The 113,330-nt window shown below is 64.0% G+C and carries 111 protein-coding genes, 1 tRNA gene, 1 other RNA gene and 1 riboswitch (2 of these 114 only partly in view); of the genes, 47 read left to right on the forward strand and 66 right to left on the reverse strand.

All coding sequences use genetic code 11. The features are described 5' to 3' along the window. The 6 genes from AACZ17_RS01860 to AACZ17_RS01885 form a co-directional block, all read right to left on the reverse strand. Window positions 1-854, reverse strand: partial view of a sulfotransferase gene (locus AACZ17_RS01860; protein WP_290744602.1) — the 5' portion only. Its footprint begins 325 nt before the window's first position; 854 of the gene's 1,179 nt are visible here — the first part of the coding sequence; the start codon lies at window positions 852-854; its stop codon lies beyond the left edge, outside the window. Then, complete coding sequence (locus AACZ17_RS01865; protein ID WP_290744604.1) at window positions 851-2,041, reverse strand: DUF1214 domain-containing protein; 1,191 nt, start codon at window positions 2,039-2,041, stop codon at window positions 851-853. The genes AACZ17_RS01860 and AACZ17_RS01865 overlap by 4 nt, the downstream gene beginning before the upstream one ends. Before the next feature lie 20 nt (window positions 2,042-2,061). After that, the gene (locus tag AACZ17_RS01870; protein ID WP_290744605.1) at window positions 2,062-2,238 is read right to left on the reverse strand and encodes a hypothetical protein; all 177 of its coding nucleotides are present in this window, start codon (window positions 2,236-2,238) and stop codon (window positions 2,062-2,064) included. A 28-nt stretch (window positions 2,239-2,266) separates the two neighbouring features. Then, window positions 2,267-3,199, reverse strand: coding sequence for an NAD(P)-dependent oxidoreductase (locus AACZ17_RS01875; RefSeq protein WP_290744607.1), 933 nt, complete (start codon window positions 3,197-3,199; stop codon window positions 2,267-2,269). Between the two features lie 75 nt (window positions 3,200-3,274). Further along, a complete protein-coding gene (gene can / locus AACZ17_RS01880) occupies window positions 3,275-3,922 on the reverse strand; it encodes a carbonate dehydratase (RefSeq protein ID WP_290744847.1) in 648 nt (215 codons plus the stop codon). A gap of 19 nt (window positions 3,923-3,941) precedes the next feature. Next, window positions 3,942-5,084: a GGDEF domain-containing protein gene (locus AACZ17_RS01885; protein WP_290744609.1), complete on the reverse strand. Its 1,143-nt coding sequence runs from the start codon at window positions 5,082-5,084 to the stop codon at window positions 3,942-3,944. Window positions 5,085-5,224: 140 nt separating this feature from the next. After that, window positions 5,225-5,327, forward strand: a riboswitch (TPP riboswitch). Between the two features lie 50 nt (window positions 5,328-5,377). Here AACZ17_RS01885 and AACZ17_RS01890 point away from each other — a divergent pair. Genes AACZ17_RS01890 through AACZ17_RS01905 form a run of 4 tightly spaced genes read left to right on the forward strand, consistent with a single transcriptional unit; the run spans window position 5,378 to window position 9,225 of the window. Further along, a complete protein-coding gene (locus AACZ17_RS01890; protein WP_290744611.1) occupies window positions 5,378-7,477 on the forward strand; it encodes a TonB-dependent receptor in 2,100 nt (699 codons plus the stop codon). Between the two features lie 16 nt (window positions 7,478-7,493). Further along, window positions 7,494-7,751, forward strand: a complete 258-nt coding sequence (locus tag AACZ17_RS01895) for a YkoF family thiamine/hydroxymethylpyrimidine-binding protein (protein WP_290744613.1) — start codon at window positions 7,494-7,496, stop codon at window positions 7,749-7,751. After that, window positions 7,748-8,380: a nicotinamide riboside transporter PnuC gene (gene pnuC, locus AACZ17_RS01900; protein WP_290744615.1), complete on the forward strand. Its 633-nt coding sequence runs from the start codon at window positions 7,748-7,750 to the stop codon at window positions 8,378-8,380. The genes AACZ17_RS01895 and pnuC overlap by 4 nt, the downstream gene beginning before the upstream one ends. Continuing rightward, window positions 8,365-9,225, forward strand: coding sequence for a phosphotransferase (locus AACZ17_RS01905; protein ID WP_290744617.1), 861 nt, complete (start codon window positions 8,365-8,367; stop codon window positions 9,223-9,225). The genes pnuC and AACZ17_RS01905 overlap by 16 nt, the downstream gene beginning before the upstream one ends. Before the next feature lie 36 nt (window positions 9,226-9,261). On the opposite strand, the gene AACZ17_RS01910 is transcribed toward AACZ17_RS01905, so the two are convergent. Continuing rightward, window positions 9,262-9,747, reverse strand: a complete 486-nt coding sequence (locus AACZ17_RS01910; protein WP_290744619.1) for a YajQ family cyclic di-GMP-binding protein — start codon at window positions 9,745-9,747, stop codon at window positions 9,262-9,264. 84 nt (window positions 9,748-9,831) lie between these two features. Here AACZ17_RS01910 and AACZ17_RS01915 point away from each other — a divergent pair, with 84 nt between their 5' ends. Then, window positions 9,832-10,746, forward strand: a complete 915-nt coding sequence (locus AACZ17_RS01915; RefSeq protein WP_290744621.1) for a 2-dehydropantoate 2-reductase — start codon at window positions 9,832-9,834, stop codon at window positions 10,744-10,746. On the opposite strand, the gene AACZ17_RS01920 is transcribed toward AACZ17_RS01915, so the two are convergent. From AACZ17_RS01920 to ampD, 4 genes are all read right to left on the reverse strand, one after another. Then, entirely contained in the window at window positions 10,743-12,164 is a 1,422-nt protein-coding gene (locus AACZ17_RS01920; RefSeq protein WP_290744623.1) for a serine/threonine-protein kinase, read from the reverse strand. The two genes, AACZ17_RS01915 and AACZ17_RS01920, sit on opposite strands and share 4 nt — an antisense overlap. Continuing rightward, window positions 12,161-13,738 (reverse strand): sigma 54-interacting transcriptional regulator, encoded by a 1,578-nt coding sequence (locus AACZ17_RS01925; protein ID WP_290744625.1) that lies wholly within the window; start codon window positions 13,736-13,738, stop codon window positions 12,161-12,163. The genes AACZ17_RS01920 and AACZ17_RS01925 overlap by 4 nt, the downstream gene beginning before the upstream one ends. Window positions 13,739-13,856: 118 nt before the next feature. Then, window positions 13,857-14,696: a regulatory signaling modulator protein AmpE gene (ampE, locus tag AACZ17_RS01930; RefSeq protein WP_290744627.1), complete on the reverse strand. Its 840-nt coding sequence runs from the start codon at window positions 14,694-14,696 to the stop codon at window positions 13,857-13,859. Continuing rightward, window positions 14,693-15,259, reverse strand: a complete 567-nt coding sequence (ampD, locus tag AACZ17_RS01935; protein ID WP_290744628.1) for a 1,6-anhydro-N-acetylmuramyl-L-alanine amidase AmpD — start codon at window positions 15,257-15,259, stop codon at window positions 14,693-14,695. Before ampD ends, ampE begins: the two co-directional genes overlap by 4 nt. 123 nt (window positions 15,260-15,382) lie before the next feature. Between ampD and nadC the strand changes: the two genes are divergently transcribed. Continuing rightward, window positions 15,383-16,219, forward strand: a complete 837-nt coding sequence (gene nadC, locus AACZ17_RS01940; RefSeq protein ID WP_290744630.1) for a carboxylating nicotinate-nucleotide diphosphorylase — start codon at window positions 15,383-15,385, stop codon at window positions 16,217-16,219. Window positions 16,220-16,233: 14 nt separating this feature from the next. On the opposite strand, the gene rraA is transcribed toward nadC, so the two are convergent. Beyond that, window positions 16,234-16,713 carry a ribonuclease E activity regulator RraA gene (rraA, locus tag AACZ17_RS01945; protein ID WP_290744632.1) on the reverse strand — a complete coding sequence of 160 codons (480 nt, stop codon included), beginning with the start codon at window positions 16,711-16,713 and terminating at the stop codon, window positions 16,234-16,236. Window positions 16,714-16,722: 9 nt separating this feature from the next. After that, window positions 16,723-18,492, reverse strand: a complete 1,770-nt coding sequence (locus tag AACZ17_RS01950; RefSeq protein WP_290744633.1) for an acyl-CoA dehydrogenase C-terminal domain-containing protein — start codon at window positions 18,490-18,492, stop codon at window positions 16,723-16,725. Between the two features lie 148 nt (window positions 18,493-18,640). On the opposite strand from AACZ17_RS01950, the gene AACZ17_RS01955 reads away from it, so the two are divergent. After that, window positions 18,641-19,603, forward strand: coding sequence for a LysR family transcriptional regulator (locus tag AACZ17_RS01955; RefSeq protein ID WP_290744635.1), 963 nt, complete (start codon window positions 18,641-18,643; stop codon window positions 19,601-19,603). 155 nt (window positions 19,604-19,758) lie between these two features. Next, a complete protein-coding gene (locus AACZ17_RS01960) occupies window positions 19,759-21,936 on the forward strand; it encodes a malate synthase G (RefSeq protein WP_290744637.1) in 2,178 nt (725 codons plus the stop codon). A gap of 45 nt (window positions 21,937-21,981) precedes the next feature. Here AACZ17_RS01960 and ald read toward each other — a convergent pair whose 3' ends face one another. Continuing rightward, on the reverse strand, window positions 21,982-23,100 hold the full coding sequence (ald, locus tag AACZ17_RS01965; protein ID WP_290744639.1) for an alanine dehydrogenase: 1,119 nt from the start codon (window positions 23,098-23,100) through the stop codon (window positions 21,982-21,984). A gap of 192 nt (window positions 23,101-23,292) precedes the next feature. Here ald and AACZ17_RS01970 point away from each other — a divergent pair, with 192 nt between their 5' ends. Beyond that, complete coding sequence (locus AACZ17_RS01970; protein WP_290744641.1) at window positions 23,293-23,769, forward strand: Lrp/AsnC ligand binding domain-containing protein; 477 nt, start codon at window positions 23,293-23,295, stop codon at window positions 23,767-23,769. A gap of 11 nt (window positions 23,770-23,780) precedes the next feature. Here the strand turns inward: AACZ17_RS01970 and AACZ17_RS01975 are convergent, their stop codons facing one another. From AACZ17_RS01975 to AACZ17_RS01990, 4 genes are all read right to left on the reverse strand, one after another. Further along, window positions 23,781-24,653: a glycosyltransferase family 2 protein gene (locus AACZ17_RS01975; protein WP_290744643.1), complete on the reverse strand. Its 873-nt coding sequence runs from the start codon at window positions 24,651-24,653 to the stop codon at window positions 23,781-23,783. Next, entirely contained in the window at window positions 24,654-26,534 is a 1,881-nt protein-coding gene (locus AACZ17_RS01980; protein WP_290744644.1) for a tetratricopeptide repeat protein, read from the reverse strand. After that, window positions 26,534-28,495 (reverse strand): hypothetical protein, encoded by a 1,962-nt coding sequence (locus AACZ17_RS01985; RefSeq protein WP_290744646.1) that lies wholly within the window; start codon window positions 28,493-28,495, stop codon window positions 26,534-26,536. The genes AACZ17_RS01980 and AACZ17_RS01985 overlap by 1 nt, the downstream gene beginning before the upstream one ends. Window positions 28,496-28,608: 113 nt before the next feature. Beyond that, the gene (locus AACZ17_RS01990; protein WP_290744849.1) at window positions 28,609-29,058 is read right to left on the reverse strand and encodes a pilin; all 450 of its coding nucleotides are present in this window, start codon (window positions 29,056-29,058) and stop codon (window positions 28,609-28,611) included. A 411-nt stretch (window positions 29,059-29,469) separates the two neighbouring features. Between AACZ17_RS01990 and pilB the strand changes: the two genes are divergently transcribed. From pilB to coaE, 4 genes are read left to right on the forward strand one after another with little or no spacing between them, the layout of a single operon-like run. Then, on the forward strand, window positions 29,470-31,188 hold the full coding sequence (gene pilB, locus AACZ17_RS01995) for a type IV-A pilus assembly ATPase PilB (protein WP_290744648.1): 1,719 nt from the start codon (window positions 29,470-29,472) through the stop codon (window positions 31,186-31,188). Window positions 31,189-31,222: 34 nt separating this feature from the next. Further along, window positions 31,223-32,440 carry a type II secretion system F family protein gene (locus tag AACZ17_RS02000; protein ID WP_290744649.1) on the forward strand — a complete coding sequence of 406 codons (1,218 nt, stop codon included), beginning with the start codon at window positions 31,223-31,225 and terminating at the stop codon, window positions 32,438-32,440. A 10-nt stretch (window positions 32,441-32,450) separates the two neighbouring features. Continuing rightward, window positions 32,451-33,317: an A24 family peptidase gene (locus AACZ17_RS02005; protein ID WP_290744651.1), complete on the forward strand. Its 867-nt coding sequence runs from the start codon at window positions 32,451-32,453 to the stop codon at window positions 33,315-33,317. Window positions 33,318-33,345: 28 nt separating this feature from the next. Beyond that, window positions 33,346-33,960, forward strand: coding sequence for a dephospho-CoA kinase (gene coaE / locus AACZ17_RS02010; RefSeq protein ID WP_290744653.1), 615 nt, complete (start codon window positions 33,346-33,348; stop codon window positions 33,958-33,960). 15 nt (window positions 33,961-33,975) lie between these two features. Here coaE and mutT read toward each other — a convergent pair whose 3' ends face one another. The 22 genes from mutT to rsmI form a co-directional block, all read right to left on the reverse strand. Beyond that, complete coding sequence (mutT, locus tag AACZ17_RS02015) at window positions 33,976-34,383, reverse strand: 8-oxo-dGTP diphosphatase MutT (protein WP_290744655.1); 408 nt, start codon at window positions 34,381-34,383, stop codon at window positions 33,976-33,978. Then, window positions 34,384-35,610 (reverse strand): bifunctional glutamate N-acetyltransferase/amino-acid acetyltransferase ArgJ, encoded by a 1,227-nt coding sequence (gene argJ / locus AACZ17_RS02020; protein WP_290744657.1) that lies wholly within the window; start codon window positions 35,608-35,610, stop codon window positions 34,384-34,386. Window positions 35,611-35,639: 29 nt separating this feature from the next. Next, window positions 35,640-38,360 carry a preprotein translocase subunit SecA gene (gene secA / locus AACZ17_RS02025; RefSeq protein ID WP_290744659.1) on the reverse strand — a complete coding sequence of 907 codons (2,721 nt, stop codon included), beginning with the start codon at window positions 38,358-38,360 and terminating at the stop codon, window positions 35,640-35,642. An 83-nt stretch (window positions 38,361-38,443) separates the two neighbouring features. Then, window positions 38,444-39,376 carry a peptidoglycan DD-metalloendopeptidase family protein gene (locus AACZ17_RS02030; protein WP_290744660.1) on the reverse strand — a complete coding sequence of 311 codons (933 nt, stop codon included), beginning with the start codon at window positions 39,374-39,376 and terminating at the stop codon, window positions 38,444-38,446. Between the two features lie 131 nt (window positions 39,377-39,507). Then, on the reverse strand, window positions 39,508-40,419 hold the full coding sequence (lpxC, locus tag AACZ17_RS02035) for a UDP-3-O-acyl-N-acetylglucosamine deacetylase (protein WP_290744661.1): 912 nt from the start codon (window positions 40,417-40,419) through the stop codon (window positions 39,508-39,510). Between the two features lie 64 nt (window positions 40,420-40,483). Continuing rightward, window positions 40,484-41,641, reverse strand: a complete 1,158-nt coding sequence (gene ftsZ / locus AACZ17_RS02040; protein WP_290744662.1) for a cell division protein FtsZ — start codon at window positions 41,639-41,641, stop codon at window positions 40,484-40,486. A gap of 63 nt (window positions 41,642-41,704) precedes the next feature. Beyond that, complete coding sequence (gene ftsA, locus AACZ17_RS02045; protein WP_290744664.1) at window positions 41,705-42,943, reverse strand: cell division protein FtsA; 1,239 nt, start codon at window positions 42,941-42,943, stop codon at window positions 41,705-41,707. A gap of 22 nt (window positions 42,944-42,965) precedes the next feature. Beyond that, a complete protein-coding gene (locus tag AACZ17_RS02050) occupies window positions 42,966-43,805 on the reverse strand; it encodes a cell division protein FtsQ/DivIB (protein ID WP_290744666.1) in 840 nt (279 codons plus the stop codon). Further along, window positions 43,798-44,727 (reverse strand): D-alanine--D-alanine ligase, encoded by a 930-nt coding sequence (locus AACZ17_RS02055; RefSeq protein WP_290744668.1) that lies wholly within the window; start codon window positions 44,725-44,727, stop codon window positions 43,798-43,800. Before AACZ17_RS02055 ends, AACZ17_RS02050 begins: the two co-directional genes overlap by 8 nt. Continuing rightward, window positions 44,724-46,160 carry a UDP-N-acetylmuramate--L-alanine ligase gene (murC, locus tag AACZ17_RS02060; protein ID WP_290744669.1) on the reverse strand — a complete coding sequence of 479 codons (1,437 nt, stop codon included), beginning with the start codon at window positions 46,158-46,160 and terminating at the stop codon, window positions 44,724-44,726. Before murC ends, AACZ17_RS02055 begins: the two co-directional genes overlap by 4 nt. Continuing rightward, complete coding sequence (gene murG / locus AACZ17_RS02065) at window positions 46,153-47,253, reverse strand: undecaprenyldiphospho-muramoylpentapeptide beta-N-acetylglucosaminyltransferase (RefSeq protein ID WP_290744671.1); 1,101 nt, start codon at window positions 47,251-47,253, stop codon at window positions 46,153-46,155. The genes murC and murG overlap by 8 nt, the downstream gene beginning before the upstream one ends. Then, entirely contained in the window at window positions 47,250-48,404 is a 1,155-nt protein-coding gene (ftsW, locus tag AACZ17_RS02070) for a putative lipid II flippase FtsW (protein WP_290744673.1), read from the reverse strand. Before ftsW ends, murG begins: the two co-directional genes overlap by 4 nt. Next, on the reverse strand, window positions 48,401-49,762 hold the full coding sequence (gene murD, locus AACZ17_RS02075; RefSeq protein WP_290744675.1) for a UDP-N-acetylmuramoyl-L-alanine--D-glutamate ligase: 1,362 nt from the start codon (window positions 49,760-49,762) through the stop codon (window positions 48,401-48,403). Before murD ends, ftsW begins: the two co-directional genes overlap by 4 nt. 19 nt (window positions 49,763-49,781) lie before the next feature. Beyond that, window positions 49,782-50,864 (reverse strand): phospho-N-acetylmuramoyl-pentapeptide-transferase, encoded by a 1,083-nt coding sequence (gene mraY, locus AACZ17_RS02080; protein ID WP_290744677.1) that lies wholly within the window; start codon window positions 50,862-50,864, stop codon window positions 49,782-49,784. 1 nt (window position 50,865) lies between these two features. Then, window positions 50,866-52,215: a UDP-N-acetylmuramoyl-tripeptide--D-alanyl-D-alanine ligase gene (gene murF, locus AACZ17_RS02085; protein ID WP_290744679.1), complete on the reverse strand. Its 1,350-nt coding sequence runs from the start codon at window positions 52,213-52,215 to the stop codon at window positions 50,866-50,868. After that, a complete protein-coding gene (locus AACZ17_RS02090; protein WP_290744681.1) occupies window positions 52,212-53,696 on the reverse strand; it encodes a UDP-N-acetylmuramoyl-L-alanyl-D-glutamate--2,6-diaminopimelate ligase in 1,485 nt (494 codons plus the stop codon). The genes murF and AACZ17_RS02090 overlap by 4 nt, the downstream gene beginning before the upstream one ends. After that, entirely contained in the window at window positions 53,693-55,420 is a 1,728-nt protein-coding gene (locus AACZ17_RS02095) for a penicillin-binding transpeptidase domain-containing protein (RefSeq protein ID WP_290744683.1), read from the reverse strand. Before AACZ17_RS02095 ends, AACZ17_RS02090 begins: the two co-directional genes overlap by 4 nt. Further along, window positions 55,417-55,734 carry a cell division protein FtsL gene (gene ftsL, locus AACZ17_RS02100; protein WP_290744685.1) on the reverse strand — a complete coding sequence of 106 codons (318 nt, stop codon included), beginning with the start codon at window positions 55,732-55,734 and terminating at the stop codon, window positions 55,417-55,419. Before ftsL ends, AACZ17_RS02095 begins: the two co-directional genes overlap by 4 nt. 1 nt (window position 55,735) lies before the next feature. Then, window positions 55,736-56,653 carry a 16S rRNA (cytosine(1402)-N(4))-methyltransferase RsmH gene (gene rsmH / locus AACZ17_RS02105; protein WP_290744687.1) on the reverse strand — a complete coding sequence of 306 codons (918 nt, stop codon included), beginning with the start codon at window positions 56,651-56,653 and terminating at the stop codon, window positions 55,736-55,738. Window positions 56,654-56,662: 9 nt separating this feature from the next. Next, window positions 56,663-57,118: a division/cell wall cluster transcriptional repressor MraZ gene (gene mraZ / locus AACZ17_RS02110; protein ID WP_290744688.1), complete on the reverse strand. Its 456-nt coding sequence runs from the start codon at window positions 57,116-57,118 to the stop codon at window positions 56,663-56,665. A gap of 371 nt (window positions 57,119-57,489) precedes the next feature. Then, window positions 57,490-57,836, reverse strand: an RNA gene (gene rnpB / locus AACZ17_RS02115) — RNase P RNA component class A. Between the two features lie 59 nt (window positions 57,837-57,895). Continuing rightward, the gene (gene rsmI / locus AACZ17_RS02120) at window positions 57,896-58,735 is read right to left on the reverse strand and encodes a 16S rRNA (cytidine(1402)-2'-O)-methyltransferase (RefSeq protein WP_290744690.1); all 840 of its coding nucleotides are present in this window, start codon (window positions 58,733-58,735) and stop codon (window positions 57,896-57,898) included. Window positions 58,736-58,819: 84 nt separating this feature from the next. Here rsmI and AACZ17_RS02125 point away from each other — a divergent pair, with 84 nt between their 5' ends. The 4 genes from AACZ17_RS02125 to AACZ17_RS02140 are packed head-to-tail and all read left to right on the forward strand — an operon-like array spanning window position 58,820 to window position 62,225. Continuing rightward, on the forward strand, window positions 58,820-60,631 hold the full coding sequence (locus tag AACZ17_RS02125; RefSeq protein ID WP_290744692.1) for a penicillin-binding protein activator: 1,812 nt from the start codon (window positions 58,820-58,822) through the stop codon (window positions 60,629-60,631). Between the two features lie 33 nt (window positions 60,632-60,664). Beyond that, complete coding sequence (locus tag AACZ17_RS02130) at window positions 60,665-61,024, forward strand: YraN family protein (protein WP_290744694.1); 360 nt, start codon at window positions 60,665-60,667, stop codon at window positions 61,022-61,024. Between the two features lie 23 nt (window positions 61,025-61,047). Next, window positions 61,048-61,650: an SIS domain-containing protein gene (locus AACZ17_RS02135; RefSeq protein WP_290744696.1), complete on the forward strand. Its 603-nt coding sequence runs from the start codon at window positions 61,048-61,050 to the stop codon at window positions 61,648-61,650. 2 nt (window positions 61,651-61,652) lie between these two features. Beyond that, the gene (locus tag AACZ17_RS02140) at window positions 61,653-62,225 is read left to right on the forward strand and encodes a BON domain-containing protein (protein WP_290744698.1); all 573 of its coding nucleotides are present in this window, start codon (window positions 61,653-61,655) and stop codon (window positions 62,223-62,225) included. A 27-nt stretch (window positions 62,226-62,252) separates the two neighbouring features. Here the strand turns inward: AACZ17_RS02140 and AACZ17_RS02145 are convergent, their stop codons facing one another. The 7 genes from AACZ17_RS02145 to zapE all read right to left on the reverse strand — a co-directional run bounded on the left by AACZ17_RS02145 (window position 62,253) and on the right by zapE (window position 68,325). Beyond that, window positions 62,253-62,657: a ClpXP protease specificity-enhancing factor gene (locus tag AACZ17_RS02145; RefSeq protein ID WP_290744851.1), complete on the reverse strand. Its 405-nt coding sequence runs from the start codon at window positions 62,655-62,657 to the stop codon at window positions 62,253-62,255. A gap of 44 nt (window positions 62,658-62,701) precedes the next feature. Beyond that, the gene (locus tag AACZ17_RS02150) at window positions 62,702-63,334 is read right to left on the reverse strand and encodes a glutathione S-transferase N-terminal domain-containing protein (protein WP_339637654.1); all 633 of its coding nucleotides are present in this window, start codon (window positions 63,332-63,334) and stop codon (window positions 62,702-62,704) included. A gap of 78 nt (window positions 63,335-63,412) precedes the next feature. Then, window positions 63,413-65,452, reverse strand: a complete 2,040-nt coding sequence (locus tag AACZ17_RS02155; RefSeq protein ID WP_339637618.1) for a ubiquinol-cytochrome c reductase — start codon at window positions 65,450-65,452, stop codon at window positions 63,413-63,415. Then, window positions 65,452-66,048 (reverse strand): ubiquinol-cytochrome c reductase iron-sulfur subunit, encoded by a 597-nt coding sequence (gene petA, locus AACZ17_RS02160; RefSeq protein WP_290744702.1) that lies wholly within the window; start codon window positions 66,046-66,048, stop codon window positions 65,452-65,454. The genes AACZ17_RS02155 and petA overlap by 1 nt, the downstream gene beginning before the upstream one ends. Window positions 66,049-66,285: 237 nt before the next feature. Continuing rightward, window positions 66,286-66,678: a 30S ribosomal protein S9 gene (rpsI, locus tag AACZ17_RS02165; RefSeq protein WP_339637619.1), complete on the reverse strand. Its 393-nt coding sequence runs from the start codon at window positions 66,676-66,678 to the stop codon at window positions 66,286-66,288. Window positions 66,679-66,691: 13 nt separating this feature from the next. Beyond that, entirely contained in the window at window positions 66,692-67,120 is a 429-nt protein-coding gene (rplM, locus tag AACZ17_RS02170) for a 50S ribosomal protein L13 (protein ID WP_339637621.1), read from the reverse strand. 113 nt (window positions 67,121-67,233) lie between these two features. Further along, the gene (zapE, locus tag AACZ17_RS02175; protein WP_339637655.1) at window positions 67,234-68,325 is read right to left on the reverse strand and encodes a cell division protein ZapE; all 1,092 of its coding nucleotides are present in this window, start codon (window positions 68,323-68,325) and stop codon (window positions 67,234-67,236) included. A gap of 162 nt (window positions 68,326-68,487) precedes the next feature. On the opposite strand from zapE, the gene AACZ17_RS02180 reads away from it, so the two are divergent. Continuing rightward, entirely contained in the window at window positions 68,488-68,946 is a 459-nt protein-coding gene (locus AACZ17_RS02180; protein ID WP_290744708.1) for a DUF1043 family protein, read from the forward strand. 10 nt (window positions 68,947-68,956) lie between these two features. Here AACZ17_RS02180 and AACZ17_RS02185 read toward each other — a convergent pair whose 3' ends face one another. Continuing rightward, entirely contained in the window at window positions 68,957-69,718 is a 762-nt protein-coding gene (locus tag AACZ17_RS02185; RefSeq protein WP_290744710.1) for a Nif3-like dinuclear metal center hexameric protein, read from the reverse strand. A 93-nt stretch (window positions 69,719-69,811) separates the two neighbouring features. Here AACZ17_RS02185 and AACZ17_RS02190 point away from each other — a divergent pair, with 93 nt between their 5' ends. Further along, the gene (locus AACZ17_RS02190) at window positions 69,812-70,924 is read left to right on the forward strand and encodes a trypsin-like peptidase domain-containing protein (RefSeq protein WP_290744712.1); all 1,113 of its coding nucleotides are present in this window, start codon (window positions 69,812-69,814) and stop codon (window positions 70,922-70,924) included. 10 nt (window positions 70,925-70,934) lie between these two features. Here the strand turns inward: AACZ17_RS02190 and hisD are convergent, their stop codons facing one another. The 5 genes from hisD to AACZ17_RS02215 all read right to left on the reverse strand — a co-directional run bounded on the left by hisD (window position 70,935) and on the right by AACZ17_RS02215 (window position 75,163). Continuing rightward, window positions 70,935-72,230, reverse strand: coding sequence for a histidinol dehydrogenase (gene hisD, locus AACZ17_RS02195; protein WP_290744714.1), 1,296 nt, complete (start codon window positions 72,228-72,230; stop codon window positions 70,935-70,937). Between the two features lies 1 nt (window position 72,231). Then, window positions 72,232-72,867: an ATP phosphoribosyltransferase gene (hisG, locus tag AACZ17_RS02200; protein ID WP_290744716.1), complete on the reverse strand. Its 636-nt coding sequence runs from the start codon at window positions 72,865-72,867 to the stop codon at window positions 72,232-72,234. An 8-nt stretch (window positions 72,868-72,875) separates the two neighbouring features. Then, window positions 72,876-74,138: a UDP-N-acetylglucosamine 1-carboxyvinyltransferase gene (gene murA, locus AACZ17_RS02205; protein WP_290744718.1), complete on the reverse strand. Its 1,263-nt coding sequence runs from the start codon at window positions 74,136-74,138 to the stop codon at window positions 72,876-72,878. 22 nt (window positions 74,139-74,160) lie between these two features. Further along, window positions 74,161-74,403 carry a BolA/IbaG family iron-sulfur metabolism protein gene (locus tag AACZ17_RS02210; RefSeq protein WP_290744720.1) on the reverse strand — a complete coding sequence of 81 codons (243 nt, stop codon included), beginning with the start codon at window positions 74,401-74,403 and terminating at the stop codon, window positions 74,161-74,163. Window positions 74,404-74,500: 97 nt separating this feature from the next. Beyond that, window positions 74,501-75,163 (reverse strand): ABC transporter substrate-binding protein, encoded by a 663-nt coding sequence (locus AACZ17_RS02215; RefSeq protein WP_290744722.1) that lies wholly within the window; start codon window positions 75,161-75,163, stop codon window positions 74,501-74,503. A gap of 156 nt (window positions 75,164-75,319) precedes the next feature. Between AACZ17_RS02215 and AACZ17_RS02220 the strand changes: the two genes are divergently transcribed. The 13 genes from AACZ17_RS02220 to yjgA all read left to right on the forward strand — a co-directional run bounded on the left by AACZ17_RS02220 (window position 75,320) and on the right by yjgA (window position 85,280). Continuing rightward, the gene (locus tag AACZ17_RS02220; RefSeq protein ID WP_290744724.1) at window positions 75,320-76,297 is read left to right on the forward strand and encodes a calcium/sodium antiporter; all 978 of its coding nucleotides are present in this window, start codon (window positions 75,320-75,322) and stop codon (window positions 76,295-76,297) included. A 14-nt stretch (window positions 76,298-76,311) separates the two neighbouring features. Further along, window positions 76,312-77,289, forward strand: coding sequence for a KpsF/GutQ family sugar-phosphate isomerase (locus AACZ17_RS02225; RefSeq protein ID WP_290744726.1), 978 nt, complete (start codon window positions 76,312-76,314; stop codon window positions 77,287-77,289). Window position 77,290: 1 nt separating this feature from the next. Then, on the forward strand, window positions 77,291-77,812 hold the full coding sequence (locus AACZ17_RS02230) for an HAD hydrolase family protein (protein ID WP_290744728.1): 522 nt from the start codon (window positions 77,291-77,293) through the stop codon (window positions 77,810-77,812). Further along, complete coding sequence (lptC, locus tag AACZ17_RS02235) at window positions 77,812-78,372, forward strand: LPS export ABC transporter periplasmic protein LptC (protein WP_290744730.1); 561 nt, start codon at window positions 77,812-77,814, stop codon at window positions 78,370-78,372. The genes AACZ17_RS02230 and lptC overlap by 1 nt, the downstream gene beginning before the upstream one ends. Then, window positions 78,353-78,931, forward strand: a complete 579-nt coding sequence (gene lptA / locus AACZ17_RS02240) for a lipopolysaccharide transport periplasmic protein LptA (RefSeq protein ID WP_290744732.1) — start codon at window positions 78,353-78,355, stop codon at window positions 78,929-78,931. Before lptC ends, lptA begins: the two co-directional genes overlap by 20 nt. Beyond that, a complete protein-coding gene (gene lptB / locus AACZ17_RS02245) occupies window positions 78,909-79,634 on the forward strand; it encodes an LPS export ABC transporter ATP-binding protein (RefSeq protein WP_290744734.1) in 726 nt (241 codons plus the stop codon). The genes lptA and lptB overlap by 23 nt, the downstream gene beginning before the upstream one ends. Before the next feature lie 141 nt (window positions 79,635-79,775). Next, entirely contained in the window at window positions 79,776-81,263 is a 1,488-nt protein-coding gene (locus tag AACZ17_RS02250; RefSeq protein ID WP_290744736.1) for an RNA polymerase factor sigma-54, read from the forward strand. Window positions 81,264-81,370: 107 nt separating this feature from the next. Beyond that, a complete protein-coding gene (raiA, locus tag AACZ17_RS02255; RefSeq protein WP_290744738.1) occupies window positions 81,371-81,658 on the forward strand; it encodes a ribosome-associated translation inhibitor RaiA in 288 nt (95 codons plus the stop codon). Window positions 81,659-81,666: 8 nt separating this feature from the next. After that, a complete protein-coding gene (gene ptsN / locus AACZ17_RS02260; RefSeq protein WP_290744740.1) occupies window positions 81,667-82,125 on the forward strand; it encodes a PTS IIA-like nitrogen regulatory protein PtsN in 459 nt (152 codons plus the stop codon). Between the two features lie 8 nt (window positions 82,126-82,133). Then, complete coding sequence (gene rapZ, locus AACZ17_RS02265; protein ID WP_290744853.1) at window positions 82,134-82,988, forward strand: RNase adapter RapZ; 855 nt, start codon at window positions 82,134-82,136, stop codon at window positions 82,986-82,988. A gap of 2 nt (window positions 82,989-82,990) precedes the next feature. Further along, window positions 82,991-83,260, forward strand: a complete 270-nt coding sequence (locus tag AACZ17_RS02270; protein ID WP_290744742.1) for an HPr family phosphocarrier protein — start codon at window positions 82,991-82,993, stop codon at window positions 83,258-83,260. Between the two features lie 96 nt (window positions 83,261-83,356). Continuing rightward, window positions 83,357-84,706 (forward strand): magnesium transporter, encoded by a 1,350-nt coding sequence (gene mgtE, locus AACZ17_RS02275; RefSeq protein WP_290744743.1) that lies wholly within the window; start codon window positions 83,357-83,359, stop codon window positions 84,704-84,706. Next, the gene (gene yjgA / locus AACZ17_RS02280; protein ID WP_290744745.1) at window positions 84,699-85,280 is read left to right on the forward strand and encodes a ribosome biogenesis factor YjgA; all 582 of its coding nucleotides are present in this window, start codon (window positions 84,699-84,701) and stop codon (window positions 85,278-85,280) included. Before mgtE ends, yjgA begins: the two co-directional genes overlap by 8 nt. Here the strand turns inward: yjgA and AACZ17_RS02285 are convergent. Genes AACZ17_RS02285 through AACZ17_RS02310 form a run of 6 tightly spaced genes read right to left on the reverse strand, consistent with a single transcriptional unit; the run spans window position 85,190 to window position 93,240 of the window. Beyond that, window positions 85,190-89,104, reverse strand: a complete 3,915-nt coding sequence (locus AACZ17_RS02285; RefSeq protein WP_290744747.1) for a YhdP family protein — start codon at window positions 89,102-89,104, stop codon at window positions 85,190-85,192. The genes yjgA and AACZ17_RS02285 overlap by 91 nt on opposite strands. Beyond that, window positions 89,097-90,257: a ribonuclease E/G gene (locus AACZ17_RS02290; RefSeq protein WP_290744749.1), complete on the reverse strand. Its 1,161-nt coding sequence runs from the start codon at window positions 90,255-90,257 to the stop codon at window positions 89,097-89,099. Before AACZ17_RS02290 ends, AACZ17_RS02285 begins: the two co-directional genes overlap by 8 nt. Then, the gene (locus AACZ17_RS02295) at window positions 90,250-90,840 is read right to left on the reverse strand and encodes a Maf family protein (RefSeq protein WP_290744751.1); all 591 of its coding nucleotides are present in this window, start codon (window positions 90,838-90,840) and stop codon (window positions 90,250-90,252) included. The genes AACZ17_RS02290 and AACZ17_RS02295 overlap by 8 nt, the downstream gene beginning before the upstream one ends. A gap of 2 nt (window positions 90,841-90,842) precedes the next feature. After that, entirely contained in the window at window positions 90,843-91,331 is a 489-nt protein-coding gene (gene mreD / locus AACZ17_RS02300) for a rod shape-determining protein MreD (protein ID WP_290744753.1), read from the reverse strand. Beyond that, window positions 91,328-92,182 carry a rod shape-determining protein MreC gene (gene mreC, locus AACZ17_RS02305; RefSeq protein ID WP_290744855.1) on the reverse strand — a complete coding sequence of 285 codons (855 nt, stop codon included), beginning with the start codon at window positions 92,180-92,182 and terminating at the stop codon, window positions 91,328-91,330. The genes mreD and mreC overlap by 4 nt, the downstream gene beginning before the upstream one ends. Window positions 92,183-92,202: 20 nt before the next feature. After that, the gene (locus AACZ17_RS02310) at window positions 92,203-93,240 is read right to left on the reverse strand and encodes a rod shape-determining protein (RefSeq protein ID WP_290744755.1); all 1,038 of its coding nucleotides are present in this window, start codon (window positions 93,238-93,240) and stop codon (window positions 92,203-92,205) included. Window positions 93,241-93,480: 240 nt separating this feature from the next. Here AACZ17_RS02310 and gatC point away from each other — a divergent pair, with 240 nt between their 5' ends. From gatC to AACZ17_RS02330, 4 genes are read left to right on the forward strand one after another with little or no spacing between them, the layout of a single operon-like run. Next, complete coding sequence (gene gatC / locus AACZ17_RS02315) at window positions 93,481-93,768, forward strand: Asp-tRNA(Asn)/Glu-tRNA(Gln) amidotransferase subunit GatC (RefSeq protein ID WP_290744757.1); 288 nt, start codon at window positions 93,481-93,483, stop codon at window positions 93,766-93,768. Window positions 93,769-93,796: 28 nt separating this feature from the next. After that, window positions 93,797-95,254: an Asp-tRNA(Asn)/Glu-tRNA(Gln) amidotransferase subunit GatA gene (gatA, locus tag AACZ17_RS02320; RefSeq protein WP_290744759.1), complete on the forward strand. Its 1,458-nt coding sequence runs from the start codon at window positions 93,797-93,799 to the stop codon at window positions 95,252-95,254. Beyond that, on the forward strand, window positions 95,251-96,717 hold the full coding sequence (gatB, locus tag AACZ17_RS02325) for an Asp-tRNA(Asn)/Glu-tRNA(Gln) amidotransferase subunit GatB (protein ID WP_290744761.1): 1,467 nt from the start codon (window positions 95,251-95,253) through the stop codon (window positions 96,715-96,717). The genes gatA and gatB overlap by 4 nt, the downstream gene beginning before the upstream one ends. After that, window positions 96,714-97,004, forward strand: a complete 291-nt coding sequence (locus AACZ17_RS02330) for a PA4642 family protein (RefSeq protein ID WP_290744763.1) — start codon at window positions 96,714-96,716, stop codon at window positions 97,002-97,004. The genes gatB and AACZ17_RS02330 overlap by 4 nt, the downstream gene beginning before the upstream one ends. A gap of 39 nt (window positions 97,005-97,043) precedes the next feature. On the opposite strand, the gene smrA is transcribed toward AACZ17_RS02330, so the two are convergent. Continuing rightward, a complete protein-coding gene (smrA, locus tag AACZ17_RS02335; RefSeq protein ID WP_290744765.1) occupies window positions 97,044-97,649 on the reverse strand; it encodes a DNA endonuclease SmrA in 606 nt (201 codons plus the stop codon). A gap of 14 nt (window positions 97,650-97,663) precedes the next feature. On the opposite strand from smrA, the gene cysZ reads away from it, so the two are divergent. Continuing rightward, a complete protein-coding gene (gene cysZ / locus AACZ17_RS02340) occupies window positions 97,664-98,467 on the forward strand; it encodes a sulfate transporter CysZ (RefSeq protein WP_339637631.1) in 804 nt (267 codons plus the stop codon). On the opposite strand, the gene rhlB is transcribed toward cysZ, so the two are convergent. The 6 genes from rhlB to hemA all read right to left on the reverse strand — a co-directional run bounded on the left by rhlB (window position 98,453) and on the right by hemA (window position 104,602). Continuing rightward, window positions 98,453-99,625, reverse strand: a complete 1,173-nt coding sequence (gene rhlB, locus AACZ17_RS02345; protein WP_290744859.1) for an ATP-dependent RNA helicase RhlB — start codon at window positions 99,623-99,625, stop codon at window positions 98,453-98,455. The genes cysZ and rhlB overlap by 15 nt on opposite strands. A 258-nt stretch (window positions 99,626-99,883) precedes the next feature. Then, window positions 99,884-100,498, reverse strand: coding sequence for a DoxX family protein (locus AACZ17_RS02350; protein ID WP_290744766.1), 615 nt, complete (start codon window positions 100,496-100,498; stop codon window positions 99,884-99,886). Between the two features lie 67 nt (window positions 100,499-100,565). Next, window positions 100,566-101,324 carry a HesA/MoeB/ThiF family protein gene (locus tag AACZ17_RS02355; protein ID WP_290744768.1) on the reverse strand — a complete coding sequence of 253 codons (759 nt, stop codon included), beginning with the start codon at window positions 101,322-101,324 and terminating at the stop codon, window positions 100,566-100,568. Next, window positions 101,314-102,147, reverse strand: a complete 834-nt coding sequence (gene prmC, locus AACZ17_RS02360) for a peptide chain release factor N(5)-glutamine methyltransferase (RefSeq protein ID WP_290744770.1) — start codon at window positions 102,145-102,147, stop codon at window positions 101,314-101,316. The genes AACZ17_RS02355 and prmC overlap by 11 nt, the downstream gene beginning before the upstream one ends. Further along, window positions 102,147-103,232 (reverse strand): peptide chain release factor 1, encoded by a 1,086-nt coding sequence (prfA, locus tag AACZ17_RS02365; RefSeq protein ID WP_290744772.1) that lies wholly within the window; start codon window positions 103,230-103,232, stop codon window positions 102,147-102,149. Before prfA ends, prmC begins: the two co-directional genes overlap by 1 nt. After that, complete coding sequence (gene hemA, locus AACZ17_RS02370; RefSeq protein ID WP_290744774.1) at window positions 103,229-104,602, reverse strand: glutamyl-tRNA reductase; 1,374 nt, start codon at window positions 104,600-104,602, stop codon at window positions 103,229-103,231. Before hemA ends, prfA begins: the two co-directional genes overlap by 4 nt. A 228-nt stretch (window positions 104,603-104,830) precedes the next feature. Here hemA and AACZ17_RS02375 point away from each other — a divergent pair, with 228 nt between their 5' ends. From AACZ17_RS02375 to aguA, 10 genes are all read left to right on the forward strand, one after another. Continuing rightward, complete coding sequence (locus tag AACZ17_RS02375; RefSeq protein WP_290744776.1) at window positions 104,831-106,567, forward strand: tetratricopeptide repeat protein; 1,737 nt, start codon at window positions 104,831-104,833, stop codon at window positions 106,565-106,567. Continuing rightward, window positions 106,564-107,175: a lipoprotein insertase outer membrane protein LolB gene (lolB, locus tag AACZ17_RS02380; protein ID WP_290744778.1), complete on the forward strand. Its 612-nt coding sequence runs from the start codon at window positions 106,564-106,566 to the stop codon at window positions 107,173-107,175. Before AACZ17_RS02375 ends, lolB begins: the two co-directional genes overlap by 4 nt. Further along, window positions 107,172-108,002, forward strand: a complete 831-nt coding sequence (ispE, locus tag AACZ17_RS02385; RefSeq protein WP_290744780.1) for a 4-(cytidine 5'-diphospho)-2-C-methyl-D-erythritol kinase — start codon at window positions 107,172-107,174, stop codon at window positions 108,000-108,002. Before lolB ends, ispE begins: the two co-directional genes overlap by 4 nt. 17 nt (window positions 108,003-108,019) lie before the next feature. Continuing rightward, window positions 108,020-108,094, forward strand: a tRNA-Gln gene (locus AACZ17_RS02390). 38 nt (window positions 108,095-108,132) lie between these two features. After that, entirely contained in the window at window positions 108,133-109,065 is a 933-nt protein-coding gene (locus tag AACZ17_RS02395) for a ribose-phosphate pyrophosphokinase (RefSeq protein WP_290744861.1), read from the forward strand. A gap of 72 nt (window positions 109,066-109,137) precedes the next feature. Then, window positions 109,138-109,782 carry a 50S ribosomal protein L25/general stress protein Ctc gene (locus AACZ17_RS02400; RefSeq protein ID WP_290744782.1) on the forward strand — a complete coding sequence of 215 codons (645 nt, stop codon included), beginning with the start codon at window positions 109,138-109,140 and terminating at the stop codon, window positions 109,780-109,782. A gap of 44 nt (window positions 109,783-109,826) precedes the next feature. Then, window positions 109,827-110,399, forward strand: coding sequence for an aminoacyl-tRNA hydrolase (pth, locus tag AACZ17_RS02405; protein ID WP_290744784.1), 573 nt, complete (start codon window positions 109,827-109,829; stop codon window positions 110,397-110,399). 61 nt (window positions 110,400-110,460) lie between these two features. After that, window positions 110,461-111,555 (forward strand): redox-regulated ATPase YchF, encoded by a 1,095-nt coding sequence (gene ychF, locus AACZ17_RS02410; protein WP_290744786.1) that lies wholly within the window; start codon window positions 110,461-110,463, stop codon window positions 111,553-111,555. An 11-nt stretch (window positions 111,556-111,566) separates the two neighbouring features. Further along, a complete protein-coding gene (gene aguB / locus AACZ17_RS02415; RefSeq protein ID WP_290744788.1) occupies window positions 111,567-112,442 on the forward strand; it encodes an N-carbamoylputrescine amidase in 876 nt (291 codons plus the stop codon). Further along, window positions 112,439-113,330 carry the 5' portion of an agmatine deiminase gene (aguA, locus tag AACZ17_RS02420; RefSeq protein ID WP_290744790.1) on the forward strand. The gene runs 215 nt beyond the window's last position, so 892 of the gene's 1,107 nt are visible here — the first part of the coding sequence; its start codon is at window positions 112,439-112,441; its stop codon lies off the right edge, out of view. The genes aguB and aguA overlap by 4 nt, the downstream gene beginning before the upstream one ends.

A 113,330-nucleotide genomic window follows, 5' to 3' on the forward strand; every position in this document is an offset into this window, starting at 1 on the left:
GCCACCGGGTCGGCGGAGTCGGAATACACTTTCCACACATTGGCGATCATGCTGGCCAGCGACGGAATGGTCTCGACCGGGTCACGGTGGGATTGTACCACGCGGGCATCCGGGAAGATGCGAAACACCAGGTCCATGTAGTGCAGGTGATGCGGCGCCTTGAGTGCCCAGCGTTCGCCGCGCTGCCCGCTACATTTCTTCTGCCACTGCAGGAACTGCAAAAGCAGCTTCAGGTACTCATAGCCAATGGTGTGGTCCTGGGCCTCGACCGAGGCATCGAAACTGGGCACATTCGCCAGCGCCTGGATGTTGAAGCTGTAGAAGGACTGCTCCAGCAGCATGATGTCCTCGTCGGGCTCCATGGCATCCAGCGGGTGTACAGACAGCAGGTCGGGGTTGCTGTCGACCATCATCTTCACTTCCGCCTTGGCGTCGAGAATACGGCGGTCACCTGCAGCGGTGAAGTCCCAATCGAGATCCGGGCAGGGAAAACGTGTTTCATACCACAACGGGGCGTACATGCGGTTATCAGCGGCGATGGTCCGGTGCAGCATCGTGGTCCCGGTGCGGGGCAGACCGACAATCACCAGCGGCTCAACAATCTGCTCGTCGCGGATTTCCGGGTGGCGCCGCAGCCACTCCTGCACGCGCAGCCGGGTCGACAGGATATCCAGCATGCGCTGGGCCATTGCCGGGCGGCCGATCGCATTCAGGTCTGCCTCGTGCACCAGCGACCACAAGAGCCTTTCCAGGGGCTCGCGGTAGCTGTCGTCACCAAAGTCTTCAAGCCCGTCCACCGCCCTGGCCGCAGCGACCAGTGCATCTGCATCCAGCGTCAGTTCCGTCATGCTCATTCCACCTCTCCTGCGATTAAGGTCTCCAGCGCCACGACACGCGTGCGCACCGGAGGATGATCCGATGCCTCGACATAGCGCAACAGCATGGCGCCACACTCATGACCCGCGGTCGTCAGCCAGTTGGGGAATGCGCCGCCCGGATTGCTGCCCGCCACCACAATGCGCACACTGCCGTCCGCTTCGTAGCGGGCACTGCTGCGATTGATGTGGATACGATGGAAGCGGTAGTCCAGCGACTCCATCCAGAAATTCGACAGCTGGAAGTTCCAGGTGCGGCAGTCCCGGGGCGGCACAAATTCAATCAGCAGCGCTTCTTCCGGGGCCAGCTGCCAGTAGCTGTTGTGGTAGAAGATCGCAGGGTCGCCGCCCGCCCGCAGGCACATCTGCTGGTCATTGGGCGGCAAGGCGTTGATATGCCCGGCAAAGCCCAGCATCCAGTTGCGGAACAGGCCCGCGGTACCGTTCACGAAGGGGACGACACGCTGCAACTGGCTGGCAAACGCCGCCGGATCCAGCACCGGGGCTGCCTGCTGGTCCAGGCACTCGATGCGCAGTTCAAGCTTGGGCTCGCGCGCGCGGTCGCGAAATGTCTGGCGCACCAGAATATTGTCCGAGGCTTCTGTCATGGGCAACCAGTTCCCGGGTTGCGGGGTCGCGCTGACCAGCAGCTCGAATTCCCCATTGGGCCCAAGTTCCAGATCCTCCAGGGTGATGTGACCGGTGGGAGCCATATCGCCCTGACCGGCGAAGGACCCGGCCTTGGTTTCAATGCTCAGGTATTCCACCTGCCCTGCATTGCCGGTAATACGGTAGCTGTGGCGCCCGTCTACCGCGCAGTTCTGGTAAAAATTGTCCGGGTTGTCATTGCCGATTTTGGCGGTTTCATGCGACAGGGAATAGAACTGCGGACAGGCCGGGTCACTGAACTCGAGGTGTTTTTCCAGACTCAATCGCAGCAGGCGTGTGAGGTAGCGATACCCCTCTGCGATGCTGAGATCGTCAGCGGGCACGCCCTCTGCCAGGATCTCCGCACCGGCACTTTTCAGACTCTCACAAAAGTCTTCCCAAAGCTGGCCATTGCGTAACGCATCAAGCTCGGACGTCGACATGATCAGGGTCCCCGTGGTGAACATGGAATTGGCATCTGCGACGCGCAGTGTGCGGTGTTTTCGATCCGTGCGCATCACCCTCAAGGGTGACCTGACTACCAGTACTGGCTGGCGAGCGACAGCAGCAGCATCAGGCCGACCAGCGGCAACAGCCAGCGTTGCAGCTGGCGCACCCGCTCTGGAGGCAGGGGACGGGCAAAGCGCTCACCCAGCACCACCATCAGCGCCACGGCGCTGAACACCAGCACCAGCAGTAACAGCAATTGCGTCACCCGCCACCTCCCCGTTTCTGTGCGACCCTCAGGCCCCGGGCTTCAGCAGCTGGGGTGACAGGCTGGCGACCATATTGCGTACCCCCTCGCGCCAGTCCACCCGGGTGGGGCCAATCAGTTCGTGCATGCGCGCAGTGTCAATCGCCAGACTGCCGAATGCGGCGGGGTTGTCGCGAAACTCCGGCTGCAGGCCGGTCAGCTCCGCAAGCCACGCGCACCAGTCCTCGATGCTCACCGCCTGCGATCCGCCAAAGTTGACTGTGGTCACGTCGGTGCTCGCGGCGCCCAGCAGCAGGGGCAGCTTTTCAATATAGTCGTCGGTATGCAGCAGGTTGTAGAGGTTCGGTCGTTCCGGGTGCACATCGATGGGCATCCCCTGCTCCATCATCAGCAGGTGATACCAGGGCCAGCCGCCGTTGTTGCCGTAGGGCACGCTGAGGCGCGCAATGGTGGCGGGAATGCCGAATTGGTGCGCGACAAAACGACAGACGGTTTCTGCGGCAATCTTGCTGATGCTGTAGGTGGGAAACATGGCGCGGTGGTTGTCGCCCAGCGGCGCATCCTCGGCACGCGGGTCGTGACCGGCATACTCGTACACCGCTGTCGACGACAGGTGCAGGAAAGCCTTGGCGGCACGGCAATGCAGCATGAGTCGCCCCAGCCCCTCCGCATTCGCCGCGAGGTCGTAATCGAAGCTGTCTGTTTTCACGACGGCGAAGTTCAGCACGTAGTCGAAGTCATCCGGCAGGTCGCGCAAGCCGTTGCGGTCGGCAAGATCCACCGCCACGCAGCGAACGCCCTTGCCCTCGAGCGCCGCACGCTGTGCCGGATCGCTGAAACGTGCCAGGGCAGTCAACTCGGCCTGGCCGGCCCAGGCGTCAATCACCGGCGCCGCCACCTGCCCGGTGGGGCCGGTGATAAGGATTTTACTGCCTGCGATCTGTGCTGCCTCGACGGTCATGGCGTGACTCCTTGGGGAATTGTCTGGCCTCAGTCTAGCGTGCTGCCGGGCGTTACGGCTCACCCGTTCGGGGGATCAGAGCTCGTCGCGATCGGGCAGCACGCGGTACACCTCGGAGATCTGCTCCGGGCCGCTGACGGTACACTGCAGATCCTGGATCAGGCCGTCCTTGAGGCTGTAGACCCAGCCATGCACTGACAGACCCTGACCGCGCGCCCAGGCGTTCTGCACGATGGTGGTGTGACACACGTTTGACACCTGGCTTACCACGTTGAGCTCACAGAGCAGATTGACCCGTTCCTCGTCGCTTTCCAGCGCCGCGATACGCCGGCGGTGGCGCTGCTGGACGTCCTTGATGTTGCGCAGCCAATTGTCGATCAGGCCGTTGTCACGGTTCTCGTAGGCGGCACGCACACCGCCGCAGTTGTAATGTCCGACCACCAGCACATGTTTGACCCGCAGTACATCCACCGCGTACTGCAGCACGGTCAGGCAGTTGAAATCCGTGTGTACCACCATGTTGGCAACGTTACGGTGCACAAACACCTCGCCGGGCAGCAGGCCGACGATCTGGTTGGCGGGGACGCGGCTGTCAGAGCAGCCAATCCAGAGGTATTCGGGGCTCTGCTGGTTGGCCAGCTTCTCGAAAAAATCCGGATCAGTGGTTTTTACGGAGTGCGCCCAAGCACGGTTGTTTTCGAAAAGGTCGTCGATACTCCTCAAGGGCACACTGTCTCCGGGATCAGATCATCAGGGTAGAGAGGCGGCCGACTTTGAGTTGATTTCCGTTCCCCGCAACCGCGCTCTGCACTGCTTTCGAACCGGCACTCTGCATTTGCCGGGCCAGTTGCGCCATGTCAACGGCGGGGTATTGTTCGGGCTCCCAGGTGACAAGGCCAAGGCTAAGCGTAACCTGAAGCACCGCTCCACGGCCATCATCTATGAGGAAATTTTCTATGTCCCGGCGTATCCGTTCCGCCACATCAATGGCGGGTGACTCGCTGGTACCGGAGAGCAGCACTGCCAGCCGGGAATCTGACAGGCGCGCGAGATAGTCGGTGGCACGCAGCCCGGAGGAAACGCGCTCTGTGACCTTTTTCAGCACAAACCGGCCCGTGATCTCCCCGTAGTGACGATACAGCTCCTCAAACTCGTCCACCTCCAGCATCAGGACCGACAGCGCCTCATTGGCGCGCCGTGCCCGGGCGATTTCACGGGCGATATCCTTTTCGAAGCCGCGCAGGTTACTGATCTGGGTCAGCGGATCCAGCATGGTCAGGCGGGAAATCTGCTGTCGGCTGACCGCGTTCTTGAAGCTCTGGGATACCACCGATGCCAGGTGAGTTACCACCGCACCGTCATCCGGTGTGGTCTTCATGGGCCGTTCGACAAACCCGCAGTGATAGCTGCCGAGGAGCCTGCCGGAATCCAGCAGGGGAACCAGCAGGGCATGCTGAATGCCCTGGTCCGTTTTCAGCACTTCGAACATGCGCGAGTCGGTCGCATCCAGGAGGATAACCTCCGGCTCCATGTCGTAGAGCTCCTGCATTTCGAACACATCGTGATGCAGCTGCAGGTACTGCCCGTAGCGATGGCCCGAGGTCATCAGGCTCGCCAGTACGTTTTCCGGGTCGTACAGCCAGAGTTCCGCGACCCTGAAACCGAAGTGCCGCGGCATGCTCACCAGCAGCACCTCAAGCAGCGCCTCAAGGTCGGGGGCATCAAGCATCATGCGCTGCATCTGCCGCGCCTGGTCAACGAGCCAGCGGTTCAACTGGATGGTTTCGGTCATGCGCTGTTCACGCACCTCAGCAGGGCTGGCTGGTGCGGGTGCTGCTTCGATCTCTTCACCCGGGATCACATCGTACACAGACTCATCCGACATTCGGTATCTCGCCGCTAGCAGGACGCAGGGCCCCGGTTATGGACAGAATTATTGGCAACTCAGTTTAAGCGGCCTATACTCGCGTTGCAAACACGCGATGACTTGCCATGTAACAAAGTGTTACATCCAGATCGACGCGGTTGCGAACCTGGGGGTGGCTACGGCCTGAGATACCGCTCTGCGGTAAACCCTTCGAACCTGACCCGGTTAGGACCGGCGTAGGGATAGGTGCCTGTCTCCTGTTCATTCCGCATATCCAACCGGTTCTCTTGCTGTAATTCAAGGAGAACCCGATGAAAAAATCCTGTTATCTGTTGACCGCAAGCCTGCTTGCCGTGGCCCCGGCGTTGTCGCGTGAGCTGACGGAGGTGGTAGTCACTGCCGAGTGGCGCGATACACCGCTGCTGAACCAGTCTGCATCAACAACGGTACTCACCAGCGCTGCGCTGAGGGAACGCGCTGCGCAGCACCTGGAGGAGGTGCTGAACGTCATCCCCAACCTCAACTACGCCAGCGGTGCCTCCCGCGCGCGCTTCTTCCAAATCCGCGGCATCGGCGAACGCAGCCAGTTCCAGGAACCGCTCAACGCGTCAGTGGGGCTGCTGATCGACGGTGTCGACTTCAGTGGGCTGGGCGCGATTGGCACGCTGTTCGACGTTGCCCAGGTTGAAGTGCTGCGCGGCCCCCAGGGTACGCTGCACGGCGCCAACGCCCTCGCCGGGCTGGTAAACATTCGCAGCGCCGCTCCGGAGAGCAGCCCAGGATTGCGCCTGGAAGCCACCGTGGCGGACTACAACACGCAGGCACTGGGGGTTGTCGGCACCGGGCCGCTGGCCGGTGACCAACTCTTGTACCGCGTGGCCGTGCAGCAGTACGGCAGTGACGGCTACTACGACAACGACTTTCTGCGCCGGGACGACACCAATGAACGGGATGAGACCACCGTACGCGCCCGCCTGCGCTGGCTCGCCTCGGCCACCGACACCGTCGACCTGAGCGTAACCCTGGCCGACATCGACAACGGCTACGATGCCTTCTCGCTGGATAACACGCGGCGCACGCTGTCTGATCAGCCCGGCCGTGATCGCCAGGACACCAGCGCCGCCAGCCTCACCTGGGCCGCCTCTCGCCCGGCACTGGACATCGAGACCGTGGTTACACTCGCAACCAGCGACACGGAGTACAGTTTCGACGAAGACTGGAGCTTTATCGGCATTGCACCGGAACTGGAATACTGTTCCTTCGACCGCTATCTCCGCGACCGCGACAGTTTCAGCGGCCAGCTGCGTTTGCTCTCCAACGAACAGTCGCGACTGTTCGAGGGGCGCAGTGACTGGACGGCGGGCGTTTACTACCTGGGTGACCGCGAGGATCTGGACCGCGAATACACCTACCTCGACGCGCCCTTCAACAGCCGCTACGACACGGACACAGGCGCCGTGTTCGGGCAGCTGGATACGCGGCTCACCGACCACCTGACGTTGTCCAGCGGCCTGCGCCTGGAGCGACGGCGCACCGACTATGCCGACAATAACGGCGTGGCCGAGCGGGTTGCCAAAAACCTCTGGGGCGCGCGGCTGGTGCTCGAGTACCAGCCTGCGGACGGCGCGCTGTGGTACGGCGGCATTTCCCGCGGCTACCGCGGCAACGGCGTGAATGCCGGTATTCTGGCCAGCGCAGGCGCCACCAATGACCCCGGCCAGCAGGCGCTGCTCGCGGGGCTGGGCCGCTTTGACGAGGAGACACTGCTCAACTACGAGGTCGGTTACAAGGCGGAAGCGCTGCAGGGACGGCTGCAGGGACGTCTCGCCCTGTTCTACATGGACCGGGATGACCAGCAGGTCAAAGGCTCCCTGGTGCTGCCTCGCGAGGATGGCAGCACCGCATTCCTAGACTACACCAACAATGCCGCCCGGGGGCACAACTACGGACTGGAGCTGGAAATCGACTGGCTGGCACACGAGGCATTGGAGCTGTACGCCAACCTCGGCCTGCTGGAAGCCAGCTTCGACCGCTATATCAATGCAGATGGCACCGACCTCGCCGGGCGCGAGCAGGCCCATGCGCCGGGCTATCAGGCGGCGCTGGGCGGCCGCCTCGCGATCACCCGGCAGCTCTATGCGCGTGTGGACATCGAGGCCCGCGACAGCTTCTATTTCTCTGACCGCCACGACCTGCGCTCGGAGGCCTATGAACTGGTGCACCTGCGCCTTGGCTGGGTGGAAGCGGATTGGGAAGTCGCCCTCTGGGCCCGCAACCTGGCCGACAGGGACTACGCGACACGCGGCTTCGGCAGCTTCGGGAACGACCCACGCAAGGACTATGCGGTCGAACCCTATTACCAGTTCGGTGAACCACGCAGCGTGGGCCTGACGGCCAGCTATCAATTCTAGACACAGGACATCCCCTATGGACATCACCGCAGAACTCAGCCTGTATCCGCTTCAGGATGACTATATCCCGGTCATCAAGTGCTTCATCGATGGGCTGGCGGCAAGCAAGGGCCTGACCGTCGTAACCAATGCCATGAGCACGCAACTGAGCGGTGATGCAGGCGACGTTTTCGCCGCGGTGCAAGCGACCCTGGAGGCGAGTTATCGCGACTTCGGCAAGCAGGTGCTGGTCTGCAAGTTCATTCCCGGGCTGCTGCCGATTCACCCAACATGACCGCCGACAGCGTTCTCACACAGCTGGTGGCGGGAGCCGCCACCCTCTCCGGCTGGGAGTTGGCCGCCGTGTTGCTGGGGGTGGCGTACCTGCTGCTGGCGGTGCGGGAAAACCTGTGGTGCTGGTATGCAGCCTTCGCCAGCACCGCCATTTTCCTCTGGCTGTTCTGGCAGGTGGGGCTGCTGATGGAGTCCGCGCTACAGGTGTATTACCTGGGCATGGCGCTCTATGGCTGGCAGCAGTGGCGTGGCGGCGGCAGCGGGAACGCTGCGGCGCAGCAGCGCCTGCCGATCAGCGTCTGGCCGCCGCAGCGACACATTCTGGCCATTGCCAGCGTGCTGCTGGCCAGCGCCGTCAGCGGTGCACTGCTCGACAGGTACACGGGCGCCGTGCTGCCCTACATCGACTCCTTCACCACCTGGGGCAGCATACTGACAACCTGGATGGTGGCGAAAAAACTGCTGGAAAACTGGCTTTACTGGCTGGTCATCGACAGCGTGTCCATTTACCTGTACCTGGAACGCGGCCTGTTTCTCACCGCCGCGCTGTTTGCCGTGTACCTGGTCATCGTGGTGTTCGGTTACCGTCGCTGGCACCGGCACTACCGGCTGCAATGCGCCAGCGCCTGAAGCAGGCGCTGGACAGCTGGCGCAACTGGGAGGTGGGTGGCCTGCAACAGGCGCCTCGTGTTCTGGGTCGCCTCGGCGGCGGTCTGAGCCATCAGAGCTTTCTGGTGAGCAGTGGTGACCGACCGTTCGCAGTGCGGCTGACGGACGAAGACTCCGGGGCGGACCTGCCGGGCCCACACGTGGAGTGGCAGGCACTGCGGCTGGCACACGAGGCCGGCCTCGCACCGGCGCCACGCTATCTCGACACACAGGCGGGCATTCTGGTCTGTGACTACCTGCAACCCGACTCCGACGGTGCCGTCACGCCCGCAGCCCTGGGCACGCTGCTGCGGCGTATCCACCAGCTGCCGGACCTGCCTGCAAGCCTGGCCGTGGGGGAGCGCTGCGAGCGGGCCACGTCGGCCATCCGCCAGGGGCAGGCCGAGACCTGGCGCGCCCTGCAACCACTGGCGGCGCGTGCGGCACCGTTCATTGCGCAACTGGAAACCGCCGGCCCGCAGGCCACCTGCCACAACGACCTGTTGCACGCGAATCGCGTGGTGAGCGGAGGGCGGCTGTGGGCGATCGACTGGGAGTACGCCGCGACGGGCCCGGTGTGGTTTGACCTTGCCGCCGTCTGCGCCGGCGACGAACTTGACACATCAGCGCGCCGGGCTCTGCTGGAGAATTACCTGCAAGCGCCTGTCGCCGACCGTGACTGGCAACGTTTGACACTGTTTGAGTGTGGCTACCGCTATCTGGAACTGCTCTGGCACCTGCGCACACACAGCGCACCGGCCGCGGCCAGCCTTGCAGAGAAACGGGAGCGCCTGCAGCACTGCATCACCTTACTGGAAAGCGGCTGACCCGGCCTCCCGGGAGCACAACCCCCGCGCGCAGCGTCAGTCGCGGAAGTTGGTGAACTGGAGAGGCACATCGACGACGTCGCTAGCGCGCAGCAGGGCAATCGCCTCCTGCAGGTCATCGCGCTTCTTGCCTGTCACCCGCACCTGCTCACCCTGGATCTGGGCCTGCACCTTCAGCTTGGCCTCCTTGAGCTGCTTGACGATGGCCTTGCACTGCTGGCTGTCCAGACCATTGCGCAGCGTGACCGTCTGGCGCACCAGCTTGCCACTGGCAATCGGATCCCCGACCTCCATGGCTTGTGGGTCGATGTCGCACTTGATCAATGCGCTGCGCAGCATGTCTTCCATCTGCGCCAGCTGGAATTCCACCTCCGCGTGCAGCGCCACGGTATGTCCGTCCCGCTCAAAGCCCGCGCCAACCCCCTTGAAGTCGAAACGGTTGGTGACAATACGCGATGCCTGATCCACCGCGTTGGTCAGCTGGTGCAGGTCGACTTCCGATACAACGTCGAAAGATGGCATAGTGCGGTTCCCCGGTTCAGTCAATCAGACAGGAGCACCATGTTAATCAGCCGGCACCGCATTGCAATCCCCGCAACACGCTGAATGCGCTCACGCCACTGGCATATTCTCGGTGCCGGCTCGATGGGCAGCCTGTTCGCCTGTCTCTTCGACAAGGCGGGCATCCGCTGCTCGCTGTTGCTGCGGGACGGCGATCCGACACTGACGCAGACGACGCGGCGCATACAGCTGCAGGCAGATGGCCTGACCAGCGAACACAGCGTCCGGGTTGCCAGCGGTGCACACGCCGCCCCGATTGACTATCTGCTGGTCTGCACCAAGGCCTACGACCTGGTTGACGGCCTTGCGGGTTTGCAGCCCTGGCTGGCCCCGAACGCTGTGGTCGTCCTGCTCGCCAACGGCCTGGGTTATCAACAGACAGTGGCGGCGCGGTGGCCGCAGCTGGCCGTGTTCAGCGGCAGCACCACCGAGGGCGCATTCCGCGAGGCGGGCCAACGAGTCCTGCGGGCCGGGCGCGGGACCACCTGGGTAGGCGGCCGGGGCGTACAGAAAGCCCCGGACTGGTTCAGCGACTGGCAGGCTATCGATGCTCGCTGCGGCTGGAGGCAAGACATTGATGCGGTGCTGTGGCGCAAATTCGCTATCAACTGCGCCATCAACCCGCTCACCGCGCTGCACCGGTGTCGCAATGGCGCCCTGGCGGAGCCCGGCGCTCTCGCCGATGAGGTGCGCGCGCTGTGTCTGGAGATTGCAGTCATCGGGCAGGCCGCAGGCCAGGGAGAGGCCGTTGTGGGACTCTACGAGTCCGTGATGGAGGTGGTGGCGGTCACCGCCAACAACCGCTCCTCGATGCTGCAGGACGTGCTTGCGAAGCGCCCCACGGAGATCGGTTTTCTCACGGCCTTCCTCGTTGACACGGCGGACGCATTGGGGATTGATGTCCCACACAACAAGGCGCTGCTGTGCGCATTGCAGCCCGCGACCCACCCGGTCGGCTAGGGGTCGGCCGCAAACAGCTCTGCCGCTGCCCTGCCGGCCAACGCGCGCCAGCGATGCTCGGGGGCCCCCGTTGGCACCAGCGCCTGTCGATAGCGATACGCGCCCCCACGCTCACGCTCAAGACCCAGCACACAGAGCGCAGGACTGCACTGCAGGGCGATGCGCAGCGTCTCTGGCGGCGGTGGCAGATTGTGGTCCAGAACGGTGGGGAAAAATGGGGGCAGCTCGCCGTGAAACTGCAACCCCGGACGCTCCGCGAGTAACTGCTCGCGTACAAGCGCCAGCACACCCTCCACACCGCCAGCGTTCGAGAGCGCCGCAGACCCCGACTCCAGCACCACCAGCGGACGTGGCACCGTGACCCGGTAATCTCGTGGCCAGAGCGCGAAGAGCGCCGCCGCCGTCACGCACACCAACGCGGCGGCGGCCGCTAGCCAGTGTCGTCGGCGCCAGTCACGCCCCAGCCCCAGAACCGACCACTGCCCTGAAGGTCGCGGCATACGTGAACGTCCCTGGCGGCTGAGACTGCGGGGGATCTGCAACGGCAGATCATCGCTGTCCTCGGTGCGAAAAAAGCGCTCAGCCTCATCACGCAGTGGTGAACGCAGCTGCCGTGGCTGCGCCGTCGCCATCCTGTGCAGCTGCCGCCGCACCTCATGGGTATTTGACGGACGCTGGGCCGGATCGGCGGCCAGCAGGCTGTCGATCAGGGCATCCAGCCCCTGGGGCGGTGCAGACCCGTCGACCAGCGTGGCAGGCAATGCGGGCGCGGCACCGCGCAACAGAGCCTCGCTGTCCAGACCGTGGCGCCCCTGGAAGGGGTGGCGACCCGCTACCAGCCGATACAGCAGGCACCCCAGGGCGAAGAGGTCAGAGCGCACATCCTGCGGCTTGCCCAACAATTGCTCGGGAGAAACGCAGCTGAGACTGCCGCGGGCCGTCGCCACCGAGCCCTGCTGCGCCGCGAGGCCAAAATCCGTCAGCTTGACGCGCCCCTCCGGGGTCACCAGGACATTTCCGGGCTTGATATCACCGTGCACGATACCCCGGGAGCGACCGGCGGCGATCGCCGCCGCAACATCGCTGGCGACGACAAGACTGCTGGCCAGGGACAGCTCTCGCTCGGCGAGGAGTTCCTCAAGGTCACACCCGGGCACGTACTCCATGATCATGGCAAGGTGCGTATCGCCGACGATCACATCGTGAATCGTGACCACACGGGTGCTGTCCAGCGAGGCCACCGCCTGCGCCTCGCGCAGCACGCGACGACTCTGCGCAGGCTCTGCCGGCAGGGCGTGGATTTTCGCCACGATGCGTCGCCCGAGGCGATCGTCTATACCGAGGAAGACCGAGCCCTGCCCCCCGCGGCGAATGAGTCGCAGGATGCGGTAGGGGCCGATACGATCGCCGCTGCTCAAGCCTCGCCGCTTCCCGCCGGCGCAGCACGTTGATGCGCCAACCTGCTGCGCAGGGCAATCGCCGAGACACGCAGGGCCGTGGCGGCGGCGGCCACGTCCTGGTTGGCGCGCGCCAGCGCCGCTTGCAGTTCTGCCTCTGGAACCTGCGCGGCCAGGCGCAGGCCCAGTGCCGGCAATCGGCGGTACAGGGCCTGGCGGCTCATACCCGCCCGGCGCGCCGCAGCGCTGACTTCGTACCGCTCCTGCTTCAACAGCGCGCGCAGGGCGTCGTCACCCAGCTCCACCGGAGACGGAGCGGGCACCTCGGCGGGAGAATCGGCGACCTCGGCGGCAATCGGTTGCAACAACATCGCGGGCAGCAGGCCACCCTCACCCTGCAGCACGATCTGTCGCGCACAATTGCCCAATTCACGCACATTGCCGGGCCAGGCATAGCGCTGGCAGAGGGTGAACAGCTCTGCCCACTGCGCAACCTCCAGAGGGTCGCTCTCGGGTGTGGGCAACAGGGTGGGTGAGCCGGTTTCCGCACAGGCCTGTTGCAGGAAGTGACAGAGCAGCTCACCGATGTCCTCGGGGTGCTCGCGCAGCGGCGCGACGCAGATCTCCGCGCTGCCCAGGCGGTGTCGCAGTGCGCTGCGAAACGTGCTGTCCGGGCCGTCCAACGGGGCGTCGGTCGCCGAAATAACGCGCACATCGACCGTGCGGAGAGCACCGCCCACCGGCTGTATTTCGCGCTCCTGCAGTGCGCGCAACAGCTGCGGCTGCACCTCGGCGGGCGTGTCGCCCACTTCGTCAAGAAACAGGCTGCCTTTTTCGGCCTGCTGGAAATAACCGACGCTGTTGCGCTCTGCGCCGGTAAAGGCGCCCCTCGCGCTGCCGAACAGCACTGCCGCCGCGACCCCCGGGGGAATCGCCGCCATATTGACAGGTACCAGCGGCCCCGCGGCACGCTCGCTGGCGCCATGCACCGCGCGTGCCACCAATTCCTTGCCGCTACCGGTCTCGCCTCGAATCAGTACATCCAGACCGCAGCGCGCAACGCGTGCGATATCGCGGCGCAGAGCCTGCATGTAATCGCTGCTGCCGAGCAGGCCAGAAAACGCAGCCGCCGACGATGCGGCCGTCTCCCCGTTACCGTGCGAGAACGCCGGCACCTCACGGAGCAGCAGCACGACACTGTGGGCCAGTTGCAGCACAACGCCCCTGCGCACATCCGCCGCGGTGAAATCCCGCGCCGCCTGCACCCATTCACCGTTCAGCCGGCAGCGGCAGGCATCGGCCACCGGTGCCAGGGTTACCCCGGCGTCACGAAATCGCATATGCAGCGCCTGGCGACTGACATGCGGGTCGTCCAGAGGACGCCCCATGTCCCCTCCAGCGCGCACGAAAGCCGGCTGCTGTCTCCCGAGCACCAAAGGCTTGCGCCGCGAGCCCTGCAGCACCCAGCGTTCTCCAATGCGCTCCACATCGGGGTGAAAGACAATGGTAAGGACGCGTACCCGACGCGCAGGGGCGGAAGTCAGCTGCGCAAATACCGAGGGCAGCGTCGCATCCATGCGGTTGTGTTCCGGCATAGGCAAACCCGAGCTTCAATGCGCTCCGCTGGCTTTACCTGAAAGCCTAGCAGATGAACGCCCGCTTTGCCCCTGCGCGGTCGCATCTGACGATTTGCACGCAACGGCCAGTCGGGGCTCAGTCGATGATGGCCACCAGAGCAATCGCCACCACCCAGATAACGGCACTGCGCGTCAACAGGGCACCCAGGGCCTGCATGTCATCCGCTGCCGTCTGCACATCGGCTTCCGCACCCGCGCTGTGCACGGCAGCAGTGCCCACGTCGCCGAGCAGTTCAGCGGGAGCGCGCGCCGTATCCCGCAGTGCCGCGAAAAGCGCATCTCGGCTGCGCATGAAGTCGCCGGCCAATGCAAAGGTCAGGGCCAGCAGGCGCGCCGGAATCCAGTCGACGACGAACAACACGCTGGCAGCGGCACGCTCCGGCGCCCGCAGCGCTGCCAGTTGCAGCAGGCGGTAGGCGAAGGCCCAAGCCGGCCCCAGCGCCACGAACAGCAGTACGACTGCAAACCAGCGCTGATAGCCGTCATAGAGCAGGCGCGCCTGCAAGCCGTGCCAGGCGTCGTCCGCTTCACCCTCGCTGGCCGCGCGTGCCAGATCGTCGGCACCCAGGGCACCGCAGAGGAACAGCCACGCGGTTTCCGGGTTACCACGTTCACAGTGCGCACGATACTGCACCAGACGCGCGTGGAAATCGCCGCGACCGAAGCTGAACAGCAGGACCAGCGCCGCAAGCAGTATCCAGGGCAGCCCGAACAGCACCGGCGCCAGCAGCATCAACAGCGCCCCCAGCAGCAGTGTGGGCAGCAGCACCAGCAACAGCAGCTGCACCGCATCCAGCAGGCCGAGTGCCGCGACGCGCTCGCGGTAGTCGTACCACCAGCGGTCGCGGTGCAGCCAGGGCTCGGCACCCCAGAGTTGCCGCAGTGCCAGTGCGAGAATCAGTGCGAGAAAGGTCATGCGGCGTCTCCTGCGGGTGCCAGGCTGGCACGGTAACGCGACCAGTCGAACACCCTGCCCGGATCGGTCTTTCTTCCGGGGGCGATATCGGCGTGGCCAGCGATGTGATCGTGACACAAGCCCGGGTAAGACGCGATCAGGGTATCGGTCAGGGCTGCGAGGGTTGTGTACTGCGCGTCCGTATAGGGAAGCTCGTCAGTCCCTTCCAGCTCGACCCCGATGCTGAAATCGTTGCAGTTCTCCCGACCCCGCCAGCAGGACTGTCCGGCATGCCAGGCGCGCAATCCGGTTGCGACAAACTGCACCAGTTCACCGCAGCGGCGAATCAGGAAATGCGCCGACACTTCCAGGCCGTGTATTTCCGCGTAGAACGGGTGCGCATTCCAATCCAGGCAATTGGTGAACAGCTGTTCAATGGCGTCGCCGCCGAAACACCCCGGCGGCAGCGAGATATTGTGGATCACCAGCAGCTCTACCGCGACGCCCACGGGCCGCGGGCCGCAGTTCGGCGAAGGCACTCTGCGCGCCTGGTCAATCCAGCCCTGGTCGAGTGTATAGCGCATCCCAGCCCCACTGCGTGAAGCCACATCATAATCCAGCACCCGAGGGGGCTCAACGCATTGCCGGTGGGCTGCTACAATCGCCGTTTTTGGACTATCCGGCCGATCGCCATGGAAACCCGCCTTATGCCCGCACTCACCGACACGGATATTCAGGACAATGTGCGCGCCGCGCTGGCGGAAGATATCGGTAGCGGCGATATCACGGCGGCACTGATTCCAGCCTCGGCCGCCGCCACTGCGCGCGTCATTAGCCGCGAAGATGGCATCCTCTGCGGTCGCGCCTGGGTCGATGCCGTGTTCGCGGCGGTGGACCCCTCGCTGCGGCCGGAATGGGCGGTGGCGGACGGCGACCGAATCGCGGCCAACAGCACACTGTTCACCGTGCGCGGGCCGGCACGCGCACTGCTCACCGCTGAACGCAGCGCACTCAACTTCCTGCAGTTGCTCTCAGGTACGGCAACCCGCTGCCACCATTATGCCTCCCTGGTCGCGGGCACCGGCGTGCGCCTGCTGGATACGCGCAAAACGATTCCGGGGCTGCGCAATGCACAGAAATATGCGGTGCGCTGCGGTGGCTGCCACAACCACCGCATGGGCCTGTACGACGCGTTTCTGATCAAGGAAAACCACATCAGCGCCTGCGGCGGGATCGCCGCTGCGGTGCGGGAAGCTCGATCGGTGGCTCCCGGCAAGCCGGTGGAGGTGGAGGTGGAAAGCCTCGACGAACTGCAGCAGGCCCTCAGCGCCGGGGCGGACCGGGTCATGCTGGACAATTTCAGCCTGCAGGACATGCGCGATGCGGTCGCGGTCGTCGCCGGGCGGCTGGAGCTGGAGGCGTCCGGCAATATCACCGAAGCCAACCTGCGCAGCGTGGCGGAGACCGGCGTGGACTTTATCTCCATTGGCGCCCTGACCAAGGATACCCGGGCGCTGGATCTGTCCATGCGCCTTTTGGACTGAGGGCTGCCGGCAGGCTAGACCAGAGGCGCTGCGCTCACCACCACGCCGTTGTTGTCGGCATAGATGTAATCCCCGGGTGCGATACGTGCGCCGCCAAACTGCAGGCAAATGTCGCGCTGCCCCTCTCCGCGCTTTTCGGTTTTCAACGGCGTTGCGCCCAAAGCCTTTACACCCAGCGCCGTGGTCGCAATTTCGTCCACGTCACGCACCGCGCCGTTGATTACCAGGCCAGACCAGCCATTGCGCGCCGCTTCCTCCGCCAGCATGTCGCCGAGCAGGGCCCGCCGCAGCGAACCGCCACCGTCCACGACCAGCACCCGGCCCGCGCCCGCTTCACCGACCGCCTGCTTGACCAGCGAATTGTCTTCGTGGCATTTGATCGTGACCGCCTGACCCGCAAAGCGCGGGTGTGCACCGAAATTGCGCCACTGCAGTTCTATGACCTGTGCATCGGGAGCCGCGTCAGTCAGGTCCGGCGTTGCGAACGTCTGCATGGTGGCCTCCTACAGCCAGTCGACAGGGTAATCGGCAAGCGCCTCGGGGCCCGCCATGATGGCGCCAGCATGCGCGCGACAGCGCGGCAGCACCTGCTCTGCGTAGAACCGGGCCGTGGCGATCTTGCGCTCATAGAAGGGGTTTTCGGCGCCGCCGTCGAGACGTTCCTGCGCGACCAGGGCTGAGCGCGCCAGATGCCAGCCACCGAACAGATAGCCGCACTGCATCATGTAATCGAAGGACGCACCCAGAGCCTGCTCCGGCGCCGTCTGCAGACCTTCCAACAACCGGGTCGTAGTCTCCTCGACACCCGCGAGTGCCGCTGCCAGGCGGTCGGCAATGACAGCCAGCGCCGGCTGCCCCGCGTCACGCAGCGCAGCCACCGTGGATGCCACATCAGCCAGCGCATCGCGCATCGCCCCGCCCTGGTCGCGGCCCAGTTTGCGGGATACCAGATCCGCCGCCTGAATGCCGTTGGTGCCCTCGTAGATGGAGGTGATCCGCACATCACGCAGATATTGCGCGGCGCCGGTTTCCTCGATGTAGCCCATGCCGCCATGCACCTGCACACCCAGCGACGTCAGCTCCTGGCCCACTTCTGTCATCCAGCCCTTGATCACCGGAATCATCAGGTCGATGCGGAACTGGTGCCGCGCGCGGTCGGCCTCCGGGCCCCGGTGTGCCAGATCCATGGTGACCGCCTCCGCATACACCAGTGCGCGCATGCCCTCAATCAGCGCACGCATGGTCAGCAGCATGCGCCGGACATCAGGGTGCTCAATAATGGCCACGCCGCCCTGCACGCGCTCCCGCGCGTAGGCAACCGCCTTCTGGTAGGCACCCTCTGCCGCGCCCAGACCCTGCACACCCACTTTGAGACGGGCCTCGTTCATCATTGTGAACATGCAGGCGAGGCCGCGGTTTTCCTCACCGACCAGGTAGCCCAGTGCGCCTTCGTTATCGCCAAAGGCCATCACGCAGGTGGGACTGCCGTGGATGCCGAGTTTGTGCTCGGTGGATACCGGGTAGACATCGTTACGCGCCCCCAGGCTGCCGTCTTCGTTTACCAGGAACTTGGGCACCAGGAACAGGGAGATGCCGCGGCTGCCCTCGGGGGCATCCGGCAGTTTGGCCAACACCAGGTGGATGATGTTGTCGGTGGCATCGTGGTCGCCCCAGGTGATGTAGATTTTCTGCCCGTGAATGCGATAGTGGTCACCCTCCGGCACCGCACGGGTTTTCATGACGCCAAGGTCGGATCCGGCGCCGGACTCGGTCAGGTTCATGGTGCCGGCCCACTCACCGGAATGCATTTTGGGCAGGTAGCGCTGTTTCAGTGCTTCGCTGGCGTGGGCGTGAATCGCAAGCGCCGCGCCCGAGCTGAGCATGGGCGCCAGTCCGAAAGCCAGGTTGGCGCTGTTCCACATCTCGCAAGCCGCTGTCGCATAGAGTTCCGGGAGGCCCTGACCGCCGTAGACCGGGTCCGAGGAGATGCCCATCCAGCCCCCGGCGCCCAGCTGTTGCAGGGCCTCAGCGTAACCCGGGCTCAGGGTGACTGCGCCGTCGCTGCAGGTCGCAGGATGCTCGTCACCCACGCGCCGCAACGGCGCCAGCACATCGGCGGCGAGCCGGGCACCCTCGTCGAGCAGTGCCGTGCTCAGGTCCGGACCCACGCCGAGTTCCTCAAAGGCCGGCAGTGAACCCAGGGCTTGCCCCACGTCCAACACCTCGTCAATCAGAAACGTCATGTCCTCAATCGGGGCGCGGTAGCTGCTCATGATGATGGTGTCCTCGTCGGTCCGGGTAATGATCGGGGCCAAAACCGTCGCGCAGGGGCGCCCGGTGTGACTTGGCAATTTTAGCGAAAGGACTATAATTTTCACAATCTATCAATCGCATCCCCACCATTCCCTCGGTGAATACTGAATGTCGACCAAACTGAACCGCATCGACCTCAACCTGTTGGTCTACCTGGACGCCCTCCTCCGCGAACGCAATGTGACCCAGGCCGCCCACCAGCTGAACCTTTCGCAACCCGCCATGAGCAACGGCTTGCGCCGCCTGCGGGACCTGTTCGACGACCCCCTGCTGGTGCGTACCTCGGATGGCATGACCCCCACTGAACGCGCGCTGGAACTGGAGCCACAGGTGCGCGAAGTGCTGATGAATATCGAACAGGCGGTACAGCCGCGCTCCGCCTTTGCGCCCGAACAGGCGCAGCGGGTGTTCCGCATCATGGCCAGTGACTACGCGGAATCCACCCTGCTGCCGGCGGTGCTGGGCAAATTGCGACTGCAGGCACCGGGCCTGACCCTGGACATCATGACCCCCTCCGATGTCAGCTTCCTGGATGTGGAGCGCGGCAAGGTCGACATGGTGATCAACCGGTTCGATTCGATGCCCCAGTCCTTTCACCAGATCCACCTCTGGAACGACAGCTTTTCCTGCCTGTTGAGCCCGGAAAACCCGGTGCTTGACGACTTCACCCTGGAAAACTACCTGCAGGCCAAGCACATCTGGGTGAGCAAGACCGGCATGGGCGTTGGCGTCGGCGTCGACCCCGACGACGTGCAACGACTGGGCTGGGTGGACAGCGCCCTCGCGAGGCTGGGCAAAAAACGCCAGATTCGGGTGTTTACCCGTCACTATCAGGCGGCCATGACGCTGGCAGAACAGAACGACCTGATCGTCACCCTGCCCACGCGGGCCGCCCTGCTCAAGCGCAACAATCCCCGGGTCGTGTTGCGGGAGCCGCCGCTGGATATCCCGCCGCTGGAGTTGAAAATGGCCTGGAGTCCGCTCCTGCAGCACAATCCCGCCAACCGCTGGTTACGCAAACTGATCGCCGATACGGCACGGGAGATGGACAACCAGCCACCACTACCCTGAGTGAGAGGGTCAGGCGTGCAGCCACACCACCTCATTCAGGAAGGGAATGGTCGTGATAAAAACGATAAATTGGATAAATTAAGCCTGCTCGCCGTAGACTAGCACTTTTTCCGGTGGGCGCCTGGCGTGCCCCGCAGTCAGAGGAATGAAGCCCCATGAGCGAGCGCATCATTGAAGGTGGCCTGCACATTGACGCAGCCCTGCACAGCCTTCTGGAAGAGGACATTGCCCCCGGCACCGGCGTTACACCGGAGCAGTTCTGGCAAGGCCTCGACGCTATCTTGCGCGACCTTGCACCGCGCAATCGCGAACTGCTCGCGACCCGCGCCAGCCTGCAGGAACAGATCGACAACTGGCACCGGGCCAACCCCGGGCCAGACTACGACCGTGCAGAGTACAAGGCCTTTCTGCACTCCATTGGCTACTTGCTGCCGGAGCCCGGGGACTTCGCCATCAGCACAGAGAACGTCGACCCCGAGGTCGCCACCCTGGCGGGACCCCAGCTGGTCGTGCCGGTGATGAATGCGCGCTACGCCCTGAACGCGGCGAACGCGCGCTGGGGCAGTCTCTACGACGCCCTCTACGGCACGGATGTCATCCCCGAAGAGGGCGGCGCTCAGCGCGCCGGTGGCTACAATCCTGTGCGCGGCGAACGCGTGATCGCCTGGGCCAAGCACTTCCTCAACACCCATTGCCCGCTGTCGACAGGCGATCACAGCCAGGTAACGGCCTACACCGTGGTGAACGGTGCACTGCAGGTGGTGCTGAGCGGCGGCCAGATCAGTTCACTGGCGACGCCGGCACAGTTTCGCGGCTATCGGGGCGAAGGCAACGCGCCGACCAGCGTCCTGCTCCGGCACAACGGCCTGCACATCGAAATTCTCATCGACCCGCTGAGCCCCATCGGTGCCAGCGACCCAGCCGGTGTCGAGGACGTGGTGCTGGAAGCCGCACTGACCACGATCCAGGACTGCGAAGACTCCATCGCCGCAGTGGATGCAGCCGACAAAATCCTGGTCTATCGCAACTGGCTGGGCCTGATGCGCGGGGACCTCGAGGACTCGTTCCGCAAGGGCGAGCAGACCCTGACCCGTCGTCTCAACCCGGACCGCGTGTTCACCGCGCCGGATGGCAGTGAACGCGTGCTGCCGGGCCGCAGCCTGATGTTTGTGCGCAATGTGGGGCACCTGATGACCAGCGACGCCATTCTCGATGCCGAGGGCAGGGAGATCCCCGAAGGCATCATGGACGGCATGTTCACCGCCATGATCGCCCTGCACGACCTGCGTGGCACAGGCACCCTGCGCAACTCGCGCCGGGGCAGCATCTACATCGTCAAACCGAAAATGCACGGCCCGGACGAGGTCGACTTCACCTGCACCCTGTTTGATCGCATTGAAGACGCCCTGGGCCTGGCGCGCCACACCATCAAGCTGGGCATCATGGACGAGGAGCGCCGCACCACCGTCAACCTGAAAGCCTGTATCGAGCGCGCCCGCGAGCGCCTGGTCTTCATCAACACGGGCTTCCTTGACCGCACCGGCGACGAGATCCATACCAGCATGGAAGCCGGGGCCATGACACCCAAGGGCGCCATGAAGCAGGAGCCCTGGATCAACGCCTACGAAGACTGGAATGTGGACACAGGCCTCGCCTGCGGCTTGCAGGGCAAGGCGCAGATCGGCAAGGGCATGTGGGCGATCCCCGACCTCATGGCGGACATGCTGCAGGCCAAGGTCGCGCACCCCAGTGCCGGTGCGAGCACCGCCTGGGTGCCCTCCCCCACCGCGGCCACGCTGCACGCCACGCACTACCACAGCATTGACGTGGCACAGCGCCAGGAGCAGCTCAAATCACGTCCGCGGGCGTCGCTGGATGACATCCTGCGCATTCCCCTGAAGGGCGCCGCAGGCCTGAGCGCCGAAGACGTCCAGCGCGAGCTGGACAACAATGCCCAGGGCATTCTCGGCTATGTCGTGCGCTGGATCGATCAGGGCGTGGGCTGCTCCAAGGTGCCCGACATCCACAACGTCGGGCTGATGGAAGATCGCGCGACCCTGCGTATTTCAAGCCAGCATATCGCCAACTGGCTGCGCCACGGCGTGTGCAGTGAAGCCCAGGTACGGGAGACCATGGAGCGTATGGCAGCGGTGGTCGACCAGCAGAACGCCGGCGACCCGGCCTACCGCCCCATGGCGCCGGACTTCGCCGACAGTGTGGCCTTCCAGGCGGCACTGGAACTGGTGCTGGAGGGCTGCGCGCAGCCCAGCGGATACACCGAGCCGGTGCTGCACGCGCGCCGCCGCGAGGCGAAGGCCAAATACGGCGGCTGACACACCCTGCGGCGGCGGGCGGGCCACCGCGGGCACACTCGCGACTCAGCCGCCCAATGCCGTCATCGGGGCAATAAAGTCGTAGCCCAGCGCTTCCGCGACCGCCGCGTGCGTCACCTGCCCGGCGTGCACGTTCAGGCCGTTGCGCAGATGCTCGTCCTTCTCCAGCGCGGCGCGCACGCCGTGACGCGCCAGCTGCACCGCGTAGGGCAATGTTGCATTGGTCAGCGCCATGGTGGAGGTTCTGGCCACACCGCCAGGCATGTTCGCCACGCAGTAGTGCACGACACCATCGATCACGTAGGTCGGCTCCTGATGCGTGGTGAGCCGACTGGTCTCAAAACAGCCACCCTGATCGATGGCCACGTCGACCATGACCGCGCCCTTCTTCATTCCCGCTACCAGCTCGCGGCTGATCAGCTTCGGCGCTGATGCGCCGGGAATCAGCACCGCACCCACGACCAGATCGGCCTGCAGGGCATAACGCTCCAGTGCTTCCTTGGTCGAGTACACCGTCTTCAGGCGCCCACCAAACAGCATATCCAGTTCCTTGAGCCGGTTGAGGTCGCGGTCCAGCAGTGTCACATCCGCCCCCATACCCATCGCCATCCGCGCCGCGTTGATGCCGACCACGCCGCCACCGATGATAAGCACCTGCGCAGGTTCCACGCCTGGCACGCCACCCAGCAGCATGCCGTTGCCGCCCTGGGCCTTCTCCAGGTTGTGCGCACCGGCCTGGATGGCCATGCGGCCCGCCACTTCACTCATCGGCGCCAGCAGGGGCAGCCCGCGACCCGCGGAGGTCACGGTTTCATAGGCGATGCAGGTGGCGCCTGAGGCCAACAGGGCCTTCGCCTGCTCAGGATCCGGCGCCAGGTGCAGGTAGGTGAACAGCAGCTGGCCGGGGCGGAGCATCCGGCACTCGACAGGCTGCGGCTCCTTGACCTTGATGATCATCTCCGCCTCGGCAAAGATCGCCTCGGCACCGGCGACGATCTCTGCCCCCGCCTCGCGATACTGGCCGTCGTCAAAGCCGATGGGTTCCCCACCGTCCTGTTCCACCAGTACACGGTGGCCATCGTGCACCAGTTCCCGCACACCCGCCGGCGTGAGGCCAATACGGTACTCGTGGTTCTTGATTTCCTTCGGTACGCCAATCAGCATGTTTGCGGTCTCCAGCGAGGGGGTCAATTGACCGGCATGCTAAGGGGGAAAAAAACACTTTTCTTATGTATTTTTGCCACATAAGCAGTTATTTCCGCTATATTTTTATATATATTCAGGTGTATCGTCCAATATAGAACCGCCGGTATTCAGCCGGCCAGTTGCATATAACCACAGTAGCGAGTGAGCACAATGAAAGCACGGCTACAGAACCTCAACCGCACCGACCGGCGCCTGCTGCGGCTGCTGCAACAGGATGCACGCACCAGCTATGCAGAGCTCGCGCGCCAGGTTGGCCTGAGCACCACACCCTGCAAGGAGCGCATCAAACGGCTGGAGCGCGAAGGCATCATCCGTGGCTACCAGGCCATCCTGGACCCGGAGCAGCTTGATGCGGGGCTGGTTGTGTTTGTGCAGATCCGTCTGAGCCGCAGCTCACAGGATATTTTCGAGGAGTTCAAACGGAGCGCCTTCGAGTTACCGGAAGTTCAGGAGTGCTACCTCGTCTCCGGCAATTTCGACTATCTGATCAAGGCGCGCGTCGCTGACATGAATGCGTACCGCGCGTTCCTGGGCGAAACACTGCTTACCCTGCCCGGGGTGCAGGAATCGACCAGCTACGTGGTGATGGAGCAGGTCAAGGAAACCCTGGCGCTGCACATCCCCTGACAGCGGCCCGCTCAGTCGAGGTCGTGATCGATATCCTTGTACTGCAGGTTGGTGAGCTGCTCGGACAGGAGGCCAATGAAAAACACCACCAGACCCGCCAATAACAGCAGCGAGCTCATATTGCTGAAGCGCAATAAACCGCTGCCAAACGCGCCCAACAGATAATTTGCCATGCCCAGGCCGGCCAGCAGTACCGACAGCGGAAAGTAGACTTTCAGCGGTGAATAGAGCGTACCGATCTTGAAGATGATGAGAAAAAACCGCACCCCGTCGCGCAGCGGACTGATATGGCTTTTGCCGACGCGCTGTTCTACCGCAATGGGTACAAAACCGACGGAATAACCGGCGCGAAAGAAGGCCATGGTCGAGGTCGTGGGGTAGCTGAAGCCGTTGGGCAGGAGATACAGGAAGCTGAGAAACTTGCGCCGGTCTACCGCGCGAAACCCCGAGGTGAGGTCATCAATGCGCCGGTTTACCATCCAGCTCGCCAACCGGTTGTACAGCGTGTTGGCGCTCCAGCGCGCAAAGCTGGCCTGGGACGACAGGCCCGAGCGCGCGCCCACGACCATATCGTAGCCTTCCGCCATGGTGGCAAGCAGGCTCGCAATGTCCGCCGGGTCGTGCTGGCCATCGCCGTCCAGGAAAACCAGCACGTCTCCCCTCGCCGCCCGCGCGCCGGATTTTATCGCGGCGCCGTTGCCCTTGGGGTAGGGGTGGGACACGACCGTGGCGCCGGCACTGCGGGCGACCGCGGCCGTGTCATCCTCCGAGCCGTCGTTGACGACGATCAGTTCGGCCTCGGGGTAGAGGGTGCGGAGGCGTGGTAGCAGCGGCGCAAGCCCCTGTTGCTCATTCCTGGCGGGTATCACAATGGAAATTCGCAACTAGTCTGCCTCCAGGTAGAGCGCGAGGGTTTCTTGATCCGACACGGTTAACACTCCAGCCGCCTGCAGCGTCAACAGTTGCCGCTGCAACGCTTCGGCTTCCTGCACTTTACCCAATGCCGTACTGAAATGCAGCTGCATTAACAGGCCGCGCGGCGTACCCGGCGCCTGCGCCAGAAACCGCGCCGTATACTCATAGGCGTTGGCATAGCGCCCCAGTGCATTCTCCAGCACCGCGAGCAGGGCGTAGATATTTGCCGAGGCCGTGGCCCCGGCCTCCGGGCGCAGATACACGCTCGCAAAGGCCTCTGCAATCGCAAGGCGGTCCAACTGCGCACACTGCTCGTTCTGCAGCATCTTGACCAACACATGCAGGGTGGCCACGGTACTCACCGGACGCGGCGCATCCAGCACCCCGGCGAGGGACCCCGCTGACGGCGGCAACGGCCGACCGGCCATGCAACTGAGCGCCAGATTGCGCAGGTAATGATCGCCGTCCTGCTCCGGGGAGTGTGCATGGGCCTGGGCGGAATACGCCAGCGCCCGATCCAGGCTGCCGGCTCGCGCATACATCACCGCCATGTCGGCATTGGCACGAAAAGACGCCGGGTGCGCACTGATCTGATTGAAGCGCAGCAGGTAGCTGTTTGCCCAGATTTCCACCTGGGAGCTGGTATTGAAGCTCAACATCAGCAGTGCAAGGGCAAGATAGGCCATCACCGGTCGGGCGACCACTCGCCAACGCCGTGCCAGTTCGGCCAGCAGCAGCGCCAGCAGGAGGAAGACAGCAATACCGGGAAAGTAATTGCGGTGCTCGAAATACAGCTCCAACGGCAGCACGGTGGACTCGACGCTGTGCCCGACCAGGAACAGGAGCAGGCAGAACGCCACCCGCCGGCCCAGGGCGAAGCCAGAGATTGCGGCGGCAAGCAGCAGCGCCGCGGACCACGCCACTACCGCATGGAGCGTGGTAACGGGGCTCATTATCGACCGCGACAGCACGACATCGTCATGGTAGAGCCCCATACGGGCGACGTCCGGCCAGACCAGCTGCCCCAGATAATCCCAGAGAATCCGGCTCTGGGTCAGCACGCGCTCCAGCAACGTAAACTCGCGCAGCGCGTAGTGTGCCAGAAAGCGCTCAGGGGCCAGGGCAAACACAGCGATGACGGAAACGCCGCCCAATACCAGCAAACCCAACACCCGGTAGAGCATCCCCTGGTCGACACGGCCATCTCGACGACAGCCGAACCAGAGCAACTCCAACAGCAGCAAAACCGGCAGCACGACGACACCGTTTTCCTTGGCAAATACCGCCAGCGTTGCACAGACAATCACCAGCGCAAAGCGCAGTGTGCCCTTCTCGCCTGCGCTGAAGCGCTCGCGCCAGTAGGTATAGGCGATGAGCGCGAGCAACATCAATGTGCAGGCCAGCATGGCCATACGCTGCACCGCATACAGCACCGTACTCACCCACAGCGGCGACACCAGCCACAGGCCTGCCGCCAGCAGCGCCACTGCCATAACACGCGCAAAACCTGCTGCGCCCAACAGGCGATGGATCAGCCAGGCCAACAGGAGTCCATTCAACAGGTGCAGGCCAATGTTGATGGCCTTGCTCCAGCGCACATCATCGCCAACAAAGGCCCGCTCGGCGACGAAGGTCGCCATGGTGACCGGCCTTCCCAACGGCCCGGAACCGTCCCCGAACACCTGCTCCACGCGTTGCCGAGAATCCACGTCGGTCTCCAGCAAAGTCACACTGGTGCGGTCATCCAGCAAGACCGGGCCGTGAATACCCGGCGCATAGAGCCACGCTGTTGCGGCAAGCAGCAGGCCAAACATCCCGAACAGGCAAAGCCTTGCAGCGTAACCAGACATCACTGGTCTGCCCCCGCAACGACCTGGCGCTGCAACGGCAGCTGGCGCCGTCGGCTGTCGTAGTGCATCCACTCCCCTATCGAGCGCAAGACACCCTCGGCATCGCCAACTTCACTGTAGCGGGCGATCAGGTAGGGATAGTAGGCCAGCTGGCCGGGCGAGCGAGCCAGCGCCGCTTCCAGGGCAGCAAGCAACGCCTCGGGGGGCGCACCACGCGCCTGCAGGTAGGTGTAGCGCAGGCTGTCAAGGTCCGTGGGGGTGAGCGAGTAGCGCCCCAACGCGGCAAACAGCCGCTCCACTTCCTCGTCCTGCGTGGCACACTTGCCATCGCCCATGCATTCCGCCAGCACCTGTAGCGCATTCCTGTCGGAGGCTTTCAGCACCCGACCCGGCAGCGCGGCGTGCAGGGCCGACAGCCAGTCGGTTTGCGCACCCAGCTCGGGAAAGAAAAGACTATCCAGGTAATAGAGCATCACCAGCGCACCGAGATCTGCTGGGTCACGCTGATGCATCAGTTCCATGTAGTGTCGGCCGACCGCCAGACTGGCCCTGGCCTCTGCTTCGGTGAGCCCCAGCTCATCCCGCAGCCGATACTGGCGCAGCAGCGCATTACCGTAGAAGTAATTGGAGCGCACGGACTCGGGATGACGGGCCAGGTTGGTACGCGACAGCGTGAGATCGTCAGACCAGGTGTTGCCGCGCAAACCCAGCAGCAGCGCAAACGCGGCGAACAGCGCCAGCAGCGCCGGCACCCGGCGCGACGCTGGCAGGCGATCGAGCACACTGGCAAAGCCGACGCCCAGCAACAGGCAAATACCGATACTGGGCAAATAATTGCGATGTTCGTAGACCATTTCCAGTGCGAGAAAGCTGGACTCCATGCTGTGGCCCACGAGGTACACCAGAACCGCCAGCAGGAGCAGAGGCCAGTGTTCGCGTCGCCAGACAGCGACGACAAGCACCGACACCCAGCCCGCCAGTGCAAGCAACGTCGACACAGGCTGCAGCCAGCCGGTCGACAGCGCCAGGTCATCGTGCTGAAATCCCATGCTCAGGATATTGGGCCAGACAATCCAGCTAACGTACTGCCACAGCACGCGCCCCTGCGTCAGCAACCGCTCCTCGAGGGTGAAATTGCGCTGGGTATAGCCACCCAGAAACGTCTCGGGCGCGAACCAGAAAATCAGCGCAATCGCTACAAGCGGCAACAGCAACAGCACCCAGCCGGCAGCCGCCAGCGGCGACCGCTGCTGGCCGGCCCAGCGACCGCGGTACACCGCCACTTCCACCGCCGGCACCAACCACAGCAACAGCGCCCCGTTTTCCTTGCTGAGCACCGCGAACAGCGTGACCAGCAGCAGCCACAGCGCCGCCGCAACCACCTCCTGCGGGCTGGCGCCGCGCTCGGCCCAGCGGGAGCGCCAGCGCACGAACAGCAACAGCCCCAGCACCGTGAACAGCGTGGACAGCTGCGCCATACGCTGCACCGCGTACAACACCGTAGACACATGCAGGGGGTGCAGCAGCCAGAACCCCATGGCAAGCGCCGCCACCCAGCCGGGATCACAGCGCAGTTTGCCCTGGGCCACCAGCGCCGCAACCAGCGCGCGGAACAGCAAGAACAGCAGGCCAGCAATGACGAGGTGAATCACGATGTTGCCCAGCTTGAGCGAGCGGGCACTGAAGCCGCCCTCCAGGGCGTGCTGCAGGGCAAACGTGACCATGGTCAGGGGGCGACTCAGCGGGCCGGCACTGGAACTGAAGGCGGCGGTACGCCATTCGTCAAAGCGCTCGCCGGAAATCTGTACCAGTTCATTGCCGCTGAGGGCCGGGGTATCGTCGAAGAGAAAGTCGTCGCCGGCGTTAGCGGCGTAAAAGACTACAGCGACACACAGCAGGCAGACCACTACCCAGCGGGGCCGGAGATTTCTGACAATGGATGCCGAGGGGCTGGTGGGCACGCGGTACTCTCTGAACGCGGGGGAGCCGCAGTGTACAACGCCTTACCATACCGACAAAAACTGTGGGCGAAAAAAAGCCCGGCGGTGCCGGGCTTTTGGTACTCAGCTAAACGTTAGCCGCGGCAGTTAGCCGGAAGGTACTTGGGCAGAATACCGCCGGTTTGGGGCTTGCACTTCCAATCAATGCTACGATCTGAACGAGTGGTGCCAGAGAGCAAAAACTCGAGAGCAGTGCCACTGCCACCACCAGGAATCGTTGCGGAGGTTACGCGCGCCGTCAGCAACGGGCCACTCGTTGAGTCGTACAGAATTGAGGCCACGATCTCTTTGTCAGGGTTGGAATTTATTCCTGCCACGCTGGCATTTAGTGGAAGATACCCATTGGCCGAATAATACTCAGCAATCGTCGTCTTCGCTTCAGCCAGCGTCGCCAGAGGCTCGGACATCTTCGCCCGCACGGTGTAATCCTGATAGGCCGGCAGCGCGATAGCCGCCAGGATGCCCACGATCGCGATTACGATCATCAGTTCGATCAGGGTAAAACCCTTTTGTACATTCTGCATTTTCATGTTCCTTACTCCTGTCCCCTGAGGGGTGTTTGGTCCGCACGCTTGCTCGAAGAGCACGTTGCGAGTCAGAGGAAGCATGAAGCGTGCCAATCAAGCACGGGAGCCCAGTCGGATAAATATTTGTTTATAAAACATGGCGTTACGATTCAGACGCGCACTGGAACGCCTCCCTGCCCGCCGCACACCTGACCAATTTGGGTCACAAAGCGGCCGGATGTGACGTTTATTGTCAGTCCGGCGGTGACTCAGCCTGTCGCACGGCGGGCGAAACCGCGCCAAATTTGGGCAAAAATCCATATAAAATCATGCTTTTACGGCCGCTTCAGGGTATTAGCATGAACTTTCTCTGGGTATACTTGGCTAGAGTATTGACAAAATAATGCGACCCCCAGGGATGCAGGCAGGATGAACGAAAGAGCAATCGGGCAGTTGAGTGGCCTTGCGGGCCGCCTTGTGGTGGAGGGTCTGCTAAGCGCCGAGGCCGCCAAGGAAGCGCAGCGCGAGGCGACCTACCAGCGGGTTCCCCTGGTCAAGTACCTCGTTGACAAGCTAAGCCTCGACAGCCACCGCATTGCGGAGATCGCCTCGAACGAGTTTGGCGTGCCACTGTTTGACATCAGCGCCTTCAACCTGGCGACCCTGCCCAGCGGCCTGGTGGATATCAACCTCGTTACCAAGCACCATGCCCTGCCCCTGTTCCGCCGCGGCAACCGCCTGTTCATCGCCGTGTCGGACCCCACCAACCTGGCTGCGCTGGACGAAATCAAGTTCCACACCGGCGTCAACACCGATGCCATCCTCGTCGAGGAACGCAGCCTGAACGCGGTGATCACGGACTGGATGGAGTCCCATGACAACCTCACCGAGGGGCTGGGTGACCTGGAATCGGAGGACTTCGAGAATATCGATATCTCCACCGGTGATGACAACAGCAAGGAGGACGCGGGCTCAGACGGTGTCGACGAGACCCCGATCGTGCGCTTCATCAACAAGGTGCTCGTGGACGCCATCAAGCAGGGTGCATCGGACATTCACTTCGAACCCTACGAGAAGAACTACCGGGTGCGTTTCCGCACCGATGGCATTCTGCGCGAAGTGGTCAAGCCGCCCAAGAACCTGTCGGCACGGATGGCCGCGCGTCTGAAGATCATGTCGCAGATGGACATCTCCGAGCGGCGGGTGCCGCAGGACGGGCGCATCCAGATGAAGCTGTCCCGCAACCGGGCCATCGACTTCCGGGTCAACACACTGCCCACGCTGTTCGGCGAGAAAGTGGTGCTGCGTATTCTGGATCCCAGCAGCGCGCAGATGGGTATTGATGCACTGGGTTACGAGGAAGACCAGAAGAAGATGTACCTGGATGCGCTGAGCAAACCCCAGGGCATGATTCTGGTTACCGGTCCCACCGGTTCCGGTAAAACGGTCTCGCTGTATACCGGTATCAACCTGCTGAACCAGCCGGAGCGGAATATTTCCACCGCGGAGGACCCGGTGGAAATCAATATGGAAGGCATCAACCAGGTGCACGTGAACCCCAAGGTGGGGCTCAATTTTGCCGAGGCCCTGCGCTCGTTCCTGCGCCAGGACCCGGACGTGATCATGGTCGGTGAGATTCGCGACCTGGAAACCGCGGAAATCGCCATCAAGGCGGCCCAGACCGGTCACCTTGTACTGTCCACCCTGCACACCAACAGCGCCGCCGAAACCGTGACGCGCCTGCTGAACATGGGTGTGCCCTCGTTCAACCTCGCCACCTCGGTCAACCTGATTATCGCCCAGCGGCTGGCGCGTCGCCTGTGCAAGGAATGCAGCGAACCCGCCGAACTGCCCACCGAGGTGCTGCTGAAGGCGGGCTTCAGCGAGGAACAGCTGGCCAACGCCGATATCCGGCGGGCTGTGGGTTGCGACCTTTGCAAGGACGGTTACAAAGGCCGGGTCGGTATCTACGAGGTGGTGCGTATCACCCCGACCATCGCCCAGCTGATTCTGTCTCAGGGCAACGCCATGGAAATCCACAAGCAGGCGCGCGCGGAGGGCTTTCCGGATTTACACCAGTCGGCGCTGCTGAAAGTACTCAAGGGTATGACCAGCCTGGAAGAAGTGAACCGGGTGACCACAGACTAGACACTGCGTAACCACGTGCTAAACGGACGAGACTATGGCTACCAACGCGGCAAAAAACGTATTTGTGTGGAACGGCGTCGACCGCAACGGGCGCGCGACACAGGGTGAGATCACCGCACAGAGCTCGGGCGTTGCCCGCGCGCAGCTGCGCACCCAGGGCATCAAGCCGAAAACGGTCAAGAAAAAGGCCAAGCCCCTGTTCGGTGGCAGCGGCAAGCCGATCAAGCCGGCAGACATCGCCATTTTCACGCGCCAGCTGGCCACGATGATGAAAGCCGGTGTACCGCTGGTACAGAGCTTCGACATCGTCGCGGAAGGACTCGAAAAGCCGCGCATGCGCGAGCTGGTGGTAAGCATCAAAAACGATGTGGCCTCCGGTTCCGGCCTGGCGCCGTCGCTGGCGAAGTACCCGCGCCAGTTCGACGATCTGTTCTGCAGCCTGGTCGCCTCCGGCGAGGCCTCGGGCACGCTGGAAGTCATGCTGAGCCGGGTCGCCACCTACAAGGAAAAAACCGAGCAGCTGAAAGCCAAGATCAAAAAGGCCATGACCTACCCGACTGCGGTGGTGATCGTGGCCATCGTGGTGACCGCCATTTTGCTGATCAAGGTGGTACCGCAGTTTGCCGATACCTTCCGCAGCTTCGGCTCCGACCTGCCGGCGTTCACCCTGATGGTGGTGGGGCTCTCGAATTTCATGCAGGAGTGGTGGTTTATCATCCTCATTGGCATGATTGCCGTCGGCTACGGCATGAAGGAGGCCAAACACCGTTCGGTGGCGTTTGCCGAGGCACTGGATCGACTCGCCCTGCGCCTGCCGGTCGTGGGAGGCATTGTGCACGACGCGATCGTGGCCCGCTTTTCCCGCACCCTGGCGACAACCTTCGCCGCCGGTGTGCCGCTGGTGGACGCCCTGACCTCTACCGCCGGCGCTGCGGGCAACTCGGTGTACAGCAAGGCGATCATGCAGATTCGCGACGACGTTACCACCGGCACCACGCTGTACCAGGCGATTCGCGCCACCGGCCTGTTCCCGAACATGCTGCTGCAGATGGTATCTATCGGCGAGGAGTCCGGCGCGCTGGACGACATGCTGGACAAGGTCGCGCAGCATTACGAGGAAGCCGTGGACAACGCGGTAGACAGCCTCAGCTCACTGATGGAGCCCATCATCATGTCGGTGCTCGGCGTGCTGGTCGGTGGCCTGATGATCGCCATGTACCTGCCGATCTTCATGCTGGGTTCGGTGATCTAGGCCAGCGCGGGTGCTGGACGTATTCCTGGCGCAGCCCGGGTGGCTGGCAAGCTGCCTGTTGCTGCTGGGCCTGGTCGTCGGCAGCTTCCTCAATGTGGTGGTGTATCGGCTGCCGCTGATGATGCAGGCGCAGTGGCGCCGGGAGTGTTGCGAACTCCTGGAGCAACCCGTCACCGACGCAGAGCCTCTGAGCCTGGCCGCACCCAACTCCCACTGCCCGCACTGCAAGGCACCGGTGCGCCCCTGGCAGAACATCCCGGTGATCAGTTACCTGTTGCTCCGGGGCCGCTGTGCCGGATGCCGCGCGCGCATTTCCCCGCGCTACCCCGTGGTGGAAGCGGCCACCGGACTCATCACACTCTGGCTGGGATTGCATTACGGCCCCAGCTGGCAGCTGGCCGGCGCCGTGCTGCTGACCTGGGCTCTCATCACCCTCACCCTGATAGACTTTGATACCCAGCTGTTGCCCGACGACATTACCCTGCCCCTGCTGTGGCTGGGACTGGCGTTCAACCTGAATGGCACGTTCGTGCCTATTACCGATGCCGTACTCGGCGCAATCGCTGGCTATGGCATCCTGTGGAGCGTGTACTGGCTGTTCAAGCTGGTAACCGGCAAGGAAGGCATGGGCTACGGAGACTTCAAGCTGCTGGCAGCGCTGGGGGCATGGCTGGGCTGGCAGGCACTGCCGCTGGTAGTCCTGCTGTCTTCGCTGGTGGGCGCCGTGGTCGGCATTCTGCTGATCGTCATCGCGCGCCGGGGCCGCGATATTCCCATGCCTTTCGGGCCCTACCTGGCGGCCGCCGGGTGGCTGGCCCTGATCTGGGGTGAGTCCATTCTTCAGGCCTGGCTGGGCGCGAACGGCTTGCCCGCCTGACAGGGCCAGTCCGACGATGGAAGACAACATGAGCCTGATTATCGGCATTACCGGCGGCATCGGCAGCGGCAAGACCGCGGTCACGGATCGCTTCGCCCGTCAGGGCATCACCGTGGTTGATGCGGATCTGGCGGCACGCATCGTCGTGGAGCCCGGCACACCGGCGCTGGCGGCGATTGCCCGGCGCTACGGCTCCGAGCTGCTGCAGGGTGACGGCAGCCTGGACCGCGCTGCGCTGCGACGTATCGTGTTTGCCGACCCGGCAGAGCGCAAGTGGCTGGAGCAGCTGACCCACCCCCTCATCGGTGAGGAGATCCAGCGCCAGTTGGCCGCCTCGCGCAGCCCTTACACCCTGCTCAGTTCGCCACTGCTGCTGGAATCCGCTACCCAGCGCGATCTCGCCACGCTGGTGGTTGTCGTGGATGTCCCGGAGGCGATGCAGCTGGCGCGCACGGTGCAGCGAGACAACAATGACGAGGACCAGGTGAAGCGCATCATGGCCGCGCAGCTGCCGAGACAGCAGCGCCTGGCAGGGGCAGACATTGTGATTGACAACAGCGGGTCACTGGAGGCACTGGACGCGGTGGTCGCCGAGTTGCACAAGGAGTTTCTGCAGCGTGCGGAGGAAGCGCGGCAACACTGACACGGTCATGCCACACTAACCCGCCTGCTCCCCCAGCCGCCGGCGAACAGCGCTGACGATAGGCACGTTGGCGGCCGGAAACTCGTAGCGAGCCAGCTCCTCTGCCGTCACCCAACGCAAGGGCTGCCCTTCCAGCCCGCGCGCCTTGCCCTCCAGCTCCGTCACCAGGTGCACATCCAGCAGCACCGCCTTGTCGCCGTAGTTGAAGGGCACGAGCAGTAAAGGTTGTGAGCTCGCGAAACCGATACCGAGTTCCTCGCGCAGCTCCCGCGCCAGCGCCCGCTCCACAGACTCGCCGGGCTCGACCTTGCCGCCGGGGAACTCCCACAGCCCACCCTGGTGCGCCGCACTGGCACGGCGGCTGATCAGTACCCTGTGCTGTTCATCCAGCACCACGCCAACCGCAACGTGCACTGCGGCCATTCAGGTACGGTACTCCGCATTGATGCGTACATAGTCGTAGGAGAAGTCTGTGGTCCACACGGTCGCTGTGGCAGGACCGCGCTGCAGTTCGATGCGAATGGTGATGTCTTCCTGTGCCATCGCCGCGGCACCCTGCTGTTCGGTGTAACTGGACGCACGGCACCCCTGCTCGGCAATCAGCACATCGTTCAGGTACACGGCGATGCGGGTGACATCGAGGTCTACCAGGCCAGCGCGGCCGATCGCCGCCAGCAGGCGCCCCCAGTTTGGATCGGAGGCGAACAGCGCCGTCTTCACCAGCGGTGAGTGGGCGATGGTAAAGGCCACGTCGAGGCATTCCTGCTCCTGTGCGCCCCCATTGACCTGCACCGTGACAAACTTGCTGGCCCCTTCGCCGTCACGCACCAGGCCCTGGGCCAGGTCTACGCAGATCTCCTGCAAGGCGTTGCGCAAAACATCGTAAAGAGGATCGTCGGTCGACCGCAACGGCGGGTTGCCCGCCGCGCCAGTGGCCACCAGCATGCAGGCGTCGTTGGTCGAGGTGTCCCCGTCCACCGTGATGCGGTTGAACGAAAGCTCCACCGCCTCGGCGAGCAGAGCCTGCAGGATTGCAGGACTGACCGCTACATCTGTCGCAAGATAGGCCAGCATCGTCGCCATGTTGGGCCGCAACATGCCGGCGCCCTTGGCGATGCCGGTCAACACATGGCTGTGCCCGTTGCAGCTGAACCGCACCGAGCAGGCCTTGGGCCGGGTATCGGTGGTCATGATGCCGTGGGCAGCATCCAGCCAGCCGTCCACCTGCAACGCCGCCAGCGCCTGCGGCAGCACGTCGATAATTTTCTGCACCGGCAACGGCTCCCCGATGACGCCGGTGGAGAACGGCAGCACGGACTCGGGCGCTACGCCGGCCCGTTCAGCAACGGCCGCGGCACAGCGTCGCGCATCAGCGAGACCGGCTTCGCCGGTACCCGCATTGGCATTACCCGTGTTCACCAACAGGTAGGTTGGCCGCTGCTGACTGGCCGCCAGATGCTCCTTCGCCACCACCACCGGCGCCGCGCAGAAGGCGTTGCGGGTGAAAACTCCCGCCACATGGCTACCGGCGGCCAACTCCATGAGCACGACATCGCGCCGCCCCGGCTTCTTTATGCCCGCGGAAACTGTGGCCAGGCGCAGGCCCGGTACCGACAGCAACTCCCCCAGGCGTGCTTCACCCACTGCCATGCTGTTGCTCTCCCGCTACGCCACCCGGCTCAATCGATGCGCCCATGGCACTGCTTGTACTTTTTTCCGCTGCCACAGGGGCAGGGTTCGTTGCGCCCCACCTTGGGCTGCTCGCGGGTGAAGGTCTGAGGCGTTTCCGCCGGCGCCGGTTCCGCCGCCCCACTGGCCAGGGCTTCCTCCGCCATGGCCGAGGCCGCGGCGTGCTGAAAGGCGAGCTTCTCGCGCTCCGCGGCCTCGCGTCTGCGCGCCTCAATCAGCGCCGACTCGTCCTGGTGCTGGATCTGCACGTGGCTCAGGAACTTGATGACCTCATACTTGAGGCTCTGCAGCAGCTGTTCGAACAACGCGAAGGACTCACGCTTGTATTCCTGCTTGGGATTCTTCTGCGCGTAGGCGCGCAGATGGATGCCCTGCCGGAGATGATCCATGGTCGCCAGGTGATCTTTCCACAGCGTATCCAGCACCTGCAGCATGATCTGCTTTTCGATCTTGCGCATGGGCGGCCCAACGTCCGCACACTTGGCGTCGTAGGCTTCCTGCACCGCGGCGATGATTTTTTCGCGCAGTGCTTCCTCGTGCAGGCTGTCGTCCTCGTCCAGCCATTGCTGCAGCGGCAGCGTCACGGCAAATTCCGCCTCCAGCTGACGCTCCAGGCCAGGTACATCCCACTGCTCCTCGACGCTCATCGGCGGGATGTAGCTGGAGATCGCCTCGTTCACCACGTCCTCGCGAATGGCGGTGATGGTTTCGGCAATATCCGCCTCGCCCAGCAACTCGTTACGCTGTTGATAGATGATCTGGCGCTGGTCGTTGGCCACGTCATCGTATTCGAGCAACTGCTTGCGAATGTCGAAGTTGCGCCCCTCGACCTTACGCTGCGCCTTTTCAATGGCGTTGGTCACCATGCGGTGTTCTATCGCTTCGCCCTTTTCCATACCCAGCGCCTGCATGAAGCTCTTCACCCGGTCAGAGGCGAAAATGCGCATGAGATTGTCTTCGAGTGACAGGTAGAACCGCGACAGGCCGGGGTCGCCCTGGCGCCCGGCACGACCGCGCAGCTGATTATCGATGCGCCGCGACTCGTGTCGCTCAGTACCCAGAATATGCAGGCCGCCCGCAGCCAGCACCGCCTCGTGGCGCTGACGCCAGGCCTCGGTCAGCTCGGCGCGCTGCGCATCGGATACCTCACCCAGTGACTCCAGCTCCGCCTCAAGGCTGCCACCCAGCACGATGTCCGTGCCCCGGCCCGCCATGTTGGTGGCGATGGTCACCACCCCCGGGCGCCCGGCCTGGGCAATGATCTCCGCTTCCTGTTCGTGGTATTTCGCGTTGAGGACTTTATGCGGAATCTTCGCGGCGCGGAAACGCTGCGACAGCTCTTCAGAGGTTTCCACCGACGCGGTGCCCACCAGCACGGGAGCGCCTTTCTCCACACAATCCTTGACGTCAGTGACAATGGCGTCGAATTTCTCTTCGCGTGTCAGGTAGACCAGATCGTTCAGATCCTTCCGCTGCCGCGGTTTGTTGGTCGGAATCACCAGCACCTCGAGGCCGTAGATCTGGCGAAACTCGAACGCTTCCGTGTCCGCGGTGCCGGTCATGCCCGCCAGTTTCTTGTACAGCCGGAAGTAGTTCTGGAACGTGGTCGAGGCCAGGGTCTGGCTCTCGTTCTGGATACGCACGCCTTCCTTGGCTTCGATGGCCTGGTGCAGACCTTCGGAGAGTCTGCGGCCGGCCATGGTGCGGCCGGTGTGCTCATCAATCAACACCACCTGGTCGCCCTGTACAATGTACTCCACGTCCCGATGGAACAGTGCGTGGGCGCGCAGGCCGGAATACACATGGTGCAGCAGGTTCAGGTTGGTCGCAGCGTAGAGGCTGTCGCCTTCCTGCAGCAGCCCCTCACCCGTAAGCAGCTCTTCGACGTACTCGTGGCCCATCTCGGTCAGCTCAATCTGACGCTGTTTCTCGTCGACCGTGTAGTGGCCTTCCTGCCCTTCCACATCACGTTTCAGCAGGGGGACCAGTTTGTTGATGCGCTGGTACAGGGCCGAGCTGTCCTCGGAAGCCCCGGAAATCACCAGCGGGGTGCGCGCCTCGTCGATCAGGATAGAGTCAACTTCGTCGACAATGGCGAAACTGAGCTCGCCCTGCATTTTGTCCTCAAGCCGGAACGCCATGTTGTCGCGCAGGTAGTCAAAGCCGAATTCGTTGTTGGTGCCGTGAATGATATCGGCCTGGTACGCCTCGCGCTTCTGCTCCTGGGTCTGCCCGGAGCGAACAACACCGACGGACACACCGAGGAAGCGGTACAGCGGAGACATCCACTGCGCATCGCGCCCGGCCAGGTAATCGTTGACCGTAATCAGGTGCACACTTTTGCCTGACAGGGCATTCAGGTAGGCCGGCAGGGTGGCCACCAGGGTCTTGCCCTCGCCCGTACCCATCTCGGCAATCTTGCCCTCATGCAGCGCCATACCACCAATCAGCTGCACATCAAAATGCCGCATGCCCAGCGTGCGCTGGCTCGCCTCACGAGTGACCGCGAAGGCCTCGGGCAGAATGTCGTCCAACGTCGCGCCATCCGCCAGGCGCTGGCGGAACTCGCCGGTCTTGGCCGCCAGGGCGGCATCGTCCAGCGCCTGCATAGCCTCTTCCAGTGCGTTGATCTTGCGCACGATCTTGCCAAGGCGCTTCAGCTCCCGATCATTGCGGGTGCCGAAGATTTTCTTCATCGTAGTCGTAATCATTAAAGGGTCACTGCGTTAGACATCAGGGCTTCACCCGCCCGGTGTGATACCCGGCGGGAAACGATTTTTGCGCGATGGGAGGTTCAGCGTCGTGTGCGACGCACGTAGCTGGAGGGGTCGACAGGACGGCCGTGCTTGTACACTTCGAAATGCACGTGGGGGCCGGTAGCGCGCCCGCTGGAGCCCATGAGGGCTATGGGCTGGCCCTTGCGTACGAGGTCGCCGGGCTCTACCAAATTGGACTGATTGTGGGCGTAACGCGTGACCAGCCCGTCACCGTGGGAGACTTCCACCATCATCCCGTAGCCGTTGCGGTCGTTGCCCGAAAAGGTCACTACGCCACCGGCCACCGCGATCACATTGGACCCCGCCTTGCCAGCGTAGTCTATGCCGTAGTGGGCGGAACGCTTGCCCGAAAACGGATCCGTGCGTACGCCAAAACCCGACGACACCCAGCCTTTTTCCACGGGACGGCCGGATACCCAGGCCTCCTCATCCAGCTTCCGGTGGGTAAGCAGCGACTCGAGAATCTCCAGCTGCTGTTCGCGCTCGGTGAGGCGCTCGGCGAAATGCTGCAGCTCGCCGGTCAGGTCAGGAGCAAGGTATTCAACGCTGGAATCGGCCGCGAGGGGACCACCGACCGCCGGGGGCTGGCTGAAATCGAACTCGCCGTCCTGCAGATCGGCCATGGCCGTGAGGTGTTCGCCGAGGGCGTCGAGGCGCGTCATTCGCGCCTGCAGCTCCGCCAGACTCAGGGTCATGGCCTGCAGCTTGCGCTCGGCCTCGAGGCGCAGGCCCTCCAGCTCGGTTGACTGGGTGGCCAGCTCATCCTGCAGGCTGTCCAGGGAATTGTCGCGCAGGTCGCGCGCCTGGGACTCCTGACCGACGAAATAGCCCAGTGCCACCATACCCAGCGGCAGCCCCAGACAGCACAGGGACAGCAGGGCGCGTGACCAGCGACCCAGCTCGAGAGAGCGGGACCCGCCGTGTTTGCGGCTTATCAGGATGACCTTCATTGGCAACCGGTTGCAATGAACTGACGCGCGAGTGTGCCATAGTCACGGGAATATTACCAATAGCAATTTGCGGCACCGACCGGGGCACCGAGGGGCGTGGCGGGCGCGCCAGCGGCCCTGGGCAGGGGGTATCAGGCGGCGGCAGGGCTCAGCGAGTAGGAAATCGGCGCGGTGGCCTCATCCTCGAAGGTCACCATTTCCCAGGCATCAGGCTGGGCGATCAGGGCCCGCAGTGAGGCATTATTGAGTGCGTGACCGGACTTGTGTGCCCGGTATTCGCCGATAACGCTGTAGCCGAGCAAGTAGATGTCGCCGATCGCGTCGAGAATCTTGTGTTTGACGAACTCGTCGTCGTAGCGCAGGCCGTCCTGGTTCAGGATGCGGTATTCGTCCACCACAATGGCGTTGTCGACGCTGCCGCCACGGGCCAGCCCCTGGGAGCGCAGGTATTCGATTTCGTGCATGAATCCGAAGGTGCGCGCGCGGCTCACTTCCTTGACGAAGGAGGTGCTGGAAAAGTCGATTTCCGCGTGCGGTGACCGCTCGCGGAAAACAGGGTGATCAAATTCGATGGAAAACGAGACCTTGAAGCCATCAAAGGGGAGAAAGCTGGCTGTCTTGTCCCCGTCTTCCACCGTAACCGGACGCTTGATGCGAATGAATTTCTTCGCCGCGTTCTGTTCCTCGATTCCCGCGGACTGGATGAGGAACACAAACGGGCCCGCACTGCCGTCCATAATCGGCACTTCCGACGCGCTGACATCGACAAAGGCATTGTCGATGCCCAGCCCCGCCATCGCCGACAGCAGGTGCTCCACGGTCGACACTTTCTCGCCGTTGGCGATCAGCGTGGTCGAGAGCGTGGTCTCCCGCACATTTTCTGCGCGCGCAGGGATTTCGACCACCGGGTCGAGGTCCACGCGGCGGAATACAATACCCGCATCAATGGGGGCAGGCGACAGGGTGAGATACACTTTCTCACCCGTGTGCAAACCGACGCCCGTTGCCTTGATGGCATTGCGTAATGTGCGCTGTCGAATCATACCTTCACCATCTCCTCTGCCCCGGACCCTCCGCGGCAGCCGATGGTGTGTCGGCTATGCCTCGTCAGTCCGCCTGGCGCCGCAAAAATGCGGGGATGTCAAAATAATCGTCACTCGCCATCGCCGCGGCCTCGCCACCGGCTGACATGGCGCGACGCATCTTGGTCGGCCGCTCCAGATCGCGGTAATCGGGCTCTTCATCTGCTGCCACAACCGCTGCACGCGGCGTGGTGCCCACTACCTGCAGCGGCGCCGCACGTGCCACCTCGCTGCCCAGACCTGTCGCCACCACCGTGACCTTGAGTTCGTCGGTCATGTTCGGGTCAATCACGGTGCCGACCACTACTGTCGCGTCATCCGACGCAAATTCCTCGATCGTGTCGCCAACTTCGGAAAACTCGCCAAGCGACAGATCCAGACCCGCGGTGATGTTCACCAGAATGCCGCGCGCTCCGCGGAGGTCGATATCATCCAGCAGCGGGCTGTTGATCGCACGCTCTGCCGCCTCACGGGCGCGGTTTTCACCGCGGGCAGAGCCGGTTCCCATCATCGCCATGCCCATCTCGGACATGACCGTACGTACATCGGCAAAATCCACGTTGATCATGCCGGGACGAATGATCAGGTCGGCAATACCCTGAACTGCGCCCAACAATACATCATTCGCTTCTTTGAAGGCATCCAATAAACTGGTACTTTTTCCGAGCACTTCCAGCAACTTTTCGTTCGGAATGGTGATCAAAGAATCGACGTGTTGCTGCAGTTCCTGCACACCCTCAAGCGCGATCGCCAGACGCTTCTTGCCCTCGAACGGGAACGGCCGGGTGACCACGGCCACCGTGAGAATACCCATTTCCCGCGCCACTTCCGCGACGATCGGCGCACCCCCGGTACCGGTGCCGCCACCCATCCCTGCCGTGATGAACACCATGTCGGCGCCGCGCAGTGCATCGGCAATACGATCGCGATCCTCAAGTGCCGCCGCGCGACCGATCTCCGGATTCGCTCCCGCTCCCAGGCCCTTGGTGATGGCGCCTCCGAGTTGCAGCACGGTCTTCGAACGGATGTCCGAGAGCGCCTGCGCATCGGTATTGGCACAGATGAAATCCACGCCTTCAACAGAGTTCTCGATCATGTGCTTGACCGCGTTGCCGCCGCCACCGCCAACACCGATAACCTTGATGACCGCGTTCTGTGGTACGTTGTCGATAAGTTCAAACATAGCGTTTCTCCCCTTTCCTTTATGTGGCCACGCCGTGGCGTGACGGTTTACCGCAAAAAAACTTCAGAAATTGCTCTGTATCCAGTTGCGCAGGCGCGCCACCAGCCCATCACCGCTGGCGACGCTGCGCTGGGCACTGCCGGCGCGCTCGCCGGCCTGCTTCTGGCCGTACTGCAACAGGCCTACGCCGGTGGAGTAGATCGGGTTGCGCACGATATCGTTCAGCCCCTTCACCGTTTGCGGGTAACCCACCCGCACCGGCATGTGGAAAATTTCCTCCGCCAGCTCAACCACGCCTTCCATCTTGGACGTGCCGCCGGTGAGCACCACACCGGCGCGGATGGCCTCCTCGTAGCCACTGCGGCGCAGCTCACCCTGAATGAGGGTGAACAGTTCGTCGTAGCGCGGCTCCACCACCTCCGCCAGCGACTGCCGTGACAGATCGCGGGGGGGCCGGTCACCGACACTCGGCACCTTGATCGTTTCATCAGGGCCCGCCAGCTGGGTCAACGCACAGGCGTACTTGATCTTGATTTCCTCGGCATGCTGGGTGGGCGTGCGCAGCGCCGTGGCAATGTCGTTGGTCACCTGGTCGCCCGCGATGGGTATCACCCCCGTGTGGCGGATAGACCCCTCGGTGAATATGGCAATATCCGTGGTGCCCCCACCGATATCCACCAGGCAAACACCCAGCTCTCGCTCGTCTTCCGTCAGCACCGAGTAGCTGGAGGCCAACTGCTCGAGAATCACCTCTTCCACTTCCAGGCCACAGCGACGAATGCACTTCTCGATATTCTGCGCCGCGTTGACTGCGCAGGTGACGAGGTGGACCTTGGCCTCCAGGCGCACGCCGGACATGCCCAGCGGCTCCTTGACGCCTTCCTGGTTATCGATGACGTACTCCTGGGGCAGGATATGCAGCACTTTCTGGTCGGCAGGGATAGCCACCGCCTGCGCCGCATCAAGCACCCGCTCCAGATCCGGCGGCTGTACCTCGCGGTCGCGAATGGCAACAATACCGTGGGAGTTCAGGCTGCGAATGTGGCTACCTGCGATGCCCACGTACACCGAGTGAATCTGGCAGCCCGCCATCAGCTCCGCTTCCTCCACGGCACGCTGGATAGACTGCACCGTGGATTCGATGTTGACGATCACGCCCTTTTTCATACCCTTGGACGGGTGTGAGCCAATGCCGACCACCTCGAGCCCCCCCTCGGAACCGATCTCGCCGACGAGGGCCACGACCTTGGAGGTGCCGATGTCCAGTCCCACGATCATCCTTTTGTCCTGAACGCTGCCCATGGCAGTGATACTCCCCACTCGATTATTTTTCGGCCACGCTGGCCAGTTGCGCGGCGTCTACCGCGGGTTCGCGGAAGGCTACCGCCATGCCGTTCTCGTAGCGCAGGTCGACGCGCTCGACCTCGTCCCAGCGCGCTGCCAGCTCACGTCGATACACCGTTGCAAAGCGCTCGAGGCGATCGCCGAAGTCCACGTTGCCCAGCGCCAGCTGCGTACCGCTGTCGAGCTCGGCACTGAGGTGCCCGCGCTCATCCAGCGACAGCGCATGCAGGACCAGTCCCAGGGGCTGCAGCAGTTCGCCCAGCTGCTGGTAGCTCACAATCAGTTCACGTGCGGAGCCCGCGGGGCCGTCAAGTCGCGGCAGCGATGCCTCACCTGCCACGCTGGACGACTGGAACACCTCACCCTCATGGTTGAGAAAGCCCCCCTGCCCCCAGCGCGCGATAGGCAGCTGCTCCTGCACATTGATCTCCAGCGTGCTGGGCCAGCGCCGCCGCACGCTCACCTGGTAGATCCAGGGCAGCGCCTGCAGGCGCGCGCGCACGTCCTCCAGGTTGGCACTCAGGAACCCGCCCACCAGCGCGGGCTGCACCATGTCCTGCACGAGTTCGGTCTGGGTGCGATGCAAATTGCCCGTCACGGCAATGCGCTGCACCGGAAGCTCCTGCAGGGCAATCCAGCCGCGCAGGCCCACGACACAAACCACACCGACGCCCAGCAGGATCAGCAGGCGGTTTACCCAGCCACCCAGCAGGCGCAGTCCCGGGCGCATGTCCGCCCGCGGTGCGCGCACGGCGCGACGACGGGTCGCCCCCGCGGAGCTGCGGCGCCGGTGTGCGGTGGTCCTGCGCGTGTCAACCATGCGCACGGCCCTCCCAGCTCAATTCCACGATACGTTGCACCAGAACCTCGATGGACATGCCCACCGCGCGCGCCGCCATCGGCACAAGACTGTGCGAAGTCATACCGGGAATGGTGTTCACTTCCAGCACGTAAAAGCGGCCGTCGCGGTCGCGCATCAGATCCACGCGCCCCCAGACTGAGCAGCCGAGGCTGCGAAATGCGGCCAGCGCCACCGCGCTGGCTTCCGCTTCATCTTCTGCGCTCAGGCCGCTGGGGCAGTGATAGCGTGTCTCGTCCGACAGGTACTTCGCCTCGTAGTCGTAGAACTCCCGATCGGTTTCCATACGGATCGACGGCAGCGTGCTGTCCCCCAGAACCGCAACGGTATACTCGGGACCATCGATGAACTGCTCGGCCAGAACGGTGCCGCCGAAGGCCGCTGCCTTGCGCCAGGCCTGCGCCAGTGCCTGCGCTGTCGCCGCCGGCGCCATGCCGACACTGGAGCCCTCGCAGGCCGGTTTTACGAACACCTTACCGAAACGGGCGATGATCGCTTCCCAGTCGCTGCCGGCGTCAAGCACCACAAAACCGCCGGTGCTGACCCCCACGCCCTGCCACAGCTGCTTGCTGCGCTGTTTGTCCATCGCCAGTGCCGAACCCAGCACGCCAGAACCCGAGTAGGGAATCTGCAGGGTTTCCAGGGCACCCTGAATCACACCGTCCTCACCGCCGGGGCCGTGCAGCGCATTGAAGGCGAAGCTCACATCCTCGAGTTGCGCCACCCAGCCAGTCGTGGACGGGTCAACGGCGCGCACGTCACAGCCAAGGCCCCGCAAGGCGGCGACAATGGTTGCGCCGGTCTGCAGCGATACATCACGCTCCGCAGAGCGACCGCCCAGCAGCACGGCCATCGGTCCTGAGCTTGCCTGCTGCCAACTCATGGGTGAACCTCCGCCAGGCTGCCCAGCGTCTGGAGATCCTGCGCGAGCCGCGCAATGTTGCCCGCGCCCTGGGTAATCACGACATCACCATCGCGCAGAATTCCACACAGGACGTTGGCAACCTCGTCGATACTCTCCACGAACACCGGCTCTACCTGCCCGCGCTGGCGGATACTCCGCGTCAGGCTGCGGCTGTCTGCACCGGGAATCGGCTCCTCGCCGGCCGGATACACGTCCAGCAGCAGCAGCGCATCACAGCGCGACAGCACCGCCACGAAATCTTCGTACAGGTCCCGCGTGCGCGAGTACCGATGCGGCTGGTACACCATCACCACACGGCGATCCGGCCAGGCCTGCCGGGCGGATTCCAGCGTCGCGCGCACTTCCGTCGGGTGGTGTCCGTAGTCGTCCACCAGCAGCGCACTGCCGCCTGCCACCGCCAGCTCACCCAACACACTGAAGCGACGCCCGACACCCGCGAAACCCGCGAGGCCGCGCTGAATCGCGGCGTCATCCACACCCTCATCGCAGGCAACGGCAATCGCCGCCGTGGCGTTCAGCACGTTGTGCTCGCCGGGCATATTCAGCTGTATCGACAGCGGCGGCAGTTCCCCGGGACGCGAGACTGTGAACTCGGTGGTCAACCCCTGCTTGCGCACATCCATGATGCGGTAGTCCGCCGCCTCATCGAAACCATAGGTAAGGAACTGGCGAGACAGGTCGGGCAACAAGCCGGCAACCACCGGATCATCGACACAGAGCACGGCGAGCCCGTAGAACGGCAGGTTGTGGAGGAACTCGAGGAAGGTGCTGCGCAGGGTCGCAAAGTCACCACCGTAGGTTTCCATGTGATCCGCTTCAATATTCGTCACGACGGTAACCATCGGCTGCAGGTGCAGGAAGGACGCGTCGCTTTCATCCGCCTCGGCCACCAGGAAGCGACTGGCTCCCAGCTGCGCGTTGCTGCCGGCGGAATTCACCAGGCCACCGATGACGAACGTTGGATCCAGGCCCGCTTCCGCGAACACTGCGGCAATCAGGCTCGTTGTCGTGGTTTTGCCGTGGGTGCCCGCCACCGCGATACCGTGACGATAGCGCATCAGCTCAGCGAGCATTTCAGCGCGGGGAACAACCGGCACGCGCGCTGCGCGAGCTGCCACCACTTCCGGGTTGTCGGCGCGCACGGCACTGGAACTGACCACCACGTCGGCGTCGCGCACGTGTTCCGCGGCGTGGCCGATAAAGACCTCGATGCCAAGCTGTTGCAGGCGTGCCGTCACGGAGCTGGGACGCAGGTCGGAGCCCGACACCGCATAGCCGAGGTTGACCAGGACCTCGGCAATCCCGCTCATACCCGTGCCACCGACGCCAATCATGTGGATCCTGCGGATACGGCGCATTTCCGGCACGGTATAGGCGCTGCGTTCAGTCATGGCGTATCAGCTCCTCGCAAAGATCGGCAACCCGCGCTGTTGCCTGTGGCTGCGCCGCGGCGGAGGCGGCCGCCGCCATGGCCGCCAGGCGTTTGGGGTTGCTGATGTATCCGGCCAGCGTTGCGGCGACCTCCCGGGCCGACAGGTCAGCCTGGCGCAACATCAGCGCGGCACCGCGATCCGACAGTGCGCGCGCATTGGCCGTCTGGTGATCGTCGATGGCGTGAGGCAGCGGAATCAACAATGCGGGACGGCCCATAATGGCCAGTTCGGCCACCGTCAACGCACCTGCCCGGCAGATCACGACATCGGCCCAGGCGTAGGCCGACGCCATATCCTCGATAAAGGCACTGACCTGCACGCCTGCATCCAGCAATGTGCCGTAGTCGGCCCGCAGGCTCTCCACGTGCGCCTGCCCGGACTGATGCCAGACGCGCACAGCGTCATCACCCAGCCGTTGCCGCAAGTGGCGCAGCACCTCGGGAAGCAGGGTGTTCAGCGGCTGCGCTCCCAGGCTCCCACCCAGTACCAGCACCTGCAGCGGACGCTGGCCGTGGTAATCCCACAGCTGCTTGTCGGCCGCCTCGAGCAGCGCGCGGCGCACCGGGTTACCGACCACGGTCACCGCCCGCTCGGCCGGGAACGCACCGGGAAAACCCGCCGCTACCCGGCGGGCCAGCGGGGCCAGCAAACGGTTGGTGGTACCCGCTACCGCATTCTGTTCGTGGATCAGCAGTGGCTTGCGCAGCAACCAGGCCGCCAGACCTGCGGGGCCCGCCACGTAGCCACCCATACCCACCACGCAGGACGGCGCGAGACGCCACACCAGGTGCACAGCGCGCAGGCAGGACCAGAGCAGCAGCACCGCGCCGAGCGCCGTGTCTGCGAGGTTCTTGCCGCGCACACCGCGCACAGGAAGCAGGTGCAGGGGGTATCCCGCCGCCGGCACGACCCGCGCTTCCAGTCCGCGCGCTGTGCCCGTCCAGGCGATGCGGTAGCCCCGTGCCTGCAGGGCGTCGGCTACGGCCAGCGCCGGATAGACATGTCCGCCCGTGCCGCCCGCCATCATCAGAACCAGAGGCGCCTCGCTCATCCGGCACCTCCTTTGCGCGGGGCGCGGGGCGCCGCCGTGGGCAATTCGTTGCCGATACGCAGCACCAGCGCGAGCATGCAGCAGCAGATAATCAGGCTGGTGCCGCCGTAGCTGACGAACGGCAGGGTCAGACCCTTGGTGGGCAAGAGACCGGCACTCATCCCCATGTTCACAAAGGCCTGCCCGGAAAACACCAGGGCAACGCCGTAGCAGACGTAGGCGCCGAAAAGCTGGCCCGCTGCCTCGGCCTGCCGGGCGATCCACAGAATCCGGGCGATCAGCGCGGTAAACAGCAGGATGAGGGCGAAGGCGCCGACAAATCCGGTCTCCTCGGCCCAGATGGAGAAGACGAAGTCCGTGTGCGCCTCGGGCAGGTAGAACAGCTTCTGCACGCTGTTGCCGAGCCCCACGCCGAGCCACTCCCCACGTCCGAAGGCAATCAGGGACTGGATCAGCTGGAAGCCGCTGCCAAAAGGGTCGGCCCAGGGGTCTGTGAACGAGGTGAGTCGCTGCATACGATAGGGGGCGGCAAAGACCAGCGCACCGACGACGATGGGACTGGCGAGGACAATGGCCAGGAAGTGCGTGACCTTCATTCCGGCGAGGAACAGCATGCCGAACGACGTGGCCACCACAATCACCGTGGCACCGAAATCGGGCTCGGCGAGGAGCAGCAGGGCGACCAGTGCCAAGACGCCCATGGGCTTGAAGAACCCGCTCCACTGCTCGCGTACTTCCCGCGCCTGGCGCACCAGGTAACCTGCGAGATACACCACCACGGTGAGCTTGGCGAATTCGGAGGGTTGGAAGGTGAACGGCCCCAGGGGCAACCAGCGCTGGGCGCCTTTCACCTCCTTGCCGATGCCCGGCAACAGCACCAGCACCAGGAAGCCAAGTCCAACCAGCAGCCACATCCAGCCCGTTCTCAGCCAGAAGCTGGAGGGGAAGCGGTACACCACCGCGGCGGCAGCCACGGCAATGACGATATAGACGAGGTGACGCCGGGTCAGCTGCCAGGCGTCCTGGTAGTGCCAGTCTGCGTATTCGACCGAAGCGGAGCCGATGGCCACCAGGCCCACCAGCAGCAGTGAGAGTGCCAGCAGGAACAGCGCGGGATCGACGGCGAAGTGCAGGGGCTGAGTCAATCTCATGCGTCCACGCCCTCGCGCAATGCCGCGACAGCCCGCACAAAGGCGTCACCCCGTGCCGGGTAGCCGCTGAACATGTCGAAGCTGGCACAGGCGGGTGAAAGCAACACCACGTCGCCTGCCGCTGCACAGGCCGCAGCACGGCGCACCGCATCGGGCATGTCTGAGGCGCGCTGTATCGGCAGCAGGTCGCCCACGGCATCCGCTATCTGCCCTGCGGCTTCGCCAATCAGCACCAGGGCCTTGCCACTGGCCTGCAGCGGCTGGCACAGCGGGCGAAAATCCTGGCCCTTGCCGACACCGCCGGCAATCAGAATCACATTGCGGCCGGCGCCAAAGCCGAGAAGGGCCGCTCGCGTGGCGCCCACATTGGTGCCCTTGGAGTCGTTGACGAAACGCACGCCGCCGTGCTCCGCAACCAGCTGACAGCGATGCGGCAGGCCGGAAAACGAGCGCGCCGCGGACTGCATCGCCGCCATGGGTAACCCCGCCGCCTGCCCCAGCGCCAGCGCAGCGAGGACGTTGCCGACATTGTGACGCCCCTGAATGCCGAGTTCTTCCACGGTCAGCAGCGCATCGAAGCCCAGACACAGCCACTCATGGCCGTCGATCTGGCGCAGGCCGAAGCCGTGCAGCTCGGGTTCCTTCAGGCGCCAGCTGGTAACGGCGGTTTCGGCACCGACCAGCGGCAACGTCAGCGGATCATCGCGATTGACCACGGCATGCGCGCAGCCGCGAAAAATCCGATGCTTGGCCTGGTGGTACTGCTGCAGACTGCCATGCCGGTCCAGATGATCCGCGGACACATTCAGCACGGTTGCGACGGCAAGGCCGAGGCTGGCAGCGCGCTCAAGCTGAAAGCTGGAGAGTTCCAGCACATACAGCTCGCGCTCGGGTGCCAGCAGATCGAGGGCCGGCACGCCGAGATTGCCGCCCACGCCGACATTGAGGCCCGCCGCCGCCGCCATCTCACCGAGCAGCGCAGTCACCGTCGACTTGGCGTTGGAGCCCGTGATACCCACGACCGGCGCCTCCGCGGCGCCCATGAAGAGGTCGATATCACCACACACGGTGGCACCTGCCGCCAGTGCGCGCACCACGACGGGGTGGTCCAGTGCAATGCCCGGGCTGACCACCCAGTTGCCACCCTGCTCGATGACTGCGTCGGGTATGGCGCCCGCAAACACCGGCACATCCGGCATCTCGCGCTGCAGCACGGCCAACTCGGGGGGCTGTTCACGGGTGTCGATCACCACGAAACGCCGGCCGCTGCGGTGCAGGAAGCGTGCGCAGGACAAGCCGGTCGCGCCGAGGCCGAAAACCACCTCGTCGCCGCTGCTTGCTATGAGACCCTGTGCCATTCGCTCAGCTACTCCCCGCCTAGCGCAGTTTCAACGTGGCCAGTCCGAACAGGACCAACATGACGGTGATAATCCAGAAACGCACGATGACCCGCGGCTCGGGCCACCCCTTCAACTCGAAGTGATGGTGTATCGGGGCCATGCGGAATATCCGCCGCCCGGTCAGCTTGAACGACGCCACCTGCAGGATCACCGAGACAGTCTCCAGCACGAAGATGCCCCCCATGATGAAGAACACGATTTCATGCCGGGTGATCACGGCAACCGTGCCCAGCGCCGCGCCCAGAGCCAGGGCGCCCACGTCGCCCATGAACACCTGTGCCGGATAGGTGTTGAACCAGAGAAAACCCAGGCCGGCTCCGGCGATCGCGCCACAGAACACGGCGAGTTCACCGCTGCCCGCCACATAGGGAATGTGCAGGTAGTCGGCGAAATTCACGTTTCCCGTGAGGTAGGCGATGATGCCGAGCGCAGAGCCAACCATGACGGTGGGCAGTATCGCCAGGCCATCCAGTCCGTCAGTCAGGTTGACCGCGTTGCTGGCACCGACAATCACGAAGTACGTCAGCAGGATAAACAGCGGCCCCATGCTCCAGGCAAAGTCCTTGAAAAACGGGATATAGAGCTCGGTGGTGACCGGGGTATCGAAGGCGAAGTACAGATAAAGCGCGGCGGCGAGTCCTGCCAGTGACTGCCAGAAGTACTTCCAGCGAGCTGGCAGGCCACGCGAATCCCGTTCCACCACCTTGCGGTAGTCGTCCACCCAACCGACCGCGCCGAACACGGCCGTCACACCCAGGGCCACCCAAATGTAGGGGTTGCGCAAGTCAGCCCACAGCAGGCTGCTGACACCGATGGCAACAAGGATCAGCGCGCCGCCCATGGTCGGCGTGCCGGATTTGCTGAGGTGCGATTGTGGCCCGTCACTGCGCACGGACTGCCCCACCTGATAGAGATTCAGGCGGCGGATCATTGCCGGGCCGACCAGCAGCGAGATCGCCAGGGCGGTACCGGCCGCCAGGATGCTGCGCAGCGTGAGGTACTGGAACACCTGGAAACCGCCGGCGAAATGGGTCAGATACTCTGCCAGGAATAACAGCATGTCAGTTCCCCGTCTCGCGCAAGTTGGCCAGCAGGCGCTCCATGGCAACGCCACGGGAACCCTTGATCAGTACGGTGTCGTCCTGCCCCAAATCTGCACGCAGCGCCGCAGACGCAGCCTCGCAGTCGGCAAACCATTCGCCGCCCAGCTGTTCCACGGCGCCCAGCAGGGCCGGCCCGACGGCGATCATGCGGTCGATACCCCGCTCCCGCGCATAGGCCCAGACTTCGCGGTGCAGTTGCTCACTGCCTGCGCCCAATTCGAGCATCGCGCCCAGCACCAGCGTGCGCCTTCCGGGGCAGGCTGCCAGCACATCAATAGCGGCGCGCACCGAGCCGGGGTTCGCGTTGTAACTGTCATCGATGAGCACAGAGCCGCCGAGGCCGGCGACCCGCGCGCCGCGCCCCTGAACCGGGGCGACACTGGCGAGACCTGCCGTGATATCCGCAAGGCTGAGATCGCAGGCGAGACCGACAGCGACAGCCGCGAGTGCGTTGGACACGTTGTGGCGGCCGGGCAGCTGCAGGCGCACCGGCGCTTCTCCTGCGGGCGTGCTGGCGACAAAGGTCACACCCTGGGCCCCACGCGATTGGATGCTGTGGGCGCTGATGGCGGCGGCCTGTTCGAGGCCGTAATCCAGCACCGTGGCGCCCGCGGCACGCGTGCGCCAGCGCGCTGCCCAGGGCTGGTCGGCATTGACGATCGCGATGCCCGTGCCTTCGAGCCCCGCGTAAATTTCGCCTTTGGCCGACGCGACCCCCTCCAGACTGCCAAAGCCCTCCAGGTGCGCCGGCATGGCATTCAGAAGCACAGCGATGTTCGGTCGCGCCAGCTCACACAGCCAGGCGACATCGCCCTGCCGGCAGGCACCCATCTCGATCACCGCAAACACATGCTCCGGCGCGAGTTGCAAGAGGGTGAGCGGCACACCGATTTCGTTGTTCAGGTTGCCTTGCGTCGCCAGTACCGGACCGCGGCGGGACAGCACAGCGGCAATCAGGTTCTTCGCTGTGGTTTTGCCGGCACTGCCGGTGATGGCGATCAGCGGGGCAGAGCAGAGTGAGCGGTTGAAGGCTCCCAACTGCCCCAGTGCGCGCTGGGTGTCCGCCACCTGAAGCAGGGCCAGCGGGCTATCGACATCGCGGCTGACCACTGCCGCAACGGCACCGGCTTCCGCGACAGCCTGCAGGAAGTCGTGACCATCGAAGCGTTCGCCCTGCAGCGCCACGAACAGGTCCCCCGGCGCCACCCTGCGACTGTCAGTGGTGACACCGGTAATGTTGAGGTCAGCGCCCCGCAGGCGCGCCTGCAGGGGAGTGCTCAATTCACCGAGGCGGAGGTTGCGCATCATGACGCCGCCCTCTGCTGCAGGGCCAGGGCTGCACTGTCGACATCGCTGAAGGCGAGACGCTGGTGACCGATGATCTGGTAGGTTTCGTGACCCTTGCCGGCGATCAGCACACAATCGCCAGGCTGCGCCTCGCGAATCGCCAGGGCAATCGCAGCGCCGCGGTCAACCTCCACCTGCACGCTGCCCTGGCAGCCCCGCTGGATATCATCCAGAATCGCCAGGGGGTCCTCGCTGCGCGGGTTATCCGACGTCAGCACAACATGATCCGCCGCCGTGCTCGCCACTCGCCCCATCACGGCTCGCTTGCCCGGGTCGCGGTCTCCGCCGCAGCCAAAGACCACAATCAGGCGGCCCTCGACCTGTGGCCGCAGGGCCTGCAGAGCCTTCTCCAGGGCATCGGGCGTGTGGGCGTAGTCGACGATCACCTGCAGGCCCAGGGTGTTGGGCACGCTTTGCATGCGCCCGGGCACAGCGTGGAGACCCGCTGCCGCGGCCAGTACCGCGGGCAGCTCACCACCGAGCAGGACCACACAGGCAATCGCCGCCAGCGCGTTGGAGAGGTTGAATACCCCCGGCAAAGGCAGCTCCAGCTCACCCCTGCCCCAGGATGTTTCCAGCTGCGCACGCACGCCACCCGGGAAAGGTTCCGCCCGCCGGGCACAGACATCTGCCGGCCCGCCACTGCTGGAAAAGGTCACCGCCTGCACGCCCTCTGGCAGCGCCGCCAGCATCTGCGCGCTGACAGGATCGTCGGCATTGACCACCGCAAAGCGCAGGCCCGTCTGGCAAAACAGACGCTGCTTGCTGCGTGCGTAAGCCTGCATGCTGCCATGGTAGTCAAGATGATCACGCGAGAGGTTGGTAAACACCGCGACATCGAAGCGCGTACCCTGCACCCTGCCCTGATCCAGCGCGTGGGACGACACCTCCATGCACACCGCATCGACACCCTCGGCACGCCAGGCGGCCAGCTGCTGCTGCAGCGACACCGCATCCGGCGTGGTGTTGACAGCGTCTGCGGTGGTGTCATCAAGCACCGCTCCCAGCGTGCCAATGACGCCACAGCGATAGCCTGCGGCGCGCAGCAGTTGCGCCACCAGTCGGCTGGTGGTGGTCTTGCCATTGGTGCCGGTGACACCCACCATCATCATCCCGTCACTGGGATCGCCGTAAACGCGCGCGGCGATTTCGCCCACCGATTGCGCCAGTTCCGCCTGCTCCAGCAGGGGCACGTGCAGGGCGTCAACAAAACCGGCCACCGGCGGCTCCGCCAACACGGCCACCGCGCCGCGGGCAACGGCCTGTTCGATGAACTGGCGGCCATCGTGCACCGCTCCCGGCAGGGCGATAAACAGGTCGCCCGCCGCCACGCGGCGGCTGTCGAGCTGCACGCCGGTAACCTGCACATCCGCCCAGGCTGCAGCCCTTGCGCCCAGCAGCTCAGGCAACGATACGGCCACGTGCCGCGCAGCCAGGCTCATCCCGACACCCCCGGGCTGTGCGCAGCGACCGCCAGAACGGTTTCGGTATCATCCGGCGGCAGGTTGAGCAGACGCAGGGTACCCTGCGCGACGCGCGCAAAAACCGGTGCCGCTGCAGCGCCACCGCCATAGGCCTCACCCTGCGGTTCGTTGATCACGACCACGGTCACGAAACGGGGATCGGCGGTGGGCGCTATGCCGGCAAAAAAGGCAATGTACTTGTTGTCCTGGTAGCCGCCGGGACCGACCTTGTGCACGGTGCCGGTTTTGCCGCCCACCGCATACCCCGGCACCCGCGCGCGCCGTGCGGTGCCGTGTTCCTCGGTAACCCGCTGCAGAACCGCGAGCACCTCGCGAGCGATATCCGCATCCACTACGCGGGTTCCCTCCGGCTCGCGCTCGTCGGCCGCAAGCAGCGATACGGGCGGCATCACACCGTCATTGGCGAAGGCGGTGTAGGCATGCGCCAGCTGCAGAGGGGTGGCGGTCAGCCCGTAACCGAATGCCAACGTGACCTTCTCGATGTCACTCCAGCGGCTGCGGTTGGGCAGTTGACCGGCGCTCTCGCCCGGGAACCCCGTACCCAGCGCGGCGCCGAAACCGAAGCGACGAAACACATCCCGGATTGGTTCGTGACCGATGTCCAGTGCAATTTTGGTCACGCCCACCTGGCTGGACTTTTCGATAATCCGCGAGACCGATATTTCGCCGTAATTGCGCGGATCAGGCAGCGTCTTGCGGCCCACGCGAATGCGTCCCGGTGAGGTATCAATCATGGTCTCACTTGAATAGCGACCGCTTTCCAGTGCTGCGACCAGGGTGAAGGTTTTCATCGTCGAGCCGGGCTCGAACATATCGGTGATGGCGCGATTGCGGGTCTGGTCGGGGCTGATGCCACGCCGGCCGTTGGGGTTGTAGACGGGGTGGTTCACCATGGCCAGGACCTCACCGGTGCGGCTGTCCAGGGTCACGATGCTGCCGGAGCTGGCACCGGTCACCGCCATGGCGCGCTGCAGCTCCTGGTGATGCAGGTACTGCAGGCGCAGGTCGATACTCAGCCGCAGGTCCTTGCCGGAGCGCGCCGGCTCCAGCACACCGATGTCGCGCACCACATCGCCGCGCAGATCCTTGATGTACTGCTTCTTGCCCGGCGTGCCCTTGAGCCAGTCGTCGTAAGCCAGCTCCAGCCCGGCGATGCCGCGCCCGTCCAGGTTGGTGAACCCCACCAGGTGGCCCGCCACCTCACCGGCCGGGTAGTAGCGCTGGTATTCACGCCGCCCGGACACACCGGGCAGCTTCAGCGCCAGCACTTCGCGTGCCTCGGCAGGGACCATATGCCGCCGCAGGTACATGAAAGAACGGCCGGCAAAGCGCTCAAGGCGCGCCTGCAGGTCGGCCAGCGGCATGTCGAGTGCGGTGGCCAGCGGCGAGAGATCCTCGACAGCAGTCAACAAACGGGGATCCGCAACCAGGGAAATGACCGGCGTGCTGACCGCGAGCGGCTCACCGCGACGGTCTGCAATGACACCACGGTAGGCGGGAATTTCCGCGTTGCGCATGGAGCGGCTTTCGCCCTGGTCCTGCAGGAAGCTGCGACCATGCTCGATATCCAGCACCTGCAGTGACAGCACCCTGCCCACCAGCAGCGCCAGCATCGCCAGCAGTGCAATCGCGACCAGGTAAAAGCGCCAGGGCGCGACGGCGGGCGCGCGGGACCGGCTCATGGCCGCACCACCTTGAGGCCTTCCAGCTCGGGCGCCTGCATATTCAGCTCACGGGTAGCAACCCGCTCGACGCGGTAATGGGACGCCCAGGTGCTCTGCTCCAGCAACAGGCGACCGTAGTCCTCCTGCAGGTACCACTGGTCCGCCTCCAGCTGCTGTAGCACTGCATACAGCCGACGGCAGTCGTGGGAACTGTGGATAACGCCGAAAGCCGAGGCCAGCACCAGCGCCAGCAGGGCTCCAAACAGCGCGAGGGACTGCAGACTGATACTGCGCGCGGGGGCGGCAACGGCGGATGTCGTGCGGGCCGCCATATCAGCTGATCTTCTCGGCAACACGCATGATGGCGCTGCGCGCACGCGGATTTGCGGCGACCTCCCCTGCGCTTGCACGCAGGGACTTGCCCACCAGGCGCATCTGCCGGTTGAGCGCGCTGTCGCGCACCGGGACGCCTGCGGGCAAGGCATCACCACGGGCCATATCGCGCATGTAGCGCTTCACCAACCTGTCTTCGAGTGAGTGGAAGCTGATGACCACCAGGCGGCCGCCCACTTTGAGCAGTCCCAGCGTTGCCGCCAGCAATGCCGCCAGGTCATCCAGCTCGCGGTTGATAAAGATGCGAATAGCCTGGAACGCGCGCGTCGCCGGATGCTTGTGCTTCTCCCAGCGCGGATTGGCCTCACTGACGATTTTGGCCAGACGACCGGTGGTGACGATGGGGGCCTCCGCTCGGGCGGAGACAATGGCCCCCGCAATACGGCGCGCAAAACGCTCTTCACCGTACTCTTTCAGCACCGTGGCGATATCCTGCTCCGTGGCGCGCGCCAGCCACTGGGCCGCCGTCTCACCGCTGCTGGTGTCCATGCGCATGTCCAGCGGACCATCGTGCTGGAAACTGAAGCCGCGCTCGCTGTCGTCCAGCTGCGGACTGGAAACACCCAGATCGAGCAGAATCCCGTCCAGGCCGGTGATACCGCGGGAGGCCAGTTCTGCGGGCAGCCCGGCGAAGGAGCCGTGGAAGAAACTGAAACGGGAGTCTGTGGCGCCCAGCTCTGCGGCGACCGCGGCCGCGGCAGGGTCCTTGTCCACACCCAGGAGATGACCGTCTGCGGACAGCCGCTGCAGGACTGCCCGGCTGTGGCCGCCGCGCCCAAAGGTGCCGTCGACGTAGGTACCATCGCTTGTCGTCACCAGAGCTTCCACCGCCTCTCGTAACAAAACTGTCTGATGCATGCCGCTCACCTACAGGGTCAGAGACATTAATTCGTCGGGCAACTCCGCGTCCGGGCCGGACTCGAGCAGCGCCTGTTCGCGCTCCGCCAGCCACAGCTCCTCCGCCCACAGCTCCAGCTTGTTGCCCTGACCCACCAACACCAGCTTCTTGTCCAGCTGGGCATAATCCCGCAGGGGCTGGGGCAACAGGCAACGACCATTGCTGTCCATCTCGACATCTGTTGCGTAGCCCAGCACCAGGCGCTGGAAACGCTTCACGGCGGGCTTGAGGGCAGGCAATGACTGGATGTGCTTTTCGATACGCTCCCAATCGGGAAGCGGGTAGATCACGAGGCACTTCACCTGGGTGTCGATGGTGATCACGATCTGGCCATCGCAGAGGGCACGCAACGGCTCGCGCTGGCGCGCTGGCATGGCCAGTCGCCCCTTGGCGTCCATATTGATGTGCTGCACCCCACGAAACACGTCAGTTTCCCCCGCTTATCCGACCCTTAAAACCCACAAAAAGCCAGATATATCCACTTCTTCCCACTTTTCGACACTATAGGGGCGCAGCAATTGGGGTGTCAAGCGAGCCTGACGCGAAAAACGTTTTAATTTCAGCTAATTAGCGCTGATTGGAGGGCAAAATGATAGCTTCTGGCAGCGTGTGTGAAAGCGAAAATTGCCTTAAAACAGACCGCTAACATCGTATATTAAGGATTCACTTTAAGTTAAAGGCTATTTTCTTCTTCAAGGCGGATCGCGTTAGCAGAAATTAACATAAGGGGTGGAGCCGGTCGTACGGGAAATGGCCCCGCGACACGCCTGGTCAGGCGCAGCCGCGGGGAGAGGAAGAAGCGAGTCGGTCGATAAGCCGGGTTCTGTCGAGGACGATCATTCATCTGCGACCGGCGTCGCCGCCGGCCTGTAGCGACCTACCCGAATCCACTGCGGGCCGCAGCATACGGATTCCTATTTGGTCTTGCTCCGAGTGGGGTTTACCATCGCCACGCCTGTTACCAGCCGCGCGGTGCGCTCTTACCGCACCTTTTCACCCTTACCCGGCCTGCGCCGGGCGGTATCCTTTCTGTTGCACTTTCCGTAGGCTCACGCCCCCCAGGCGTTACCTGGCACCCTGCCCTGTGGAGCCCGGACTTTCCTCCCCCGGCACATGACCGGAAGCGATCGCCTGACCGACTCGGCGGCAAGACTACCCGCTGCCAGCGACGCTGGCAAGGAGAGCCGCGGCCCAGCGCCCGCTCATGTGGACTGCCGCTGTTCCAGTAGAAAGTCGTACAGCTGCTTCTTGCGCAGGCCGGTGAGTTCGGCCACCAGCGTCGTCGCGCGCTTGGCAGGCAACTCCTGCGCCAGCCGTAGCAGCAGTTTCTGCGTGTCCGGGGACAGGCTGTCGTCGCGCCTGCGCTGCCCCGCCACCGCCAGCACAATTTCACCCCGCTGCTGATTGCTGTCACCGGCGACGAAGCCGGCAAGCTCGGCCAACGGTGCTCGCTTGAGCGTTTCGAAGGTTTTGCTCAGTTCTCGCGCGAGCAGGGCCTCGCGCTGGGCCCCAAAGGTTTCCAGCATCGCCTGCAGCGTTTCCACCACGCGATGCGGCGCTTCATAGAAGACCAGTGTTGCCGACTCCGAAGCCAGATCCTGCAGGCGTCGCAGCCGCGCGCCGGCCTTGGCGGGTAGAAACCCTTCAAACAGGAAGCGGTCGGTCGGCAAGCCCGAGGCACTGAGGGCGGCGATCGCGGCGCAGGGCCCGGGCAGCGGTATGACCCGGTAACCCGCCTCCTGTACGTCGCGCACCAGGCGGTAGCCGGGATCGGAAATCAACGGTGTACCGGCGTCGGAGACCAGCGCCACAGTGCCACCGTCCGCGAGACAGGCCAGGATCCGCGCCTGCGCGCGATCGTCGCTGTGCTCGTGGTAGGCCAGCAGGCTTGTGGTGATGGAGAAATGTTGCAACAGCCGTGCGGTATGCCGTGTATCCTCCGCGGCCACCAGGTCCGCCGCCGCCAGCACGTCCAGTGCTCGCGCCGTGATATCGCCCAGGTTGCCGATTGGCGTAGCAACAACATAGAGTCCCGATTCCACTGATCACCCCTGGCCCTGTATCATTCATCCAAGCATGGACGCCGCCGCTGTTGGCGACGACCCCGACGCAGCCGGAAGGATAGCATGACGCGTATGACAACCCCGATCACCGCTGGCAGCCACTGGGCAGGCCTCGCCCTGGCGCTGGTCCTGGGCAGCGGTTGCAGCACCGCACCTCCCGAGCCGTTGACGCCACCGCCACAGGCGATGGCGCCGGAGGAACCTGTGGAGATCGCACCGGAATTACCGCCGCCCATGCCGGTCAGCCGCTGGGACGCCGTCTTCGCGCAGGCGCGGGCGGCGCTGCAGGCTCGCGACTGGATGGCCGCAGAGCAGGCGCTGGCGGAACTGCCGCAGACGCTTGCCGGTGAGGACCGTGCCCGACGCGACTTCCTGCTTGCTCGCGCGGCCTTCCTGCGTGGCGATCTCGACGACAGCCAGCGCCGCCTTGCCGCCACCCGCAACGCCGCGACCCCCGAAGCCCTGCGCATTGAGCGCGCCGCATTCAGCGCCGAGGTCGCACACCTCGCAGGGGATTGGCTGGCCAGCGCCAGGACAGGGGCCGGCATCCTCTCGGAGCAGGTCGGGGACGCGGCGCTGCGGCGCGCTGTCTGGGCCGACCTGAACCGCGCCGAGGAGAGCGCGCTGGCCGCGGAGCTGTCCACTGCCACCGACCGGGACTGGCGCGGCTGGGTGGAGCTGGCACTGCTTGACCGGCGCGCGGAGAACCGGCAGGCCCTGCAGGAGGCGCTGCAGCAGTGGCGGAGCGAATACCCTGAGCACGCCGCGGCTGTGCCGCTGCCAGGCGGGCTTGACTATATCGCCCGCGGCCCTGCATCACCCAGCCGTGTCGCGCTGCTGCTGCCGTTGAGCGGACGTCTTGCGCCCGCTGCGCGGGCCGTTCAGGACGGCTACCTGGCACACTACTTTGCCGCCCAGGCCCGCGGCGAGCCGTCCTATGCGCTCAGCTTCATCGACACCACGGCGTTCGAGTCCGCCACGGCCGCCTACCGCCACGCGGTCGCGGGGGGTGCAGAAATCGTCATCGGCCCCCTGAGCAAGGAGGCCGTGACAGAGCTCGGGCAGTTGCCCGAGCGACCGGTTCCGGTTCTCGCGTTGAATCGCACGGACAGTGATGCCCTGCAGGGCGGCAGCGCGCTGGTGCAGCTGTCACTGGCACCCGAAGACGATGCCCGGCGTGTCGCAGAACTGGCGTACGGCAGTGGCGCACGGCGGGCCCTGGTGCTGCGCCCCGCGGGCGAGCGCGGTGCGCGGATCGAGGATGTGCTGCGCAGCAGCTGGCAAACGCTGGGCGGCAGCGTTGTCGGCACGGCGAGTTACGCCAGCGCTGAGGCGTACTCTGACAACGTCAAAAACGCGCTTAACCTGAGCGCCAGTGAGCAGCGCGCCAGCGATATGCGCAGCATGCTGGCGACCACTATCGAGTTTACCCCGCGCCGGCGGCAGGACATCGACGTCATCTTCCTCCTCGCCGACTCGCCCGCGGAAGCGCGCTCGCTGAAGCCCTTGCTGGCATTCCACTACGCGGGCAACGTACCCGTGTACGCCACGTCCAGTATTTACAGCGGCGTGCCGGACCCGCGCGACCGCGACCTCAACGGGGTTCGCCTGACAGAACTCCCCTGGTTACTGGGCAGCAACCCCGGCCTGCGGGTCGCCATCGCCGCCGGCAACACCGGCAGCGACAATCTGGCGCGCCTGAACGCCCTGGGGGCTGATGCCTGGCTGGTACAATCGCGCTTCGCGCAGTTGCAGGCCGGTGCCGATGCGCTGCTCCGGGGCGATACGGGGTTACTGCGGCTGGACCCGAGCCTGCGCCTGCAACGCGAACCCGTGTTGGCGATATTTGATGGCAGCGATCTGGTGCAGCCCTGACCTATACTGCAGCCGATACAGGGAGGTGTCGGCATGCAGAACCACGGCGACCGGTATGAAGAACTGGCGGCGCGCTGGCTCCTCGCGCAGGGTTGGCAGGTCGTGCAGCGCAACTTCCGCTGCAAACTGGGCGAAATCGATATCATTGCCCTGGATCACGGGCAGCTGGTGTTCGTCGAAGTGCGCGCGCGCAGTAACCCCCGTTTCAGCTCGGCTGCCGCGTCAGTAGACAGGCGCAAGCAGCAGAAGCTGCTGCGCGCGGCCCGATTCTTCCTGCAGTGCAGCACCCGCTGGCAAAACATGCCCTGCCGATTTGACGTACTTGCCTTCGACCCGCGACAATCCGACCCTGAACCGGCGCCGCGGTGGATACGCAGCGCCTTCAGTGCCTGACTCCCCAGCGGCGGACACCATGCATGGATGATGATTACGGGCTGATTGCCGACACCGTGCAGGACAGCATCAGCGCACTGGCAATGGCGGTAGACGAACTGGCGGGGCCCGTGCAGCAGGCCGCTGCCAGCATCGTGGCAACGCTGTTGCGGGAAGGCAAGGTCATGGCCTGCGGCAACGGCGTCGATGCCGGCCTCAGCCAACTGTTCTGCAGTGCCCTGCTGGCTGGCCTCGAACGGGACCGTCCTTCACTGCCGGCGATTGCCCTGGCAGCCGACGGGGCCAGCCTGTCTGGCATCGCCCACGACCAGGGTATTGAGGAGATCTGGGCCCGCCAGGTACGGGCTCTGGGTCAGCCGGGGGATACCCTGGTCTGCTTCAGCAGCGCAACGGCGGCGGACAGCCTGCTGCGAGCCATTGCAGCGGCCCAGGAACGCAACGTTACCGTCGTGCTGCTGTCCAACGCCGTGGACGCCTCACTGCCGGCAATACTGAGGGATACTGACATCTGCATTTCCTGCGCCGCCGCGCGGCGTCCCCGAGTGATAGAATTGCACACCGTGGTCATTCACTTGCTCTGTGAGCTGATTGATCGCAGCCTGTTTGGTAACTACAACGGAAACTGACCATGAAACAGATTGCACCGCTCTTCGCCCTTCTCGGCAGCCTGCTTCTCGCTGGCTGCGGGAGCATGCTGGCCACCGTGGAGGCGGACTCCATTGAGGACAAGCCGGAGGAGCGCACCATGGCGCAACGGCTCGAGGACGAGAGCATCGAAGTCAAGTCCATCGTCAACATCCACGCGGCCAACCCGGCGTTTGACGATGCCCACCTGATCGCCGTCAGCTACAACGGCTATGTACTGCTCGCCGGCCAGGTCGGCAGCCCGGAATTGAAGGCGCAGGCGGCAGAGGAAGTGCGCAAGATACGCGGCGTGCGGCGCATCTACAACGAAATCGACGTGAAGGCGCCCACGGGAGCGCTGGTGCGCACCAGCGATGCCTGGATAACCACCAAGATCAAATCCTGGCTGCTGGCCAATATGGACACACCCGGAGTGCGCACCAAGGTGGTCACGGAAAACAGCGTGGTGTATCTGATGGGGTTGGTGTCGCAGGAGGAGGCACGCAGGATATCCGATGTGGCCGCCTCGGTCTCTGGCGTCACACGTGTCGTGCAGCTGTTCGAGATTCTGCCCTGACCGACATGGCTGGGTGGGCCGCTGGCGCTACTTGACGATTTTCAGCGCCGGCCGGCCTTCCGGCTTTGATGAGGACGGGCCCCCGCCGTCTCCCGGCGGATTATCCGGTGGCTCAGGCGATGGGTCCTCCGCTTCAAACACCATGCCCTGGCCGTTCTCGCGGGCATAAATGCCGATCACCGCCGAGACCGGCAACAGGATATCCGTCGGCGTACCGCCGAAGCGCCCATTGAAGCTGATCCACTCATTGCCGATCAGTAACTCGATCACCGCGGTGGGGCTCACGTTAAGCACGATCTGTCCGTCCTTGACATACTGGGCAGGCACCTCGACACCGGGGCGCCGCGCGTCCACCAGCAGGTAGGGCGTACAGTCGTTGTCGACAATCCACTCATACAGCGCCCGCATGATGTAGGGCCGGCTGGGCGTCATCGCTGCGGAGTCGTCAGACACCTGGGCTACCTACCCGGCGCGCCCTAGGGGCGCATCTCGCGTTCCTGCTCGGAGAGGCTCTCCTGGAACGACTCACGACCAAACAGGGCATCCATATAAGCCAGCAGAGGCTTGGTTTGCTTCCCGGGGCGGATATCAATGCCCAGGGAGGGCAGCCGCCAGAGAATCGGCGCCAGGCAGCAGTCCACCAGAGTGAATTCCTCGCTCATGAAGAACGGCTTTTCAGCAAAAATGGGCGCGATACCCACCAGGCCATCGCGCAGTTCCTTGGTGGCCTTGGTCACTACATTGTCGCTGCGGGAATGCTGGATGGAGTCCACCAGCGAACACCAGTCCTTTTCAATGCGGTGGATGTACAGACGGCTTTCGGCACGCGCAACAGGGTACACCGGCAAGAGCGGGGGGTGCGGGAAACGCTCGTCCAGGTACTCCATCATCACCTTGGATTCGTACAACACGAGATCGCGGTCGACGAGCGTCGGCAGTGAATTATACGGGTTGAGGTCGGCCAGTTCCGCCGGCGGGTGGGCACCATCTGACTCGATCATGTCCACCGTGACGCCCTTCTCGGCCAGCACGATGCGCACCCGGTGGCTGTATTGGCTGGCACTGTCAGAGAAGAAGGTCATGGAAGACCGTTTCGCCACCACACCCATTGCGTTGTCATCAGCTCGTTTCATAGTGCAATCCAGAACGTGAGGGAGACCGGCAAGATGCCGGTCCCGGGGGGCATATCAGTGAACGTCTTTCCAGTACTCGCGGTTCAAGAGCCAGGCAAATATGAAGAACAACGCAATGAACAGCAGCACGTAGACACCGATACGCTGCCGGTCCGCTGCGCTGGGCTCGGCCGTGTAGGCAAGGAAATTCACCAGGTCGTACATGGCACCGTCGAACTCTTCAGGTGACATGGCACCTTCCTGCACCAGGGTGAACTGGCCGCAGGGCTCCTCCAGCAGCGGCTCACCGGTCAGTGGATCGCGGCGCACACCGCCGTTGTTTGCCTTGCCAGGGCCCATCGCACAGGCCTGCAGACCCTGCAGTTCCAGCATGACATGGGGCATGCCCACATCCTTGAACACCTTGTTGTTCACACCGTAGGGACGGCTTTCGTCGAGGTAGAACGTGCGCAGGTAGGTGTACAGCCACTCGGGCTGACGCGCCCGGGAGACCAGGGTCAGATCCGGCGGCGTGGCACCGAACCAGGTCTTGGCCAGTCGGTCGTCCATGGCGTTGTCCATGAGCGAGCCGATGCGCACATCGGGATCGAAGATCAGATTCTCGGTGAACAGGTCCTCCGGAATGCCCAGATCCTCCGCGGTACGCTGGTAACGCGCATACTTCAGCGAGTGACAGGCCATGCAGTAGTTCATGTACAGCTTGGCGCCGTTCTGCAGGGAGGGCTTGTCGTGCGGATTGACACTGATCTCGTCACAGGGCATGGAGCCGCAGTTGTACTCCCCCCCGGCGCCCACGGCCTTCAGAGGCAGTATTGTGAGTGCGAGAATCAGGGCCAGGCCGGCAATGCTGCCCCAGAACCCGATACCGCCATCCATCGTCACGCGCTCCGGAACCGGCTTGGTCTTGTCCAGCGAGGACCAGATCGGCATCAGCAGGAAGAACGCGAAGTAGAACACGGAGCAGATCTGGGCCAGCAGCGTGCGCTCCGGCGTCGGGGCCTTGACACCCAGGACACCGAGGATCAGGAAGCTCGCCACGAACAGCACCAGCATGACCTTGTTGAGGTTGCCGCGGTAGCGCCAGGACTTGACCGGGCTGCGGTCCAACCAGGGCAGCAGGAACGGTATCGCCACGGAGGCCGCAAAGGCAACGAAGCCCCAGAACTTGTCCGGCACCGCGCGCAGCACAGAGTAGAACGGCGTGAAGTACCAGACCGGCGCGATATGGTCCGGTGTCTTCAGGGCATTCGCCTCCTCAAAGTTGGCGTATTCGAGGAAGAACCCGCCCATCTCCGGCATGAAGAACATCACGGCACAGAAAATGAACAGGAACACACCAATCGCCTGCAGGTCGTGGACCGTGTAGTACGGGTGGAAGGCAACGCCGTCCAGGGGCACGCCGTCCGGACCCTTGTGCTTCTTGATGTCAACGCCATCCGGGTTGTTGGAACCCACTTCGTGCAGCGCCAGCAGGTGCAGCACAACCAGCGCCAGCAGCACGATCGGCAGGGCAACAACGTGCAGGGCAAAGAAGCGGTTCAGGGTGACGCCCGAAATCAGGTAGTCGCCGCGAATCCAGGTGACCAGGTCTTCACCGACCACCGGAATGGCCCCGAACAGGGAGATAATCACCTGGGCACCCCAGTAGGACATCTGGCCCCAGGGCAGTACATAGCCCACAAAGGCTTCGGCCATCAGCACGACAAAAATCAGCATGCCGAAGATCCAGATCAGCTCGCGCGGCTTCTTGTACGAGCCGTAAATCAGTGCCCGGAACATGTGCAGGTAGACCACCACAAAGAACGCCGAGGCACCGGTGGAGTGCATGTAGCGCAGGATCCAGCCGTAATCGACATCGCGCATGATGTACTCGACCGAGGCAAAAGCCTGTTCGGCGCTGGGGGTATAGTTCATGGTGAGCCAGATACCGGTCAGCAGCTGGTTAACCAGAACCAGCAGTGACAGCACACCAAAGTAATACCAGAGATTAAAGTTCTTCGGCGCGTAGTACTGACCCATGTGGGTGTTCCAGGCGCGCATGATCGGCAGGCGTTCATCCACCCAATCACGCAGTCCTACAAGCATATTGATCATCAGGCTGCCTCCGCGTCCACGCCAATTACCAGAACCGACTCGGTCTCATAGGAGTACGGCGGCACCACCAGGTTGGTGGACGCCGGGACGCCGGCGTAGACGCGCCCGGACAAATCGAACTTGGAACCGTGACAGGGGCAGAAGAAGCCACCCAGCCACTCATCGCCGCCCAGGTCGGCGGCGCCGACCTCAGGCCGGTACTTTGGTGCGCAGCCGAGGTGCGTACAGAGGCCCTCGGCAACGAAAATCTCGGGGCGCAGCGCACGCGCCGGGCCATCGATGTACGCCGGCTGCGTCGAGATCGCAGAGTCGGGGTCTTTCAGGTCACCGGTCACCTTGTCCAGGTCCGCCAGCATGGCGGCGGTGCGGTGAACCACATAGACCGGCTTGCCGCGCCACTCGACCACGATCATCTGACCGGGCTCCAGCTTGCTGATGTCCGCCTTTACCGGGGCACCTGCGGCTTTCGCCTTGGCCGATGGGTTCCACGACCCGACAAACGGCACCGCGATACCTACTGCGCCGGCAACGCCAACCACACTCGTCGCGGCGGTCAGGAAACGTCTCCTGCCGGTGTTCACGCCATCGCTACTCATGCTTTTCACTCCTGATTACCGGCCTGGCCACTGACGTTGACAGGCTCGGGTGACGACATCGCAAAAAATGCCGCAAATAGTAATGATTTTGTTCCTTGCTGGCAACATAAAGGCCCCTAAAGCGCCAAGGGTTTGCCAGTAACCCCCTGTTTTTCCAGCACAAAAAAACGCCCGGCCTGAATACCAAACCGGACGTTTTCGATACGAGGCAGCCGGCCCGATCGGCCAACCGCACACTCAGCGCTTGGAGTACTGCGGACGCTTGCGCGCCTTGCGCAAACCCACTTTCTTCCGTTCGACTTCACGCGCGTCACGGGTAACATAGCCAGCGCGGCGCAGGGTGCCACGCAGGGCTTCGTCGTAGTCCATCAGGGCACGGGTGATACCGTGACGAATGGCGCCGGCCTGACCGAAGCTACCGCCGCCTTCAACGGTGACATTGACGTCGAACTTGTCGGCCAGTTCCACCAGCTCGAGAGGCTGGCGCACGATCATACGCGCCACTTCGCGACCGAAGTACTGGTCGAGGGGGCGCTTGTTGACCGTGATGTTACCGCCACCGGTCTGGATGAACACACGGGCCGTGGAGGTTTTGCGGCGGCCGGTTCCGTAATACTGGGTTGCTGACATAAAAGGATATCCGTTAGATGTTCAATGCTTGCGGCTGCTGGGCGGTGTGCGGATGCTCTGCGCCCGCGTATACCTTCAGCTTTTTGAACATGGCGCGACCCAGCGGGTTGCGGGGCAGCATGCCCTTCACCGCGGTCTGCAGCACACGCTCAGGCGCCTTGTCGATCAGCTTCTCAAACGAGATAGACTTGATGCCGCCGATGAACCCCGTGTGATGGTGGTACATCTTGTCTTTGGCCTTGGCACCGGTCACGTGGATCTTTTCCGCATTGATCACCACGATGTAATCGCCGGTATCGACGTGCGGTGTGTACTCAGCCTTGTGCTTGCCGCGCAAACGGTGAGCGATTTCGCTGGCCAGACGCCCGAGGGTCTTGCCTGACGCATCGACGACAAACCAGTCGTGGCGCACGTCTTCGGCTTTGGCACTGAAAGTTTTCATGAATAAACGCCTCTTGGAGGGCTCCAATTTCGAGAGCGCGAATACTACTGCTTCGCACCCGGCTTTTCAAGCACCGCTGAAAATAATCTGTCGCCGGGCAGAGTCACTCGCGCTCAGGGTCGGTGCTCCCTGGCGAGATAGTCGTGAGACTGCATTTCCTGCAAACGGGACACGGTTCGCTGGAACTCGAACCGCAAGCGGTGGCCATCATACAGGTCCAGCAGCTGCCTGTCAGCAGCCATCACCAGCTTTACATTGCGATCGTAGAACTCGTCGACCAGGTTGATGAAGCGGCGCGCGGCGTCATCATTGCCGACACCCAGCGCCGGCACGCCAGACAGCACCACTGCATGGAACTCGCGGGCGAGTTCGATGTAGTCGTTCTGTGAGCGCGGCCCTTCACAGAGCTCGGCGAAGTCAAACCAGACCACATCATCGGCCACGCTGCGGGTGCGAATGGCGCGGCCATTGATCTGCAGGCTGGCGCCGTCGGTCGCGGCATGCGGCGCCAGACGCTCGAAACTCTGGCGCAGGCTGACGTCCGCTTCCGCATCCAGCGGGTAGTGGTACAGCTCGGCCCTCTCCAGCGTGCGCAGTCGATAATCCACGCCGGCATCCACGTTCACCACCTGTGTGTGCTTCTCTATCAGCGCGATGGCGGGAAGGAACCGCTGCCGCTGGAGACCGTTCAGGTAGAGCCGGGACGGCTCGATGTTGGAGGTGGCCACCAGTGTCACGCCGCGCGCGAAGAGCGCCTCCATCAGGCCGCCCAGGATCATGGCGTCCGCGATATCGGTGACGAAAAACTCATCGAAACACACCACACGGGCGTCGGCAGCGAGTCGATCCGCCACCTGCTGCAGTGGGTTCTTCTCCCCCGCCAGCTGCTTGAGCTCCGCGTGCACGCGCTGCATGAAGCGGTGGAAATGCACGCGCAGCTTGCGCTCGAAAGGCAGGCAATCGAAGAACGTGTCCATCAGATAAGTCTTGCCGCGACCCACGCCGCCCCACAGGTACAGACCCCGCTCCGGTGCCGCGGGGCGGCGCCGCCACCACTGCCACCACGCTGAGCGGCGCTGCTCCTGTTGCACCAGGCGCTCAAAGACATCCTGCAACAGACGCACAGCCGTCTCCTGCGCAGGATCACGGGAAAACCCCGGCTGCTGCAAATCCGCCTGGTAGCGCTCCCAGGGCGTCTGTCGCACTGCATTCACGCCGCTGTCCGGCCTCGTGTTGATGGGAAAACTGGCGGCACACTCTATCCATGCAGCGAGGCCTTGGCAACGCTTTCGCCAGACCCGCGCTAGAGTCCCCCGCAGATTGCGGTATACTCGCTGCTGCCCTACCCGCCGCAAAGAGGAAACCCTGTGTACAGTTTGACGATTCTGATAGTCACCGGCGCCATCACTCTGCTCGTGGGCGGTGCCATCGGCCTGCTGCTCGGCCGCCGCCTGTCTGCAGACGGCCAGCGGCTGCGCGACACGGAGCGCAAGCTGGACCAGATGACCCAGGATAAGCGGGCCTACGAAAACGAGGTGGTCGAGCATTTCACGCAGACCGCGAGGCTGCTGAACACCCTGACCGACAGCTACCGCAATGTCCACAATCACCTCGCCGCCGGCGCGGAAACCCTGTGTCAGGACAAGGGGCCGGTATCCCTGGAGCGGTTACAGGGGGGTGCCGAGGACGACGCCGAGATTCCTGCACACCTGGCACAAATCCAGCCGCCCCTGGACTACGCGCCGAAGACCTCTCCCGGTGAAAAGGGCATGCTCAACGAGGAATTCGGCATCGAGCGCCAGCCCAAACCCGCGCAGGATCGCTGAAGCGCCCTGCCTACACCGGATTATCGATATCGATAAACCGGTGCTCCAGACCGAATTCGGCGGCAAGGTGCTCCCCGAGCGCCTGCACGCCATAGCGCTCAGTGGCGTGGTGTCCCGCCGCCACAAAGTGAATACCCTCCTCCCGCGCGATGTGTACCGTCGGCTCGGAGGCCTCACCGGTCAGGTACAGGTCCGCACCCGCCGTCACCGCTTGCCCGATATACGATTGGGCAGCACCTGTACACCAGGCAATCCGCCGGACTGACTGTTCGGGATTCCCCACGTGCAGAGGTGTGCGCCCGGTGAGCTGCGCGATGTCACCAAGCACATCCACCACCTTCCGCGGCGCGGACAGGTGGCCGATGTTGCCCACGGCAGTCGCGTCGCCAGGGTCCAGGCGCTGCACGTCGATCATACCCAGCAGTGCACCCAGCCGCGCATTATTGCCCAGCTCGGGGTGGGCATCGAGCGGCAGATGGTAGGCCAGCAGGCTGATATCGTGTTCCAGCAGCGTAGCCAGCCGCCGGCGCTTCATGCCCACCACAGGCTCTGCCTCGCCGCGCCAGAAGTATCCATGGTGCACCAGGATCGCGTCCGCACGCTGCTCGACCGCTGCCTCCAGCAGGGCCTGACATGCGGTGACGCCGCTCACCAGACGGTGCACCCGGGCGCGCCCCTCCACCTGCAGGCCGTTGGGGCAGTAATCGCGAAAGCGCGCAACATCCAGTAGCTGGTCAATGTGGCGCACCAGGTCTTGCAGCGGTACAGGCATGGCGGTATTCCGGGATTTCTGCGGTTTCGTGGCTGTGGATGTTTCGACCATCATATACAATGACGCTGCGATTCGACACACGGCCGCCACCCTATGCCCAACAGCCTGCGCTATTTTGTCTGGCCCGCGATTGCCGGCCTGCTGGCGGCCCTGCTGATACTGGACCGCTGGGTGCTGCCGCGCAGCGACGCGGTGAATCGCGGTGACACCGCCATGAGCTACGCCGCCGCCGTGCGCAGCGCCACACCCGCGGTCGTCAACATCTACACGGCAAAGCTCATCCCCTCCCGCAGCGCAACGCGCCCCGGCGACCTGCTTAACCGGCCGTCAAACCGGGTGCCTGCGCAGCGCCAACGGATCGAACGCTCGCTGGGTTCAGGCGTCATCATGACCGCGGAGGGGCATGTGCTTACCAACAACCATGTCATCCACGAGGCCGATGCTATCCAGGTGCTACTGCACGATGGGCGCTCGGCGAATGCCGTGGTCATCGGTACGGACCCCGCCACAGATCTCGCCGTGCTCAAAATCAACCTTGAGGACCTGCAACCCATTGCTCTCGGCAACTCCGACACCGCGCGCGTGGGCGATGTGGTGCTGGCCATTGGCAACCCGCTGGGCTTCGGCCACTCGGTCACCCAGGGCATTGTGTCAGCGCTGGGCCGCTACGGACTGCAGCTCTCGGCCTATGAGGATTACATCCAGACCGATGCCATCATTCATCTCGGCAATTCCGGCGGCGCGCTGGTCAATGCCCGCGGGGAACTGCTGGGCATCAACACGCTGATCTACACCGGCGCCGACCAGACCCGGGGCAGCGCGACCGGCATCGGCATCAGCCTGGCCACGCCGGTGAACATGGCCCTGTTTGTGATGGAGGATCTGATCCGCTACGGCGAGGTCATCCGCGGCTGGCTGGGCGTGAGCGTGGCACCCGTTCGCGGGCTGGATGAACGCCGGCCAGGCATGCAGTTGCTTGAAGTGACGGCGATGGCAGAGGACAGCCCGGCACAGCGGGCGGGCATCCAGGTACGCGATATCATCACCCACATTGATGGCGAGCCCGTTCAGGACGGGCGCATTACCATGCACCGCATCGCGCAACTGCGCCCGGGCGACAACATCGATATCACGGTACAGCGCAACCAGCAATCCATCGACCTGCGCGCCATCGTCGGTACGCTGCGCCATTCACCAACCATCTAGCGACTGATCGTCAGTCGTCGCGCAGGCGCAACTCCGCACTGCGGGCGTGGGCAGTCAACTGCTCGCCGCGGGCCAGCGTGGATGCGACGCGACCCAGCGTCTGCACACCGGCCTCACTGCACATGATCAACGAACTGCGCTTCTGGAAATCGTAGACGCCCAGCGGAGAGAAAAAGCGCGCTGTGCGTGATGTGGGCAGCACATGGTTGGGCCCGGCACAGTAATCCCCGAGGCTTTCGGAGGTGTAGGCACCCATGAAAATGGCACCTGCATGCCGGATCTGGGGCAGCAGCGCTTCGGGGTCGGCGACGGACAGCTCGAGGTGTTCCGGCGCGAGGCGATTGCAGAGCGCGACGGCCTCTGCAAGGTCACGGGTGAGTATGAGAGCACCGCGCCCGGTGAGTGATGCGCGAATGATCTCGGACCGCTCCATGGCAGGTAACAGGCGTTCGATGCTCTCTGCCACCCGCGCGATATACTCCGCATCCGGGCAGAGCAGCAGCGACTGGGCGTTTTCATCATGTTCCGCCTGCGAAAACAAATCCATCGCCACCCAATCCGGATCGGTGGTGCCATCGCAGACGATGAGTATTTCCGATGGACCGGCGATCATGTCGATACCGACCCGGCCAAACACCTGGCGCTTCGCGGTCGCCACGTAAATGTTGCCCGGGCCGACAATCTTGTCCACCGCCGGCACCGTCGCCGTACCGTAGGCCAGCGCGGCAACCGCCTGGGCGCCACCCAGCGTGAAGACGCGGTCCACGCCGGCGATGGCAGCGGCAGCGAGCACCAGATCGTTCAACTCACCCTCCGGCGCGGGAACGACCATCACAATTTCGTCCACCCCGGCCACGCGTGCGGGCAGGGCGTTCATCAGCACCGATGAGGGATAGCTCGCCTTGCCACCCGGCACGTAGATACCCACCCGCTCCAGCGCCGTAATCTGCTGGCCGAGCAGGTTGCCCTCCTCGTCCCGATACTGCCAACTGGCCTGCCGCTGGTGCTCGTGGTAGCTGCGCACCCGCGCCGCTGCCTGCTCCAGAGCCAGCCGCTGGGGCTGGGGGATCGTGTTCAAGGCCTGCTGCAGGCGCTCCGCTGGAACCTCCAACTGCGCCGCCGTGGCAACAACCCGCCGATCAAAGCGCGCGGTATACTCCAGCAGTGCGTCGTCACCGCGCTGGCGCACCGCCGCGATAATCTCCGCTACGGCGGCTTCCACAGCGGCGTCCAACCCCTCTTCCCAGGCCGTCAGGGCATCCAGTTGCTGGTCGAAGTCTGCGCTGCGGGTGTCGAGACGCCGCATTTCAGGCGACCTCCGCCGCCGCCGCGAGGCGCTCGACAAGGTCGTGGACCACACCATAACGCGCCCGCATGGCAGCCTTGTTGACGATGAGGCGGGAACTGATCCGGGCGATTTCGTCCAGCGGTTCCATGCCATTCGCACGCAGTGTGTTACCGGTGTCTACGATGTCGACAATCAGATCTGCCAGGTCCATCATCGGCGCCAGTTCCATGGCGCCATACAGTTTGATGACATCCGCATGGACGCCCTGCGCGGCGAAGTGTCGCCGGGCAATATTGACGAACTTGGTGGCGACCCGAACGCGTGCACCGGAGGCCGACCAGCCAACGGGCCCCGCCGTCATCAGGCGGCAGCGGGCAATGCCCAGGTCCAGCGGTTCATAGAGGCCTTCAGCGCCGTGTTCCAGCAGGATGTCCTTACCCACCACCCCGAGGTCGGCAGCGCCATGGCGCACATAGGTGGGCACATCGGTACCGCGAATCACCACCAGCTGAATGTCCTCGCGGGTGGTGGCGAAGATCAGCTTCCGGCTGCTGTGAATATCCTCCAGCGGCTCGATGCCGGCCCGGGCCAGCAAAGGCAGGGTTTCCTGCAGTATGCGGCCTTTCGTCAAGGCCATGGTCAAAGGTTGTGCCATAGCGGGCCTCAGCTGGACAGGCGACGGATATCCGCCCCCAATGCCTGCAGTTTCTCTTCGATGCACTCGTAGCCGCGGTCGATGTGGTAGATGCGATCGATGATGGTCTCTCCCTCGGCCACCAGGGCCGCGATGACCAGGCTTGCCGATGCACGCAGGTCGCTGGCCATCACCGGCGCACCCTGCAGACCCGGCTGCCCGGTGATGATGGCGGTATTGCCCTCAATCACGATGTGCGCGCCCATGCGGTTCATTTCGTGGGTCTGGATGAGCCGGTTTTCAAACACCGTCTCGGTGACCGTGGCCGTGCCTTCGGCAATGGCGTTCATGGCGGTGAACTGGGCCTGCATATCCGTGGGGAAGCCGGGATAGGGTGCCGTCTTCACGCTTACGGCGCGCGGCCGGCGACCTTCCATGTCCAGTGAAATCCAGTCCTCACCCTGCTCCACCCGGGCGCCGGCCGCTGCCAGTTTGGCGAGCACCACTTCCAGGGCATGCGGACAGGTCTGACGCAGCATAATGCTGCCGCCGGTCGCAGCGGCTGCCACGAGGTAGGTCCCGGTTTCGATGCGGTCGGGCATCACCCGATACTCGCAACCGTGCAGCCGCTCCACCCCGTCAATCGTTATCGTGTCTGATCCGTGGCCGCTGATCTGCGCCCCCATGGCAATCAGGCATTCCGCCAGATCCACCACTTCTGGCTCGCGGGCCGCGTTCTCAATCACCGTGCGCCCATCCGCCAATGTAGCCGCCATCATGATGTTTTCGGTGCCGCCGACGGTCACCGTCTCCATGACAATACGGGCACCGCGCAACCGGCCGTCCACCTCCGCGTTGATGTAGCCGCCGTCGACGGTGATCTGTGCCCCCATTGCCTCCAGGCCTTTCAGGTGCAGATCGACCGGGCGGCTGCCAATGGCACAGCCTCCCGGGAAGGACACATGGGCACGCCCGAAACGGGCGACCATGGGGCCCAGCACAAGAATCGAGGCGCGCATCGTCTTGACCAGTTCATAGGGCGCAGAGAACTCGGTGACATCGCTGGCGTCCACCTCAATGCCCAGCTTTTCGTCCAGGGTCAGCTTCACGCCCATGCAACCCAGCAGCTCGATCATGGTGGTGATGTCATGCAGGTGCGGCAGGTTGCTGATAATCACACGCTCGTCGGTCAGCAAGGTGGCCGCCAGGATCGGCAGCGCCGCATTCTTGGCACCGGAAATGCGCAGCTCGCCGTGCAGGCGATGCCCGCCGCGAATGGCCAATTTATCCACTAGATACTCCTGACGAACGGGCTCAGCCGCCCGCGCCCCATTGCTCAGGGGTAAACGTGCGTATGTTCACCGCGTGAATACTGCCGTTGGCAATCTGTTCGGCAAGCGCGGCGTACACCAGCTGCTGCCGCTGCACCGGGCGCTTGCCCGCAAAGACCTCGCCGATGGCTGTGATGTCGTACCGGTTGCCTTCGCCCTCAACCCGGACCTCGCAGTCCTGTAAATGGGCCTCAAGCAGGGCCGTTACGGTTGCCGCATCCATCATGTTCTTTCCCCAAAACTAGCCGCAGTGGCGCAAGGCGCAGCATTCTAGGCGAATCGGCGCTCAGTGGCGAGTGTTGCAACAGGCGAAACCGACACCGTCAGCTCTGGATATCCACCGCTGACCACTGAGCGATCACAGTATCCAGATCACCGTCGTGCTTGCGCGCCGAGGCCTCGAACTGGCTGCGGTAAATCTCGCCGAGGTTGACGTTCTCGATCACCAGGTTGCGCAGTTTCCACTGGCCATCGCGATCGCGCCCCATGTGGTACACCAGCACGTAGGGCTCGGCACCGCTGTTGTAGATCAGCTGCCGAACCGCGGCACGCGGCCCCGCGGACTCGTCTGCACTGAGGTCGGGCACTTCGATTCTGGAGCCACCAAAGGCCAGCAAACCCTTGCCGTAGGTCCGCACCAAGCCCTCGCGCATGACCTCCGTGAAGCGCTCGAGCTGGTCCCGCAGCTGATCGCGACCGGCGCCGTCCAGGGAGCGGTAACGCTCCACACTGGCATAGGGACCCATCACACCGCGGGCAAAGCCGCGGAAGTCCACCACATCGTCCAGTATGGCCTGCAGGGTGTTGTAGAACCGCTCGGGCTCCGTGTCCATATAGCCCTCGGCCTCGCTGACCGCAGACATCACCTGGTCGGTCGCCTGCCGGACCACCTCGTGCGCACCGAGCGGCGCAGCCGGCTCGTTGGCCTGTACCTGAAGTGCCACAACCGTAAGCAGGGTTGCAGCCCATTGCAGCAATTGGGTCATACCTTATCCTTGAATGTCATTACATGCCGGTCGGCGCTCTGTATACTGCGCTCCCACAACCCCTGTGCCGAGAGCTGCCACGGCGTTCGACACCGCCGCGCCGGCAACAGTTCCGTGGCTGTGGGGGCCCACTACTTTAACAGGAATTGTGCTCTTATGCTGTTAGCAACAGCTGCCATCGTCATCGGCTTCCTGATCCTGATCTGGAGCGCCGATGTATTCATCGCGGGAGCAGCGGCGCTGGCAGCAAACCTCGGCATGTCGCCGATTGTCATCGGCTTGACCATTGTGTCGATTGGCACCTCTGCCCCGGAGATCCTCGTCTCGCTGACCGCCGCGGTGACGGGTGCGGGGGCACTTGCCATCGGCAACGCCCTGGGTTCCAACATCGCCAATACCGGCCTCGTGCTCGGTGTGACGCTGCTGATCGCGCCGCTGAAGGTGCACCCCGGCTGCATGCGGCGCGAACTGCCCACCTTGCTGCTGGTCACACTGGGGGCAGCGCTGTTGCTCCTGGACGGCGAGCTGTCCCCGCTCGACGGCATCGTCATGCTGGCAACGCTGGCGATCATCATGAGCGCAATGCTGCGCGGTGAAGCCACCGACCCCGAGCTACTGCAGGAGGCCTCTGAACTGACCCGCGAACCCACCCCCCTGGGGACTGCCTGGCTGAGGTTCGGCGGCGGCTTGCTGCTGCTGGTTGCCAGCTCACGACTCCTGGTGTGGGGCGCCACGGGTATCGCCGAACAGCTGGGGGTCTCGGAACTGGTCATCGGCCTGACCATCGTGGCCATCGGCACCAGCCTGCCGGAACTCGCGGCGACGGTGGCCAGCGCCCTGCGAGGCCACGCGGACATCGCCGTGGGCAACGTGATCGGCTCCAACCTGTTCAACCTGCTCGCGGTGATGGCCATTCCGGGCCTGATCGAAACGCAGATTCTCGATGCTCTGGTGCTGTACCGGGACTATCTCACCATGGCCGGCATGACCCTGCTCCTGGCGGCGGCAGTCTATCTGAGCCGCAGTCGGCATAAATCCGGTACGGAGGGCTATGCCTATATCGGACGCAGCCTCGGCCTACTGTTACTGGCGGTGTACGGGCTGTACTATTACTGGCTGTACCGGACCCGCTGAGCCTGCCGCCCACCATGCACGCACATGACCCCGCTGCCCACATCGCTTCCGCGCAACGCACGATCCGCATGGAGCGCGATGCCATCGCCGAACTCGAAGCGCGCATTGACGCCAGCTTCGCAGGCGCCTGCGCGCTGTTGCTCGGCGTCAAGGGGCGCGTGATCGTCACCGGCATGGGAAAGTCCGGGCACATTGCCAGCAAGATTGCGGCCACCCTGGCAAGCACGGGTACACCTGCCTTTTATGTGCATCCAGCGGAAGCGAGCCACGGGGATATCGGCATGATCACCGCGGACGATGCGGTGATTGCGCTCTCCAACAGCGGCCGCTCGCCGGAGGTCGTCACGCTGCTGCCGCTACTGAAGCGGCTCGGCATACCGCTGATCAGCATGACCGGCAATCCGGATTCTCCCCTCGCCGAAGCGTCTGACGCCCACCTGGATACGGGCGTAGAGACAGAGGCCTGCCCGCTCAACCTTGCACCGACCTCCAGCACAACCACCGCGCTGGTCATGGGGGACGCGTTGGCCATCGCGCTACTGGAGGCCCGCGGTTTCACCGCCGAGGATTTTGCCTTTTCGCACCCGGGCGGCACGCTGGGTAAAAAGCTGCTGCTGAAGGTTGAGGACATCATGCACACCGGTGCGGCGATCCCGCGGGTCACACCCGCCACGCCACTGTCTGCTGCGCTGCTGGAAATCAGTCGCAAGGGGCTGGGAATGACCACGGTCACCGGGCCGGAGGACGCACTGGTCGGGATCTTCACCGACGGCGACCTGAGGCGCGCGCTGGACGAGGACGTGGACGTGCGCAACACCCCGATCAGCGAGCTGATGACCCGGGGCGCCAAAACCATCGGGCCCAACATGCTGGCAGCAGAGGCGCTGCGCATCATGGAAGAAAACAAGATCACCTCCCTCGTTGTGCAACGCGGAGAGCGTATCGTGGGCGTGGTCCACTTGATGAACCTGCTACACGCGGGTATCGCCTGATATGGTCACCGAACCCCAGGCCGCGCTGGCCATCCGCCTGCTGGCGCTGGATGTCGACGGCGTCCTGAGTGACGGCCGGGTGACCTACGCCAGCGATGGCAGCGAGCTCAAGTCCTTCAATATCAAGGACGGACTGGGTATCAAGCTGCTGCAGCGTTGTGGCATCCGGGTGGCGATCATTACCGGTCGCCGTTCAGATATGGTCGCCAGGCGGGCCACAGAGTTGGGCATCGCCGACCTGTACGAGGGCCGTGAAGACAAGCTCAGTGCACTGCAGGAACTCGGGGAACACCTGGGCCTGACGCTCAGCGAATGTGCCTACATGGGCGACGACCTCCCGGACCTCGGTGCGATTTGCGCGGCAGGAATCGGGATGACCGTGTCCGATGCCGTGCCGGAGGTGCGCGCCGCCGCAGACTGGTGCAGCCGCGCCCCGGGTGGTGCGGGGGCCGTGCGGGAAGCCGCCGAGTGGCTGTTGCAGGCACGCGGGCAGTGGGACGACCTGCTCACAGAGTTCCGCTGATGGAGCGACGCAGGCGTCCATGGCTTCTCGCGGCGGTGCTGGTCGGCGTAGTGGCGTGCTACCTGGGCATCACGGGCGGTGGTCCGCTGGAGCGCAGACCCGTGGCGCAACAGGCAGATATTGTACAGACCTATCTGCTAGACTCGCGCAGCCTGACCTATGCGGAAGACGGTAACCTCGCCCATGTCATGGAGGCCGTGCGTGTGGAACATCGGGGTGACGATGAGGTCTCAGATCTGGAGCAGCCAAGGTTCTACTCGCATGACGGCAACAACCAGACCTGGTCGGCCAGTGCCACGCGCGGCCGGCTCAAGCACCGGACTGGCATACTGATATTGCGCAAAGACGTGGTGCTGACTGATGACAAGGCCGGGGGTGTTCTGGAAACCAGCGCCATGACCCTCAACCTGAAACAGCGCACCGCAAGGTCCAAGGTCCCGGTCAGGGTGACCCAGGGCAACAATGTACTTACCGCCGACGGGATGTTCGCAGACCTGAAGCGCCAAACCATACGCCTGATGCCCGGCGTGGAGGGGATCTATGTTCCGGAAGGCTCCTGAGGGGAGTCGCATTGGCCCACGTGCACTCAGCATCGGGCTTGCGGTGATCAGCCTGCTGCTGGCCAGCGCCACACAGGCGCTGCCCAGCGACCGCGAGCAGCCAATTCGAATCAGTGCTGATCAGGCCTTGCGCGATGAGCGCGAGGGCTTTACCGAATACACGGGAAACGTGCGTCTGCAACAGGGCAGCCTGCAGATCCAGGCCAACAAGCTCACCATCTTCCATGGCCGAGAGGCCGCTGACCGCATCGTGGCGGAAGGCAGCCCGGCGCGTATGCAGCAGCAGCCGGCGGCCGACAAGGCGGTTATTCACGCAGCAGCGCTCAGCATCGAGTATTTCAAATCCCAGGAGCGGGTGAAACTCAGCCGCGAAGCGCGGATTGAGCAGGACGGCTCGATTGTTACCGGCAATACCATCGATTATTTCATGGCGGAGCAGCGGGTCAGGGCCGACGCCGGTCGGCGCGAGGACGGCGGCCGGGTCGAGGTCGTCATCCCCGCCGAGGTGCTGGAAGGCGACGAACAAGAGGCGCAGCGTGGCGCAACTCAGGGCGAGTAACCTGGCCAAGGCCTACCGGGGTCGCAAGGTGGTCATCGACGTCTCGCTGGAGATTTCCAGTGGGCAGGTGGTCGGTCTGCTGGGCCCCAACGGGGCAGGTAAAACCACCTGCTTCTACATGGTGGTTGGCATTATCACGGCAGACGCCGGGCGCATCGAACTGAATGGCGAAGATATCACGTCACTGGCGATGCACGACCGGGCGCGCCGCGGGCTTGGCTACCTGCCCCAGGAGGCCTCCATTTTCCGCAAGCTGAGCGTGCAGGACAACCTGCTCGCGATTCTCGAAACGCGGCCCGACCTGGGCAAGGCCGAGCGACTGGCACACTGCGACCGGCTGCTGGAGGAGTTCCACCTGACTCACCTGCGCACCAGCCTCGGCCAGGCACTGTCCGGAGGCGAGCGGCGCCGCGTGGAAATCGCCCGCGCACTGGCGACCGAGCCCGACTTCATCCTGCTTGACGAACCCTTCGCCGGCGTGGACCCGATCTCGGTTTCCGATATCAAGGACATCATCATTCATCTGCGCAAGCGCGGCATAGGCGTGTTGATCACAGACCACAACGTCCGCGAAACCCTCGACATCTGCGAGCGTGCCTACATCGTCGGCGAGGGGCATATCATCGCCGAGGGAAATGCCCAGGAAGTGCTGGAAAACCCCCGCGTGCGCAAGGTCTATCTGGGCGAGCACTTCAGGCTTTGACGCAGGGCCTCACCCCTGCCCCGCGCCTCCACAATCCCGCAAGCAAATTTCGCGCCATTCTGTTGCGCGGCTACCTGCGCCAGCGCTACACTGGCATCACAGCCAACCCGCGGCGGTACCCGGGATGAATCCAGTACGTTGATGAAACAGTCGCTTCAACTCAAGCTTGGCCAACAGCTGACAATGACGCCGCAGCTGCAACAGGCCATCAAGCTGCTGCAGCTGAGCACCCTGGATTTGCAGCAGGAGATCCAGCAGGCGCTGGACAGTAACCCACTGCTGGAACTTGCCGAGGACGACTACGACGCCGAGGCTGAAGCCCGCGCGCTGGCGACCGAGAACAGCCAGTCCACCGGAGAAGCCACTCCGGAACAGGCAGAGCGCGACGTCGCCGCTAGCGCTGACGAATGGCAAACCGACACCCTCCCCGATGAACTCCCTGTCGACACCCAGTGGGATGACCTGCTGCCCTCCTCCTCGGCCCCCGCGAGCCAGGGAGAGGATGGGTTTGACGGCGATTTTGACGCGCGCAACAACGCCCGCGACAGTCTGCAGGACCAGCTGCTCTGGCAACTGAACCTCACTCGCCTGTCGGACACTGATCGCATCATCGCCATGGCCATTATCGATGCGACCGACGCCAACGGACGCCTGCAGAGCAGTATCGAGGATATCCATGAGTCGCTGACGCCGGATCTGGACATCGACCTCGACGAGGTCGTGGCGGTGCTGCACTGCCTGCAGCAGTTTGAGCCGGCCGGTGTCTGTACACGCGACCTGCAGGAATGCCTGCTTGTGCAGCTGCAACAGCTTCCCCCGGGTACGCCCTGCGTGGAACAGGCTCGGCTGATGATCAGCCGGCACATGGCACAACTGGGCAGCGGCGACTACAAGCAGATCATGCGTCGCATGCGCCTCAGCGAAGCCCAGCTGAAAGAGGTGCTGGACCTGATCCGCACCCTGGATCCAAACCCGGGGCAGAGCGTTGGCGAAGACACCACGGAGTATGTGGTGCCTGATGTTTTCGTGAGCAAGCGCAACGGCCGCTGGGTGGTCGAGCTCAACCCTGACATTGCGCCCAAGCTGCGCATCAATGACAGCTATGCCAGCCTGATACGTCGCGCCGACAGCAGTGCCGACAACACCTTCCTGAAGGACAACCTGCAGGAAGCCCGCTGGTTCCTGAAAAGCCTGCACAGCCGCAACGAAACACTGATGAAAGTGGCGAGCAAGATCGTGGAACACCAGCGCAATTTCCTTGAGTATGGCGAAGAGGCCATGAAGCCGTTGGTGCTGCATGACATTGCGGACGCCATCGAGATGCACGAATCGACCATATCCCGCGCCACAACACGCAAGTACATGCACACGCCGAGGGGTATTTTCGAACTGAAATATTTCTTCTCCAGCCACGTGGGCACCACTGAAGGTGGCGAGGCCTCTTCCACCGCGATCAAGGCGCTGATTCGCAAGCTGGTGGCGGCGGAAAACCCGCGCAAACCGCTCAGCGACAGCAAGATTGCCGCCGTGCTGGAGGAGCAGGGTCTGCAGGTGGCGCGCCGCACGGTGGCGAAATATCGCGAGATGTTGATGATCCCGCCCTCCAATGAGCGCAAGAGATTGGTCTAGACTATCAGTGTACTGCCCGGCAGTACGTGGTCAGGTTGCCGCCGGCAGAGCGCGGCACACCGGTTCCGGGCGACAAGCCCGGCTTTCATGAGAAGAAGGAGTCAGGTATGCAATTGAACGTCAGCGGACACCACGTAGAGGTTACCCATGCGCTGCGTGAATATGTGGAGAGTAAGTTCGAGCGCCTGCAGCGACATTTCGACCAGATAACCAATACCGAAGTCACCCTGATTGTGGAAAAAATGGTGCAGAAGGCCGAGGCCAACGTGCACATTTCAGGCGCGGACATCTTTGCCGCAGCGGAGTCAGAGGACATGTATGCAGCGATTGACGCACTGGCCGACAAGCTCGACCGCCAGCTCATCAAACACAAGGAAAAGGCGCGAGCCCGTTAGGAACTTTCATGCACGTTCTTTCTGAACTGCTGACGCCGGGGCGCACGGTCTGCCGTGCCCCCGGCAGCAGTAAAAAAAGGCTCTTTGAAACGCTGGCCAGTGTGGTCAGCGACACCAGTCCGGAGCTTGCCGAGGCGGATATCTTCGCCCAGCTCATCGCGCGCGAGCGCCTGGGCAGTACCGGTCTGGGTGCCGGTATTGCCATCCCGCATTGCCGCATCGCCAATTGCAGTCAGCCCATCGGCTGCCTGGTCACACTGGAGGAGCCGATTGACTTTGACGCACCGGACGACCTGCCGGTGGATATCCTGTTTGTGCTTCTGGTGCCTGAAGAGGCCCACCAGGCCCACCTCGACATACTGGCGCGCATCGCCCGCCTGTTCAGCCAGTCCAGCTTCTGCGACGCATTGCGCGATGCCCCCGACAGTGCCACGCTGTTCCGGCGGGCGACCGAGTGGCAGGCCTGACCCGCGCCATGCACCTGGTGATCATTTCAGGCCGCTCCGGGTCGGGCAAAAGTACCGCCCTGCATCAGCTGGAGGACGAGGGCTTTTACTGTATCGACAACCTCCCTGCCGCCCTGCTGCCCGCCCTGGTCGATGAGGCCAGCCGCCCGGGATTTGAGCATTTCCGCGGCGCCGCGGTGTGCATTGATGCACGCAATGCCTGGCGCAATCTCGAGGACTTCAACGCCATCGTCGACGCGTTACCGGACAGTGTGAACAGCGAGATCCTGTTTCTGGACGCGCAGGACAGCGTGCTCATCAAGCGCTTCAGCGAAACCCGGCGCAAACACCCCCTGAGTGGCGAACAGATGCCTTTGGCAGAAGCCATCGAGCGCGAGCGCGAGTTGCTTGAACCCATCGCCAGCGCCGCCGCGCTGGTACTGGACACCAGCCAGCTGACCATCTACGAACTGCGGGATGCCGTACGGCAGCGACTGATCGGCGAGAGCTCGGGCAGCATGTCAGTGCTGATCCAGTCCTTTGGCTTCAAACGCGGCGTGCCCACGGATGCCGACCTGGTGTTCGACGTGCGCATGCTGCCCAACCCCCACTGGGTGAAAGAACTGCGTCTGCAGAATGGACTGGACACGGAAGTGCAGGACTTCCTCGAAGCACAGCCGATGACCGGCGAGCTGTTCGAGAGCATTTGTGACTACCTGGATCGCTGGCTGCCGCAGTACCGGGACAGCAACCGCAGCTACATGACGGTGGCGATCGGTTGTACCGGTGGTCAACATCGGTCAGTATATCTTGCGGCCAGGCTCTACCGGCACTACAAGGAGCGGTACCCGCAGGTTCATATTCGCCACCGGGAACTGCAGTAACCGTGATTCAAGCGCAACTCACCATCATCAACAAACTCGGCTTGCATGCACGCGCCGCCGCCAAGTTCGTGAGCTGTACTGCGGCCTACAGCAGCACTGTACGGGCGGGCCGCAATGGCGAGATGGTCGACGGCAAAAGCATCATGTCCATCATGATGCTGGCGGCAGGGCAAGGCACCGTGCTCGACATCGAGGTCGATGGCCACGACGAGGAAGCTGCCCTGGAGGCATTGCGCACGCTGGTCGAAAACCGGTTTGATGAAGGTGAATAGGTCACACTGACCCCCCGCCACATTGTTACGCCCGGCGCTTTGCCGGATAATCTGCGCTGCATTGCCACCAGCACCTTTTCCGCGGACCCGTAAGCCATGGCGCAGCCCTCATCATCACAGGCAAGACTCGAACGCCTGTCCCAGGCACTGGGGAGTGGCACGTTCGCTGACGTCAAACGCATGCTCAATGGACTGCCTGCTGCCGATGTCGCCCACCTGCTGGAGTCTTCGCCGCCCAAATTCCGCCACATCCTGTGGCAGATGGTGGAACTGGAGAACGAAGGCGACGTCATCAATGAGCTCGGCGACGAGCTCCGGGTGCATTTCCTCAGCGACATGGATGCGGCGGAAGTCGCGCAGATTACCGAACACCTGCAGGACGACGACCTCGCCGACATCCTGCAACAGCTCCCGGACCGGATAACGCGCGAAGTTCTCGACTCGATGGACCACCGGGACCGCGCCCGCCTGGAACAGGTCATGAACTATCCGGACGACACTGCCGGCGGCCTGATGAGCACGGACACCATCACCATCCGCCCGCCCCTGACGCTGGATGTGGTGCTGCGCTACCTGCGCCGGCACACCGAGATACCCGCCATGACCGACAATCTGATTGTCGTCAATCGCAATGACCAGTTTATCGGCCTGCTGCCGCTAAACACGCTGCTGGTGTCCGACCCCTCGGCCACTGTGCGGGAAATGATGCTCACCGATGTTCCGCCGATTCCCGCCTCCATGCCGGACGATGAAGTGGCGCGCCTGTTCGAGCGCAATGACTGGGTCTCGGCCCCGGTAGTGGACGATGACGGACGTCTGCTCGGCCGTATCACCATTGACGACGTGGTCGACGTGATCCGCGAAGACGCCGATCACTCGCTGACGTCGATGGCGGGCCTGGCAGAAGATACCGACACCTTCGCGCCGGTGCTCAACACCGCGAGCAGGCGTGCCATCTGGCTTGGCATCAACCTGATCACGGCGTTTATTGCCGCCTCGGTCATCAACATCTTTCAGGACACCATCGAAAAAGTGGTGGCGCTGGCGGTACTGATGCCGATCGTGGCCTCAATGGGGGGCATCGCCGGGACCCAGACGCTGACGGTGATGGTGCGCGGTATCGCCCTGGGACAGGTCAGCAAGAACAACGAATCCTGGCTGATCCACCGCGAGGTGGGTGCGGGGATCCTCAACGGCCTGTTGTGGGCCGGCGTGGTGGCGGTCGCCGCCTCCGCCTGGTTCCAGGACTGGACCCTGGGCCTGATCATCGCCCTGGCCATCATCATCAACCTGGTCACCGCCGCGTTTACCGGCGCGGCCCTGCCCCTGCTGCTGAAGCGACTCAAAATCGATCCGGCGCTGGCGGGTGGCGTGGTGCTGACGACGGTCACTGACGTGGTCGGCTTCTTTTCATTCCTCGGCCTGGCGACCTGGTTCTATGCCTGATTACACCCCCCCCGATGAGCACGACGAATTCGAGCCGCCCAGTAAAAGCGAGCTGAAGCGACGCATGACCGCACTGCAGAACCTGGGCGAAGCGCTCACCGCGCTCAGCGACAAGCAGTTGCAGAAGGTGCCGATCGAAGATACTCGCCTGCTGGAAGCCATCGCCGAGGCCCAGCGCATCACATCGAACAGCGCCCGGCGCCGCCACCTGCAGTTCATTGGCAAACTCATGCGCGACATTGATGCCGAGCCGATCGCAGCCGCGCTGAGCGCCATGCATCAGGAGCAGCACCGTGCCGCCGCCCACTTCCAGGGGCTGGAAGCGCTGCGAGACCGCCTCCTCGATGAGGGCCCGGAGGTGATTGGCGACGTTGTCGAGCGCTGGCCCGATACCGACCGTCAACACCTGCGCAATTTGCTGCTGCAAGCCCAACGTGAACAGAAACGGGGGCAGGCACCGGCGGCTGCGCGCAAGCTGTTTCGCTATTTGCGCGAGCTGGCGTCCGCGGCCGGCGATGGCGAAGGCGATGGCGATGCGCTGGATGCAGCAGCAGACGACGCCGACGAATCCTGAGCGACCTCGCCCGGCGCCGGCACAGCTTCCACAGGCGCAGTGCCATCGCTGGTGTCAAATATCCGGTCCAGCCGCACCTCCGGTTCCTGCCAGGTGCCGGAAATACCATAGACCGCACTGGATAACTGGGACACCTGTTTTTCGAACAGTTTGCTGACCACGAACACCCCCGCGGCAACCGGTAGCCCGGCTGTGAGGGCGGCAACCCAGGGCAGGTTATTCGCCACCGGCAGTGTCGCAACCAGCTCTCCATCCAGCGAGCGGGAGGCAATCTCCGAACTGCCACTGAAGCGGAAGCTGGAGCCAGCGCCGGATACCGCCAGCTGCGGCACACGAATCATTCCAGCCTGGAGTTGCAACTCCCCATCCATGCTGTCGAAGGGAATACCCGATTCAAACCACTGGGTCAGGCTGAGGCGCTGCACGATGTCCGCCAGATTGAGAATGCTTACCACACGCAGCGCGCCAGAGGCGCCCGCCGATGCATTCAGGAAGCGACCCTCATCCAGCGCCAGCGACAAGCGGCCACTGGCACTCGCCAGGGCGAATCGCTGCGGTGCTCCAGGCCACCGCAGATCCACTGCAAAACGGCCCTGCTCCGTTTCGAGGATGGTTTCATAGCCCAGTGCTGCCAGGGTGTCGGCCAGGTCAGCGGCCACCAGATCCATCTTCAGACGGGTTCCCTCGTCGGACCAGGTCAAGCTGGCTTCCGGGTCGGAGGCAATCTGCAGGCCGGCGAGCTCGCCTTGCAGCGCTTGCACATCGAGGGTGCGATCGCCGGGACGCAACACAAACGAGAGCTGACCCAAGGGCCTCCCCCCGCGCAGGACTTGCCCGATAGCGACATCGATATCCGGCCAGTCGTTCACAACACCGGGATCGGGGGACTCTCCGTCGCCCGTAGACAGGCCGGCAAGGTCCAGAGCGTCGATATTAAGCACCAGCCTGGACAGGCGGCTGTCGGCGCGTCCTGCAGCACGCAGCCAGGGCGTTTCCACGCCACCTCGCCAGCCCTGCGCCGTCTGCTGCAGGTTGACCAGCACATCCTGCCAGTCCTGCCCGCGCAGCAGCACGCTATCCACGAGCAGTTGCTCTACCACGAGCTGCGGGCCGCTGGCCGGGTCGACAGCGCCCGGCCGCACGGGCAGCAGCGGTTCCAGGGCGCGCTGCCAGGCATCCACATCCAGCAGCGCCGCGTGCCCGGACAGGCGCACCTGTCCCGGCACCAGCGGTAAAGGCTGATCCTGCAGCGCGAGCGAAGCAGCGTCCAGCCTGCCATCGGCCAGGGCAAGGCGCGCGGCGACACGGTCGCCTGCGCGCAGATCCAGAATCAACGGCTCTTTGCCCAGGGAACTGTCGACCGTGAAATCGAGTGATTCATGCGCTGCCTTACCCCAGGTCTCGGGCAACGCCAGGGCCACGCCCTGCAGGTTCGAGCGCAGCTGCAACTGCGGCGCGGCCCCGGGCACGATATCCAGCGTCGCCGTCACGGGTGCCTCGCCGGTCGCCAGCGCCGGCACGGCGTCACCCAGCCAGTCGCGCAGCGATGCCACTGCGACGTCGCCAGCAACGGAGAGCCTTACACCGCCCTCCGGTGGTGCGGGTTGTGACAGGGACACCGCCAGGGGTCTTCCCCAAAGTCGCGCCGTCATGCCTTCCAGAGCGAATCCGCCGGCGCTGGTATAGCGCAGCGCGCCATTCAGCCCGTCGATCTGCAACCCGCCCGGACGTATGGCCAGCGACGCATCGTCGAGGGCGACATCCAGCGCGACCCCGGCGGACGACTCGGCCTCGCCGAGGGGAAGATCCAGCGCCAGGTCAAGCGTCAGACCACCCTGCGCGGACCACTGCTGCAGCGCGCCCTGCAGGCTCTCATCCAGCGGCGACTGGTTGATGACCCGCAGTCCGTCCGTCGCACTGCCCGCAATGCCGGCGGTGATTGCCAGACGCATTTCCCCTGACGGCGAACGCCAGGTTTCTGCGGACAGCCGGGAGACGGCGGCATCGTAGAGCCGTGCCGCACCTGCCCACACGCTGACCCGTGTGTCATCGATGAGCACGGTACCTTCGGGGACGGACAGCGTGGGCCAGCGCGGGTGGTAGGCCAGTTCGGCATCACGCAATACAAAGAACAGCTGCACGGTCCGGCCCGCCGGTACCTCAGGCCGTAGACTGCCACGCCAGAGAAATCCGCCGGCATCGAGCGCTGCCTGTTGCACACTGCTGTCCAGCCACTGCAACAGGTTCTCGTCGAGGATATATGGCAGGTAACGGCTGCGATACCGGGCATCGGAGTCACGCAAACCCACCAGCAGATCCATTTCAATACCGTTGCGGGTTGGTCCCCGCGGGATCCACAGTCCGAGCAGCGCTCGCGCCACGCCTTCCTCACCCTTGGCTGTCAGCAGCCCGCTGTGCAGCTGCACACCGGCTTCTGTCCAGCTGATATCGAGGTCTCCGAAGAGCTCTCGGTAGACCAGCGGTTGCCGGTAGACGGTGGGGAACTCCAGGGTAATGTCCTCACTATCCAGTATCACTCGGCCACTGGCCGGCGTGAGCTGTAGGTGCCCACTGGCCCCGGTCACGCCCGGCGCGCCGCGCCAGGAAGCCAGGGCAAGGTCGGTGAAGGCGAGGGACAAATCCCATCCGCGGGCTTCTGCGGTCATGTCATCCATGCTGAACTGCAGCTCCCTTAACGCACCGCGCGGGTCCAGTTCCTGCAGGACATCGGTCAGGGCGGTGGGCAGTATCCCCGCTGTGCTCACCAGTTCTGCAGTTTCCGCCAGGGGCAGATCGCGCCCGCGCAGGCGCAGCGAGTCACCCCATACATCCACCTGCAACCGCGGCACAGCCAGCTGGCCACCCGCGTAGTCCAGCTGCACATCGGAGACAAAAACGCTCAAGCGCTGCCCTTGCTGCTGCAGGCTCGACTCCAGGCTGAGATGCTCCACCGGCAGCACCCAGCCTTCCGCCTCGCCGCGCAGTACAATATCCTCGCCGGACAGCCTCAGCTGCAGACCTTCGAGCCCCGCATTCCAGTCCAGCCAACCCTCGAGCCGCGCCTCTCCGCTGGCGGCCAGCGGCAGTCGCCGACCCCACAGGGGGCGCCAGGGGTCCAGGCTCGCCAGGTCGACAAGCTCGGCGTTCAAGTACACCACACCACTGTATTCCGCCATCGCCAGGGGATCGCCAATGCCCTCGGCGAGTATGCGTATGCGGCTGCCATCCTCCGTCTCGAGCATCGCACGCAGCTGCCGGTGACTGCCCTCCCGGTGCAGCGCCAGGTCAAGACTGAGCCTGTGCTGTCGCGCATCAGGGGATTGCAGCTGCAGCGTGTTCTGCTCCAGCGTCACATGCCGGCTATCCAGCAACAGTGCCCGCAGGCGTGCCGGCGCATCACCACCGCTGCCACCCAGGCCCATGAGGCGAAATTCCCCCGCGGCCGTAATCTCGCCCGATAGCAACAGATGACTGAGGCGCAGGTGCCCGATGCGCAGGGAGCGTTGCAGCAGGCTGCCCCAGACATCAATGGCGACACGCCCCCCTCCCACTGATAGCGGCTCACCGTCGGGAAACCGCAGCTGCACATCGCGGAAAACCAGTTCGGGCCCAAACCCGTGCCACTCGGCGGACAGGGCACCCTGCTCAATCACGAAGGGCACCCGCGCATTCAGCCCATCCAGCAGCCAGCGCTGGTTGGCTTCCACCATCCCGACCAGCAGCCGCCCAGCACTGACATACACGGCCAACGAAACCACGGTCGCAACGATCAGCCGCCACAACAACTGGCTCAGCCGATGATACCGCGACAGTGCTTCAGTCATTGCCGCGGACCATCTCGGCCAGCGATGCAGCAGCCTGCCGGCGTGTGAACAGGGCAACGCCCAGCGGCTCGACCCGGTGTACCCGGCCGCACGCCCCATCCCCTTCCAGCGCCTGCTGCAGTGCATCCAGCACCTGCCGCCAGGCGGCGGAATCACCGAGGGAAACAAAATCAACTGCGAAAAGGCCACCGATACCGCGCAGGCGCAGCTCACGCGGCAGTGCCGCCACCGCCTCGAGGTTGGCCGTGAGCGCTGCGCCGCTGCTGCCGCTGTCGGCGCCGGTATTGACATCAATGGTGGTCATGGCCGAGGTCTGCTCGATAATCAGGCTGCCACCCGAGGGCAGTGCAACCCGCGGCTGCAACAACGATTCGATGGCCGTGTCCACGCCGCGACGGGCAAACAGGAGAGCACCGTCGCCGGCGTGTTCCACCCGTGGCGCAAAGGCAGGCCGATAGACCGCGCACCAGCTGCGCAGGGCTGCCGCCGTGTCGGCGCTGGCAACACGAATCACGCTCGGTGTGGGCCCCGGGAGGTCACGCAGAATGCGCTGGGCAAATGGCAGTTCCTGCAGCAGCATCCGCGGCGGCCCCTGCAGGGAACTCGCCGCCTGCAGCGCCCGCCACCGTTCGGCGAGCAACCGGGCCTCGTCGCGCAACAGCGCCTCCGGTGCGTCCGCGGCCGCCGTGCGCGCCAGCAGGCTGGCACCCTCGATCCCCGCCGCCAGCTCGGCCAGCAGGCTGCCCAGCCGACGACGGGACGCCGGGTCCTGTATTCGGCGCGACAGACCTGTGCCACCCCTGTTGGCCAGCAGCACCAGGTGCGATCCGGGCAATCCCAGCACGGCACTGAGCTGTGGACGCTTGTCACCCACGCTGTCGCGGGTCACCTGCACCAGCAGTCGCTGCCCCTGCCGAAGCTTCGCCGGGAGCGGTCCAGCCGTCGGTGACAGCAGTCCCTGCAGCTCCGGCTCAATGGTGACGAACGCCGCCTCCATGCCGGGCTGCAAGCGCGTGACACGCCCGCTGTAGATGCTGCCGACCCGTGAGGGGCTGGCACAGCGCTCGACCTGCAGCGCCTGCAACACGCCATTGCACAGGCGGGCCATCCGGTGGAGGGCCGCGTCCTCGCAAATCAGAATCTCGTCATGCATCGACGGGTCCGAGAAGGCCAGCCACGCCGTGCTCGGCCAGCAACGCCCAGGTCTCCGCCAGGGGCAGGCCCACCACGTTACTGTAGCTGCCCTCGATGCGCCGCACGAGGGCGCCCCCCAGGCCCTGGATGCCGTAACCACCCGCCTTGTCCCAGGGCTCGTCCGTTGCCAGATAACGCTCACACAGCTCGCGCGTGAGGTTGATAAACGTGACCTCGGTTGCCACTGCCACCTCGGCGCAGCCCTCAGCGTGGGCCAGGCACACCGCGGTGATCACCACGTGGGTGCGCCCGCTGAGCCGCGCGAGCATGCCGAGGCCGGAAAAATGGTCGGCTGGCTTGCCGAGGATATCGTCATCGATAACCACTGTGGTGTCGGCGGCAAGCACAGGCTCCGAGGTGCCGCGACGGGCCTGCACGGCCATGGCTTTCTCCCGAGCCATGCGCGCAACATAATCCGGTGGCGCTTCGCCCGGCCGCGCGGACTCGTCGATGTCTGCCGGATCCACCGCAAAATGCACGCCGAGCTGGGCAAGCAGCTCCTGACGGCGTGGAGAGGCAGAGGCCAGGATGAGTAGTGACATGGTCAGGTAATCCGGTAGTAGCGTCGAACACTGCGCAACACCTGCAGCACCACAGGCCAGAGCAATGCGCTGGACAGCGCCGGCAGCAAAAACCACAGGCTGCGCGCGGCAGCCCCTTCCAGGTTCTGCACCCACTGGCCGATGAGCTGATGCAGGCCAATCAACACAAACACGACGCCACACTGCTGCCAGAGACTGAACACCCGCAGGCGCTGGTAAACCAGCAGGGCACAGAGCGCGACCACGGCCAGAGAAAAGGCGTTCTGGCCCAGCACCGCGCCCTCCAGCGCATCGACCAGCACGCCCAGCACGAGGGCAGTAAAGATGCCGACGCGGTGTGGCAGCGCAATAGACCAGTAGAGTAGCGTCAGGGCGACCCATTCCGGGCGCCCCCACTGCAACCATTCCGGTAGCGGTACGATGGCCAGCAGTGCGGCGAACAGAAAACTGGCCGCGACGACGGTAAACACCACGCCGTTGCCAGCGGTCACGGCGCAGCCTGCGCAGGCGCCGCGTCCTCTGCCGCTTTGACAAACACCAGCAGAACATGCCGACTGCGGTTCAGCGCAGCGGTCGGTCGCGCCAGAACCCGCGCAAAGGGTTGCCCGGGATCTCGCTGTACGAGCACCACCTGGGCAATCGGGTAGCCGACAGGAAAGCGTCCCCCGAGGCCGGAGCTCACCAGCAGATCGCCCTCGCGAATATCTGTGGTCGCAGAGATATGCTGCACCTCCAACGCGTCCAGCGAGCCGGTGCCCTCGGCGATCGCCCGCACCCCGTTGCGGTTGACCTGCACCGGCACCGAGTGCGTCAGGTCTGTCACCAGGAGAACCCGGGAGGTGACTTCGCCCACCTCAACCACCTGGCCCATGAGGCCGTCTGCATCGATCAACGGCTGCCCGACATAAACACCGTCGGTGCTGCCCTTGTTCAACACCAGCTGGTGTCGCATCGGATCCGGAGACACACCGATCAACTCTGCCACCAGCACATCGCTGCGCAACATCGCCGTTGAGTTCAGCAGGCCGCGCAGGCGGGTATTCTCGGCCTGCAGCGAGGCCATTTGCAGTGAGCGCCCCTGCAGCAGCAGATTTTCCCGCTGCAGCCGGGCGTTGTCCTCCAGCAGCCGCGCGCGCGAGCGAATGTGCGTATCCTGCCACTGGCCAAGGCGCGCGGGGATATCCGCCACCCAGATCAGCGGTGCCACCAGCGTATCGAGCACCGCGCGGCTGTGATCGAGCTTGTTGTAGCGCAGGTCAGCGGCAATCAGGCAAACCACCACCAGAATGGCCAGCGATATGCGCAGGCCGAGGTGGGATTCCTTGAGAAATAGCGGCTTGATAACAGCCCCCGCCGCGCGCCCTACTCGGTGGAGAGCAGGTCAATCGTGTGCCGATCCATCTGCTCCATGGCGCGACCGCCACCGCGTGCGACGCAGGTCAGGGGGTCCTCGGCGACAATAACGGGCAGGCCGGTCTCTTCGGAAATCAGGCGGTCGAGGTCGCGCAGGAGCGCGCCGCCGCCGGTGAGCACAATGCCGCTTTCCGCGATATCGGCCGCCAGTTCAGGCGGCGACTGCTCCAGGGCAGACTTCACGCCCTGAACGATAGCCTGCAGCGGGTCCTGCAAGGCTTCGAGTATCTCGTCGCTGTTCAGGGTGAAGCTGCGCGGCACGCCCTCTGCCAGATTGCGCCCACGTACGTCGATTTCACGCAGTTCACTGCCGGCAAAGGCACAACCGATTTCCTGCTTGATGCGTTCTGCGGTCGCGTCGCCAATGAGGCTGCCATAGCGCCGGCGCACATGCGAGACAATGGCCTCATCGAAACGGTCGCCACCGATACGGAGCGAATCGCGATACACGACGCCGTTGAGTGAAATGATGGCGATTTCCGTCGTGCCACCGCCCACATCCACCACCATGCAGCCAGTGGCCTCCTCGACATTCAGGCCGGCGCCGATGGCCGCCGCCATGGGCTCCTCGATCAAGCGCACCTCACGCGCACCGGCGCTCAATGCGGACTCGCGAATCGCGCGCCGTTCAACCTGCGTCGACATGCAGGGCACGCAGACCAGCACGCGCGGGCTGGGACGGATGAAGCGGCTCTCGTGCACCCGGGCTATGAAATGCTGCAGCATTTTCTCGGTGACCTGGAAATCTGCAATGACACCGTCCTTGAGTGGGCGGATAGCGGTGATATTGCCGGGCGTGCGCCCGAGCATGCGCTTGGCTTCGGTGCCCACAGCTTCGATGGTTTTCTGCCCGTTGTGAAAACGGATCGCCACTACCGAGGGCTCATTGAGAACAATGCCCTTGTCGCGCACATAAATCAGCGTGTTCGCTGTACCCAAATCGATAGAAAGATCGTTTGAGAACACGCCGCGCAGCTTCTTCAACATGAATTTTGACTACCTTGTGAATAGATCGGGGAACTCCGTACCGGAGCTCAGCGACACCCCTTCGCGGCGGGCCTCAGGGCCCGAGAGGCCTGCAGTTGAGAGACCGCCTCATTCGTTATTCTGCGGTGTGTAACCTGGCCAATAACTGTATCAATGGCAGGGATTTTGGGCAAGGCGCAAATGTGATAACTTTACGCCCCCGCCGAGAAGGCGGCAGGCTCGCTGACGGTAGTAAATCGAATGACAGTACACCAGGACGACATTGAAAAACTGGCCGAGCTGGCGCGCTTGCGCATAGCCCCCGAGGCAGTCGCCGAGGTCACCGATCGCATCGCCACCATCCTCGGGCTGGTGGATCAGCTGCAGTCAGTGGATACGGCGGCCGTGGAGCCCATGGCCAATCCGCTGGACGCGGTCCAGCGCCTGCGCAGCGATGCTGTCACCGAGGACAACCGGCGCGACGCCTTCCAGGCCATCGCGCCCGCCGTGGAGAACGGTCTCTACCTGGTACCCAAAGTCATTGATTGAAGCGGCAAAGCCGCCCTCGGGACGTCACATGCATGATCTTTCAGTCGCAGAGCTCGCCCACGCCTTGCGCAGCCGGGAATTCAGCAGCACCGAATTGACCCGGCACTGCCTGCAGCGCATACGCTCGCTGGACCCGCAGTACAACAGTTTCATCTCCGTGGACGACGCCGGCGCCCTGGCTGCTGCGGCGAACGCGGATGCCCGCCTGGCGGCTGGCGAGCAGGGGCCGCTGCTCGGTATCCCTCTGGCGCACAAGGATATTTTCTGCACCACGGGGCTGCGCACCAGCTGCGGCTCGAAGATGCTCGACAATTTTGTCCCACCCTATGACGCCACCGTCACCCGGCTTTTGCGTGACGCCGGCACGGTGCTCCTGGGCAAAACCAACATGGACGAGTTCGCCATGGGCTCGTCCAGCGAAACCAGCTTTTACGGCAGCACCCGCAACCCCTGGGACACCACCCGGGTGCCCGGCGGCTCTTCAGGCGGCTCTGCCGCCGCGGTAGCGGCGCGCCTGGTGCCACTGGCTACGGGCACCGATACCGGCGGGTCCATTCGCCAACCGGCGGCATTCTGCGGTATCACCGGTTTGAAGCCCACCTACGGGCGCGTATCGCGGCTGGGCATGGTGGCCTATGCCTCGAGCCTCGACCAGGGCGGGCCCATGGCACGCAGTGCCGAGGACTGCGCGCTGCTGCTCAACGCCATTGCCGGCCTCGACCCCCTGGACTCCACCAGCTCAGCCCATCCGGTCGAGGACTACACGGCGCAGCTGCGCCAGCCGCTGACCGGGCTGCGTATCGGCCTGCCGCGAGAGTATTTCGGCGAGGGGCTCGATACCGCTACCGGAGACCGCATCCACGCGGCGCTCGCGCTGCTTGAGCAGCAGGGGGCAACGCTGGTCGACATCACCCTGCCCCATACCGAGCTGAGCATTCCCACGTATTACATCATCGCCCCCGCAGAGGCCTCGACCAACCTGTCACGCTATGACGGCGTGCGCTACGGCTACCGCTGCGAGGCACCCCGCGACCTGCATGACCTGTATACGCGCAGCCGGCAGGAAGGCTTTGGCGACGAGGTCAAACGGCGCATCCTGGTGGGTACCTTTGCCCTCTCTGCAGGCTACTATGACGCCTACTACCGCAAGGCGCAGCAGGTTCGCCGCCTGATTCGCCAGGACTTCCTCGACGCGTTCGCCAACGTGGACATCATTGCCGGGCCCACCACCCCGGGGCCCGCCTTCGGCCTCGGCGCCAAAACCAGCGACCCGCTGGCCATGTACCTTGAGGACGTCTATACCCTTGCCGTCAACCTTGCCGGGCTGCCCGCGATGTCGGTACCGGCGGGCCAGGCGGCGGGGCTGCCCGTTGGCCTGCAGCTGATCGGCCCGCATTTCGACGAGGCCCGCCTGCTGAACGTGGCACACCAGCTGCAGCAGGCGAGCGACTGGCACAGGCAAGCACCCGTGGAGGCCTCATCATGAACTGGGAAGTGGTCATCGGGCTGGAGGTGCATTTGCAACTGGCCACCGAATCGAAGATCTTTTCCGGTGCGGCCACGCGCTTTGGCGCTGAGCCGAACACCCAGGCCTGCGCGGTGGACCTCGCCATGCCGGGCATGCTGCCGGTGCTCAACGAACAGGCGGTGCGCTACGCCGTCATGTTCGGCCTGGGTATCGGTGCGGAAATCGGGCTGCGCTCGGTGTTTGACCGCAAGAATTACTTCTACCCCGACCTGCCGAAGGGCTACCAGATCAGCCAGTTTCAGGAGCCCATCGTCGGGCGCGGGCACTTTGACATCCAGCTGGAAGACGGCAGTGTGCGCCGCATCGGCATCACCCGCGCGCACCTGGAAGAGGATGCCGGCAAGTCGCTGCACGAAGACTTTCACAACCAGACGGGTATCGATCTCAATCGCGCCGGTACGCCGCTGCTGGAGATCGTCAGCGAACCCGACCTGCGCAGCGCAGAAGAAGCGGTCGCCTACCTCAAGACGCTGCACAGCCTGGTTACCAGCCTGGGGATTTCCGACGGCAACATGGCCGAGGGCTCGATGCGCTGTGATATCAACCTGTCGCTGCGCCCCGCAGGCAGCGAGACATTGGGAACCCGCGCGGAAATCAAGAACGTCAATTCCTTCCGCTTCGTCGAGAAAGCCATCCACCACGAGATCGAGCGACAGGCAGACATTCTCGAAGCCGGTGGACAGGTGGTGCAGGAGACCCGGCTATACGATGCGGAGCGCGACGAAACCCGCTCCATGCGCAGCAAAGAGGTCGCCAACGACTACCGCTACTTCCCCGAGCCGGACCTGCTGCCCGTGGTGATTGAGCAAAGCTGGGTCGATAGCATACGCGCCAGCCTGCCCGAGCTGCCGGCGGCCAAACGTGAGCGGTTCATCGCCGACTATGGTCTCAGCGCCTATGACGCGACCGTACTTGCGGCAGAGCGCCCGCTGGCGGATTTCTACGAAAGCGTGGCAAAACACTGCGGTGACGCCAAATTGGCGGCCAACTGGGTGCAGGTGGAGCTGCTCGGGCAACTCAACCGCAGCGACCTGAGCCTGGGCGAGAGCCCGGTGGACGCGCCAGCCCTCGCCGCACTGCTGCAGCGTATCCTCGATGGCAGCATCTCAGGCAAGATCGGCAAGCAGGTATTCGAGGCCATGTGGGCCGGGGAAGGCGACGCTGACAGCATTATCGAAGCGCGCGGCCTGCGCCAGGTGAGCGACAGCGGCGCCCTTGAGGCCATGGTCTCCGAGGTGATCCGGGGCAATCCGGAACAGGTCGCCCAGTACCTGGCGGCGGATGAAAACCGGCGCAAGAAACTCTCTGGCTTTTTTGTCGGCCAGATCATGAAACTGTCCAAGGGACAGGCGAATCCGCAGATGGTCAACGATCTGCTCAACCAGCAACTGGCAGATGCCGGTGGACACGGGAACACATGAGAAAAGACAAGGAAAAGGTCATCGATGAGGTCTGGACCGAGGACCACATCCGCAGCTTCCTCGGGGTGCGTTCGCACGATGGCAGCGACCACGACTTTCACATGCTGTTGAAAGCCTACCAGAGCATGCGCGCATCCGACTTCCAGCTGTTCGTCGAGTTCTTTACTGCCGACGGCCGCAACCTCCTGGCCACAGGCAAGGATGGCCGCACCGTCCTCGACATCATCAGCGAGCACCGCCATGGCACCGAGTACGCGGAAATCCTGAGGCGGGCTGCCGGGCTCTGATACCGGGACGGGACGTCTCCGCCGGGAGCCCGGGGAGCCTCAACGATCAATCGGCACGCGGCCCTTCATGAAGCGCTCCCGATTCTTGCGCTTCTGCTCCTCGCTCTTGCGCAACAGCACATACACCGCACCTGTGCCGCCGTGCTGCGGCTGGGCACTGTGATACGCCTGCACCATGGGCACTTCCTGCAGCCACACGTTCACATGCCCCTTGAGCACGGCACTGCGCTCGCGCTCGGCCTTGCGTTCGCCCTTGCCATGGATCAGCAGAACACTGCGCAGCCCCAGCTCATGGCATTGCTCCAGGAACGCAAACAGCTCACGCCGAGCCACCGCTACCGTCATACGGTGCAGGTCCAGCCGGGCCTCCTGCTCATAGCGCCCCTGGCGTAGTTTGCGATACACGCCGTTCTGTACGCCCGGGCGCTTGAACTCAAGCACATACCAGGCGTCCAGTGGCTCTGCCTCGCGATCACTGAGCAGATTCCTGTCTGCCTCGGGCGCGCTGACCGCCGCCTGCCGGCGCGCCTCGACCGACGGGTCCCGGCCATCGGCGCCCGGGACGAGCGGCACGCGCTTTTCACGTTTCAGTGGCACCACATCGGCCACTTCCTGGAAAAACAGCTCGGATTCTTCGTCAACCATGGCTTCCCGCTCCCATGCAGTGCATCATTATAGCGCGGCAGATCACCGGGTTTCACGCCAACCAACAAGAGGCCATGTTTTCTATGGAAGGCAACCTTGCTCGCGGCGCGGACTACCTGTTCCGCGGCGCCCGCCTACTCACACACCCCGCATTGCGCCTGTTCGTCATCGTGCCCTTGCTGGTCAACGTGCTTATCTTCGCATCGCTGCTGGGCGTTGCGTTCAGTTTTCTCGACCGCACCATCAACGACTGGATGGCAGCACTGCCCGGCTGGCTGGCGTTTCTTGAGTGGATCATCTGGCCGCTGCTGGTGGTCGTGTTTGGCCTGCTTGCCGGCTACACCTTTACCGCACTGGCACTGCTGATCGCGTCACCCTTCAATAACCTGCTCGCCGAAAAAGCCGAGGAACTCCTGACCGGGCAGCCCGTGGACGCACTGGAAGGCCCGCTGGCCGCCCTGCTTTCCGTGCCCCGAGCCGTGCTGCGGGAACTGGCCAAACTGGCCTACTACCTGCCCATGGCACTGCTGGTCCTGGTGCTCAGTTTTGTGCCCGGCATCAATCTGGCCGCGCCGCTACTATGGTTCCTGCTGGGCGCCTGGATGATGAGCATCCAGTTTGTCGACTACCCGGTCGATAACCACCAACTGGGGTTTGCCGAAGTGAAAGCGGCGGTAGCCCGCAAGCGTCTGAGCAGCCTGGGCTTCGGTGGCCTGGTCGCGCTGTGCGCCGGCATACCGGTGATCAACTTCTTCGTGGTCCCGGCAGCGGTGGTTGGCGCCACCCTGCTCTGGTGTGAGGAACTACGCGAGCAGTGACTCGGGGGGGTGGGTACACTCGAGCCGCTCACCCAGCAGGGCCTCAATATCCGGCAGCAGGAACGCGTCGTCTTCGCTGGCGAAGCTGATGGACACGCCGGTCGCCCCCGCGCGCCCCGTGCGGCCGATGCGGTGCACGTAATCGTCCGGATCTTCCGGCAGATTGTAGTTGACCACGTGGCTGACACCATCCACGTGAATGCCGCGACCGGCGACATCCGTGGCGACCAGCACCTTGATATCACCCTTCTTGAACTGGGCCAACGTACTGGTGCGCTTGGCCTGCGGAATCTCCCCGGAGAGGATGCCGCAGGAGACACCCGCCTTGCGCAGGCGTTCATGCAGCCTGCGCACCTGATCCCGGCGGTTGGCAAACACAATAACGCTGGTGGCTTCCGGGCTGCGCACCAGATTGACCAGCAGGCGATAGCGCTGCTCACTGCTCACCAGATAGACCTTCTGGTCTACCGAGTCAGTGGCCACATGATCGGGCTCAATCTCGATCGTCACCGGTTCCCAGGTCCACTGCTCTGAGAGGTTGATGATGTCCTGTGTGAAGGTCGCGGAAAACAGCAGGGTCTGGCGGTTCTGCTTGGGAGGCGTGGCCCGCACAATGCGTTTCACCTGGGGAATGAAGCCCATATCCAGCATACGGTCTGCTTCGTCGAGCACCAGCGTCTCCACGCGATCAAGGAACAGGTCGCGGCGCTGCATGAAGTCGATCAGGCGACCGGGCGTCGCCACAACGAGGTCGACGACGTCGCTGTTCAGCCGGTTCAACTGCTTCTGGTAATCCATTCCACCAATCAGCGTGACCACCTTAAGACCCGTGAACCTGGCAAGGTCCTCCGCGTCAGCGGCAATCTGCATAACCAGTTCCCGTGTCGGCGCGATCACCAGGGCTCGCGGCTCGCCGAGGAAGCGCTCGCCTTCCTGCGGATGGCACAGCATGTCGTTGAAGACGGTAATCAGAAAGGCCGCTGTCTTGCCGGTTCCGGTCTGCGCCTTGCCGATCGCGTCGTGACCCTGCAGGGTATGCGGAAGGATCGCCGCCTGAATCGGCGAGCAGTAACTGAAACCGAGCCCCGCGATGCCGCGCATCAGCTCCTCGCGCAAGCCGAGGTCATGGAAACGTGTCTTGCCCTCTTCCGGCGCCACCTGAAAGTCGTCCAGGCTCCAGGGCTTCTCGGGGGCAGGGGAACGGCGGGCGCGCTGCTTTCCGGACTTGCCCTGTCCGCGGTCACTGTGCCCGGGGCCGCGGGGCGGCTTACCGTGCGTCGAATCACTGGCGGAGGCTTCGGGAGGGGGGGGTGTGGCGGCGGCGCCATCAGCATTTTTGCTGCCGCGGCCGAGTAGACTCTTGATCAAGGTTGCTTCCTGTCAGGGTTCACGGACTTGCACTGTTTCACAGGGGCACTAGTCTAGCAGTTTTGTCCGGGACGTGCCGCTGCCGGGATACAAACGCGAGAGATAGTAGTCGGCACTGACAAAGCGCCCTCCCCCCATGAACAACAGTGCCAGCAGCATGGCGAAATAGGTAGCGGCAAACTCGATGCCGTTATTCAGCACCACGAGATTACCGTGCTCGGTCAGCCAGCTGTAATTGCCGTGCTCACGCAGGAGATCGCGCGCGGTGCCAAGGCGCACCGCGATATCCTCTGCGCCGGAATCTGCAATCGCCGCCCAGCCGTTCTGCCAGTGCACGGTCCACGCCGCGACCAGCATGGTCACCATCAGCGGCAGGGCAACCCAGCGTGTGGCGAGCCCGACAAGCAGCAGCAGTGCGCCGATGGCTTCCGTGTAGGCGGCCAGGTGGGCCAGCAGCGCGGGGAACGGCAAGCCCAGACCCCAATCCTCGTTGGCAAACCACTCGATGGTGTTGTCCATGCCGGCGATTTTCTGTGTCCCGGCCATCCAGAAAACGGGCACCAGGTACAGGCGCAGCGCCAGTGGCGCCAGCCAGTCGACGTGGCGCAAGGTGCCAAAGACGCCGTTGTGCAAGCGGTAATACAGTCCGATCAGCCAATCCATAGAGCATACTCTCCGGTGCGTGACAGTGTGACCCCACACAGGGCAAAAAGTTTGCCGACGGGGCGATTCAGCGCGTTGCAGGTGAACCGCAATCCGGGCAATCCGGCTTCCGCTGCAGGCGCAGGCGGTACTGGGACAACGTGCGCAAATCCAGCATGAGCACTTCATCGCGCAGGGTTGGCAGGCCCGCGAGGTACTTGAGTGCCTCCAGCGACAGCAGCGACCCCAGCACGCCCACCACCGGCCCGAGCACGCCGGACTCGGCACAGGCCTGCTGGGCGTCATCGGCGGCCGCCAGGGGATACAGGCAACGGTAGCAGGCGCCGCCCGAGCGTGTGTCAAACAGCGCCAGCTGCCCTTCCAGACGCACCGCGGAGGCCGACAGCAGGGGCACCCCCAGCTCCACGCACGCCCGATTCACCGCGTAGCGGGTGCTGAAACGATCACTGGCATCAATGACCAGGTCCTGCCCGGCGACCGCCTCCGCCAGTGCGCGACCCTGCAGATGCGTGGCGATGGGCTGCAGCCGGGTCGTGCTATTCAGTGCCGCCAGGCGCCGTACCGCGGAGGCGGCCTTGTTCATGCCCAGGGTGGTTTCATCATGCAATATCTGGCGCTGCAGGTTGCTCGACGTCACCGCGTCGCCGTCAGCCAGCCGCAGGTGACCGACCCCCGCCGCAGCGAGGTACAGGGCCGCGGGGCTGCCCAATCCGCCAAGACCAACAATCAGCACCCGGGCTGCCGCCAGCGCCTGCTGTCCGTCGATACCGAAATCCGGCAGCAACAGCTGCCGGCTGTAACGCACAAGGTCCGCGTCAGTCAGCATGCCAGCAGCCACCGGTCACTCGCTCCCTGCCCGCCAGATCACAGCGCGTGGCAACGGACTCGAAGCCACTTTCCCGCAGCAACTGCCGCACCGCTGCGCCCTGTTGATGGCCGTGCTCTAACAGCAGCCAGCCGCCGGCGAGCAGGTGGGCCGGCGCGGCCAAACAGAGCTGTGCCAGGTCATCAAGCCCCTGCTCACCGGCAACCAGTGCCCCGACAGGCTCGAAGCGCACATCACCCTGTGCCAGCCAGGGACTGTTGCTCTCCACGTAGGGCGGATTGCTGACAATCAGCGCGTGACGTGTACCCTGCAGCGCCGCGAACCAGTCGGACTGCAGACAGCGCACCCGCCCCGGACACAGCCGCGCGATGTTGTCCTCTGCCACCGCAAGGGCCGCACTGCAGCAGTCCAGTGCAGTCAGTTGCCAGCCCGCGCGCTCCACCGCCAGGGCAATGGCGATGGCCCCGGTGCCCGTCCCGAGGTCAAGCACGCTGGCATCGTGGGGCAAGGGTAATGACAGGGCCCATTCAACCAGCGTCTCGGTCTCCGGGCGGGGAATCAGCGTGGCGTCGGTCACCCGCAGCGGCAGCGACCAGAACTCGCGCTCACCGATCAGGTACGCTACCGGCTCACCGGCGCGGCGGCGGGCCAGCAGGGCTGCATAGCGGGCAGCCTGTGCGGGTGTCAGTTGCGCATCGGGCCAGGCGTAGAGCCAACTCCGGGGCTTGCCCAGCACATGGGTGAGGAGGATTTCGGCATCGCGGCGCGCACTGTCTCCCGGCAGGTCGTTGCCGGCGCGCAGGCAGGCGTCGACCGTCAGCATCAGTGTGCCGCCATGGCCGCCAGTTGATCCGCCTGGTACTCCTGACGCAGCGGGCCGATGATGGCGTCCAGTTCCCCCTGCATGACTTCGTCAAGCTTGTACAGCGTCAGGTTGATGCGGTGGTCTGTGACGCGGCCCTGGGGAAAATTGTAGGTGCGGATGCGATCGGAGCGATCCCCGGTGCCCACCAGGTTGCGGCGCTGCTCGGCCTGCTCTGCGGCCTGCTTGTCCTGCGCTGACGTCTGCAATTTTGCCTGCAACAGGGACATCGCCCGGGCCCGGTTCTTGTGCTGTGAGCGCTCATCCTGGCATTCGACAACAATGCCGCTGGGCAGGTGTGTGATGCGCACCGCAGAGTCGGTCTTGTTGACGTGCTGGCCACCCGCACCTGAGGCCCTGAAGGTGTCGACGCGGATATCCGCCTTGCTGATGGCACCGACGGCGACCTCGTCCGGCTCCGGCATCACCGCTACCGTACAGGCAGACGTGTGAATGCGGCCCTGGGATTCGGTTTCCGGCACACGCTGCACCCGATGTGCACCGGATTCGAACTTGAGGTGGGCATACACATCGCGCCCCTCAACGAGCGTGATGATTTCCTTGAAGCCCCCGTGTTCACCCGGACGCTCGGACAGGACCTCGATCTTCCAGCCCATGGTCTCCGCGTAACGACTGTACATGCGAAACAGGTCGCCGGAGAAAATTGCGGCCTCGTCGCCACCGGTTCCGGCGCGAATCTCGAGGAACACGTTGCAGGAGTCCTGCGGGTCCCGCGGCAGCAGCAGTGCCTGCAGCTCCTGCTCCAGGGCCTCCAGACGCCCCGTGCCGCTGGCGATCTCTTCCTCCGCCATGGCCACGATGTCTGCATCCGCCTCCTGCAGCATGCTGCGTGCCTCATCCAGATCTGCGCGCACGCGGCTGTACTGGTGATAGCAGCTGACCACCTCTTCCAGTTCGGCATACTCGCGGGAGAGTTCCCGAAAGCGGTTCTGGTCGGCGATCGTCTCGGCGTCGCCGAGCAGTGCAGAGACCTCCTCGTGGCGATCAGTGAGGGCATCCAGTTTGGTCAGCAGGGAAGCTTTCATTGCAGGGTTCGGTCGACTCGGGATTGGGCTTGCGGTGCAGAGGTGGATGCCGGGGCGTCCTCCACGGGTTCCAGGCGGCTGGCGCCGGGGGCGCTGTGCGCGGCGTCATCCAGACCCAGCAGGCGGCGGGCGCCTGCCAGCAGATCCTGGCGACCTTCGGCGCTGGCCCGTTTGAGGCCGGCAGTGGGCGCGTGAATCAGCTTGTTGGTGATGCCGCGCGCCAGCTGGGCGACGATCTGCTGCGGGTCATCCCCGCGGGCCAGGGCGCGCAGCGCCCGCTGCAATTCCAGCTCACGGATCGATTCCGCCATGTCACGGTATTGCCGCACGCTGTCCACAGCGGCGAGGCTGCGCAGTTCCTCGAGGTACTCGCTGACACCGGCTTCGATAAGCTGGTCGGCCTTGCGCGCCTCCGTCTGGCGGCTGCGCAGGTTCTGTTCCACGATATCGCGCAGATCATCCACTGTGTACAGGTAGACATCGGGCAGATCCGCCACCTGCGGCTCTATATCCCGGGGAACCGCAATATCCACCATCAGGACCGGGCGGTGCTTGCGCACCTTGATGGCCTGCTCAACGGCGCCCTTACCGAGAATCGGCAACTGGCTCGCCGTCGACGTGATGACGATATCTGCCTGGGGCAGGTGCTCCGGGATCTCCGCCAGCAGCACTGCCTCGGCGCCGAACTTCTGCGCCAGCTCGCGCGCACGTCCCAGAGTCCGGTTGGCGATCACGATGCGTTGTACGCCGGCTTCCAGCAGGTGCCGCGCCACCAGTTCGATGGTTTCTCCTGCGCCGACCAGCAGCGCATCGCAGCGGCTCAGGTCGGAAAAAATATGGCCGGCGAGGTCGACGGCGGCGTAGGCCACGGACACCGGATTTTCGCCGATCGCGGTATCCGTGCGCACCCGCTTGGCGAGGGCAAATACCTTCTGGAACAGGCGCCCCATATCCGCGCCGATGGTGCCCGCTTCCGCTGCTACCGCATAGGCGGACTTCAACTGGCCGAATATCTGGGGCTCACCCAGCACCATGGAATCGAGGCCGCTGGCTACCTTGACCATGTGGCGCAGCGCATCAGCCGACTCGTAGTGATAGGCCGCCCGGCGCAACTCATCGCGGGACAAATGATGGTAGTTCGCCATCCAATCCACGAGCTGCGCGGACTTCTCCGCACAGCGGGACGCCTCCGGCACGATAGCGTAGAGCTCGGTGCGATTGCAGGTGGACAGAATCACGACTTCGTCGAGCCCTGCATGCTCACAGGCATGCTCCAGTGCTTCCGTCACCTGCTCCGGTGCAAATGCCACGCGCTCGCGCACCTCGACGCCAGCCGAGTTGTGATTGATTCCGAGGGCAATGAGATTCATAGCGCGCGAGGGGCTCCGGAGGGGTGGCGGGCCAGGTAGACGCCGCAAACCGAACCACATCCTGTCTGATAAGCCCATGATTCTACCAAGATATGCGCTGAATGACAGGCATCTTGTGAGGCTGCCGCCGGCGGCATCGCCCGCGATCCGCTTTACACCACTTGGGATTCAACCCCTGAGTGTGTCACTATTGCTGCCTCACGCCGGATATCGATACCTGTCCTGACCATGCTCCGACTCTTGCTGACAAGTGCGCTCCTGCTGGCGCTGGGGGGCTGCGCGTCCACCCCACCTGCTGCGCCGGCCAAGGACCCGGCGCCGGCCGCTGCCGCTGCCGAGGTCCCGGAGCCACCGGAGCGCGCCTTTCCGGCCGCGAGCCTCTACCCGCTGCTGCTGGCCGAGTTTGCCCTGCGCCGCAGCGACTACGACACCGCGCTGACCACCTACCTGGAACAGGCCCGGCTGCTGCGGGATCCCGCGATCAGCGCACACGCCACACACCTCGCCCAGTTCATGAAGCGCGAAGCCGAGGCGTATGAGGCGGTGAGCCTCTGGGTCGAACTGGACCCCGACAGTCCGGAGGCCAACAACACACTGGCGACGCTGCTGATCCGCAAGGGTCATCCGGCGCAGGCGGTACCCCACCTGGCAGTGGTCGCGCGCAACGACCTGCGCACCAGCTTCCCCATGCTGCTGAGCGGCTTCCGCGAGCTGCCGGCTACCGAGAAAGCCGCACTCGATGACGCCGTCGACACCCTGCTGGCGGAACGACCCGACGATACCGGCCTGCTGCTCACGCATGCCCTGATCCGCGACGAGCTGGGTGATGCGGCAGGCACTCGCGCTGCTCTGGAGCGTCTGCTGGCGCTGGACCCCGGGCAAACCCAGGGTCTCATGCTGGACGCCAAGCTGCGCCTGGAAGCGGAGGAGGAACGGCCGTTCCAGCGCATCGAAGCTGCGCTGGAAGAGCAACCGGACAACAGCGCCCTGCGCCTCCAGTACGCCCGTCTGCTGACCCGCTCCGACATCGGCGCTGCGCGCCGCCAGTTCGAAATTCTCTCGGCCCGCTCCCCGCGCGACGGCGACCTGCTGCTGTCCCTGGCCCTGCTCAACCAGGATGCGGGCGACACGCTGGCGGCCAAGGCCTACCTGCGACAGGTGCTGGCGCTGGAACAGCGGGTCGACGAGGCGAATTACTACCTCGGGCGTATCCTGGAGCAGGAAGGACGCCCCGAGGAGGCGATCGCCGCCTACACACAGGTCGAAGACCCCAGCAGCCGGGAATTCTTCAATGCACGCGGACGGGTCGGGCGCCTGCTGATCGAGCAGGGCAACGTCAGCGAAAGCGCCGCCTTCTTCGACCAGCAGCGCGCCAGCTACCCCACTCTGACGGAGCAGCTGTTCGCGCTCGAGTCCGAGCTGCTGACCCGGGCCAGCCTGCTGGAAGCCAGCCTGGCACTGCTGGACCAGGCCCTGGCCACGCTGCCGGAGGCCGGCTCCCTGCGCTACAGTCGCGCCATGCTGCGCGAGCAACTGGGCGACCTGAACGGCATGGAGGCGGACCTGAGGCATATCCTGGAAGACAACCCGGACAACGCCACGGCGCTGAACGCGCTGGGATACACCCTGAGCAACCACACCAACCGCTATGCGGAAGCCGAGCAGCTCATTTCCCGTGCCCTTACCCTGGCCCCGGAGGAACCGGCCATCCTGGACAGCATGGGCTGGGTGCTGTTCCGGCAGAACCGGGCGGAAGAGGCGCTGCACTACCTGCAACGGGCCTGGACGGGGCTGAAGGATCCCGAGGTCGCGGCGCATCTCGGCGAGGTGCTCTGGACCCTGGGTCGTGAGGAGGACGCCACCGCCGTCTGGCGCAACGGGCTGCAGCTGGATCCCGAACACCGCACCCTGCTGGAGACGCTACAGCGCCTGCAGGTGCCCCCTGCACGGCTTGAAGGCGAGTGAATCTGCAGTACGCCCCCGCCCTGCGCCTTGCCCTTGTGTGCATCGGGCTGTGGCTGACCGGCTGCGCCACAGCACCAGCGCCACTCCCGGACAGCCCCTGGCTGCAACGGTCGCAACGGCTGGGCGCGCTGGACGACTGGTCCGCCACCGGCAAGATCGCCCTGCGCAATGGGGAACAGTCGGAATCTGCCAGTCTCAGCTGGGAACAGCGGCAAAGCGACACCACGGTGCAGCTCAGCGGGCCCCTGGGACTGCAGGCCACGGAGCTGCGCAGTGATGGTCGCACGCTGGCAGTGTCGCAGGGAGAGTCCCTGCGCTTGTTCGACCTGTCGACACCGGATGTCATGGCGCAGGAGACGGGCTGGGATCTGCCGCTTGCGGCCCTGCCCCACTGGCTCAAGGGCATTCCCGCCCCGACGCCCCCGCCCGATGTGCTGGACATCGCCGATGACCTGCTGCAGACCCTGCAGCAGTCGGGCTGGCGGATACGCTACGAGCGCTACCAGCAGGTGGGCGTGTACTTCCTGCCCACGCGATTGACGCTGGAGCGCGGTGCCACACGCGCCAAAGTGATCATTCAGCACTGGCGCGCAGGTCGCGAACCATGAGCAGCAGCGTGGCGCTGATATCGCCCGCCAAGCTGAACCTGTTCCTGCACGTTACCGGCCGACGCGAGGACGGCTATCACACCTTGCAGACCGTATTTCAGCTCCTGGACTGGGGAGACAGGATGACGTTCACCGCCAACAACAGCGGCACCGTCACCCTGGACATGCCGGGCAGCGATGTGCCCCTCCGGGACAACCTGATCCTGCGCGCCGCACAGCTGCTGCAGCGTGGTACACTGGGCGCCGCGATTACCTGTGACAAACAGATTCCCATGGGCGGCGGGCTTGGCGGAGGCTCCTCCAACGCGGCGAGCACACTGCTGGCGCTGAACCGGCTGTGGCAGCTCGACATGAGCCTCGACACCCTGCAGGCCCTGGGCGCCTCCCTGGGGGCGGACGTGCCGGTGTTTGTCGGCGGTCACAGTGCCTGGGCCGAGGGCATCGGCGAGGTGCTGACGGCAATCCACCTGCCAGAGGCCTGGTACCTCATCCTCAAGCCCCGCTGTGCGGTGCCCACAGGGGAAATTTTTTCCGACCGGGAATTGACACGAGACAGCCTGCCGATCACAATGGCCGCCTTTTTTCAGGGGGTACACCGCAACGACTGTGAACCGGTTGTTGTCGCGCGCTACCCTGAAACAGGTGAAGCGCTCAACTGGCTGCGGCAATTTGCCGAGCCGCGGCTGACTGGCACCGGGTCCTGTGTATTTGCCGCCTTTGGCACACGGGAACAGGCGCAGGCGGCGCAGCGGGAAGTCCCCGGGAAGTGGGTCTCCTTCGTTGCAAAGGGCGTCAACGAATCACCTGCACTGAGGGCACTGGCCTGAAGTTTACAACGAATTATTGGGGTGTCGCCAAGTGGCAAGGCACCGGGTTTTGATCCCGGCATTCGTAGGTTCGAATCCTACCACCCCAGCCATATCCCCCCAGGAGAGAAGTGCCGTGTCCTCCAAGCTGATGGTCTTTACGGGTAATGCAAACCCGGAACTGGCCCAGAAGATTGCCAACCGACTGTATCTTTCCCTGGGCAAAGCCAGCGTGGGCAAGTTCAGCGACGGCGAGATCGCGGTCGAGCTGAATGAAAACGTCCGCGGCAAGGACGTGTTTGTCGTGCAACCTACCTGTGCCCCGACCAATGACAACCTGATGGAACTGCTGGTCATGATCGATGCGCTGCGCCGTGCATCGGCTGCCCGCATCACCGCCGTGGTGCCCTATTTCGGCTACGCACGCCAGGATCGTCGGGTGCGCTCCGCCCGCGTGCCGATCACCGCCAAGGTCGTTGCCGACATGATGGTGTCCGTAGGCGTTGATCGGGTACTCACCGTCGACCTGCACGCCGAGCAGATTCAGGGTTTCTTCGGTTGCCCGGTAGACAACGTCTACGGCTCTCCCATCCTGAACGCCGATATCCTGGAGTGCAACTACGAGAACCTGATCGTCGTATCGCCGGATATCGGCGGCGTGGTCCGGGCCCGCGCCATCGCCAAACAGCTGGATGACGCCGACCTCGCCATCATCGACAAGCGCCGCCCCCAGGCCAACGAAGCCCAGGTGATGAACCTGATCGGAGAGGTCGACGGACGCATCTGCCTGCTGGTGGACGACATGGTCGACACCGCCGGCACCCTGTGCAAGGCGGCCGATGCGCTCAAGGAGCGCGGGGCCAGCAAGGTCGTGGCTTACTGCACACACGCGGTGCTGTCTGGCCGCGCCCTGGAAAATCTTCGTAATTCCCAGCTCGACGAGCTGGTCGTCACCGACACGATTCCCCTGAGCGCGGACGCCCGGGCCGTCTCGAAAATCCGCCAGCTGACCATATCGGACCTGCTGGCGGAGTCGATTCGCCGGGTTTCCAACGAGGAATCCATCAGCGCGCTGTTCCAGTAGGGGCAGCGCATAACCCACCCACTGCCGGGCCGGTCGCAGGCGAAGCAGTGTGTTATCAAAGGAGTGCAGACAATGTCTGACCAATTTGAGTTGTACGCAGAAGTGCGTGAGGACATGGGGAAAGGTGCGAGCCGCCGCCTGCGTCGTCTCGCAGACCAGGTTCCCGCCATCATTTACGGCGGTGACAAGGACCCCCAGCCACTGTCCATCATCCGCAAGGATCTGGAAAAATCGCTGGAAAACGAGGCATTTTTCTCTCACGTGCTGGTGATCAACATCAACGGCAAAAAAGAGAAAGCGATCCTCAAGGACCTGCAGCGCCACCCGGCCCGCAACAGCGTGACCCACGCTGACTTCCTGCGCGTCAACGAGAACGTGGCCATCAAGGTTCACGTGCCGATTCACTTCCTGAATGAAAAGACCTGCCACGGCGTCAAGGTTCAGGGCGGCATGATCCAGCACCAGGCTACCGACATCGAAGTACTGTGTCTGCCGACGGACATCCCCGAGTTCATTGAAGTGGACATGGCTGACGTCAAGACCGGTGAAATCATTCACCTGTCAGACATCACGCTGCCGCAGGGCGTCACCTCGGTTGCCCTGGCTCTTGGCGAAGACCACGACCTCGCGGTCGCCTCCGTTGTTGCACCCAAGGGTGGCAGCGACGCCGAGGAAGACTCGTCCGAAGACAGCAGCTCGGACAGCAGCGAGGACTGATCTCTCGCAACGGCGAGGCACTGGCGTTGGCAGGCTCCATATCCATGATTGCCGGACTGGGCAACCCGGGCAGCGACTACCGGGGAACCCGTCACAACGCCGGTGCCGACTTCGTCGAGGCACTGGCACGCCAATACGGTGCCACACTGCAGCCAGAATCCCGTTTTTCGGGCCTCAGTGCACGCATCCAGGTGGCCGGTCACGACATTCGATTGCTGATCCCCACCACGTTCATGAACCGCAGCGGGCAGTCCGTTGCGGCCATGGCGAACTTTTTCAAGATCGCACCCGAGGCCATTCTGGTCGCGCACGACGAATTGGACATTCCCGCCGGGACCGCTCGCTTCAAACGCGGGGGTGGGCACGGTGGCCACAACGGGCTGCGCGATATTGTCTCCCGCCTCGGCAACAACAACAGTTTCGCCCGACTGCGTATCGGCATTGGCCACCCAGGCCACGCGTCCCAGGTCACGGGTTATGTTCTCGGCCGGGCCGGCGCGGTTGACCAGAGGCGTATCGAGGCCAGTATTGGCGCGGCCATTGATGCCCTGCCCCTGTTTCTGGCGGGGGAAGACACGCGGGCAATGACACAGCTACACAGCTTCAGTGCGCCCTGAACCGCGCGCGTCGCTCTACACTCGCCCCCTCACACTCGTACCGTAGACACAGGATTCAAACATGGGTTTCAAATGTGGAATTGTCGGGCTGCCCAATGTCGGCAAATCGACCCTCTTCAACGCCCTCACCCGGGCCGGCATCGATGCCGAGAACTTCCCGTTCTGCACCATCGAGCCCAATGCCGGTGTGGTGCCGGTACCGGACCCGCGCCAGAAGCGCATTGCCGAGATCGTCAAACCGCAGCGCGAGGTGTCGACCACGATGGAGTTCGTGGACATTGCCGGGCTGGTCGCCGGCGCCTCCAAGGGCGAAGGCCTGGGCAACCAGTTCCTGGCGAATATCCGCGAAACCGATGCCATTGCCCACGTCGTGCGCTGCTTCAATGACGACAATGTCATCCACGTGGCAAACCGTGTCGACCCCCGGGCGGATATCGACGTGATCAACACCGAGCTGGCCCTGGCCGACCTGGAGAGCTGCGAAAAACAGCTGCAGCGAGTGACCCGTAACGCCAAGGGCGGTGACAAGGAGGCGATTGCCCTGAAGGCACTGCTGGAAGGCAAGCTGCTGCCACACCTGAACGAAGCCCTGCCCGTGCGCTCACTCGCGTTTGATGACAACGAGCGGGCACTGGTGAAGACCCTGCACCTGCTCACAGTCAAGCCCACCATGTACATCGCCAATGTCGACGAGGAGGGCTTTGAGGAAAATCCCTACCTCGACACCGTGCGCGAGATCGCCGCCAGCGAGGGGGCTGTCGTGGTGGCCATCTGCAACAAGCTGGAGTCAGAGATCGTCGAGCTGGAGGATGCCGAACGTCAGGAATTCCTGCAGGATCTGGGCATGGAAGAGCCGGGGCTGGATCGGGTTATCCGGGCCGGTTACCAGTTGCTCAACCTGCAGACCTACTTCACGGCCGGTGTGAAGGAGGTCCGCGCCTGGACCGTGCGCGTGGGCGCAACCGCCCCGGAGGCCGCCGGGGTTATCCATACGGACTTCCAGAAAGGCTTTATACGCGCGGAGGTCATCAGCTACGAGGACTTTATCACCTACAAGGGCGAGCAGGGCGCCAAGGACGCGGGGCGCTGGCGCCTTGAGGGCAAGGACTATATCGTTCAGGATGGTGATGTTATCCACTTCCGATTCAACGTGTAGGAGTGAAGCCCATGGCACGCACCGTGACCGTCGCCGCCACCCAGATGGCCTGCAGCTGGGACCGGGCGGCAAATATCGCCAATGCTGAACGCCTGGTGCGGGAGGCGCACCGGGCCGGCGCGCAGGTCATTCTCCTGCAGGAGCTGTTTGAAACCCCCTACTTCTGCCAGAAACCGGATGAGGACCACATGCTGCTGGCCACAGCAATGGCAGAAAATCCCGCCATCCGGCATTTTCAGGCCATTGCACGGGAACTGCAGGTGGTACTGCCGATCAGTTACTTCGAGCTCGCCGGTCGCGCCCGCTTCAATTCAGTAGCCATTGTCGATGCCGACGGCAGCCTGCTCGGCAACTACCGCAAGAGCCATATTCCGGACGGCCCCGGCTACCACGAGAAGTTCTACTTCAATCCCGGCGATACCGGTTTCAAGGTCTGGAATACCCGTTATGCCCGCATCGGCGTGGGCATCTGCTGGGATCAATGGTTCCCGGAAAGCGCACGCAGCATGGCACTGCTGGGCGCCGAACTGCTGTTCTACCCGACCGCCATCGGCAGTGAGCCCCACGACCCCGACATCCACTCTCGAGACCACTGGCAGCGGGTGCAACAGGGCCACGCCGGCGCCAACCTGATGCCCTTGATTGCCAGCAACCGCATCGGTCGTGAGGTTCAGGAAGACAGCGACATCACCTTCTACGGCGGCTCCTTCATCGCCGACCACACCGGGGCACTGGTGCAGCATGCGGATGGCGCCCATGAGAGCGTGCTGGTAGAAACCTTCGACCTGGACGCCATCGAGAAGATGCGCACGGCCTGGGGCGTATTCCGCGACCGCCGGCCACCGCTCTACGCGCCCATCAACACACTGGACGGCGAACACGCGTGACTCCGCAACCCGGCACACCACGCGCCGACGGCTACTACATGCCAGCGGAATGGGCCCCGCATACGCGGACATGGATGCTCTGGCCAGAGCGCCCCGACAGCTGGCGCGCCGGTGCCGTGCCCGCGCAGGCCGCCTTCAGGGCGGTTATCGCCGCCATCGCGCGCTTCGAACCGGTAACCGTAGGCACCTCGCAGGCGCAATTCCTGAACGCCTCGACACAGCTGGCTGACATCCCGAATGCTCGCGTTATTGAACTTTCCAGTGATGACGTCTGGATGCGCGATTGCGGCCCGACCTTTGTGATCGACCACGCGGGCGGCCTGGCAGCCGTAGACTGGGATTTCAACGCCTGGGGCGGTCACGATGGCGGCCTCTACCCCACCTGGGACATCGACAGCCAGGTCGCGCGGAAAGTGGCCCAGCTGGAGGGCGTTACGCGCTACGCGACTCCCGGCTTCGTGCTGGAAGGCGGCTCCATTCATGTGGACGGGGAAGGCACGCTGATCACCACCGCGGAATGCCTGCTGCACCGCAACCGCAACCCGGGACTGTCACAGGATGCGATTGAAACCTACCTGCGGGACTATTTGGCGGTCGACACCATTATCTGGCTGCCACAGGGCATGTACAACGACGAAACCGACGGCCATATCGATAACTTCTGCTGCTTCGTGGCACCCAGCGAGGTCCTGCTCTGCTGGACCGATGACGCCGCCGACCCCAACTACAGTCGCTGCCGGGCTGCGCTTGCGGTGCTGGAGAACAGCCTCGACGCCAAGGGGCGCTCGCTGCGTGTGCACACCATTCCCATTCCCTCGGCCCGCTACGCCGTTCTGGAGAGTGAGGGTGGCGCCATCGGCCAGGTACCGGATGAAGAGGGACAACCGG

This window comes from uncultured Haliea sp. (genome assembly GCF_963973825.1).
Lineage (GTDB): Bacteria > Pseudomonadota > Gammaproteobacteria > Pseudomonadales > Halieaceae > Haliea.

Bases quoted from the DNA above. Each gene is read 5' to 3' on its own strand.
- murC (WP_290744669.1), bottom strand. From the start codon at position 46,160: ATGACTGAACGCAGCGCCTATACCGTGCCGGAAATGCGCCGTATCCGC.
- AACZ17_RS02155 (WP_339637618.1), bottom strand. From the start codon at position 65,452: ATGATCAATATGCTTGTAGGACTGCGTGATTGGGTGGATGAACGCCTG.
- lpxC (WP_290744661.1), bottom strand. From the start codon at position 40,419: ATGATTCGACAGCGCACATTACGCAATGCCATCAAGGCAACGGGCGTC.
- ftsL (WP_290744685.1), bottom strand. From the start codon at position 55,734: ATGGCGGCCCGCACGACATCCGCCGTTGCCGCCCCCGCGCGCAGTATC.
- AACZ17_RS01950 (WP_290744633.1), bottom strand. From the start codon at position 18,492: ATGAGCAGCTACCGCGCCCCGATTGAGGACATGACGTTTCTGATTGAC.
- prmC (WP_290744770.1), bottom strand. From the start codon at position 102,147: ATGCTGACGGTCGACGCCTGCCTGCGCGCCGGCAACGACCTGCCGGGA.
- rapZ (WP_290744853.1), top strand. From the start codon at position 82,134: ATGCACCTGGTGATCATTTCAGGCCGCTCCGGGTCGGGCAAAAGTACC.
- ychF (WP_290744786.1), top strand. From the start codon at position 110,461: ATGGGTTTCAAATGTGGAATTGTCGGGCTGCCCAATGTCGGCAAATCG.
- murD (WP_290744675.1), bottom strand. From the start codon at position 49,762: ATGGCACAGGGTCTCATAGCAAGCAGCGGCGACGAGGTGGTTTTCGGC.
- AACZ17_RS01990 (WP_290744849.1), bottom strand. From the start codon at position 29,058: ATGCAGAATGTACAAAAGGGTTTTACCCTGATCGAACTGATGATCGTA.
- AACZ17_RS01905 (WP_290744617.1), top strand. From the start codon at position 8,365: ATGCGCCAGCGCCTGAAGCAGGCGCTGGACAGCTGGCGCAACTGGGAG.
- AACZ17_RS02140 (WP_290744698.1), top strand. From the start codon at position 61,653: ATGAAACAGATTGCACCGCTCTTCGCCCTTCTCGGCAGCCTGCTTCTC.
- AACZ17_RS02310 (WP_290744755.1), bottom strand. From the start codon at position 93,240: ATGTTGAAGAAGCTGCGCGGCGTGTTCTCAAACGATCTTTCTATCGAT.
- pnuC (WP_290744615.1), top strand. From the start codon at position 7,748: ATGACCGCCGACAGCGTTCTCACACAGCTGGTGGCGGGAGCCGCCACC.
- AACZ17_RS02185 (WP_290744710.1), bottom strand. From the start codon at position 69,718: ATGCCTGTACCGCTGCAAGACCTGGTGCGCCACATTGACCAGCTACTG.
- mraY (WP_290744677.1), bottom strand. From the start codon at position 50,864: ATGCTGTTATTCCTGGCAGAGTATCTGACCCATTTCGCCGGCGGTTTC.
- AACZ17_RS02055 (WP_290744668.1), bottom strand. From the start codon at position 44,727: ATGAGTTGGCAGCAGGCAAGCTCAGGACCGATGGCCGTGCTGCTGGGC.
- AACZ17_RS02350 (WP_290744766.1), bottom strand. From the start codon at position 100,498: ATGGATTGGCTGATCGGACTGTATTACCGCTTGCACAACGGCGTCTTT.
- ftsZ (WP_290744662.1), bottom strand. From the start codon at position 41,641: ATGTTTGAACTTATCGACAACGTACCACAGAACGCGGTCATCAAGGTT.
- AACZ17_RS02285 (WP_290744747.1), bottom strand. From the start codon at position 89,104: ATGACTGAAGCACTGTCGCGGTATCATCGGCTGAGCCAGTTGTTGTGG.
- AACZ17_RS01925 (WP_290744625.1), bottom strand. From the start codon at position 13,738: ATGCCGGAACACAACCGCATGGATGCGACGCTGCCCTCGGTATTTGCG.
- hisD (WP_290744714.1), bottom strand. From the start codon at position 72,230: ATGCGGCGTCTCGACACCCGCAGCGCAGACTTCGACCAGCAACTGGAT.
- AACZ17_RS02000 (WP_290744649.1), top strand. From the start codon at position 31,223: ATGGCTACCAACGCGGCAAAAAACGTATTTGTGTGGAACGGCGTCGAC.
- AACZ17_RS02230 (WP_290744728.1), top strand. From the start codon at position 77,291: ATGGTCACCGAACCCCAGGCCGCGCTGGCCATCCGCCTGCTGGCGCTG.
- AACZ17_RS02330 (WP_290744763.1), top strand. From the start codon at position 96,714: ATGAGAAAAGACAAGGAAAAGGTCATCGATGAGGTCTGGACCGAGGAC.
- AACZ17_RS02050 (WP_290744666.1), bottom strand. From the start codon at position 43,805: ATGGTTGACACGCGCAGGACCACCGCACACCGGCGCCGCAGCTCCGCG.
- smrA (WP_290744765.1), bottom strand. From the start codon at position 97,649: ATGGTTGACGAAGAATCCGAGCTGTTTTTCCAGGAAGTGGCCGATGTG.
- petA (WP_290744702.1), bottom strand. From the start codon at position 66,048: ATGAGTAGCGATGGCGTGAACACCGGCAGGAGACGTTTCCTGACCGCC.
- AACZ17_RS01865 (WP_290744604.1), bottom strand. From the start codon at position 2,041: ATGCGCACGGATCGAAAACACCGCACACTGCGCGTCGCAGATGCCAAT.
- ampE (WP_290744627.1), bottom strand. From the start codon at position 14,696: ATGACCTTTCTCGCACTGATTCTCGCACTGGCACTGCGGCAACTCTGG.
- rraA (WP_290744632.1), bottom strand. From the start codon at position 16,713: ATGCAGACGTTCGCAACGCCGGACCTGACTGACGCGGCTCCCGATGCA.
- AACZ17_RS02290 (WP_290744749.1), bottom strand. From the start codon at position 90,257: ATGCATGACGAGATTCTGATTTGCGAGGACGCGGCCCTCCACCGGATG.
- AACZ17_RS02125 (WP_290744692.1), top strand. From the start codon at position 58,820: ATGACGCGTATGACAACCCCGATCACCGCTGGCAGCCACTGGGCAGGC.
- rpsI (WP_339637619.1), bottom strand. From the start codon at position 66,678: ATGTCAGCAACCCAGTATTACGGAACCGGCCGCCGCAAAACCTCCACG.
- AACZ17_RS02250 (WP_290744736.1), top strand. From the start codon at position 79,776: ATGAAACAGTCGCTTCAACTCAAGCTTGGCCAACAGCTGACAATGACG.
- lptC (WP_290744730.1), top strand. From the start codon at position 77,812: ATGGAGCGACGCAGGCGTCCATGGCTTCTCGCGGCGGTGCTGGTCGGC.
- coaE (WP_290744653.1), top strand. From the start codon at position 33,346: ATGAGCCTGATTATCGGCATTACCGGCGGCATCGGCAGCGGCAAGACC.
- ftsW (WP_290744673.1), bottom strand. From the start codon at position 48,404: ATGAGATTGACTCAGCCCCTGCACTTCGCCGTCGATCCCGCGCTGTTC.
- AACZ17_RS02135 (WP_290744696.1), top strand. From the start codon at position 61,048: ATGGATGATGATTACGGGCTGATTGCCGACACCGTGCAGGACAGCATC.
- lptA (WP_290744732.1), top strand. From the start codon at position 78,353: ATGTTCCGGAAGGCTCCTGAGGGGAGTCGCATTGGCCCACGTGCACTC.
- argJ (WP_290744657.1), bottom strand. From the start codon at position 35,610: ATGGCAGTGGGTGAAGCACGCCTGGGGGAGTTGCTGTCGGTACCGGGC.
- pth (WP_290744784.1), top strand. From the start codon at position 109,827: ATGATTGCCGGACTGGGCAACCCGGGCAGCGACTACCGGGGAACCCGT.
- mgtE (WP_290744743.1), top strand. From the start codon at position 83,357: ATGGCGCAGCCCTCATCATCACAGGCAAGACTCGAACGCCTGTCCCAG.
- AACZ17_RS02090 (WP_290744681.1), bottom strand. From the start codon at position 53,696: ATGAGCCTGGCTGCGCGGCACGTGGCCGTATCGTTGCCTGAGCTGCTG.
- AACZ17_RS02400 (WP_290744782.1), top strand. From the start codon at position 109,138: ATGTCTGACCAATTTGAGTTGTACGCAGAAGTGCGTGAGGACATGGGG.
- AACZ17_RS01955 (WP_290744635.1), top strand. From the start codon at position 18,641: ATGTCGACCAAACTGAACCGCATCGACCTCAACCTGTTGGTCTACCTG.
- hemA (WP_290744774.1), bottom strand. From the start codon at position 104,602: ATGAATCTCATTGCCCTCGGAATCAATCACAACTCGGCTGGCGTCGAG.
- AACZ17_RS02095 (WP_290744683.1), bottom strand. From the start codon at position 55,420: ATGAGCCGGTCCCGCGCGCCCGCCGTCGCGCCCTGGCGCTTTTACCTG.
- AACZ17_RS01885 (WP_290744609.1), bottom strand. From the start codon at position 5,084: ATGTCGGATGAGTCTGTGTACGATGTGATCCCGGGTGAAGAGATCGAA.
- ald (WP_290744639.1), bottom strand. From the start codon at position 23,100: ATGCTGATTGGCGTACCGAAGGAAATCAAGAACCACGAGTACCGTATT.
- AACZ17_RS01890 (WP_290744611.1), top strand. From the start codon at position 5,378: ATGAAAAAATCCTGTTATCTGTTGACCGCAAGCCTGCTTGCCGTGGCC.
- AACZ17_RS02395 (WP_290744861.1), top strand. From the start codon at position 108,133: ATGGTCTTTACGGGTAATGCAAACCCGGAACTGGCCCAGAAGATTGCC.
- mutT (WP_290744655.1), bottom strand. From the start codon at position 34,383: ATGGCCGCAGTGCACGTTGCGGTTGGCGTGGTGCTGGATGAACAGCAC.
- AACZ17_RS02210 (WP_290744720.1), bottom strand. From the start codon at position 74,403: ATGATGGATGCGGCAACCGTAACGGCCCTGCTTGAGGCCCATTTACAG.
- murF (WP_290744679.1), bottom strand. From the start codon at position 52,215: ATGATGCGCAACCTCCGCCTCGGTGAATTGAGCACTCCCCTGCAGGCG.
- AACZ17_RS01875 (WP_290744607.1), bottom strand. From the start codon at position 3,199: ATGACCGTCGAGGCAGCACAGATCGCAGGCAGTAAAATCCTTATCACC.
- murG (WP_290744671.1), bottom strand. From the start codon at position 47,253: ATGAGCGAGGCGCCTCTGGTTCTGATGATGGCGGGCGGCACGGGCGGA.
- gatB (WP_290744761.1), top strand. From the start codon at position 95,251: ATGAACTGGGAAGTGGTCATCGGGCTGGAGGTGCATTTGCAACTGGCC.
- AACZ17_RS02145 (WP_290744851.1), bottom strand. From the start codon at position 62,657: ATGACGCCCAGCCGGCCCTACATCATGCGGGCGCTGTATGAGTGGATT.
- AACZ17_RS01910 (WP_290744619.1), bottom strand. From the start codon at position 9,747: ATGCCATCTTTCGACGTTGTATCGGAAGTCGACCTGCACCAGCTGACC.
- ispE (WP_290744780.1), top strand. From the start codon at position 107,172: ATGAGCAGCAGCGTGGCGCTGATATCGCCCGCCAAGCTGAACCTGTTC.
- aguB (WP_290744788.1), top strand. From the start codon at position 111,567: ATGGCACGCACCGTGACCGTCGCCGCCACCCAGATGGCCTGCAGCTGG.
- AACZ17_RS01960 (WP_290744637.1), top strand. From the start codon at position 19,759: ATGAGCGAGCGCATCATTGAAGGTGGCCTGCACATTGACGCAGCCCTG.
- gatA (WP_290744759.1), top strand. From the start codon at position 93,797: ATGCATGATCTTTCAGTCGCAGAGCTCGCCCACGCCTTGCGCAGCCGG.
- AACZ17_RS02355 (WP_290744768.1), bottom strand. From the start codon at position 101,324: ATGCTGACTGACGCGGACCTTGTGCGTTACAGCCGGCAGCTGTTGCTG.
- pilB (WP_290744648.1), top strand. From the start codon at position 29,470: ATGAACGAAAGAGCAATCGGGCAGTTGAGTGGCCTTGCGGGCCGCCTT.
- AACZ17_RS02295 (WP_290744751.1), bottom strand. From the start codon at position 90,840: ATGTCACTACTCATCCTGGCCTCTGCCTCTCCACGCCGTCAGGAGCTG.
- yjgA (WP_290744745.1), top strand. From the start codon at position 84,699: ATGCCTGATTACACCCCCCCCGATGAGCACGACGAATTCGAGCCGCCC.
- prfA (WP_290744772.1), bottom strand. From the start codon at position 103,232: ATGAAAGCTTCCCTGCTGACCAAACTGGATGCCCTCACTGATCGCCAC.
- AACZ17_RS02150 (WP_339637654.1), bottom strand. From the start codon at position 63,334: ATGGGTGTGGTGGCGAAACGGTCTTCCATGACCTTCTTCTCTGACAGT.
- rsmH (WP_290744687.1), bottom strand. From the start codon at position 56,653: ATGCATCAGACAGTTTTGTTACGAGAGGCGGTGGAAGCTCTGGTGACG.
- AACZ17_RS02215 (WP_290744722.1), bottom strand. From the start codon at position 75,163: ATGACCCAATTGCTGCAATGGGCTGCAACCCTGCTTACGGTTGTGGCA.
- AACZ17_RS01895 (WP_290744613.1), top strand. From the start codon at position 7,494: ATGGACATCACCGCAGAACTCAGCCTGTATCCGCTTCAGGATGACTAT.
- AACZ17_RS02030 (WP_290744660.1), bottom strand. From the start codon at position 39,376: ATGAAGGTCATCCTGATAAGCCGCAAACACGGCGGGTCCCGCTCTCTC.
- AACZ17_RS02220 (WP_290744724.1), top strand. From the start codon at position 75,320: ATGCTGTTAGCAACAGCTGCCATCGTCATCGGCTTCCTGATCCTGATC.
- rplM (WP_339637621.1), bottom strand. From the start codon at position 67,120: ATGAAAACTTTCAGTGCCAAAGCCGAAGACGTGCGCCACGACTGGTTT.
- AACZ17_RS02130 (WP_290744694.1), top strand. From the start codon at position 60,665: ATGCAGAACCACGGCGACCGGTATGAAGAACTGGCGGCGCGCTGGCTC.
- secA (WP_290744659.1), bottom strand. From the start codon at position 38,360: ATGATTACGACTACGATGAAGAAAATCTTCGGCACCCGCAATGATCGG.
- gatC (WP_290744757.1), top strand. From the start codon at position 93,481: ATGACAGTACACCAGGACGACATTGAAAAACTGGCCGAGCTGGCGCGC.
- AACZ17_RS01980 (WP_290744644.1), bottom strand. From the start codon at position 26,534: ATGTCTGGTTACGCTGCAAGGCTTTGCCTGTTCGGGATGTTTGGCCTG.
- raiA (WP_290744738.1), top strand. From the start codon at position 81,371: ATGCAATTGAACGTCAGCGGACACCACGTAGAGGTTACCCATGCGCTG.
- AACZ17_RS02375 (WP_290744776.1), top strand. From the start codon at position 104,831: ATGCTCCGACTCTTGCTGACAAGTGCGCTCCTGCTGGCGCTGGGGGGC.
- nadC (WP_290744630.1), top strand. From the start codon at position 15,383: ATGCCCGCACTCACCGACACGGATATTCAGGACAATGTGCGCGCCGCG.
- cysZ (WP_339637631.1), top strand. From the start codon at position 97,664: ATGCAGTGCATCATTATAGCGCGGCAGATCACCGGGTTTCACGCCAAC.
- AACZ17_RS02225 (WP_290744726.1), top strand. From the start codon at position 76,312: ATGCACGCACATGACCCCGCTGCCCACATCGCTTCCGCGCAACGCACG.
- ptsN (WP_290744740.1), top strand. From the start codon at position 81,667: ATGCACGTTCTTTCTGAACTGCTGACGCCGGGGCGCACGGTCTGCCGT.
- ftsA (WP_290744664.1), bottom strand. From the start codon at position 42,943: ATGGGCAGCGTTCAGGACAAAAGGATGATCGTGGGACTGGACATCGGC.
- AACZ17_RS01915 (WP_290744621.1), top strand. From the start codon at position 9,832: ATGCGCTCACGCCACTGGCATATTCTCGGTGCCGGCTCGATGGGCAGC.
- AACZ17_RS02190 (WP_290744712.1), top strand. From the start codon at position 69,812: ATGCCCAACAGCCTGCGCTATTTTGTCTGGCCCGCGATTGCCGGCCTG.
- AACZ17_RS01970 (WP_290744641.1), top strand. From the start codon at position 23,293: ATGAAAGCACGGCTACAGAACCTCAACCGCACCGACCGGCGCCTGCTG.
- hisG (WP_290744716.1), bottom strand. From the start codon at position 72,867: ATGGCACAACCTTTGACCATGGCCTTGACGAAAGGCCGCATACTGCAG.
- ampD (WP_290744628.1), bottom strand. From the start codon at position 15,259: ATGCGCTATACACTCGACCAGGGCTGGATTGACCAGGCGCGCAGAGTG.